The 96,949-nt window shown below is 73.4% G+C and carries 65 protein-coding genes and 2 pseudogenes (1 of these 67 only partly in view); 26 read left to right on the forward strand and 41 right to left on the reverse strand.

The genetic code is table 11. The features are described 5' to 3' along the window. From AB0R04_RS21880 to AB0R04_RS21895, 4 genes are all read right to left on the reverse strand, one after another. On the reverse strand, positions 1 to 209 hold the start of the coding sequence (locus AB0R04_RS21880) for a phospholipase (RefSeq protein WP_363373584.1). Its footprint begins 787 nt before the window's first position; the window shows 209 of its 996 coding nt (coding positions 1–209); its start codon is at positions 207 to 209; the stop codon falls past the left edge of the window. Positions 210 to 343: 134 nt separating this feature from the next. After that, a complete protein-coding gene (locus AB0R04_RS21885; RefSeq protein ID WP_363373586.1) occupies positions 344 to 934 on the reverse strand; it encodes a hypothetical protein in 591 nt (196 codons plus the stop codon). 288 nt (positions 935 to 1,222) lie between these two features. Beyond that, positions 1,223 to 2,107, reverse strand: coding sequence for an alkaline phosphatase family protein (locus tag AB0R04_RS21890; protein ID WP_363373588.1), 885 nt, complete (start codon positions 2,105 to 2,107; stop codon positions 1,223 to 1,225). A 78-nt stretch (positions 2,108 to 2,185) separates the two neighbouring features. Next, entirely contained in the window at positions 2,186 to 3,175 is a 990-nt protein-coding gene (locus tag AB0R04_RS21895) for a phospholipase D-like domain-containing protein (protein ID WP_063350561.1), read from the reverse strand. Between the two features lie 250 nt (positions 3,176 to 3,425). Here AB0R04_RS21895 and AB0R04_RS21900 point away from each other — a divergent pair, with 250 nt between their 5' ends. After that, positions 3,426 to 4,691, forward strand: coding sequence for a serine hydrolase domain-containing protein (locus tag AB0R04_RS21900; protein WP_363373590.1), 1,266 nt, complete (start codon positions 3,426 to 3,428; stop codon positions 4,689 to 4,691). A gap of 94 nt (positions 4,692 to 4,785) precedes the next feature. Here the strand turns inward: AB0R04_RS21900 and AB0R04_RS21905 are convergent, their stop codons facing one another. Continuing rightward, positions 4,786 to 7,176, reverse strand: coding sequence for a tetratricopeptide repeat protein (locus tag AB0R04_RS21905; RefSeq protein ID WP_363373592.1), 2,391 nt, complete (start codon positions 7,174 to 7,176; stop codon positions 4,786 to 4,788). A 304-nt stretch (positions 7,177 to 7,480) separates the two neighbouring features. Continuing rightward, positions 7,481 to 10,240: a BTAD domain-containing putative transcriptional regulator gene (locus tag AB0R04_RS21910; protein ID WP_363373595.1), complete on the reverse strand. Its 2,760-nt coding sequence runs from the start codon at positions 10,238 to 10,240 to the stop codon at positions 7,481 to 7,483. A 351-nt stretch (positions 10,241 to 10,591) separates the two neighbouring features. Between AB0R04_RS21910 and AB0R04_RS21915 the strand changes: the two genes are divergently transcribed. Then, the gene (locus tag AB0R04_RS21915) at positions 10,592 to 13,411 is read left to right on the forward strand and encodes an AfsR/SARP family transcriptional regulator (RefSeq protein ID WP_363373598.1); all 2,820 of its coding nucleotides are present in this window, start codon (positions 10,592 to 10,594) and stop codon (positions 13,409 to 13,411) included. Between the two features lie 70 nt (positions 13,412 to 13,481). Here the strand turns inward: AB0R04_RS21915 and AB0R04_RS21920 are convergent, their stop codons facing one another. Both AB0R04_RS21920 and AB0R04_RS21925 read right to left on the reverse strand, forming a co-directional pair. Then, complete coding sequence (locus AB0R04_RS21920) at positions 13,482 to 14,180, reverse strand: sigma-70 family RNA polymerase sigma factor (RefSeq protein WP_063350556.1); 699 nt, start codon at positions 14,178 to 14,180, stop codon at positions 13,482 to 13,484. Between the two features lie 217 nt (positions 14,181 to 14,397). After that, on the reverse strand, positions 14,398 to 14,748 hold the full coding sequence (locus AB0R04_RS21925; protein ID WP_363373600.1) for a hypothetical protein: 351 nt from the start codon (positions 14,746 to 14,748) through the stop codon (positions 14,398 to 14,400). Between the two features lie 625 nt (positions 14,749 to 15,373). On the opposite strand from AB0R04_RS21925, the gene AB0R04_RS21930 reads away from it, so the two are divergent. Then, positions 15,374 to 16,702: an AAA family ATPase gene (locus AB0R04_RS21930; RefSeq protein ID WP_363373603.1), complete on the forward strand. Its 1,329-nt coding sequence runs from the start codon at positions 15,374 to 15,376 to the stop codon at positions 16,700 to 16,702. An 88-nt stretch (positions 16,703 to 16,790) separates the two neighbouring features. Here AB0R04_RS21930 and AB0R04_RS21935 read toward each other — a convergent pair whose 3' ends face one another. From AB0R04_RS21935 to eccD, 12 genes are all read right to left on the reverse strand, one after another. Beyond that, on the reverse strand, positions 16,791 to 18,101 hold the full coding sequence (locus AB0R04_RS21935) for a S8 family serine peptidase (protein ID WP_363373605.1): 1,311 nt from the start codon (positions 18,099 to 18,101) through the stop codon (positions 16,791 to 16,793). After that, positions 18,098 to 21,532: a right-handed parallel beta-helix repeat-containing protein gene (locus tag AB0R04_RS21940; protein ID WP_363373608.1), complete on the reverse strand. Its 3,435-nt coding sequence runs from the start codon at positions 21,530 to 21,532 to the stop codon at positions 18,098 to 18,100. Before AB0R04_RS21940 ends, AB0R04_RS21935 begins: the two co-directional genes overlap by 4 nt. Positions 21,533 to 21,596: 64 nt before the next feature. Further along, positions 21,597 to 22,973: a hypothetical protein gene (locus AB0R04_RS21945; protein WP_363373611.1), complete on the reverse strand. Its 1,377-nt coding sequence runs from the start codon at positions 22,971 to 22,973 to the stop codon at positions 21,597 to 21,599. A gap of 207 nt (positions 22,974 to 23,180) precedes the next feature. Next, positions 23,181 to 41,495, reverse strand: coding sequence for a hypothetical protein (locus AB0R04_RS21950; protein ID WP_363373612.1), 18,315 nt, complete (start codon positions 41,493 to 41,495; stop codon positions 23,181 to 23,183). 86 nt (positions 41,496 to 41,581) lie between these two features. Beyond that, positions 41,582 to 41,884: a hypothetical protein gene (locus tag AB0R04_RS21955; protein ID WP_159398568.1), complete on the reverse strand. Its 303-nt coding sequence runs from the start codon at positions 41,882 to 41,884 to the stop codon at positions 41,582 to 41,584. Next, positions 41,877 to 42,341 (reverse strand): YbaB/EbfC family nucleoid-associated protein, encoded by a 465-nt coding sequence (locus AB0R04_RS21960; protein ID WP_363373615.1) that lies wholly within the window; start codon positions 42,339 to 42,341, stop codon positions 41,877 to 41,879. The genes AB0R04_RS21955 and AB0R04_RS21960 overlap by 8 nt, the downstream gene beginning before the upstream one ends. Before the next feature lie 38 nt (positions 42,342 to 42,379). Continuing rightward, complete coding sequence (locus AB0R04_RS21965; protein ID WP_363373618.1) at positions 42,380 to 44,704, reverse strand: hypothetical protein; 2,325 nt, start codon at positions 44,702 to 44,704, stop codon at positions 42,380 to 42,382. A 63-nt stretch (positions 44,705 to 44,767) separates the two neighbouring features. After that, positions 44,768 to 45,262 (reverse strand): hypothetical protein, encoded by a 495-nt coding sequence (locus AB0R04_RS21970; RefSeq protein ID WP_363373621.1) that lies wholly within the window; start codon positions 45,260 to 45,262, stop codon positions 44,768 to 44,770. A gap of 39 nt (positions 45,263 to 45,301) precedes the next feature. After that, complete coding sequence (locus AB0R04_RS21975; RefSeq protein ID WP_063350546.1) at positions 45,302 to 45,586, reverse strand: hypothetical protein; 285 nt, start codon at positions 45,584 to 45,586, stop codon at positions 45,302 to 45,304. A gap of 73 nt (positions 45,587 to 45,659) precedes the next feature. Then, complete coding sequence (locus AB0R04_RS21980; RefSeq protein ID WP_363373624.1) at positions 45,660 to 46,004, reverse strand: hypothetical protein; 345 nt, start codon at positions 46,002 to 46,004, stop codon at positions 45,660 to 45,662. A 105-nt stretch (positions 46,005 to 46,109) separates the two neighbouring features. Continuing rightward, on the reverse strand, positions 46,110 to 47,561 hold the full coding sequence (gene eccB / locus AB0R04_RS21985) for a type VII secretion protein EccB (RefSeq protein ID WP_363373625.1): 1,452 nt from the start codon (positions 47,559 to 47,561) through the stop codon (positions 46,110 to 46,112). A gap of 132 nt (positions 47,562 to 47,693) precedes the next feature. After that, positions 47,694 to 49,085: a type VII secretion integral membrane protein EccD gene (gene eccD, locus AB0R04_RS21990; RefSeq protein WP_363373628.1), complete on the reverse strand. Its 1,392-nt coding sequence runs from the start codon at positions 49,083 to 49,085 to the stop codon at positions 47,694 to 47,696. A gap of 326 nt (positions 49,086 to 49,411) precedes the next feature. Between eccD and eccCa the strand changes: the two genes are divergently transcribed. From eccCa to AB0R04_RS22010, 4 genes and pseudogenes are all read left to right on the forward strand, one after another. Next, positions 49,412 to 53,395, forward strand: coding sequence for a type VII secretion protein EccCa (gene eccCa, locus AB0R04_RS21995; protein WP_363373630.1), 3,984 nt, complete (start codon positions 49,412 to 49,414; stop codon positions 53,393 to 53,395). Between the two features lie 97 nt (positions 53,396 to 53,492). Continuing rightward, positions 53,493 to 56,273 carry a hypothetical protein gene (locus AB0R04_RS22000; protein WP_363373631.1) on the forward strand — a complete coding sequence of 927 codons (2,781 nt, stop codon included), beginning with the start codon at positions 53,493 to 53,495 and terminating at the stop codon, positions 56,271 to 56,273. A gap of 452 nt (positions 56,274 to 56,725) precedes the next feature. Further along, positions 56,726 to 57,601 (forward strand): annotated as a pseudogene (locus AB0R04_RS22005) (alkaline phosphatase family protein); the annotation flags it as partial. Between the two features lie 211 nt (positions 57,602 to 57,812). Further along, positions 57,813 to 59,690 (forward strand): phospholipase domain-containing protein, encoded by a 1,878-nt coding sequence (locus tag AB0R04_RS22010; protein ID WP_363373718.1) that lies wholly within the window; start codon positions 57,813 to 57,815, stop codon positions 59,688 to 59,690. Positions 59,691 to 59,763: 73 nt separating this feature from the next. Here the strand turns inward: AB0R04_RS22010 and AB0R04_RS22015 are convergent, their stop codons facing one another. Continuing rightward, a complete protein-coding gene (locus AB0R04_RS22015) occupies positions 59,764 to 60,966 on the reverse strand; it encodes an agmatine deiminase family protein (protein ID WP_363373633.1) in 1,203 nt (400 codons plus the stop codon). Positions 60,967 to 61,163: 197 nt separating this feature from the next. Between AB0R04_RS22015 and AB0R04_RS22020 the strand changes: the two genes are divergently transcribed. Beyond that, on the forward strand, positions 61,164 to 61,742 hold the full coding sequence (locus AB0R04_RS22020) for a TetR/AcrR family transcriptional regulator (protein ID WP_063350539.1): 579 nt from the start codon (positions 61,164 to 61,166) through the stop codon (positions 61,740 to 61,742). A gap of 44 nt (positions 61,743 to 61,786) precedes the next feature. Here the strand turns inward: AB0R04_RS22020 and AB0R04_RS22025 are convergent, their stop codons facing one another. Continuing rightward, entirely contained in the window at positions 61,787 to 62,905 is a 1,119-nt protein-coding gene (locus tag AB0R04_RS22025) for an agmatine deiminase family protein (protein WP_363373636.1), read from the reverse strand. Between the two features lie 171 nt (positions 62,906 to 63,076). Then, entirely contained in the window at positions 63,077 to 63,655 is a 579-nt protein-coding gene (locus tag AB0R04_RS22030) for a TetR/AcrR family transcriptional regulator (RefSeq protein ID WP_363373639.1), read from the reverse strand. A 233-nt stretch (positions 63,656 to 63,888) separates the two neighbouring features. On the opposite strand from AB0R04_RS22030, the gene AB0R04_RS22035 reads away from it, so the two are divergent. From AB0R04_RS22035 to AB0R04_RS22045, 3 genes are all read left to right on the forward strand, one after another. After that, positions 63,889 to 65,520, forward strand: coding sequence for a serine/threonine-protein kinase (locus AB0R04_RS22035; RefSeq protein ID WP_363373641.1), 1,632 nt, complete (start codon positions 63,889 to 63,891; stop codon positions 65,518 to 65,520). Between the two features lie 108 nt (positions 65,521 to 65,628). Beyond that, positions 65,629 to 66,132 carry a DinB family protein gene (locus AB0R04_RS22040; RefSeq protein ID WP_363373642.1) on the forward strand — a complete coding sequence of 168 codons (504 nt, stop codon included), beginning with the start codon at positions 65,629 to 65,631 and terminating at the stop codon, positions 66,130 to 66,132. A gap of 139 nt (positions 66,133 to 66,271) precedes the next feature. Further along, entirely contained in the window at positions 66,272 to 67,177 is a 906-nt protein-coding gene (locus AB0R04_RS22045) for a phosphotransferase (RefSeq protein ID WP_363373645.1), read from the forward strand. Positions 67,178 to 67,197: 20 nt separating this feature from the next. Here AB0R04_RS22045 and AB0R04_RS22050 read toward each other — a convergent pair whose 3' ends face one another. The 3 genes from AB0R04_RS22050 to AB0R04_RS22060 are packed head-to-tail and all read right to left on the reverse strand — an operon-like array spanning position 67,198 to position 69,366. After that, positions 67,198 to 67,599, reverse strand: coding sequence for a TIGR03618 family F420-dependent PPOX class oxidoreductase (locus AB0R04_RS22050; RefSeq protein WP_063350534.1), 402 nt, complete (start codon positions 67,597 to 67,599; stop codon positions 67,198 to 67,200). A 55-nt stretch (positions 67,600 to 67,654) separates the two neighbouring features. Continuing rightward, on the reverse strand, positions 67,655 to 68,284 hold the full coding sequence (locus AB0R04_RS22055; RefSeq protein WP_363373647.1) for an MBL fold metallo-hydrolase: 630 nt from the start codon (positions 68,282 to 68,284) through the stop codon (positions 67,655 to 67,657). Beyond that, positions 68,281 to 69,366 carry an S-(hydroxymethyl)mycothiol dehydrogenase gene (locus tag AB0R04_RS22060; protein ID WP_363373649.1) on the reverse strand — a complete coding sequence of 362 codons (1,086 nt, stop codon included), beginning with the start codon at positions 69,364 to 69,366 and terminating at the stop codon, positions 68,281 to 68,283. Before AB0R04_RS22060 ends, AB0R04_RS22055 begins: the two co-directional genes overlap by 4 nt. A gap of 623 nt (positions 69,367 to 69,989) precedes the next feature. On the opposite strand from AB0R04_RS22060, the gene AB0R04_RS22065 reads away from it, so the two are divergent. The 3 genes from AB0R04_RS22065 to AB0R04_RS22075 all read left to right on the forward strand — a co-directional run bounded on the left by AB0R04_RS22065 (position 69,990) and on the right by AB0R04_RS22075 (position 72,785). After that, positions 69,990 to 71,207 (forward strand): cytochrome P450, encoded by a 1,218-nt coding sequence (locus AB0R04_RS22065; protein ID WP_363373652.1) that lies wholly within the window; start codon positions 69,990 to 69,992, stop codon positions 71,205 to 71,207. Continuing rightward, positions 71,204 to 71,467, forward strand: a complete 264-nt coding sequence (locus AB0R04_RS22070) for a ferredoxin (RefSeq protein ID WP_079136117.1) — start codon at positions 71,204 to 71,206, stop codon at positions 71,465 to 71,467. The genes AB0R04_RS22065 and AB0R04_RS22070 overlap by 4 nt, the downstream gene beginning before the upstream one ends. Before the next feature lie 133 nt (positions 71,468 to 71,600). Then, positions 71,601 to 72,785 (forward strand): MFS transporter, encoded by a 1,185-nt coding sequence (locus tag AB0R04_RS22075; protein ID WP_363373654.1) that lies wholly within the window; start codon positions 71,601 to 71,603, stop codon positions 72,783 to 72,785. Here the strand turns inward: AB0R04_RS22075 and AB0R04_RS22080 are convergent. From AB0R04_RS22080 to AB0R04_RS22095, 4 genes are all read right to left on the reverse strand, one after another. Further along, on the reverse strand, positions 72,766 to 73,671 hold the full coding sequence (locus tag AB0R04_RS22080; protein WP_363373657.1) for a LysR family transcriptional regulator: 906 nt from the start codon (positions 73,669 to 73,671) through the stop codon (positions 72,766 to 72,768). The genes AB0R04_RS22075 and AB0R04_RS22080 overlap by 20 nt on opposite strands. Positions 73,672 to 73,680: 9 nt before the next feature. Next, on the reverse strand, positions 73,681 to 74,961 hold the full coding sequence (locus AB0R04_RS22085; RefSeq protein ID WP_363373659.1) for a phosphotransferase: 1,281 nt from the start codon (positions 74,959 to 74,961) through the stop codon (positions 73,681 to 73,683). 94 nt (positions 74,962 to 75,055) lie between these two features. After that, positions 75,056 to 75,913, reverse strand: a complete 858-nt coding sequence (locus AB0R04_RS22090) for a PhzF family phenazine biosynthesis isomerase (protein WP_363373661.1) — start codon at positions 75,911 to 75,913, stop codon at positions 75,056 to 75,058. A gap of 111 nt (positions 75,914 to 76,024) precedes the next feature. Beyond that, positions 76,025 to 77,122, reverse strand: a complete 1,098-nt coding sequence (locus tag AB0R04_RS22095; RefSeq protein WP_363373663.1) for a DUF5937 family protein — start codon at positions 77,120 to 77,122, stop codon at positions 76,025 to 76,027. A 169-nt stretch (positions 77,123 to 77,291) separates the two neighbouring features. Here AB0R04_RS22095 and AB0R04_RS22100 point away from each other — a divergent pair, with 169 nt between their 5' ends. The 4 genes from AB0R04_RS22100 to AB0R04_RS22115 all read left to right on the forward strand — a co-directional run bounded on the left by AB0R04_RS22100 (position 77,292) and on the right by AB0R04_RS22115 (position 81,392). Then, the gene (locus AB0R04_RS22100; protein WP_363373666.1) at positions 77,292 to 78,590 is read left to right on the forward strand and encodes an MFS transporter; all 1,299 of its coding nucleotides are present in this window, start codon (positions 77,292 to 77,294) and stop codon (positions 78,588 to 78,590) included. A gap of 123 nt (positions 78,591 to 78,713) precedes the next feature. Then, complete coding sequence (locus AB0R04_RS22105) at positions 78,714 to 79,517, forward strand: MBL fold metallo-hydrolase (RefSeq protein WP_363373669.1); 804 nt, start codon at positions 78,714 to 78,716, stop codon at positions 79,515 to 79,517. Between the two features lie 6 nt (positions 79,518 to 79,523). Further along, positions 79,524 to 79,955, forward strand: a complete 432-nt coding sequence (locus AB0R04_RS22110; RefSeq protein WP_063350525.1) for a nuclear transport factor 2 family protein — start codon at positions 79,524 to 79,526, stop codon at positions 79,953 to 79,955. A 165-nt stretch (positions 79,956 to 80,120) separates the two neighbouring features. Continuing rightward, complete coding sequence (locus AB0R04_RS22115; protein WP_363373671.1) at positions 80,121 to 81,392, forward strand: FAD-dependent oxidoreductase; 1,272 nt, start codon at positions 80,121 to 80,123, stop codon at positions 81,390 to 81,392. 110 nt (positions 81,393 to 81,502) lie between these two features. Here AB0R04_RS22115 and AB0R04_RS22120 read toward each other — a convergent pair whose 3' ends face one another. The 6 genes from AB0R04_RS22120 to AB0R04_RS22145 form a co-directional block, all read right to left on the reverse strand. After that, positions 81,503 to 81,907, reverse strand: coding sequence for a hypothetical protein (locus AB0R04_RS22120; protein ID WP_363373674.1), 405 nt, complete (start codon positions 81,905 to 81,907; stop codon positions 81,503 to 81,505). Positions 81,908 to 82,135: 228 nt separating this feature from the next. Continuing rightward, positions 82,136 to 82,540 (reverse strand): NUDIX domain-containing protein, encoded by a 405-nt coding sequence (locus tag AB0R04_RS22125; protein WP_363373676.1) that lies wholly within the window; start codon positions 82,538 to 82,540, stop codon positions 82,136 to 82,138. A gap of 72 nt (positions 82,541 to 82,612) precedes the next feature. After that, a complete protein-coding gene (locus AB0R04_RS22130) occupies positions 82,613 to 82,849 on the reverse strand; it encodes a hypothetical protein (RefSeq protein WP_363373679.1) in 237 nt (78 codons plus the stop codon). Positions 82,850 to 83,529: 680 nt separating this feature from the next. Then, entirely contained in the window at positions 83,530 to 86,511 is a 2,982-nt protein-coding gene (locus AB0R04_RS22135) for a hypothetical protein (protein ID WP_363373680.1), read from the reverse strand. A 606-nt stretch (positions 86,512 to 87,117) separates the two neighbouring features. Then, positions 87,118 to 87,926 (reverse strand): IS5 family transposase gene (locus AB0R04_RS22140; RefSeq protein WP_363373682.1). Its coding sequence is split into 2 segments (ribosomal slippage): positions 87,118 to 87,578 and positions 87,578 to 87,926, totalling 810 coding nucleotides; the frame shifts between segments, so codons are not numbered across the junction. 479 nt (positions 87,927 to 88,405) lie between these two features. Further along, a complete protein-coding gene (locus tag AB0R04_RS22145; protein WP_363373684.1) occupies positions 88,406 to 88,657 on the reverse strand; it encodes a hypothetical protein in 252 nt (83 codons plus the stop codon). A gap of 121 nt (positions 88,658 to 88,778) precedes the next feature. On the opposite strand from AB0R04_RS22145, the gene AB0R04_RS22150 reads away from it, so the two are divergent. Continuing rightward, positions 88,779 to 89,621: a helix-turn-helix transcriptional regulator gene (locus AB0R04_RS22150; RefSeq protein WP_363373686.1), complete on the forward strand. Its 843-nt coding sequence runs from the start codon at positions 88,779 to 88,781 to the stop codon at positions 89,619 to 89,621. Next, the gene (locus AB0R04_RS22155; RefSeq protein WP_363373688.1) at positions 89,614 to 89,823 is read left to right on the forward strand and encodes a DUF397 domain-containing protein; all 210 of its coding nucleotides are present in this window, start codon (positions 89,614 to 89,616) and stop codon (positions 89,821 to 89,823) included. Before AB0R04_RS22150 ends, AB0R04_RS22155 begins: the two co-directional genes overlap by 8 nt. Before the next feature lie 120 nt (positions 89,824 to 89,943). Here the strand turns inward: AB0R04_RS22155 and AB0R04_RS22160 are convergent, their stop codons facing one another. Together AB0R04_RS22160 and AB0R04_RS22165 are read right to left on the reverse strand one after the other, a co-directional pair. Further along, positions 89,944 to 90,156 (reverse strand): hypothetical protein, encoded by a 213-nt coding sequence (locus tag AB0R04_RS22160; RefSeq protein WP_363373691.1) that lies wholly within the window; start codon positions 90,154 to 90,156, stop codon positions 89,944 to 89,946. A gap of 188 nt (positions 90,157 to 90,344) precedes the next feature. After that, the gene (locus tag AB0R04_RS22165) at positions 90,345 to 90,980 is read right to left on the reverse strand and encodes a TetR/AcrR family transcriptional regulator (RefSeq protein ID WP_363373692.1); all 636 of its coding nucleotides are present in this window, start codon (positions 90,978 to 90,980) and stop codon (positions 90,345 to 90,347) included. A 147-nt stretch (positions 90,981 to 91,127) separates the two neighbouring features. On the opposite strand from AB0R04_RS22165, the gene AB0R04_RS22170 reads away from it, so the two are divergent. Next, complete coding sequence (locus AB0R04_RS22170) at positions 91,128 to 91,886, forward strand: SDR family oxidoreductase (protein WP_363373693.1); 759 nt, start codon at positions 91,128 to 91,130, stop codon at positions 91,884 to 91,886. A gap of 239 nt (positions 91,887 to 92,125) precedes the next feature. Here the strand turns inward: AB0R04_RS22170 and AB0R04_RS22175 are convergent, their stop codons facing one another. Continuing rightward, the gene (locus AB0R04_RS22175; RefSeq protein WP_363373694.1) at positions 92,126 to 92,563 is read right to left on the reverse strand and encodes a hypothetical protein; all 438 of its coding nucleotides are present in this window, start codon (positions 92,561 to 92,563) and stop codon (positions 92,126 to 92,128) included. Positions 92,564 to 92,667: 104 nt separating this feature from the next. On the opposite strand from AB0R04_RS22175, the pseudogene AB0R04_RS22180 reads away from it, so the two are divergent. Continuing rightward, positions 92,668 to 92,787: pseudogene (locus AB0R04_RS22180) on the forward strand (DUF397 domain-containing protein); the annotation flags it as partial. A gap of 144 nt (positions 92,788 to 92,931) precedes the next feature. Continuing rightward, positions 92,932 to 93,348 (forward strand): DUF3592 domain-containing protein, encoded by a 417-nt coding sequence (locus AB0R04_RS22185; RefSeq protein ID WP_363373697.1) that lies wholly within the window; start codon positions 92,932 to 92,934, stop codon positions 93,346 to 93,348. Positions 93,349 to 93,415: 67 nt separating this feature from the next. On the opposite strand, the gene AB0R04_RS22190 is transcribed toward AB0R04_RS22185, so the two are convergent. Both AB0R04_RS22190 and AB0R04_RS22195 read right to left on the reverse strand, forming a co-directional pair. Continuing rightward, positions 93,416 to 94,099, reverse strand: coding sequence for a GPP34 family phosphoprotein (locus AB0R04_RS22190; RefSeq protein WP_363373700.1), 684 nt, complete (start codon positions 94,097 to 94,099; stop codon positions 93,416 to 93,418). Positions 94,100 to 94,585: 486 nt separating this feature from the next. Beyond that, on the reverse strand, positions 94,586 to 94,951 hold the full coding sequence (locus tag AB0R04_RS22195; protein WP_363373703.1) for a hypothetical protein: 366 nt from the start codon (positions 94,949 to 94,951) through the stop codon (positions 94,586 to 94,588). 141 nt (positions 94,952 to 95,092) lie between these two features. Here AB0R04_RS22195 and AB0R04_RS22200 point away from each other — a divergent pair, with 141 nt between their 5' ends. Genes AB0R04_RS22200 through AB0R04_RS22210 form a run of 3 tightly spaced genes read left to right on the forward strand, consistent with a single transcriptional unit; the run spans position 95,093 to position 96,857 of the window. After that, complete coding sequence (locus tag AB0R04_RS22200; protein WP_063350518.1) at positions 95,093 to 95,452, forward strand: hypothetical protein; 360 nt, start codon at positions 95,093 to 95,095, stop codon at positions 95,450 to 95,452. Beyond that, the gene (locus tag AB0R04_RS22205) at positions 95,449 to 96,471 is read left to right on the forward strand and encodes a hypothetical protein (protein ID WP_363373706.1); all 1,023 of its coding nucleotides are present in this window, start codon (positions 95,449 to 95,451) and stop codon (positions 96,469 to 96,471) included. The genes AB0R04_RS22200 and AB0R04_RS22205 overlap by 4 nt, the downstream gene beginning before the upstream one ends. Then, positions 96,468 to 96,857 (forward strand): roadblock/LC7 domain-containing protein, encoded by a 390-nt coding sequence (locus AB0R04_RS22210; protein WP_363373707.1) that lies wholly within the window; start codon positions 96,468 to 96,470, stop codon positions 96,855 to 96,857. Before AB0R04_RS22205 ends, AB0R04_RS22210 begins: the two co-directional genes overlap by 4 nt. The last annotated feature ends 92 nt before the right edge of the window (positions 96,858 to 96,949 follow it).

Here is a 96,949-nt window from a genome sequence, read left to right on the forward strand (position 1 = left end):
ATCTCGATGGCGTTGGCGCCGTGGCCGAGCGCGGCGTCCACGCCGTCCAGGGTGTCGACCCGGTGCGCGATGGCGTAGATCGCGTGTCGCGAATCGGCCGCCGCCGCAGGGGTCGTACCGAGCGCGGTGAGGCCGACGATCCCGCACAGTGCCGCCAGCAGCGCCAGCACCTTCCGCGCGCCGGTGCCGTGCCTGAGGTGAGTGGTCAAGAAACGTGCTCCTCGATGTCGGTGCCCTGATGCCGTCGCTGATGGACGGCCGCCCCCGATCCAGGACTGGTCATGTCCGCCTCAGTCTGCCACTGGTTCGTGCCCGGTACGGGGGCAACAGTGCAAATCCTCCGCTAAAGTCCGCCGCGCGAGGCCAACTCGGCCCGGAGCGCGGGCAGCTGCTCGTCGGCGGACTCGTGCGGCAGGAACTCGACCGGGTCCAGGAAGCGGAACAGCACCCGGCTCCCGGTGACGGCGTACTCGTAGTCGCCGAACCCGACCACCGCCCCCGTGCCGCCCCGCACCGCCCCGCGCACGGCGGCCGCCGTCAGCTCGTCCGCGCCGCCGTGCGCCGCCGCCCGGCGCCGGGCGTTCGGCCGGGCCAGGTACGGGCACACCATCGCCGCGTAGAGCATGCAGGCCCGGTGGCCCGGCCCCTCCATGGTCGGCGCGAGGTTGCGGTACGGCCGCCCCTCCGCGAGCGCGGCGCCGATCGCCGCGCTCTCCGCCGCCCCGACCACGCGCCACACCGGGCCCCGGGCCATGAACCCCCCGCACACCGAACAGAGGCGCTCCAGCGCGCAGTTCGCGCTGCGCACGTGGTCGGTCAACGCGAACTGCGGCTCGCCGCCACGCCAGGGCGTGATCGCCGGCACCGGATAGCCCCGGTCGTCCCGGGGCCGCTCCCCCACCCGCTCCGGCATCGGCACGGCATCGAATCGCACGCCCCCATCCTTGCCGCCCCCCGCCCCGCTGTCGACCTCCGACGCGGCGGCCGCCCCGCGCGGCGGGCGCGGGGCGGCCGGTGGTCCGGGGGGCGGCTCCTGGTGGAGGGCCGGGCGGCGGGCCTCAGGTCCTGTCCGGTCGATCTTGGCGGATCAGCCCGCGGCGTTGGGCGCCCGGCTGGGCGTGCGCCCGGATCGTCCTCGTACTGGGCGTACTTGGGCGATTCGGGCGTGCGTCCAGGCGGGATGCCCGGCGTCGCGGGCCCGGCAAGATCGGCCGGACAGGACCTAGTTCCAGATGCCGGTGATGTCAGCGGCGTTGGCCGCGTTGCCCGCGTGGGTGGTGGCGCCGGCGAGGTCCTCCAGGGTGCGCAGCACGTTGTAGTGGTTGTAGGTGGCGGCGGAGGTGCTGCCGGGGGTGACGTGGGCGCCGTAGAAGACGGTCGGGATGCGGTTGCCCGCGAGCCGGTTGTCCTCGTCGAAGGTGACCACGAGCAGGCTGTTGTGGCTCTTGGCCCAGGTCGCGTAGGCGCCGAGGTTGTTCTTGATCCAGGTGTCGCCGGTGCCGACCGAGCAGTCGTGCATGTCGCTGCAGAGGTTCGGCACGACGAAGGAGACGTTCGGCAGGGTGGTGTAGTCGGTCGGGAACTGGGCGAAGGTCCTGGCCGAGTTCAGCGGGACGTTGCCGAAGCCGAACCAGGGGTTGTGCTTCTGCGCGTACTTGCCGCTGCTGCACGTGGTGCTGCCCTGGGCGGGCAGGGTCTCGTTGTAGCTGGCCCAGGTCTTGCCGGCGGCGGTGACCTCGGAGGCCAGGTTGGGGCCCTGGAGGGCGCCGACGGAGACGCAGCTGTCGTCGGTGACGCCCTGGGTGGAGCCGGAGAACAGGGCGTAGTAGTTCGGCTGGCTGGGGTGGGTGATGCCGAACGACTGGGTGAGGTTGGCGCCGCCGGTGGCCAGGGAGTTGAGGTAGGGGGCGCTGCTGCTGCCGACGACCTGGTTGTAGGCGTGGTTCTCCATCACCACGACGACGATGTGGTCGGGCGCGGGCAGGGCGGCGGCCTGCGCGGTGGCGGCGGTGGCGGCCCAGAGGCCGGCGGAGGCCGCGAGCAGGGCGGCCACCGAGCCGAGGGCGGTGGCGGTGCGGCGGGAGCCGTGCTTGGTGGACGAAGTCATGACAATTCCTCGGGTAGGGAGCGGCCCTGGCGCGGACGCTCGATCAGGGCTGCGCGACGAACCGGTCTGGTACGGCGTCTAGTACGGCGTGCCGTTGGCGAAGTCGCGGGCGGCGGTGGACTCGACGGTGGTCAGCACGCCGGAGTCGGTGGTGATCAGGCCCAGCTCGCGGTTGTTGTTCAGCGAGTTGTCGGAGAAGTTCTCCGAACCGGCGAACACCTTGGCCGAGGGCGTGCCGTAGTCGGCGACGATCGCCTTGGCGTGGATGTACAGGCCCGTGGTCGAGGAGTAGGTGACCACCTGGCCGCCGGCCGTGACCACCTGGTCGAAGTAGCTGCTGTAGGACGAGGGGTTCATGCCCACCACCCGCACGGTGACGCCCCGGCCGGCGGCCGCGGCGACCGCGTCCACCAGGGCCTGGTCGCCGAACTCCAGCTGCTCCAGGTCCAGCGTGTGCTGCGCGCCGTTGATCAGGTCCAGCAGGCGGGCCTGCGAGTCGGTGGGCGACCAGACCAGGTTGTCGCCGTCGGAGGGGGTGATCGAGGTCTGGGCGTAGTCGGCGGCGAAGACCTGCTCGATCGCGGCGACGTCGTTGGCGTCGGTGTCGACGACGCCGTAGTCGCGGCTGCTGGAGTAGTAGGTGGAGTCCAGGTTCCCGGTCAGGATCAGGGACTTGGCGCCGTCCACGGTGACGGTCTTCTGGTGGGTGTAGACGAACGCGGAGGAGGAGTACGTCACCCCGACGCCGGCGGCCCGCAGGGCCGAGTAGGCGGCGCCGTTGACCGAGGTGTGCCGGCCGTCGAGGATCACCCGGACGGTGAGGCCGGCCCGCCGGCGGCCGATCAGGGCGTTGACGGCGGTGGTGTCGCGCAGCTCGTACATGGTCACGTCGACGGAGCGGGTGGCCGAGTTGATGAGGTCGTAGACGACGCCGTGGTCCTGGTCCGGGAACACGATCGGCGTGTACGTGGCGGCGGTGGCGGCCTGGGCGGTGCCGGACAGCGGTATCAGGCCGGCGGCGGCGAGCAGCAGCGCGCCGGCCCGGCGCGCGGAGGTGGCCAGGGGCATGCGGAACTCCACGATCGATGAGGGGGAAGGCCTGGGCGAAGGTGCGGGAGCACGCGCGAGGCGCCCGAACAGCATCGGGTGGATCGGTCGACGCGGGTAGACGACAGCAGGTAAAACCTTGACCCCGGGTCGGGAAACGGATGGTGCGGCCGATCCGGTTCACTTTGCCAGCCACCGGCCCCGCCGGTGATAGTGGATCTTCGAGGACGTGGCCGGACGCCGCGTCAGCCGAGTGAGAGAACAGAGGATCATGGCGAAGATCAGCCTTCTGCGTCCGCTCGCGGTGGCGGCCGCGGGTGTCGTCCTGCTGGCGACCGGAGCCGCGCAGGCCGTGGCCGCCGACCAGGGCACCACCAGCGCGCCCACCCCGGACACGGCCGCGGTGCGCGCCGCCCTCCAGGCCACCACCGACGCGGGCGCCCCGGGCGCCTTCGCGGTGATCCGCGACCACGGCGACGCCGAGTCCACCCGGTCGCTGGCCGTCGGCAAGGCCGACCTGGACGGCACCCCGATGAACTCCTCGTGGAGGTTCCGGGTCGGCAGCAACAGCAAGATGTTCAACGCCGTTCTCGTGATGCAGCTGGCGGAGCAGGGCCTGATCGACCTCGATAAGCCGCTGCGCGACTACCTGCCGGCCGGCACCCTGCCGGACACCTGGACCATGACGGGCCGCCAGGTCATGGAGCACCGCGCCGGGATCTACGACCACACCAACGACCTGCTGGAGCAGGCCGGCGAGGAGACCACCAGCGCCTTCGAGGCGCGCATCCGCACCAACGTGTACGCGCCGCGCGACCTGGTGGCGATGTCCGTCAAGCACGGCCAGCAGTACACGCCCGGCAGCCGGTACTCCTACTCCAACACCGACTTCGTCCTGATGGGCCTCGCGGTCGAGCACCTCACCGGCCGCCCCTACGAGGACGTCCTGCGCGAGCGGATCATCGAGCCGCTGGGCCTGAGCAAGACCTCCTTCGTCGTGCCCGACCAGGAGATCCAGGGCGCCCACGTCACCGGCTACCTCACCAACGACAACCGCAGCAAGCCGCTGCTGGACTCCACCCAGCAGACCGGCTCTTGGGTGTGGACGGCCGGCGCGGTCATCTCCGACGCCGCCGACCTCGACCACTTCCTCACCGCGCTGATGGCGGGCAGCTCCGGCGGGCTGGTCTCGGACGACTCGCTGAAGCAGATGACGGCCGCCCTGGCCACCCCCACCGCCAAGATCAGCTACGGCCTCGGGCTGCGCCGCATCTCGCTGTCCTGCGGCGACGTGTACGGCCACGGCGGCATCGTCCAGGGCTTCCAGACCCAGTCGTTCGCCACCCCGGACGGCAAGCGCTCCGTCGTCGTGTTCGCCAACGCCTCCAACAACGGCTCCGTGACGCAGGGCCTGATGAACGCGCTGGAGCCGGCCTTCTGCGGCAAGAAGCCGGCCGTCGCGCCGCGGAACTCGTTCGCCCCGAGCGCCTTCGCCGAGAACCACTCGCTGCCGGTGGTCGAGGACACCCGGATCTGACCGACCCGCACAGTCCGCCGCTCACGCGCCCGCACGGCCCACCCGCCGTGCGGGCGTGCGCGTTTCGGGCCCCGGGTGTTCCCTAGTGCGGACCTCACCCCGTCCGGCGCCGCCCCTGCCGGGGGCCGTCCGCGCTGAGGTCGGTGAGCGCCTCGGTGAGGAGTTCGCGGGCCTCCTCGGCGCGGCCCTGCTCGATCAGGGCGGTGCCGAGCTCGGTGAGGGTCTTGGTCATGCTGTCCGGCCGGCCGATCTCCTCGTAGTGGGTCAGGGCCTGCCGGTAGGCCTTCTCGGCGGCCGGCCAGCGCCCCAACGCGGCGCGGTCCAGGCCGAGTTCGTGGGCCGTCATGGCCGCCGCCAGGTGCATCAGCGGCGAGGACCAGCGCTCCACCAGCTCCAGCGCGCCGGCCAGCGCGCGCCGGCGGGACTCCACCGCCTCCTCGGCCCGGCCCGAGTCGCGCAGGCAGTTGGCCGCGCCGCGCAGCGTGACCAGCCGGCCGATCCAGCCGGCGCGGCTGTTGACGGCGGCGAAGGCGTCCGCGGCCCGGTGGTAGGCGTCGATGGCCTCCCGGTGCCGGTGCAGGTGCCGAAGGCCCGCCGCGAGGTAGGTCAGCGCCCAGCCCTCCTGCTCCCGGGCGCCGATCCGGCGGGCCAGTTCCAGCCCCTCGTTGGCCAGGTCGATGCCGCGCTGGTAGCGGTGCAGGCAGGTGACGTACGTCCACGCCAGGTAGTTGACGTGGACGGCCTCGGCCAGTTGGTCGCCGCAGGCGCGGGCCGCGTCGACCGACAGCTGGAAGACCTCGGCCCAGATGTCCCAGCTCAGCAGCCGGTCGGAGAACCAGTGCATGGCTTCGGCGGTGTCGATCACCTCCCGGTGCCGGCCGGCGGCGAAGGCCTGGTGGAGGGCGGCCAGCCACTCCGGGTGCTCCTCCTCCAGCCAGCGTGCCGCCTCGGTGAGCGGCACCGGGGGGCCGGTCCGGTCCGCGTCGGCGTCGGGGTCGGCGTCGGGGTCCGCCGCCGCGTGGTCCGGGTCGAACCGCAGGCCGTACTCGGCGGCCCGGTTCAGCAGCCAGTCACCGGCCCGGGCCCGGGCCTGCGCCACCGCCTCGGGGCCCTCGTCGGCGTCGAGCCGCTCGCCCGCGTAGAGCCGGACCAGGTCGTGCAGCCGGTAGCGCTCCGGGGTGGCGAGTTGCACCAGCCCGGCGTCGATCAGCTGCTCCAGGACGAGTTCGGTCCGGCCGGGCGGCAGGCCCGCGTAGGCGGCGGCGACGGCGGCGGTGAAGTCGTGCCCGGCGGTCAGTGCGGAGCGGCGCAGCACCAGCTGGGATTCGGCCGGCAGCCGCCGGTAGGACAGCGCGAAGGCCGGGCGGACGGCCAGGTCCCCGGTCTCCAGCAGGTCCAACCGGTGTTCCTCGGCGGCCAGTTGGCGCACCAGATGGCTGACCGGCTGCTGCGGGCGGGCCACCAGCCGCTGCCCGGCGATGCGCAGCGCGAGCGGCAGGTAGCCGCAGAGCCGGGCCAGTTCGGCGGTGGCGTCGGGCGCCGCGTCGATCCGCTCGCGGCCCGCGATCCGGGCCAGCAGGTCGGCGGCCTCGCCCGGGGCCAGGGCGTCCAGCCGCAGGCGGAGCACCGACTCCAGTCCGGGCAGGGCGTTGCGGCTGGTCACCAGGGTCACGGCGGGCCCGGAGCCGGGCAGCAGCGGGCGCACCTGGCTCTCGTCGGCGACGTTGTCCAGGACCAGGACGAGCCGGCGCTCGCGCACCAGGGCCCGGTAGAGGCCGGCCCGCTCCTCCGTCCCGGCGGGCACGGCGTTGTCGGCGACGCCCAGGGCGCGCAGCACCTGGCCGAGCGCGTCGCGGGCGGAGAGCGGGGTGGCGGCCATGCCGCCGAGGTCGAGCGAGAGCTGCCCGTCGGGGAAGAAGGGGGCCAGGGTGTGGGCGGCGTGCAGGGCGAAGGCGGTCTTGCCCAGACCGGGCTGACCGCTGATCAGCACCACCCGGGGGTGGGCGGGCCGGTCGTCCTCGGCCAGCTCGGCCAGCAGGGCGAGGGCGTCCTCGCGGGCGGTGAAGTCGGCGATGTCCCGGGGCAGCGCGAGGGCGCCGGGCACGAGCGGGGCGGCGGGCGCGGCGTCCCCGGTCTCGGCCGGTCCGGCGGGGGCCGGGGCGGGGGCGGCCGGTCCACGGGTGGGGGCGGCGGCCGACACCGGCCTGGTCCCCCGGGGGCGGCCGCACTGGGCGGCCCGGTCCAGCGCGGCGGTTTGCCGGGCGTCCAGGCCCAGCGTCTCGGCCAGGGCCCGGACGGTACGCCGCTGCGGCCCCCGGGTACGGCCGCGCTCCATGTCCCCGACGGCGCGCAGGCTGACGCCGGCCACCGCGGCGAGCTCCTCCTGGGTCAGGCCCGCCGCCACCCGGTGCCCGGCCAGCAGGCGGCCGAAGTCGCCGGCCCCCTCGGAGTCCGTGCCCGTTCCCGTGCCGCTCACAGCCGTCATGTCCCGCCCCTGCTAGCGCCGTTACTTCTGCCAGGCGTTGTGCCTGATCGACCGTCCCAGGCAGAAGTATGCCCGGGCAGAAGTATGCCTCGTACCCAGCTCTTTCCCAGCATCGAGCGCCCAGCTCAGGCGCCGGGCACCCGGTGCGGGCCGCGGCGTCCCACGCACTGATGGGACGACCGCGCATGCTGGTTCTGCCCATAGTTCCGCCTGTGGTTATGCCGATCGGACGGGACGGGCAGGACGAGCGGGACGAGCGGAACGGGCAGGGCGGACGGGGCTGCGGCAGCGGGGCGGCGCACCGTCAGCGCTCCCCCGCCGCCAGGGCCCGGGCCTGCCGTCTGGCGACGGCGCCCTCGGTGGTACGGCCCAGTTCGCACAGCAGGTCCGCCAGCAGGCCGTGGGTGCGGGACTCCAGCCCGGTGTCGCCGACCGTGCGGCCCAGGGCGACGGCGAGTCGGGCCGTGGACAGGGCGGCGTCGCGGCGGCCGAGCGCCTGCAGGGCGCGGGCCCGGCTCTGGGTGGCGAGGACGGCCTCGGCGCCGGAACGGGTGGTGGCGACCCGGACGGCCTCGTCGGCGTGGACCAGGGCCGGGCCGGGGGCGCCGGCCAGGACCAGCGCGTCCGCGAGGTCGGTGAGCGCGCGGACGAGCAGGTCGCCGACGGCCGGGGTGCGGGCGGCGCTCACCAGGTCGGTCATCAGCGGCAGGGCCTGGTCGTAGCGGCCGGCCCGCAGCAGTGCACCGGCCACCCGGGCCCGGCAGTGGTGGCGCAGCAGTTGGTCGCCGGCCCGGTCGGCGGCGGCCACGGCCCGTTCCAGCTGCTGGACGGCGGTGCGGTGGGCGGCGCGGTCGACGTGCAGGACGGCGAGGTCGGTGGCCAGCCGGGCGACGGCCGCCTGGTCCGCGCAGCCGTGGGCGGCGCGCAGGCCGGCCTCGGTGACGGCGCGCCAGTGCGTCCGGTCGTGCCCGGTGGTCTCGTACAGCAGGCCTATCCGGTGGGCGAGCTGCCAGGATTCGGCGGTCCGGCCGAACTGCTCGGCGCAGACCACCACCGCGCGCAGGGCGCTCTCCTCGCGGCGGAACCAGGCGGCCGCGTCCGCCGGGGCCGCGCCGCCGCCCTCGGGCGTCCAGGCCGCGGTGGTCCAGCCTCCGGTGGTCCAGGCCGCGGTGACCGCGAGGTAGTGGGCGATCAGCCGGTCGAGGGCGACGAACCGGTCGTCGCAGGTGAGTTCGGCGGCCTGCCCGGCCGCGTAGCGCCGGACCAGCTCGCGCCGGGCGTAGCGGCCGGGCGTGGTCTCCTCCAGCAGGTGGACGGCGTCGAGGCGGGTCAGCAGGGTGCGGGTGGTGGCGGGCGGCAGGTCGGCGAGCGCGGCGGCGGTGGCGGTGTCGATCACCGCGCCGGGGTGCAGGCCGAGCAGGGTGAACAGCCGGGCGGGGGCGGGCGGCAGGGTGCGGTAGGTGTGGTCCAGGGCGGTGGTGACGCCGATCGGGCCGCGGTCGGTGCCGGCCAGGGTGGCGAGGCCGGTCTGCTCGTCGGCGAGTTCCGCGGCCAGGTCGCCCAGGGTCCAGCCGGGGCGGGCGGCCAACCGGGCGGCGGCCAGCCGCAGGGCGAGCGGCAGGTGGTCGCAGGCCGCGGCGAGGTCGGCGGCCGTCTGCGGTTCGGCGGCGACCCGGGCCGGGCCGAGGGTCCGGGCGAGCAGTTCGGCCGCGTCCTCGGCGCCGAGCACGCCCAGCGGGAGCGGGATGCCGCCGTCGCGGACCAGCAGGTCGCGCAGCCGGCTGCGGCTGGTGACGACGACGACGGGGGTGCCGGGGGTGCCGGTGTCCCCGTCCCCGTCCCAGGCCGGCCCGTCCCCCGGCGGGGGCGGGTCGGGCAGCAGCGGGGCGAGCTGCTCGTACGAGCGCGCGTCGTCCAGCACGATCAGCAGCCGGCGGCCGGCCAGCAGTTCCCGGTAGCGCTGCTCCCGCTCCTCGGGCGAGGCGGGCAGGGCTCCCGCCGGCTCGCCGAGGGCGAGCAGGAACCCGGCCAGCACGTCGGCGGGTTCGCGGGGCCCGGCCGGGTCGAAGCCGCCCAGCTCGGCGTGCAGGACTCCGTCGGGGAAGTGCTCGGCGGACCGCTGCAACCAGTGCTGGACCAGGCTGGTCTTGCCGACCCCGGCCGGCCCGGTGACCAGGATCGGGTGGCCGGACCGGACGGCGGCGGCCAGGGCCTCGTCGAGCCGGGCGAATTCGGCCGACCGGCCGGTGAACCTGCGGTCCGGCGCACCGCGCCTCGGAAGCCGGGCGGGTCTGGGCGGCCCGTCCCGCTCGGGGCCGTCCGCCGACCGCTCACCGGCGTGGCGCAGCTCCGGGCCGGGCGGGCCGGAGAGCCGGGCCACCGCCCGGTCGTACCAGGCCGCTGCCTCGTCCCGGCGGCCGGCCTGGTCGAGGCAGCGGACCAGCCGGGCGGCCAGCGTCTGCCGGGTCGGGTGGGCGGCCGCCGCCTCGGCCAGCTCGGCGGCCAGCTCGCCGCCGCGGCCGGCCTCGAGCAGGCCCTCGGCGAGCCGGTCCAGGGCGCGCAGCCGCAGGTCGGTGACGTGCGGCAGGGTGCGCTCGCGCAGCAGGACGGACCCGCAGTCGACGAGGGCCGGGCCGCGGAACAGGTCCAGGGCGGCCCGCAGCAGGGGCACGGCCGGATCGTGCGGCTCGGGCTCGGTGCTCGCGGCGGGCGCGGCCGGGGCGGGCCGCAGCACGCCCGCCCGGTCGCAGAGCCCGCGGAAGTGCAGCAGGTCCACCCGGTCGGGGTCGCCGGCCAGCAGGTAGCCGGCGCCGCGGGTGCCCAGGGTGAGCCCGGGGCAGTCGAGCAGTTGGCGCAGGGCCGCGACGTGCCCCTGGAGCGCGGCGCGGGCGGTGGGGGGCGCGTCGCCGTCCCAGACCAGCTCGATCAGCTCGTCGGTGCCGACGGTCTGGTTGAGCCGGATGGCGAGGGTGCTCAGCAGCGCGCGGCGTTTGGGGGCCGAGGGTGTGACCGTCGTCCCGTCGTCCCGTCGTACGGCGACCGGCCCGAGCAGGTCGATGTGCATGCAGCCCTCTCCTCCCCTGTCGCCGATCGGATCCGCCGCCGACGACAACCTCCGGCGTCTTCCCGGCGTCGTCAGAGGATAGGCCTGGTCCGGTCACGTGCACGCGGCCGGATGGGGTCTGCTCGGGATTTGTGGATCTTGTCGGGTCGAACGCGGGCCCCGCAGGTTCCGCAGGGCCCGGGCTCGACGTCCGTTGCGCCGGGCGCCGCCACCCGGTGGCGCCCGGGGAGCGGGCGATCTGGCGCGAACAGGACACTTCAGGGCACTACACTGCTCCACCCCGGGGCACGCCCGGGACATCAATGGGGCGGGGGGACGCCCTGCCCGTCGTGGGGTGAAGTGGGGGTACTGGTGCGGATTCGGCTCCTCGGCCCGGTGGAGCTGCGGGCCGGGGCGGACGGCTTCGCCTCGCTGCCGGGGGCGCAGCGCAGGGCGATCCTGGCGCTGCTCGCGTTGCGGCTGGGCCGGGTGGTCGGGGTGGACGGCTTCTGCGAGCTGCTGTGGGGCGAGCGGCCGCCGGCCAGCGCCCGGGCCGCCTTGCAGGGGCACGTGGCGGCGCTGCGCAAGGCGATCGCCGACACCCCGTTCGTGCTGCACACCCGCTCGTCCGGCTATCTGCTGGCCGGTCCGGCCGAGGAGGTGGACGCGCTGTGCTTCGAGGCGCTGACCGACCGGGCCGCCGAACAGGCCGGGCTCGGCTGCGCCACGGCGGACGCGCAGGCGATCGCGCTGCTGGAGCAGGCGTTGCGGCTGTGGCGCGGCGAGGCCCTGGCCGACCTGCCCGACACCGCCGTGCGCGCGGCCGTGGTCGACCAGCTGGAGCAGGCCCGCACCGCCGCCGTGCTCAGCTGGGCCGGGCTGCGGCTGCGCCAGGGCAGCGGGGTGGCGGCGGTGCCGGCCCTGGAGCAGCACGTGCGGACGGACGGGCTGCGCGAGGAGCTGGTGGCGCTGCTGATGCGCTGCCTGCACCAGGCCGGGCGGCCGGCGGACGCGCTGTCCGCCTACCACCAGGCCCGGGTGCGGCTGGACCGCGAGCTGGGGATCCGGCCCGGCCCGGCGCTCCAGGCGGCGCTCGCCGAGGTGCTGTCCGGGGACCGGGCCGAGCAGCCGGCCCCGGCCCGCTCGGCGACTCCTCCGGCCGCGCCCCGGGTGCCCCGTCAACTCCCGCGCCGCCCGGTCGACTTCGTCGGCCGGGACAGCGAGGGCCACTGGCTGGACGGCGAGTGCGGCCCGGAGCGCGCCGGTGACGGCCTGGCCCTGGTGGTCGGACCGGCCGGGGCCGGCAAGAGCGCGCTGGTCACCACCTGGGCGCACCGCCGGGCCCCGCACTTCCCGGACGGGCAGCTGTTCGCCGACCTGCGGGGCCTCGACCCGGCCGGCCCGGCCGACCCGGAGGCCGCCCTCGGCGGCTTCCTGCGGGCCCTCGGGGTCTCCGAGGGCGCCGTCCCCGAGGACCGGGACGGCCGGGCCGCGCTGTACCGCGACCGGACCAGGGGGCGGCGCCTGCTGGTGGTCCTGGACGACGCCGCCGATGCCGACCAGGTCGCCGACCTGCTGCCGCAGGGGCCCGGCTGCGCCGCCGTGGTGACCAGCCGCGGCTCGCTGGAGGGGCTGGTGGCCGCCGACGGTGCGGCCCTGCTGCGGCTGCCCCCGCTGCCCCAGGACGACTCCCTGCGATTGCTGGAGCGCGCGCTCAGCCCCGACCGGCTGCGGGCCGAACCGGCCGCCGCCGCCGAACTGGCCGGGCTCTGCGACCACCTGCCGCTGGCGCTGCGGATCGCCGCGGCCCGGCTGGCCACCCGCCCGGACTGGACGATCGCCGAACTGGTCGCCGAACTCGCCGACGAGCAGACCAGGCTGCCCGTCCTGGACGCCGACGGCGCGACCGGCGTCACCACCGAACTCCTCCTGACGTACCGCCGCCTCTCCCCCGGTGCCGCCGAGCTGCTCACCCTCCTGGCCGCCCACCCGGGCCGGGAGGTGGACACCCTGACCAGTGCCGCCGTGCTCGGCACCGACCCGGCCACCGCCCGCCGGTCGCTCGGCGAACTCGCCGCCCACCACCTGCTCACCGGTGCGGCGCCCGGGCGCTACGGCCGCGCCGAGCTGGTCCGGCTGTTCAGCGCCGGGCTGCTCGCCGAGCAGCCCGAGCCGCGCCGGCGCCTCGCCCGGGAGCGGCTGCTGGACTACTACCAGGCGGCGCTGCGGCAGGGCGGCGAGTTCATCGAGCCGGGCCAGGACGGTTTCGACACGCTCGTCCACCCGCCGCGGGCCCTGCCGCCGGCCGACGGCATCCGCGCCGCACTGGACTGGTTCCAGGCCGAGGAGCCCGCGATCCGCGCGCTGATCACCGGCACCGCCGACGACCCGGACCGGGTCTGGCGGCTGGCCCAGGCCGCCGGCCCGCTGTACTACGGCTCCAGCCGGTTCACCGACTGGCTGGGCTGTCTGCGCGCGGGCGTCCGGGCGGCCGAGCGGTGCGACGACGAGCTGGCCGCGGCCCAGTTGCACGGCTCCCGGGCGAACGCGCTGCTCGGACTGGAGCGCCGTCAGGAGGCGGCCGAGGCGGCGCGCCGGGCGGTGGCCGCCGGCGAGTCCGCGACCGGGCCCGCGGGCCGCGCCGCGTACGCCCGCGCGCTCGCCACCCAGTCGCTGATCACCGCGATCCTGGGCAGCGCGACCGAGGCCGCCCGGCTGGCGTCCGGCTCGGCCGCGCTGGCCGTGGAGTCCGGCGACCCCCGGCCGCTGGCCGTCGCCCTGGTCCACCACAGCTGGGTGAGCATGCTGGCCGGGGACCGGCAGGGCGCGCTGCGGCAGGCCCGGGAGGCCAGGGAGCTGCTGCCCGCCCGCCCGGTCACCTCGATCCATCTGTGGTCGATGCTGACCGAGGCGCACACCCTGCCCCCGCACGGGCGCAGCGAGACCGTCGACCTGGCCTGGCACCGGCTGCTGGCCGGCTGCGAGGAGGCGGGCCTGCTCTACCTCCAGGCCATCGCCGAACAGTCGCACGCCGCCTACCTGCTGAGCCGGGGCCGCGAACCGGAGGCCCTGGACCGGCTGCGCTCGGCGCTCGACCGCTTCCGCAGCCACGATCAACTGGCCGGAGTGCAGAGCGAGTTCACCACCAGCCTGGAGGAGTCGCTGAACTCGCGCGCGCCACGCCGGCACTGAGCCGGCCACCGGGCGGCCGCCCCCCGGTCACTGGGAGGCGGCTACCGGAAACCGGTCAGCGGGAAGCCGGTCAGCGCGAGACGGCGGCACCCGAGCGGTCGAGCGCGGCCGCCTGGCCGCGGCCGTCGGCCGGGCCGTAGCCGTGCTCCGCCGCGAGGACCGGGCGCAGCGCCCGGATCGCGTAGAAGTTGCGGGACTTGACCGTCCCCGGCGGCACCCCGAGCCGGGCCGCCGCCTCCACCACCGAGCGGTCCCGCAGGTGCAGTTCGACCAGCACCTCGCGGTGGTGCTTCTGCACCCGGCGCAGGGCCAGCGCGATGTCCCGGGCGACGACCACCTGCTCGTACGGGTCCTCGGCGAGCGGACGGTCCTCCAGCGGCTCGCCGATCACCTCCTTGGCGCGGGCGGCGGCCATCCGGTAGTGGTCGATCGCGATCCGCCGGGCCACCGTGAACAGCCAGGGGCGGCTCTGCTCGGCACCGGCCGCCAGCGCCTCGGGGTGCTGCCAGGCGCGCAGCAGGGTCTCCTGGAGGATGTCCTCGGCCTTGCCCCGGTCGCCGCCGGTGGCACGCAGCAGCGCGCGCAGCAGGTAACCGCCGTGCAGCCGGTGGATCTCGGCGAGCGTGTCCGGGTCGAGGGTCGGGCGGGCCGCCTTCGGCGTGCCGGGCGCGGGGGCGGATCCCGTGGTGGCCGACGGGTCCGTGCCGGCCGGCGGGCCGACGGGCGGCTGGGCGACGGACGTGGGCTGGGCGACGGGCTGCTTCGACACGCGCGGCCTCTCAGATCGGGCAAGGGCAGGGCGACACACCGACCGGACTTCCCCGGCGGCTACAAGCAGCAGACTGCCCGCAGCCGCCAAGGCCGCACCAACGATCCGCCAACGCCCGGGCCCCGCACGGCCCGGCCGCAGACCAGGACTCCGCACGGCCACCTCCCGGACATCTCGCGGCCATCCAGCGCCCACCCCGTGGCCACCAGGCCGCCCCTCAGGCCTCGTTGAGCACGCGCACCAGCTCCTGGACCCCGTCCTCCCCCCGGTGCTCGATCAGCACCGCGACCCAGGTCGCCAGCTGCTCCCGCTCCACCGCCGACCAGCCCGGCGCCGAGGGGTGCTCGTCGACCACCAGCGCCGCCGCCAGCTCCCGCAGCCCCGGTGCGGGCTCCGGCCTCCACCGCTCGGTCGGCAGCGCCCGCAGGGCGAGCCGCCGGGCGGCGGCGGTCACCTCCTCCGCCGTGCCCTCGGGCACCACCAGCGCGGGCGGCCCGGGCCTGCTCGGCTCCTCCTGCCGTACCAGCGCCGCGACGACCTCGCGCACGTCCGGCCCGTCCGGATCCATCGTTGTCCCTCCCCCATCCCGTCCCACGGGAGTCACGCCGGCTGCTCCTGCATGGCACTCGTTCCGCATCGAGTGCCATCCGAAGACGGTATCTACTGACAGCCGGTCCAGCAGAGGGTTTTCCGGTACGGCCGGGCAGCTGCCGCTCAGCTGCCGCCCGCACACCGGTTCGGCCGGCGACGAGGCCCGAACGAGAGGACCTGGACGGACGGGCCTAGGCCGCCCGGTGGTCGGGGGTGCAGGCCGGGCGGCCGATGCGGTGGGGGGTGGTGCCCATCAGGTCCTCCAAGCGCGGGGGAGGCACAGTGCGCGCCCCGACCCGCTCAACGGGCCGTCCGCCGGGGGCGGTTCACCCTGCCCCGGCGACGGCGCCGGGTGAACCGGAACCGGCCCGCCGTCCGTAGAAGTCGCCCGGCTCCACGGGGCCGTGCTGGGCCGCGCACGGCCGGGAGCCCCTTCCCGAGGGGGGTGGGACGCGAGCGGGCCGCAGCGTCCCGCGCTCCCGTTGAACGGTGCTCCCGGCCCGGGCCGTTGAACCGATCGGACGGCCCGTACCCTTCCGGCGCGAGGGCGCCGGAATCCGGTGCACCAGACAGGGCCGACACGGCGAGCAGGAGGCGAACACATGGCGGCCGACCACACGCACACCGGGCGGGTGCACCGTCTGACGCAGGGCCCGGACTGGGACCTCGCCCCCGACTACGGCCCCGTCCTCCCGGCGGCCGCCGCCCTGGCCGTCGCAACGGCGACCATCCCGAGCGCCGGGCCGAGCGCCGGGCCGAGCGCCGCGCCGCCCACCATCCCCAGTGCCGGGCCAAGTGCCGCGCCGCCCACCGGACACCTCGCCGGGCCGGACTGGCAGCAGCCACTGGATGTGCTCGGGACGGTCCTGGTGCCCCCGCAGGCGCGGCCGGCCCCGGCCGCGCTGCCCCCGGAGCCGTTCACCCTGCTGCCACAGCTCCCCCAGGTCGCACTTCCGGCCCTACCAGCCCTACCGGCCATGCCTGCCCCACTGGCCCCACAAGCCCCGCACTCCGCCCCGCCGCAGGCCCCCGCCGCACGGCGGGGCCGCCGCACCCTGGGCCTGCCCGCCGGCCTGGGCCTCGGCCGGGGAGAGCGGGAACGGGAACGGGAACGGCTGACGGCGGCCATCCGCACCCCGCTGCACCGCTCCTTCCGGATCGCGGTGATCGGCCTCAAGGGCGGTGTCGGCAAGACCTCGACGACCCTGGCGCTCGGCTCCGTCCTCGCCGAGATCCGCGCCGACAAGGTGGTCGCCGTCGACGCCAACCCGGACACCGGCACCCTCAGCAAGCGGGTCCACCGGGAGACCGGGGCCACCGTCCACGACATGCTCGCCGCCGAGGCCACCATCACCGGCTACATGGACGTCCGCCGCTTCACCTCGCTCACCCCCAGCGGGCTGGAGGTCCTGGCCAACGACTCGGACCCGGCAATCGCCAACAGCTTCAGCGGCGAGCACTACCGGCGGCTCGTCGACCTGCTCGCCCGGCAGTACCCGATCATCCTCGCCGACTGCGGCACCGGCCTGCTGCACAGCTCCATGCGCGCCGTCCTCGACCTCGCCGACCAGCTGGTCATCACCGCCACCACCAGCATCGACGGCGCGAGCAGCGCCGACGCCACCCTGGAGTGGCTGTACACCAACGGCTACGGCTCGCTGGCGCAGCGCAGCGTGACCCTGATCTCCAGCGTCCGCAGCAGCGGCCGGACGATCCGGGTGGAGGAACTCGTCGCCCACTTCGAGAACCGCTGCCGCGGCGTCGTGGTCCTCCCCTTCGACGAACACCTGGCTCTGGGTGGAGAGTTCGACCCGGCCAAGCTGCGTCCCAAGACCCGCCGCGCCTACCTCGACCTCACCGCCCTGGTCGCCGAGGGCATGCACTTCGCCCCGCCCGCCGCCGGCCCCCACGCCGCCGCCGCCCTCCAGTAGGCCGGATCGAGCAGCCCGGCGGCTCCACCGCACGGGCGGCACCGCACCGCACCGCCGGCCCAGGGCCCGGAGGGCTCCCGGCGGCCCGTCAGACCGACCAGCGGCCAGGGCGCCAGGACCGGCGGCGGCCCGTCGCGCAGACCACGGCGGTGCCGACGACCAGGGTGACGCCGGCGATGATCCCGCCGGCGATCAGGGTGGCCTGCCGGGCGGCGGGGTCGGGGGGCGGGGACTGGACCAGGGACACCGCCAGGGCGGGCCCGGGGGTGGACGGGGGCCCGTCCTGGAGGGGGGCGCTGAGGGCGGCCAGGGGGTCGACGGTCCCGTACCCGAGGTGCGGGTCGGGCAGGGCGGTGCCGGGGTGGTAGGCGGTGGCCCGGAGCCGCTCGGCGAGCCGGGCCGGGGTGAGGTCGGGCCGGTAGCCGAGGGCGAGTGCGGCGGTGCCGGCCGCCAGGGCGGTGGCGAAGCTGGGCCCGGCGGCGGTGAAGTAGCCCTTGCCGCCGGGCCCGACGCTCAGCACGGCGTCACCCGGGGCGACCAGGTCGACCCGGACCGCGTCCGCCGCACCGCTGGGCGGGGCGCCGTTGGGCGCCAGGTCGGAGACCGCCAGGACGCCCGGGAGGGCGGCCGGGAAGGCCGCGATGGGGGGCGAGTTCGGCGAGGACTGGGAACCGCCGCCGCCGTCGGGGGCGGCCGGAGCGATCACCAGGGCGCCCTTGCCGCCGGCGTAGCGGACGGCGTCGCCGAGTTCGGCCTCGCCCGTCGACAGCGCCAGACCGACGGCGATGATCCGGGCGCCGCCGTCGGCCGCGTCCCGGATGCCCTTGGCCAGCAGGGCCGGGGTGGTGTTGCCCACGTCGTCGGTGACGGCCACGCCGAGGATCCGCGCCTCGGGGGCGAGACCGGCGAAGCCGATCCCGTCCTGGCGCCGGGCGGCGATCAGCCCGGCGAGGAAGGTGCCGTGGCCGACGCAGTCGCGGGTGGAGTCGCCGGTGCCGTACTCACGCGGCCCCGGCGTGAGGCGGCCCTCCAGGACCCCGGACGCCGGGTCGACCCCGGAGCCGACCACGGCGACGGTCACGCCGGCGCCGCGGCTGAGCTGCCAGGCGGCCTCGGGCCGCAGGTAGGTCTGCGCCCACGGGGTCCGGTCGGTGCCCTTGTCGGAGGGTTTGACGCAGCCGTCCGGCCGTCCGGCACCCCGGTTCTGGCCGATGACGGGCAGCGCGGCCGGATCGGCCGCGCCTGAGGTGGCGGCCGCGCCCGAGGTGGCGGCCGGCGTCGGGGCGGAGGTCGCGGCGGGCCTCGGGGCGGCCCAGGCGGGGGCGGCCGGGACCAGCAGGGCGCCGCAGCAGAGCGCGGCCGCGGCGGCCCGGGCCGGGCGGCCCGGTGCGCCGGTCACACCGCGCTCCCCTGCGGCAGCCCGGGGATGTCCTGGGGCAGCAGCAGGCTGAGTTCGGACAGGTCGCCGACGTCGAGCCGGGCGAGCCGCCCCGCCTGGCGGGTGACCATCGCCTCCAGGGTCTGCCGGGCGAAGCGGCCGTTGCCGAAGTTGCGGTCCCGGGGGACGGCCTCGCACAGCTCTCCGAGGAGGGCCAGGGTCTCCGGTGCGCAGACGTAGCCGGCCTCCTCCGCCTGGCGGCGCACGATGGTGACGAGTTCGTCCGCGCTGTAGTGGTCGAAGGCGATCTGCTGGGGGAACCGGGAGGCCAGACCGGGGTTGGAGCTCAGGAAGCCCTGCATCTCCTCCTGGTAGCCGGCCACGATCACCACGACCTCGTCGCGGTGGTCCTCCATCAGTTTCATCAGGGTGTCCACCGCCTCCTGGCCGAAGTCGCCGCTCGCGGCGCCGCCGCGCGGGGTGAGGGTGTAGGCCTCGTCGATGAACAGCACGCCGCCCCGGGCGCGTTCGAAGGCGTCCCGGGTGAGCTGGGCGGTGTGCCCGATGTAGCGGCCGACCAGGTCGGCCCGGGCGGTCTCGACCAGCTGGCCGCGCGGCAGCACGCCGAGTTCGGCGAGCAGCGCCCCGTAGAGCCGGGCGATGGTGGTCTTGCCGGTGCCGGGCGGGCCGGCGAAGACCAGGTGGTGGCTGATCCGGGCGGTGGGCAGGCCGGCCTCCTCCCGGCGGCGGGCCTGGGTGATCAGGTTGACCAGGTTCTCGACCTGCTCCTTGGCGGCGGTGAGGCCGACCATGGCGCGCAGCTGGTCGAGCAGGTCGCTGCCGCCTTCGGCGCCCGGTCCGCCGGCCGCGGCCGCGCGGGCCGCGTCGGAGTGCTCCTCGCCGAGGTCCTCGGGCAGCAGTCGGGCGAGGTCCGCGTCGGTGATGTCGGCCAGCTCGGCCAGTCGGGAGGCCTGACGGTCCACCATCTCCTCGAACACCTTGCGGGCGGCGCGGCCGTTGCCGAAGTCGGCGCCCTTGGGCATCCGCGTGAAGTGCGTGCCGAGCACCTCCCGGGTGGCGTCGGCGAGTTCGTAGCCGTGCCCGACCGCGGCCCGCTCGACGATGGTGACCAGTTCCTCCGCCGAGTAGTTGCGGAAGTCCACGGTGCGGCTGAACCGGGAGGCGAGGCCGGGGTTGGAGCCGAGGAAGGAGCGCATCTCGTCCGAGTACCCGGCGACGATCACCACCACGTCGTCGCGGTGGTCCTCCATCAGCTTGACCAGGGTGTCGATGGCCTCGCGGCCGAAGTCCGGCCCGGTGCCGCCGCCGGATCCGGCGGACAGCGTGTACGCCTCGTCGATGAACAGCACGCCGCCGAGCGCCGACTGGAACACCTCGGTGGTCTTGATCGCCGTGCCGCCGACGATGGACGCCACCAGGTCGGCCCGGGCGACCTCGGTGAGGTGGCCGCTGCGCAGCACGCCGAGTTCGGCGAGGATCGCCCCGTAGAGGCGGGCGACGGTGGTCTTGCCGGTGCCGGGCGGGCCCGCGAAGATCAGGTGCCGGCCCATCGGCAGGGCCGGCATCCCGGCCCGTTCGCGGCGCCGGGCCAGCTTGTTGAGGTTGACCAGGGTGGCGACCTGCTCCTTGACCCCCTCCAGGCCGACCAGCGCCTGGAGGGCCGCCTGCGGACCCTCGGGCTCGGGCGGCGGCAGGTCGTCGGCCGGGCGCTCGGCCTCGGCCTCGGCGCCGTCGGCCTCGGGCGCTCCGGCCGGGCGGGCGGCGGGAAGGTCGTCGGCGCCGGCGGTCGCGGTGCCGTGGCTGTCGGCCCGCCCGTTGTCCCGGCTGGTCAGGTTCTCCACCGAGAGCCGCTCGCTGGGCCTGGTCTGGCACAGGCCCGAGCCGCGGTTGCCGGTGACGGTGCAGCCGGTGATCCGGATCGGTTCCTCGGACTCGGCGCGCAGCCCGTCCCGGGTGTTGCCCACCAGCTCGCAGCCGGTCAGGGCGGCCCGGCTGCCGGCGGCCAGCAGCACGCCGTGCCGGCGGTTGCCGTGCACCCGGGAACGGGCCATGGTCAGCTCGCCGCCGTCCTCGACCACGATCCCGTCGCCGGTGCACTCGGCCACGTCGCAGTCGCGGAGCGAGGCGACGCCGCCCGGACCGACCTCGATCCCCGGGGTCCCTGCCGTCTTGGCCGTCCCCGGCGCGCCGGTCGCGGCGGCACCGCGGACCGTGGTGCCACCGACCTGGGTGTTACCGCCGTCGGCCACCAGCAGCGCGGCCCGGCCGGTCGCACCCAGCACGCAGGACTCCAGCCGCCCGCGGCCCTCCCGCAGCACCTCGACGCCGTGGCCGCGCACGTCGGCGATGTCCAGTCGGCGCAGCAGCGGGTTGGCACCGTCCCGCACGCTCACCCCGGCGCCTCCCGCGCCGCGCACCTCCAGCCGGTCGAACTCGGCGGCGCTCTCGCCGACCAGTTCCACCGCCGCCTCGCCGCTGTCGCCGACCGCCGTCCGGGTCAGCGACGGGCTGGAGGACTCGTCCACCACGATCCCGGCCGCCTCCGCGCCGGCCACCTCGCACTCCTCGAAGGTGCCCCGGGAGCGGCCGGTGACGTGGATGCCGTGGCCCTTGGTGCGCATCGTGCGGCAGCGCCGCACCACCGGGTCGGTGCCGCCGGTGAGGACCAGGCCGTGGCCCCGGGTGGCGCTGACCGTGCAGTCCTCCAGCAGGACCTGGGCGGTCGAACTCAGGTAGATGCCGATCGAGGCGTCCCGGACGGTGGTGCGCAGCACCCTGGTCGTGCTGTTCTCCTCCAGCGCGATGCCGGGCTTGTCGGTGGCGGAGATCTCGCAGTCCTCGATCGAGCCGCGGCCCTCGCCGTTGGCGCACACCCCGTTGCCCCGGGCGTCGCGCAGCACGCAGCCCCGGATCACGGGGTTGGCCCGCTCGCCGATCACCACGGCGGAGCTGCCGAGGTGCTCGACCACGCAGTCCTCGATCACGCTGGAGCCGGTGGAGGTCTCCACGATGCCGGCCCCGGCCGGGTTGACGACCCGGCAGCCGCGCATCGCCAGGGCGCCCTGCTGACGGGTGAGCACGGCCGTCCAGGAGTTGCCCGCCACCTCGCAGTCCTCCAGGGCGGCCTGGCCGCGCGGGACGTCGACGGTGGGCAGTTCCTCGTCCTGGCCCTGGAGCACCAGCCCGGTCAGCTGGACGGCCTCGGCCACCACCTGCACCACCGCGCCCCGCCGCGGCGAGATCCGGACGCTGCCCCGGGCCTCCTCGGCGGTGATGGTCACCATCTTGGTGATCACCAGGTTCTCCTCGTAGCGGCCCGGGCGGACGCTGATCACCGTGCCGCTGCGGGCCGCCTCCAGCGCGGCGCCGATCGTGCGGTAGCCACCGCCGTCGCGCTGCTCCGCACTGACCGTCAGCACATGGCGGGTCATGGTGCGTTCTCCTCCGTCGTTCTTGGCTGTCGTGCCGGTGCTGCCGTACGTCGGTGCAGCGGGGTCACCCGGTGCAGTTGGCCCGGATCGCGGACGCGGCGTGGTGGGCGTAGGTCTGCTTGTCGCTGCCCTGCCAGTCCTGGCCGCGGTCGTGCAGCGTCACGGCGAGCTTGCCGCCGTTGAGCTGGAAGGGGCCGACCGTGACCCACTGGCCCCGGTTGCCGACCTGGTTGACGTTGAACGAGCCCGACCCCGAACCGCTCTGCACCGTGTAGAGGGACGACGTTCCGCCGACCGCCTTGACGTCCCCGCTGTTCGGCACGTACACCGCCAGCTTGCAGGTGCCGGTGGTGACCGACCCCGTGGAGAACGTCCAGACCACCGAGTTGTCGTGGTCCTTGTTGGCGTCACCCGACATCGGCATCGAGTAGTAGCCGCCGTTGCAGCCGTCCCCCGAGTAGCCGCCGGAGTTGTTCCGCCAGCCCTCCTGGCCCTTGTCGAACCAGCCGCGCGCCTGGGCGCCCCCACCGCTGCACCCCGGGCCCGCCACCGCGGCGAAGCTCGGCGCCGGCGGCGGGGCCGGCTGCGCGGGCTTGGCCGGGGGCTGGGCGGGCGCGGGCGGCGCCGGCTGCTGGGCGGCGGCGGGCGGCGGCGGGGGCTGATTCTGCGTCTGGGGCTGGGTCTGCGGGGCTCCGCCTCCGCCTCCCGCCGCGGTGCCACCGCCACCGCCACCGCCACCACCGCCCTGGTTGGCCGGCGCACCACCGCCCGTGTTCTTGCCCGCGTCCGGCTTCCCGCTGGTCGACGGCGCACCGCCGCCCGCCGGGACCCGACCCGCGAACGGTACGGCCTGGCCGCCGCCCTGGTCCGGCACGGCACCGCCGGCCGCGGCGGCCGCCCCACCGGCCGCCGCCGCGCCGGCGTCACCGGGCGGCGGGCCCTCGACCGGCTGAGCGACCTGCACGGGCTGCTCGCCCACCGGGTTCCCCGGCGCGTCGGCACCCGGGACGAACCCGTTGCCGCCGTCCTGCTGCGTGTACCCGGCCGGCGGCGGACCGTCCGCACCGGACGGACCGGGGTCGTCCCCGCCGAACTTCGCGATACCCAGCGGCACCCCGACCAGTACCAGGCCCGCGATCACGGCCGCGGCCACCATCGGCCGCGAGATCCGGCGCGGCCCGACGCCCTCCTCCTCGGCCGGGGACGGGCCCGGGACGGCGGTCACACCGGCGGGCGCCTCGGCGGCCGCGGCAGCGGCGCCCGCGGCAGGCTTCGCGGCCTCGACGGCGGGCACGGCGCCGGCGGCAGCCACCGCCGCGGGCTCGGCCTCGGCGGGCTCCACCTTCGCGGACGCAGCGCTCGCGGACGCGGCGCTCGCGGACGCGGCGCTCGCGGACGATGCCGGGCGGGCCTCCAACTCCTCGGGCACGACCCATGCCACGGCGGGTAGCTGGATCCCGCCGCCCTCCGTCCCTTCCGTCCGACTCCCCCGGCCGCTCCGGTCCTTGCCCACCCTGGCCCCCTGGCCCTCGATGACGATGCTCGGCAGGGACGGCCGCCGGTCGGCCCCGGTCGAGGCGGCCGAACGGCACGTCCACCCGTCTTGACGGACGCGAGGTGCCCGGAGGTTCAGCTGCGGACGAACTCGTCAGCCGTTCGGCTTCCGGTCCTTGCTCTGGCCACGGCCTTTTCGGGGGCCTCCCCGGCCCCGGCCGTGCCCGGACCCCTGGTTGCTCCCGCCGGCCGGGGTCGACCCGGATCCGCCGGTGGGCTGCGGGGGCGTGGTCGTTTGCGGGGCAGTGCTCGACTGCGGGGCGGCGGAGGTTTGCGGAGTGGTGATGGTCTGCGGAGTGGTGGTGGACTGCCCGGAGGCCGTCCCCTTGGTGTCCTTCGGGGCCGAGCTCGACGACTCGTCGGCGTCCTCGAATTCGGAACCCGTATCGGTGTCGGCGGCGGGGTCTGAGTCGGAGATGTACGGCTCGTCATGACTGCCCATTCCGGGCGAGAAGCCCTGGGGGGCGACGATCACACCGTCGACGAAGTCGAGCTTCGCCGTGCCGCCCTTGATGGGCACGTCGGTCCCGGTGATCTTCGCCGTCAGGTCGGCCATCGCCTCCTTGTGCTGCGTGATGCAGTCCGGTGCCGCCCAGCCGCCGAAGATCTTTCCGTGGGTACCACCCGTCACCACGACGAAGCCGAGGTCCTTCGCGATGTGCTTGTTGAAGATGGCATGGCCCCAGTGGCACGCCATGCAGTCGCGCTTCCTGCCACCGATCGGCCACGGCGTGAGCCCCAGCTGGTCGGCCCTTCCCTTGCCCTTCTCCTCGGCCGTCGGCCCACTCCCGCGGCTGGGCGCGTCGCCGTCCGAGTCCTCGCTGTCAGAGTCCTCGCCGTCCGTCTTCTCGTCGTCCGTCTTCTCGGCGTCCTTCGCCTCGCCGTCCTTCGCCTCGCCGTCCTTCTTCTGCCCCTCCTCCGTCGCGTCGTCCTTCGCCTCGGCTTCCGGCGTCCCCTCGCTCGCCGCCTTCGCCTTCTCGGCCTCCTCCGTCTCCTTCTTCTTGGCCTCTTCCGCCGCCTTCGCCTCTTCCGCCGCCTTCGCCGCCTTCGCGGCCTCGAACTTCGCCCGCATCCGCGTCTCGACCTCGTTCAGGAGGTCCATCTCACCGTGGAGGCATCCCGTGCCCTTGTCCCTCTCGTTGGGGTGCCACACGATCTTGTTCGGGTCCTTCAGCGCCTCGCGGACCGCATCGAATCCTCCGCCGTGGTCGTCGAAGCCCAGGAAGTCCTTGTCCCGGTACTTCCCGTCCCGAATCTCGCGGAGCTTCCCCAGGTCGTGGTTCCTGCCGTCCTGGCCCTCCGGCGTGTCGAGGCTCCTCAGACGGTTGGTCGCATCCGTCCTCTTGTGCTCGTTCATTCCGGAGTTACCCGCGACATGGACCGCGCCGTCAATGACGGTCAGGGCGAGGTGCGGCGTGCCGATGACCTTGAAATTCTCGCCACTGCCGTACCGGTCGACGTCCATCATGACTCGCGCCATCCGGTCCAGGGAGCGGCCGAAGGCTCCGCGCAGCGAGTCGGTCTCCTGTCCCAGGGGTGCGTCAAGGCTGGGCGCGCGCAGGTCGAGAGGCTGCTCGGAGCCGGCTTCGCCGGGCGTTCCCTTGACGATGTAGAGCTGCCCGTCCCTTTCGACCACGCGCGCGATCTGGCTGCCCGGCTGCGAGGTCGAGCGGGGCCCCCTGTTCCCTCCCGTCGCCACGGTTCCACGCCCACGACCAGCCCCGGGCACCGCAGCAGCATCAGTGTTGGCCCCACGACCACGCCCACGACCGGCCCCGGGCACCGCAGCAGCATCGGCGCTAGCCGCACGAGCACGCCCACGACCAGCCCCGGGCGGCACCACAGCAGCATCAGTGTTGGCCCCACGACCACGCCCACGACCAGCCCCGGGCGGCACCGCAGCAGCATCAGTGTTGGCCCCACGACCACGCCCAGCCTGGGTTCCGCCGCCGGAGCCGTTCCCGCCCCCCGCTCCGTTGTTCGGCCCCCGCGACTTCGGCGGGGCCGCAGCAGCCGAACTGCTGCCGGCTCCGGCGGGGTTGAGGATCTGCTGGATCAGGTCGGCCGCGGACGGCGGCTGCGGCGGTGCGGGCGGCTCAAGGTCCTCGACGTCCCCCTCGCCGTCGACGGCGTGCAGGAACTCGCGGAAACCCTCCAGCATCCCGTTGTCCGCGCGGGTCGCGTGGACCGGGTTGACCGGGCCGGCCTGGGCGGTGTCCGGCTCCTCTCCGAAGAGCCGCTCCAGGATCGGCAGCAGTTCGGGCTGGTGCTCGCGCACCCACCCGGCACCGTTGTTGCGGGGCAGACGGGTGTCCGGGTCGTTGCCGCGGTTGGTCCCGAGGTACACGTTGGCCAGCTGGGCGAAGAACTCCCGCTCGTCCGAGGACGAGTAGTTGCCGACCAGGTTGCCCTTCTCGTCGTACACCGATCCGTCGGGCCAGGCCGCGGTCGACCTGGTGTCGAACAGTTGGCTCAGGGTGTCGGCCATGTGGCTGCCCAGGAACACGTCCCGTACGAGTTCGCGCTCCTCGTCGGTCAGACTGAACTCGTGCAGGGCGTGGGCGAGTTCGTGGGTGGTGGAGGAGTAGCCGTCCGCGAAGCCCGACACCTCGCCGGTGTCGGTGTCGGTGTCGGTGTCCTCACCGATGCTGGTCTCCTCGCCGAGCAGGTTCTCCTCGGTCACCGCGATGCGCTCGCGCTCGGCCGCGCCACGGACGGTCTCCCAACGGCGGCCGCCCTCGCCGACGGTGGTGCCGGCCAGGTGGTGGAAGCCCTCGACCTCGGTCATCGCGACGTCGCGCGGCACGACCACCACGCGTACCTCCCGCAGCAGCAGGCCGGCGGCGACCTCCGGGTTCTGGAGGACCAGCTCCAGCTCGGCGTGCGCCTTCTGCCGCGCCGATACCGGCCGGTGAACCCGGTGGTCGACATCCACCAGCAAGCGGGCGGCCACCGTCGCGAACTCCGCCGAGGACAGCCCGTCCCGCAGAGGCCCGACGAAGTCGGTGTCCGCCGCGAGGGAGCGACGGGTCTCGGGCGAGAGGGAGTCCAGGGTCAGGAGGCGGTCGTGCGGACTCAGCTCCAGGATGTCGGACGCCCTCGGCGGCCCGGCGGGCGGAGGCGGCGGAGGCGGCGTGGGCAGCGTGGGCGCAACCGGCTCCACGTGCTCAGGCGCAGGCACCGGCACCGGCACCGGAGCAGGCTCCTGCTCCTGCTCCACGTGCGGCAGAAGCGGCGGCACTACCGGCTCCACATGCTCAGGCGCAGGCACCGGCAGGGGCACCGGTGCAGGCACCTGCTCCTGCTCGTGCTCCACACGCGGCGGAAGCGGCGGAGGCGGCGGAGGCAACGTGGGCACAACCGGCTCCACGTGCTCAGCCGCAGGCACCTGCTCCACGCGCGGCGGAGCGGTATCGGGTAGTGGTACGGGTTGCACGCTCCAAGGGCCGGGGCCGAAATCGGCGCCGCCGGTGTAGAGGTCCGTCGCGCCGATCTCGATGACCCGGTTGACCTCGGCCTCGTCGTCCGTGGGGCTGACGCCGAAGCTCAGCAGCACCGGTACGCCGTTCTCGTCCGTCCGGCCGGTGGCGACGGCCACGTGGTTGCCCTGGCCGTAGACCACGATGTCGCCCTCGCGGGGCAGCGGGGTGTCGTGGGCGGTCGAGTCGTAGCTGGTCCTGGTGTGCGGGAGCAGGCGGGAGATCAGGTTCTTCGTCCACTGCGGTCCGTCCAGACCGCTCGCGTACGTGTCGTGGATCCACTCCCAGGAGACCAGTCCCTGGGAGTGCGCGGTGAGCAGGACGGACTCCCAGCAGTTGAGCGTGCTGCCGGCCGCGAGCGGCGGCGGCTGGTCCGCCGGGCCGTCCAGTGCCCAGGTGGCGAAGTCCGTCTTCTCCAGGTCGAGCGCACCCGAGGCGCGCCATTCCAGGACGACCCCACGCCGGGCCAGGTCGCGCATGGCGTCCGCGACTTGGCGGCCGCCGTCCGGAACGGGCAGGTCGAACCGGCCGCCGAGGTGGTCGGCGCGCAGCGCGAGCAGGCCGTCGAGGAAGGCCTGCGGCGGCGGGCCCACGGCGGCTCCGGAGGCGTGGGCTCCGGCGAGGGCGGCGAGCGCGGCGTCGTCGAGCAGCCCGAGCTCGTGCAGTCGGCGACCCGCCGCCAGCACGTCGTCCGGACGGTTCACCGCGCCGGGGCCGATGCTGTCGGTGAGTTCCAGCCCGAGCGTGCGGGCCTGCTCGGGCGACAGCACCGAGCCCAGGTGCCCGGTCACCGCCCGTACCAGCGGCTCGACGGCCGCCTCGGGTACCGGGCTCTTCAGCGGCGGCGCGTTGCGCAGCCTGACCCGGCGCTCCTCGATCTTTCGGAGCAGCGGCTCGGCCTGCTGCCGTACGGCCTCGGCGTCCACCGGCTCCAGGGCGCCCAGTTCCTCCAGCCGGCGGGTCAACTGCAGGACGTCCGACGGGGCGTTGTTGTGCCGGCCCTCGGCGCCGACGAAGGCTCCCGAAGCCATCCGCAAGCCCGTCCGGTTTCCGGGCACACCCCGATTGGCCTGCGCCAGCAGGAACTGGGGCGGCTGCGGGGCGAGTTGTTCCTGCTCGTGCTGCGGCTCGGTGTCGGTGTCCTTCGGCGGTTCCGGGGCCTCGTGCTGCTTGGGCTGCTCCTGTTCCCGGTTCTCCTGCTCGGGCTGCTCCTCGGCCTTGTCGTTCTGCTCGTGTTGCTCCTCGGCCTTGTCGTTCTGCTCGGGCTGCTCCTCGGCCTTGTCGTTCTGCTCGGGCTGCTCCTCGGACTGCTCCTCGGCCCGGTTCTCCTGGTGGATCTCCGGCTCGGACTCCTTGGGCTGTTCCTTGGGCTCTTCCGCGTCCTGTTCCCTGGGCTCTTCCTTGTCCTGCCCGGTGGGCTTCGGGGCAGGCGGCTTCAGCTGTCCGGAGGCGCCACCGAGCAGTTCGGCGACCTGCCCCGCGATGTCGTTCGACGCCGGGGCGGCAGGCTTCGGCTCCTCGGGCTTCGGCTCCGCAGGCTTGGGCTCCGCAGGCTTGGGCTCCGCAGGCTTCGGTACCTCCTCCGTGTCCGGCGGAAGGTCGTACGGGTCGGACGGCCGTCGGCCCGTGCGCCAGTTCTCCTTGGTGAAGTAGGTGTCGTCCGGCCCGGTGTACTCCCGCGTGATCGACTTCTTCGGGATGCCCACCACGACCGGGACGTCACCGGTCACCGTCCGCGGCCGCCACGACCAGGGGCCGGAGCGGTGCCCGAAGGAGATCGTGAACTTCACGTGTCCCTGGAAGCGCACCAGCGGCTCGGGGAACTTGGAGTTGGCCACGGCCCGTTCGGCGAGGGTGCGTTCACCGCCGGTGCGGCGGCCCGCACCGCCGCCGAAGGTGATCCCGGCCATGATCTTGCCCTTGACCTTGGAGAACTCCACGCCGAGCTGGCCCATCAGCTGGGTCATCCGGGAGGACAGCGCCCGCTCGGTGAAGCGGGTCGCCAGTTCGGCGGACTGGGCGATCTCCGACTTCTTCTCCTCACGCCCCTGGCCGAGGCCGACCAGTTCGGCCTTGACCGTGACGCTGACCGTGTCGAGGACGCCCAGCCGGAGGGTCTTGACCCGCTCCCCTCCCGCCGTCAGGTCCGGGAGGGCGTCGATCAGGGGGCCCCGGTCGAACATCCGCCTGAGCTTGCGCATGGCGGCCGAGTTCTCGTTCAGCCGGAACTCGTTCCGGCCCAGGGTGGTGAGCAGGTTGCGCAGCGAGCCGACGTCGGGCAGGTCGACGACCAGGTCCTCGGAGCGGAGGCCCTCCCAGACCTCCCTGGGCGGCACGGGGTGGGTGATCTCGTTGGTTCCACGCTTCGGCTTGACCGTCTCCCGACCGGGGCGCGGGGCCTGGTAGGAGGCCTGCTCCCGGGTGGTGACCGGCTGCGTGTCGGAGGTCTCCAGCAGGACCTCGAAACCCACCTCGACGGCGACGGTGGCCTGCCGGCGACCCCGCCTCCGCGTCGTCGGCGCGGCGGGCGTGCTCGGGCCGCCGGCGCCGTGCGGGGTGGCCGGGGCGGCGTTCTCCGCGTTGCCGTCCTTGGGAGCCTCCTCCTTCAGGGGCTCCTTTCCAGCCTCCTTCGCGGCCTCCTTCGCGGCCTCCTGGTCCCGCCAGGAGCGGGCCGACTCCTGGATCCGCCGGCCCTGCCGATCGAGTTCGTCTCCGAACGGCTTGGGCAGGGGCGCACCTTGAGGCAGCTTCTCGGTCTCGCGACGGAGCGCCTCCTGGCGAAGGCGCTCGGTCCGTGCCTCCTCGGGGAGCGTGCCGCGGACGGGCCGCGCCGACCCCTTGCGGCGCATCTCGACCTGGATCATCGCGGCGCCCTCGAAGACGCTGCCGGCGACCTTGGTCTTGGTCGCCACGCCGGTCCGGCCGACGCCGTCGTGCTCCGCGGTCCGCTCCTGGCCCCGGACGTGGCTCAGAGTGCCGCCGGCCACGACGGCGACGGGCACCGCCCCGAGCGGGTCGGTGGTGCCCACCACCCGCGCGGTGAAGGTCTCGTCGGTGCCCCGGTTCTGGCCGGCCGTCCCGTCGGGGCCGCCGTGGGCGACGCCGCTGCTGCCGCCGGTCGCGAACTCGGTCTCGACCGTGTCGGCGGTGTGCCGCATCTCCCGGACCCCGGCCCAGCGGAGCACGACGGTGCCACCGGGCACCTTCACGAGGAGCTCCTGGCCGGCCATCAGCGCCCGCAGCCGGGACTGCAGCGCTCCCGGCAGCAGGGCAGGCGCCAACCTCCGCCGGACCCGCCCCCAGCTCGCGCCGTACACCTCCCGTCCGCGGCCGTCGAGCTGGTCCAGCAACGAGGTGCGGGCGACCTGGCCGGCGCCCGTCGGCTGGGCGCCGACGGGGGGCTTCGGCGTCCCGTCCTCCTGGCCGGCCGCGCCGCCCTTGGGTTCCGGGGCCCAGACCCGCAGCACCACGTCGGAGCCGCTCAGCACGCCGGAGGAGACGATCCGTTCCGGCACCGAACGGAAGGTGTCGGGGGCCGGGGCGACGCCGGTCTTCGGGTCGATGGGCAGTTCACGGACCGGGAACACGAAGTCCGCCGCGGTGACGGCGGTCGTCCCGCCCGAGGCGTGGGCGAGATTCCGCCGGTCCGACCGGTCGAGCAGCGCCTTCGGCAGCGTCGACTTCGCCACGATCTCGATGTCGAAGGCCACGTCACCGGTGAACCGGGCCGCGCGCTCGACCGTCTTCTCCTTCTCGGACCGGCCGGTCACGGCGTCCCGCGTCGCGCCCACCGTCTCCTGCACGGCGGACGACTGGCCGAGCGTCACCGCGACGTACGGGAACTTCCCCTCGATCGCCGCCGCCACGCTGACTCCGCTGCGCACGTCGCGAAGCGCCCCGATGGACGACACCGTCTCACCGCCGCGCTCGAACTCGCACTTCTCGATCAGCTCCTGGTAATCCCGCATGGTCACCTTGGCCCGGGCGACCCGGACCTCGACGGTGAACCCTTGATGCGACACCGAGACGCTCAGGCTGCCTCCGGTGGTGAGGGCCGACAGCCGGGGGCGCAGCGCCGTCTCGTCGAGGCGGGGGGCGAGGGCGGCCTCGACCCAGGCCCAGTGACGGCCGAACAGCGGCTTCAGCTTGGCGCCCACGGCGTCGAGGACGGCCCGCGCGTCCTGCAGTCCGAGCACGGGGTCGGACGGTCCGAGTTCGCCGGTCCGGGACACCCGGGACGGCGGCTGCACGCTGGGCGTCCGGTCCGGCGCGAGGATCGGCTTGGGCGCCTTCGGGAGGAGCGGGATGTTCTCGACGCCCGGCGTCCCCTCGACGACCGGGGCCTCCTCCACCTGCGGGGTCTCGTCGACGGGCTGGACCTTCGGGCGGTCGAACACCAGGCGGGCCGGGGCAAGACCCTCGCCCTCCGGCGTGCGGTGCGATGCCGTCAGGGACTGCGGGACGGCCAACAGCGTCCGGACCAGGGCCCGTTGGGGCGCGGTCGAGCCGTCCCCGCCGTTCTCGACGACCTTGAGGTCGAGCTCGACGGTGGCCAGGTAGACGACCATCTTCTCGGCGAACTTCGCGTTGGCGGTACCGCTGACGGAGTCCGCCGCCCGGTCGCCGCTGCGCCACCGGGTGGTACGGCCGGCTCCGCCGGAGGCCGCCATGACGGTGTTGGGGGCCCTGAACTCGGGCCCGCCCTGGAACTGGCCGCCCGCCGCGTGGAAGGAGTTCTCCCGGACGCCGTCGGCCTCCGCCCACTCGTTCACGACGTTCAGCTCGGCGTCCTTCTCGAACTCCCGGACGTACTCCAGCTTCTGGACCTTGGCTCCGGCCAGCACCAGGGCGTCCCGCTCGCCGGTCCTGACCAGCAGCGGCGACTGGAGGTCGATGCCGTGGGTCATCCCGGTCAGCAGGGCCCCGAGCCGCTCGCTGCGGAAGGCCCCGCGCACCAACGGGCCGAGCTCGTTCCAGCCCTGAGCACCGAAGGTGCGGCGCCCCAGCGTCTCCAGGACCTCCCTGAGCGGCCCGACGGGCTCGGTGGTGCTCCCGGGAACGTGCGGGACGACATCGAGCACGACCGTGCCCGGCGGCAGTCCGGTCTTGCCCTTCGCCGGGTCGGAACCCCACAGCTCGGGCTTGGGCTCCCGCGCGGGGGAGCCGGGTTCCAGCTCCGGCCCCTGGAGCGGTCCGGGTTCGGCGTCGGGACGGAACGTGCTTTCCGTGCCGCCGGCTTGGCATTCCGCGGTGTCGAAGAGCACCCGGAAGGCCAGCCGTGTCGTCGCCCGCTCCGGGGAGACGACTCCCTCCGGATCCCAGTGCGTCAGGGCGAGTTCGGCGGTGCCGTCGAAGAGCGTGCCCTTGATCTTGGCCTTGAGGGCGGTTCCGGTCCGCTGGGAGCTCTGACCGATCATGTTCCGGTCGCTGCCGCGCTGCCCGTTCACGCCCCCCGTACCGGCGCCCCCGAGGAAGTCCTTTCCGCCGCTCGACTGCTTGGCCGAGATGGCCAGTGCCAACGCCCGGGCCCTGGCGTCGGACTCGGTGACGGCGCTGGTGACGTCGGTGCCGGTGTTGAACTCGCCCGCGTCGGTGTTGCGCAGGTACGTCAGGTCCAGCACCTTCGCCGACACCAGGATGCTGCCCCGGCCGTCGGACAGCGGGATCTCCAGCGGCTCACCGGCCGTCATCGACCTCAGCTGGGTCTGCAGGCTGGGCAGGTCCAGCTGGGCGAGGATCTCGGCCCGCACCGAACTCCAGGCGTCGCCGAACTTCTGCCGCCCGAAGGCCTCCAGCCCGGAGGGCTCGCCGGCCGCTCCGAACAGCGCCGTGTCACCCGCGGCGGCGTTCCCGCGCCCGTGCAGCGTGTCGACGTTCTTGACCACGTCCATCCCGCCCAGCGCCGCCGTCCGCAGCACCCGGGGCGGCGGGGCGTGGCGGATCTCGTCGGGCGCAGACCCGACGGAAGCAGCCTCGGCGGCCGGCGTGACGATCCGCACCGGCAACGGGACCCGCACCGACTCCGGACGCTGCTCCGCGCCGGTCCGCCCGGTGTTCACCACCGGGGTCCGGGAGAACGGCGGCAGGAGCGTCCGCACGCCCGGGACCCCGGAGAAGTCGAGGTCCAGCCGGACCGTCGCGTCCACCCACAGCACCGGCTCGACGGTCTTCCTGCGGTGGGTCATCCGGCCGGTCGCGGTGACCGTCACCGCCTTGCTCCGGTCCATCATCGCGCTCACCGGCCCGGACAACCCGGTGTTCGACGCCGGCTTGCCGCTCACCACCAGACCCCCGCCCCACCGGGACCGGCTCTCACGCAGGGTGCCCGCTCCGGCGGACGAGTCTCCGCCGTCCTCGAACTCGAACTTCTCCGTCCGATGCTTCGTGACGGGCGTCTCCAGCGTGGCGCTGATCCGCAGCGTCCCGGAGCCGCCACCGAGGTCCAGGGGCACCAGCAGATCGTCGCCCCGGGTCATCCGCGACAGGTTGGGCTCCAGCATCCCGACGTCGAGCTGCTCGGCGAGCCGCTGCCGGATCTCCTCCCGCCGGCTCGCCGAGACACCTGCGGGCAGCTGTCCGAGTACGGCCGCCACGACCTGGTCGTCCTCCCCGTCGACCAGCACCACCCGGTCGCCCGCGCTGATCCGGCCCTGCTCCGTCATCCGGCCCGGCGGGGCGGGCAGGGGCGACGCCTTGGGCGGCTCCGATGCCTTGGGCAGGTCCTCCTGCTTGGGTGGCTCCTGCTGCTGCGGCAGCTGCTGTTCCTTGGGCTGCTCCTGCTCCTTGGGCTGCTCCTGCTCCTTGGGCTGCTCCTGCTCCTTGGGAGGCTCCTGCTGCTGCGGCAGTTCCTCCTGCTGCGGCTCCTTCTGCCCCTCGTGATCCTGCTTCGGCGTAGGTGCAGGCGTAGGCGTAGGCGTCCGCTCAGGCTCCTTCAGCGGCGGCGGAGTCGGCTTGGTCTGCGACTCGGTGACCACAGGCACGTCGGCCGGACGCGGCGTGGCGGGCCGAGGGGTCGTCGGCTGCATCGCGCTGTAGTGGGTGACGCGAATGTCCTCCTCATTCGAGCGGAGGATGTGGACGATCCGCTCCGACCCCTCGTTCAACAGACGGGGCACGGAGGCCTGGTCGTACACCCTCAGCTGGATGCCGAAGGCGTGGGCGGCCACCACCGCGATCTCGTCGTAGAACGGGGTGGTCCACAGCACCCGGTTGCGCACCGCCATGTCCACGAATCGGCTGAGCGGCAGATCGGTCAGGTCGGACAGCGTCAGGTGCCGGGGGTCCCTGTCCCCCGCCTGCACCCACACCAGCTCCCTGAGTGCCGGCATCCGGTCGAGCACGCGGTCCCAGGTCGCCGTCCGCTGCGGCCCGTCCGTGCCCAACACCACGAGGAGGTGCTCCAGCACGTCTCCTCTGCTCAGTCCCAGGTTCTCCGCGCCGGCGATCGCCGCCAACTGCTCACGGTTGAAACCGTCATCGGAGAGCAGGAACCGAAGGGGACTCATCTCCAGGGCGTCGAGGTCCGTCCGCTGCCTGGTGCCTTCCTGCCCCCGGAACCACTGCGAGACGGCCGCGCGTGCGCCCCTGACGTCCAGGTGCCCGTGGCCCCAGGAGTCCAGTTGCCGGGGCGCGCTGGCCAGGATCGACGTGAACAGGCAGTTGCCGTCGCCCGGGACCCGCAGGACGTCGAAGTGCGACCCGTCGCCCACCGACCTCTGCCCCGTCACCGGCCACTCCCGCGTGGCGGGCGTCGGCGGGGCCGCCGGCGGGACGCCGCCCTGCCCGGTCTCGCCGAGTGCCCCGAGGCGCCTGTCCTTCGACTTCGCCGTGTCGTCCTTCTTCTTCTTTTTCGGGTCCACCGGCTTCGCCGGCGGGTGCGAACCCTGCTCGGTGTCCGGTTCCGTACCCGGCACGAACTTGACCCAACGGCCTCGGGTGCCGTGCTCGTCACTGAGGAGGCCGAGCGGGGCGTAGCGCTGACCGGCGGCCACGTTGACCGAGGTCGTGGCCGCCCAGACGACCCTGCCGGTGGCGTTGGCGAACTGCTGCGCCACCACCTGGCCGTTGTCCCCGCGGGCGCCCGCCTGGCAGGCGAACAGCACGATCTGGGCGTCGGGGGGCATGCGCCGGAAACTGGGCCGCCTGCGGATGACCTGGCCCAACGCGTCGCCCGAGAGGTGGACCTTCCTGGTCCCGTCCGTCTGCTTCGACAGCGTGGGCAGGAACGTCGCGAGGTGCGTGGCGTGCGTCATGACCGCGTAGATCGGGGCCGCGACGTTCCAGGGGACGAGCCCGATCGTGCTGAGGTCGGGGTTGTCCGAGGCCCCGGCGGCCGCGATGTCCTCCTGGTCGTAGAAGTCGGACGGCAGGTACTCGAAGTGCGGGCTGGTCGGGTCGAACCCGTCCCGCACCTTCTCCCAGTTCCGGGTGAGCGAGTCGTCCCGGAAGAGCCGGCCTCCCGACTGCCCGCCGAGCGGGAACAGGATGGGCTGGCTGTCGAGGTCCGTCGCGTCGATCGGGTAGGTCGAGTTCGAGTCGACCAAGCGGCCGTTGTCCTTGTGGACCTTCCTGACCTGGACGGTGTGGGAACCCTGCTCCTCCACGAGGGCCGGGTCCGGCGGAACCTCCTTGATCCAGAACCCCCGCTCCACCTTCGCGCCCGGCTTGTCCGCCAGTGCGGAGCGCAGTCTGCCCTTCACCCTGATGACACCGCCGGACATCGAGGTCGCCACGGAGTTGGTCCACACGGTCCGCCCCGTCGCCTTGGCCACCGCACGGGGGAACACCAGGTCCGCCCCCAGGCTCGCAGGGCCGACGAGCACCAGCGGGGTTTCCGGGGTGATGCGGTCGAGCGGCAGGTCGGACGCCACGCCCTCGGCGAGCTTCTCGGGGTCGAGGTCGTCGAGCTTCTTGGGCATCAGCACCAGGAGCGGTTCGGGCCCGGTGACGTCGGTCAGGCTGTAGTGCTTGCTCGTCTCCGGCGCATCGGCGCCGGGCTCGGTCCCGGGCTGCGGGACGGGTTCGGGGCCGCCGTCGGACGCCTTCTTGGGATCGTTCCAGTAGTAGACGTTGCGCGCGGTCTCCAGCAGCTCCGGCGGCGGCTCCGACCAGCTTTCTCCCCGCACCTCCAGCGCGACCACGGCTCCACCGGGCGTGGTCACCAGGCGGGTCCGGTACTCCTCTTCGCGCGGCTCCTGCCCCTGCGGCACGGGTTCGACCTGGTCGGGGGCCGCGACGGGCTCCTCGTGCGGTGCGTCCACCGGCGGCGTGTCCGCCGCCAGCCTCTCCCGCAGGGCGGCCCGGAGGGCGGCCCCGGTCAGCGCCGGGTCGACCAGCACGGCCGTGTCCACCAGCCTCCGCAGGTGCTCCGGCACCGGGCGCTGCCGGTCGGGCAGCGCGTGCAGTTCGTGGGCCATGCCGCCCAGCCAGCCGCCGGTCAGGAAGGGCACCCGCATCCGGTACTCGTCACGGGCGAGACGCTCCAGGCGCCGCAACGCCCGGACCCTTTCGAACTCGCGGGTGACCCCACCGGGGGGCGCGTCCGGGTGGAAGAGGTCGTCGTGCAGCTTGAGCAACGCCCCCGCGGCCAGCTTCTCCCGCGAGGACGGCGCGGACGCCGAGGACACCTCGCCGGGCGGTACGGTCGTCGACTCGCCCGGTTCGTCGGCGAGTTCCCTGGCGGCGTGGTCCAGCGCCTCCCGGTCGACGGTGCCACCGGCGCCGTCGATACCTCGGGTCACGACGGACGCCGGCTGAGCGGCCTTCTTCGCGGACTTGGCGGTCTTGGGGGCGAGAGCGGTGTCGTCGCCGCCGAGTCGGTTCCGGTCGGACGTCGGCTCGATGTGCTCCGCCTTGGCGCCGGGTCCGCGCTCCCCCGGTCCTCCCGCGAACCCGGGCATCAGGCCATGACGCCGCAACGACTCGACGTTGACGCCCAGTTCGGACGCCAGCCGGTGAATGGGGTCGGCGACCCCGTTGGAGCGGTGTTCGGCGAGCAGCCTCCGCGCCTCGGCCAGGGAGACATCGCCGTGCACACCGCCGCCGCCACCCGACTTGTCCCGCAGGTCGGCCAACTGCTGCTGCCACTCGGCCTCCTCTGCGGCATCCTCGGCGGCCTCCCGGCGTACCTGCCGCTCGGTCTCCCGCTGATCCTCCTCGGCCCGCAGACGCTGCCGCTCGGTCTCCCGCTGCTGCTCGCGGACCTCCTCCTCGGCGCGCAGCCGCTCCCGCTCCTTGAGGGCCTGCCGGTCGGCCTCGGCGCGGACGGCCGCGTCGGCCGCCCGCTGCTTCCGGCGCTCGGCCAGCTTCGTCTCCGCCTCCGCGGCCTCCTGTGCGCGCCGCGCGGCCTCCTGCTGGAAGGCCGGATCGTTCTTCTGCTCCTCCCGGCGCTGCTCGGCGGCGTCGCGGCGCTGGTCCCGCTGGCCGGACTCGGTGACCCGCCCGTCCCGGGTGGCGTCCTCGCCACCCAGCTTCTCCCCCTCGCCGGGGAACTTCTCCGCCGGAGCCTTCTCCTTGCCCGGATCCTTCAGGTCGCCGAGCCCGTGAATCCCGGACTTCGGAGCCGGCTGCTGCTGCTCTCCACCGTCCGATCCCTGCTTCCCCTCCTCCTTCGGCGGCACCGCCGGCGGGGGCTCCTCCTGCGGGCCCGCCCCGGTCTCGTCCGTCAGCAGGTGCCCCTCGCCGGGGAACTTCTCCGCCGGAGCCTTCTCCTTGCCCGGATCCTTCACATCACCAAGCCCGTGAACACCCGTCTTCCGGACCGGAGGCACCGTCCCAGCACCACCGCCCGAACCCTCAACCACCCCATCCTTCGGCGGCACCACCGGCGGACCATCAGCCGTCCGCCCCTGACCGGGGAACTTCTCCACCGGAGCCTTGACCTCGGGAGCCTTAACCTCCGGACCCTTCACATCACCAAGCCCGTGAACACCCGTCTTCCGGACCGGAGGCACCGTCCCAGCACCACCACCCGAACCCTCAACCACCCCATCCTTCGGCGGCACCGGCGGCGGACCATCAGCCGTCCGCCCCTGACCGGGGAACTTCTCCACCGGAGCCTTGACCTCGGGAGCCTTAACCTCCGGACCCTTCACATCACCAAGCCCGTGAACACCCGTCTTCCGGACCGGAGGCACCGTCCCAGCACCACCACCCGAACCCTCAACCACCCCATCCTTCGGCGGCACCACCGGCGGACCATCAGCCGTCCGCCCCTGACCGGGGAACTTCTCCACCGGAGCCTTGACCTCGGGAGCCTTGACCTCCGGACCCTTCACATCACCAAGCCCGTGAACACCCGTCTTCCGAGCCGGAGGCACCGTCCCAGCACCACCACCCGAACCCTCAACCACCCCATCCTTCGGCGGCACCGACGGCGGACCATCCGTCAGCAAGTGCCCCTGACCGGGGAACTTCTCCACCGGAGCCTTGACCTCGGGAGCCTTGACCTCCGGAGCCTTGCTCTCGGGCCCCGACCCGCCCGCATGGTCGGAGTCGGCGGGGGCCGGCTCCACCTGGGTCTGGCTGCCCTCGGACCGTCCTCGGTCCTGCACTCCGCTGCCGGCGGGGCCGGGCCCGCCCTCGGGCCGCCCGTCCGAGCCGGAGTCCGGCGCGGCGGCACCGGAGCCGTCGTTCTCCTTCTTGGCGTTCAGGTCGTCGATCGTGCGGAATTTGAGCTCCCGTGTCGAACGCGGCCTCTTGGCGTCGGCCAGAGCCTTGGCCTCCTCACGCTCCACGAAGGACGGATCCGCCAGCGCCTTCGCCTTGCGATCCGCCTCGCCCTGCTCACGGAGCTGCCGGAACATCTCGGCCCGCGACGCGTACGCGGGGTCGGGCAGCGGCTCCTTCTCGCCATCACCCGGCTTCTTGACCCCGTCACCGTCCACGAGGGACGGATCCGACGCCTCCCTCGCCTTACGAGCAGCCTCAGCCTGCGCACGCAGATCCCGCTGCAACTCACCCTGCGCACGCAGATCCCGGTGAATCTCACCCTGCGCCGTGTACATCGGGTCAGGCCGCGGCTCCTCCTCACCGTCACCCGACTTCTTGACCCCGTCACCGTCCACCAGGGACGGATCCGACGCCTCCCTCGCCTTACGAGCAGCCTCAGCCTGCGCACGCAGATCCCGCTGCAACTCACCCTGCGCACGCAGATCCCGGTGAATCTCACCCTGCGCCGTGTACATCGGGTCAGGCCGCGGCTCCTCCTCGCCATCACCCGACTTCTTGACCCCGTCACCGTCCACGAGGGACGGATCCGACGCCTCCCTCGCCTTACGAGCAGCCTCAGCCTGCGCACGCAGATCCCGCTGCAACTCACCCTGCGCACGCAGATCCCGGTGAATCTCACCCTGCGCCGTGTACATCGGGTCAGGCCGCGGCTCCTCCTCACCGTCACCCGACTTCTTGGGCGCCTCCTCATCCACCTTCGGCGGACCAGACGCCTCCTTCGCCTTACGCGCAGCCTCAGCAGCCGCCGCACGGTCCTTCTCGCCCTGAAGGCGTTGTTCCCGGAGGTGTTCGCGCTGGAGCTCGTACTCGGACTTGGGGGTGTCCTTGCGAGGGCCGTTCGGGTCGGGGTCCTTGCTGCCGTCCGGACCGCCCTCGGTCTTGGGAGGCCGTCCGTCGCCCTCCTTGGACGGCTTCGGGTCGGGCTTGTGGTCGGGCTTCGGATCGGGGTTCGGGTCCCGCTTGGGGTCCGTCGTGCGGTCGGGGTTGTGGTCGGGCTTGTGGTCGGGGTTCGGAGGGTCGGGCGTGTGGTCGGGCTTGGGCTCCAGCTTGGGATCGGGCTTGGGGTCCAGCTTGGGGTCCGGCTTGGGGTCCGGCTTGGGGTCCGGCTTGGGGTCCGGCTTGGGGTCCGGCTTCGGGTCCGGCTTCGGGTCCGGCTTGGGGTCCGGCTTCGGGTCCGGCTTGGGTGCAGGCCGCGGATCCGGCTTCGGGTCGCCGCCGCCCGCCGTCGCCGTGTTGCCACCCGTCTGCTTGCCCTGGTCACCCCCGGACTCGGTGGGGCGGCGGGTGGCGGGGTCCGGGGTGGTCCGGCCACCGGCGCCGGTCTGCGAGCCGGGCTTGGGGGTCTTGTCCCCGCCCGGCGTCTCCGTGCCGACCGACGGCTTCGGGCCCGTCGACTTGCCGCTCTCGGTGCCGGCCGCGTTCGACCCGCCGTCCGTCTTGGACCCGCCCTCGGTGCTGGGCCCGCCGTCGGTGCGGTGCGAACCGGACGGCGGGGTGAGCGAGGTGGTGCGGCCGCCGCCCTCGGTGCTGGTCAGGTGCGGGCCGCCCTCGGTCGGGGCGGGGAGGCGATCGCCGAGCCTGGGCACCGGGAACGGCGCGGCGTGGCCGGACAGGTTGGTGGCCACGGACAGCAGGGTGAGGGGGTGGAGCGGGTGGAAGTACTTGCTGCCGTCGTGCGGGATGTCGGCGTGCTGGAGGTCCCGGACGAAGTTGACGTACTTGGTCATCAGGGGCGAGGTGAGGCCGTGCATCAGGTGGCGCGCGCCGCCCATGAGGAAGCCGCTGAGGAAGCTCGCACCGCTGGCCGAGAACTCGTGGTTCGGTTCGAAGATCAGGTTGTAGAAGCCCTCGGTCAGGTACTGGTTGAGACCGTTCTTGACCTGTTCGCCGAGTACGTGGCCGAGCACGAACATCGTGTTCATCTTGCCGACGCGGCCGGCGAGTTCGGGAAGCTTCTCGGCCAGGAGCTTGAGTTCTCCGGTGGCGACCTTGGAGTTGCTCGCGATCTCGCGCAGGGCGGCGGCGAGGCCCGCGCGGGCTTCCCCCGACTTGGCCCACTTCTGGGCGAACTCCTTGCCGAACGCCGTTCCCAGCTCGCGGGCGAGGTCCTTGCCGAGGGCGGGGCCGAGGTGCTTCTCGAAGGACTTCGCCATGTTCTCCGCGAACTGGGCCCCGGCCTTGGCGCCGGTCTTGCCGCCGGCCGCGAAGCCCTTGGAGAGGAAGGCGGAGTTCTCCCGCAGGAGCTTTTCGAGGCTGTTGGCGAACTTGTTCGCCGCCTCGTCCCCGATCGCCCGGCCGGCGCCGGCCCCGGCCTCCTTCGCCCCGGCCTTCCCGAGCCCCTTGGCCCCGGCGTTGCCGAGTTCCTTGGCCCCGACATTGCCGAGTTCCTTGGCGCCGAGGTTCGCGAACTCCTTGGTCCCGCCCTTGGCGATCCCGGCGGCCAGGTTCTTCAGCGAGGCGCTCAGTTCCTTCGAGACGAAGAGCTTCCCGAACATCTTGCCGAAGAGCTTGCCCAGGCCCATGCCCAGCAGGTGCAGCGGGCCGGCGATGATGCCGCTGATCGCGCCGAAGATCGCGGCCTGCTTGGTCAGGTCCTTGTCCCACTCGTGCCGGTTGCCCTGCCCGAACTGGATGCCCTGGATGATCCCGTCCATCACCAGGCCGCCCACCACACCGAAGAAGGTGTGCATCAGGATCACCTGGAGGAGCTTCTTCAGCAGGTTGATGATGATCGTCTTGACGACCTGCTTGACGGGCTCGACTGCGAGGAGCGAGGTGCCGGCGGTGAACGGGGACCAGAAGATGGCCAGCGCGATCTCGATCAGCAGCTGGACGATCTGGCCGATGATCATCCACTTCGTGTACTCCACGGTGTTCGCGACCTTGCCCGCGAACTCGCTGAGCTGCTTGCAGAGTTCGGTCGCCGTGGCGATGTAGTTGGTGCCCTCCTTCCCCTGGCCGACGAACCGCCCCATGTCCTGCTCGAAGGCCTCGGCGGTCTGCCCCTCGAACTGCTGCCGGCACTTGGCCACCAGGTCCACGATGTAGGCCTCGAGCTGCGGCAGTTCCTCGGAGAGCGTCTTGTACTCGTCCCGGACGTCGCGCAGCAAACCCTCGTTGGACTCCGGCCACGGCATCCCGGTGAGGATGTGGAAGAAGGTCGCCACGCCGGGCGAGACCTGGATCGAGGAGTGGGCCATGGCGGGGAGCCTCCGGCTGCGAAGCCTGCTGGTGCTGTGCGTGCGGTGCGGGTGGGGAACGGGCGCCGTCCGGCGCTATCGGCGGGTCACTTCACCAACCCGGCATTGTGCTCGTCGGTCGAGTCGAACAGGTCGGCCACGTTCATGCCGTTCTTCGCGACGCGCGCCAGCTTGTCCCTGATGCCGCCGACCAGTTCGAGCAGATTGGTGGTCGGCTCGTCCACCTTCTCGTGGTACTGCTGGCCGATCTCGTCGGATCCGGCCGCCGTGCGGTTCACCTTGTTGACGTGGTCGATCTGGCCGTAGACCTTGTCGACCAGCTCGGACATCTTGTCGAAGTCGCCGAACGCCGCCTTCAGGTCCTCAAGTTTCACCAACTGCTTAGCCATTGAACTCCTCCTGCTTGTGGGTCTTGGTCTGGTCGGATCCCGGCCGCATCGCGGTGAGCGGCTCCAGCAGCGCGTCCAGGTCCAGTCCTCCCAGCATCGACAGCAGGGGGTCCTCCTCCTGGTCGCCGGTGACCGCCAGGCGCAGCGACTCGCCGACCCCGTCGAAGGCGCGCATCGACCGGGTGATCTGCTCGCCCATCCGGGCCTTGGCCTCGTTCAACACGTCCTTGAGGACGGCGGCCAGGTGCGCGGGGGCCATCTCCTGGTAGGCGGTGGTGTGGAAGGTCAGCGCGAGCACCTCGCCCTGCGCGCCCACCTTCACGGTGAGCATCCGGTCCTTGGTCGTCACCGAGGCCGTCGCCGCCTGCAGTTGCCGGGTCATCTCGGCCATCTTGACCTGCTGCTCCTCCAGGGCGGCCATCGCCTGGGCGAGCTGCTCCTCGAACGAGAACGTCATCTCCGTGTTCCTTTCCACTCCCGTGACGCGGCGCCGACTCAGCGGCCGATCACTCCGCTGACCGCACCGGTGTCGGTGCCCCAGACCTCTTCGTCCTCGGCCAGCCAGGTGGTCCGCTGCCGGCCCTTCTCGCCCTGGCCGCCGCCCATTCCGCCGCCCATCGGCGGGACCATGGGCATCCCGCCGCCGCTGGTGTTCACCGAGCGGCCCCGCATCGCGGCGGCCTCCTCGGCGGCGAGTGCGGAGGCCTTCTGGCTCATCGTGGCCTTCTCGGCGGCGGCTGCTCCGGCGCCGGCGACCTTGGCCGCGGGCGGCGGTCCGCCGTTCTCCGCCACCCGGGGGCCGACTCCGCTGCTGGTGTTGAGGATCCGGGGGGCCTGGCCGCCGCCGGAGGTGCCGAGGCCCTCGTACGCTCCCCCGCCGACGCCGCTGAACATCCCCGGGTAGGTGCCGACCGCGCCGAAGCCGTCGTTCTGGTCGAGGCTGCTGCCCCCCGACCCCAGGTTCAGGGTCCAGGGCGTGCCCCCACCGGTGGACGGCGGGCGCGCACCGCTGATGTCGCCCCAGGTGATGGTTCCGCCACCACCACTGCCGCTGCCGCTGCCACTGCCGCCCACCGAGGCCCAGACGTGCTGGAGGTCGCGCGAGCGCTGGATGTAGTCGGAGATCGGCTTCTTCTGGGGGTCCAGCAGGGTGCCGTCGTCGGCGATCGAGGAGCCCTTCTCGACCACGATCGGGTTGCCGTTGGCGTCCAGGATCTCCTTGCCGTTGGGGTCGACCACCGTGCCGTCCTCGCGGATGGTCGATCCCTTCGGCACCTTGGCGTTGGGGCCGTACACGCCTCCGCCGGTGCCGGCCGGCACGTTGGCGCCGGGGGGCACCACGATCGGCTTGCCGTCCTTGCCCAGCACCTCCTTGCCGGAGGAGTCGTAGACCTTGCCGCCCGAGATGTAGCCGCCGGGCGGGAGGAGGATCGGCTTCTTGTCCTTGTCCAGGAGCACGTTGCCGTCCTTGTCGCGGATCGGCGTCCCGGCGCCGAGGCCGCCACCGTTCCCGCCGGCGCCGTCGCCGCCGATGATCGGCGGCGGGGGGATGTGGGTGTTCTTGTTCCCCTTGCCGCCGCCCCCGCCACCGCCGCTGCCACCGGCGCCGTCGCCGCCGATGATCGGCGGCGGGGGGAGGTGGTTGTTCTTGTCCCCGCCGGCCCCGCCGTCTCCCCCGCCGGCTCCCCCGCTGCCGTCGCCGAGACCGGGCGGTGGAGGTGCGTCGGGGTTCTTGGGGTTGTTGGGGTTGTTGGGGTCGTTGGGGTCCGGCATCTCCTTCGGCGGAAGCGTGATGCCGACCGGCATGAGGTCGAACCCGAGCTTGGTGATCAGCGGGTCGTACGCGCTCCCCAGTGCCGCCATCGCGTCGTCACCGGGCTTGTCCAGGTAGTCGGCGACCTTCTTCAGCCACCTCTCCTTGGCCTTCTGGTCGAGAGCGGCGTAGAAGGCGTCGTTGCGGGGGTCGCCCAGCGAGGAGGTGTCGTACTTCCAGGTGCTCTCCGCGGTCCAGGACATGGGGGCCTTGTGCATCTCCTCCCACAGGACCTCCTGGATGCACTGGTACGGGAACCCGGTGCTGTACCAGACCGTCTGCGCCGTCCTGACCGCCTTGATGACGACGCCGATTCCGTACGCCGCGTACTCCAGCGAGGGCCCGTAGTTGGCCCCGATCAACTGGTTGCGCAGGTCGTCGAGTTCGACGGCGAACCGTTCGAGGAGCTTCTTGAACTCGCCCGCCGCATCGCCCTCCCAGCTGTCGCCCGGGCCGTCGATCTGCTCCGCCCACTTGCGGAACGCCTCGGCCTGGGTCGACAACCACTTCGTGGTGTCCTCGATCGCCTTGGCCCCGGCCAGCAGGCTCTGCGGGTCGATGGTGTCGTTCCCGCGGGTACTGATCGGGAGCTTCGCCTTGGAGTCCGGAGCCACGTCGGTCGAGACGTCCGGCATGATCGGGTCGAGGATCAACTCGGCCTGGTGGTTGAACTTGGAGAGCACGCCGTTGGGGTCGTTCCCCCACTTGTCGTAGTCGATGTGGACGTTGATCTTGAAGTGGCGCGGGCCGCCATCGCCGTTGTTGGCGGTGCCGTCGTAGAAGTTCATCGCCCACCAGACGTCCGGGTTTCCCAGCCCCGTGCCGTCCGTCAAGTACGTCTGGGTGGACGCGTCCTTGGGGTCGAAGTACCCCTCCTCGACGGACATGTTCCCGGACTTGATCCATCTCTCGGCCTTCGCTCCCGCGATCTTGTCCCGCGTGGTGATCTCCACCGGAGCCTGCTTGGAGTTGAAGGCGGCGAGCGTCGTCTCCCAGAGCATGGGCACGGAGGTCTCCAGGTGAGTCGAGGGGTTCAGGGGTACAGGGAGCCGACCGGAAGGGGAAGAGCGCTACTTCCCGCCGCCGCCACCACCGCCGCCACCGCCACCGACGGCGATGACGTCTTGCAGGATCTGCATCACTTGCGCGGCCGTCAGAGCCTCGTCGTGAGCGGTGTCCATCAGGTTCAGGAAGCTCAGGACGTCGAGCCGGCCCTTCTCCATCTGGTTGTGGAAGGTCTTGAAATCACCCACCACGGTGCTGGCGAGGTGCGTGAACCCCTTCGCCAGGTTGGTGCCGCTCTCGAAGTTCCCGGCCAGCAGCGAGACGTAGTGGTGTTTCGTGGTCACCGTGCCCTGGCCGCTGAAGCCCAGCATGGCCGAGTAGCCCGGGTCGGTCTCCAGCTGGCTCAGGTACGACGGCAGGATCGAGTTCGCGAAGTACTCGAGGTCGTCGTGGTTGACGCTGAGCGTGTGGCTCATGTCCGGTGCCGGGGGCCCGGGCGCCGGCGGGGTCAGGGTCGGTGCGTCGGGCACCTTCGGCGGCTCCGGCGGACTAGTGGGCATCGCGCCCGCCCCTCCGGTCGAGCCGCTCCGCGGCCGTCATCAGATGCCCGCCGCGCCGCGCCGGTCCGCGTCGCGGAGCAGGCCGTGCATGGTGCGCAGGGTGTCGGCGCCCTGCTGGATGTCGGTGGTCATGGTGGCGTCCTGGCCGGCCAGCACCAGGTAGAAGGAGTGGGCCGCGGCGGCCAGGTCGCCCTTGAGCTGGTGCTCGGCGGTCTGGATGGCCTGGAGGCAGTCCTCCATCGCGGAGTGCATGCCGTTGCCGGCCTGGGTCAGGGCGTCCGCCGCCTCGTCGATGTTCGCGTGGTGGAGCTCGATGCTTGCCATGGCTGGTCCTTTCGGTCGGCTGGGGTCCGGCCCGGGCTGCCCGGGTCCGGCAGGTCTGTCGGCGCGGGCTGGATCAGAGGTTGAGGCCCTTGTAGACCTCGTCGCCCGCGCCGCCGCCCCAGCTGTTGGTGACGCCGTAGGCCTCGTCGTGGGCGGAGTTGATCTGGGTGTGCCCGGTGGAGAACCGGTCCTGGAAGGTGGCGTAGGCGCTCTTGAGCCGCTGGTACCGGGCCTGCCAGTCGTCGATCTTCCCCTGGTAGGCGGTGCTGCACGCGGCCTTGAAGTGGTTCTGGACTTCGAGGTTGACGTCCTCGACCTGCTGGCCGGCCCGCATCATGGCCTGGATGTGGGTGTCCAGGGTCGCCAGGACGGTCTTGACGGCCGCGTCGTCGGTCTGCAAGCCCGGAGGAGTGGTCATTGCGCTGCCTTTCGTCGGTACGGGTTCTCGGCTGCGGCGGATGCCGCCCGAGCGGGTCGGCCGACCCGGTCCATCTGCTTCAACGGACGCGTGCCGGGGGGTGGTTCACCTCGCGCAGGCCGGTCCTGAGGGCCGCGGCGCGGGGCTCGCGGCGCCGGTCAGCGCGGCCGGGTCGAGGCTGGGGCCGGTCGGCAGCAGGGACAGCAGGGCCTCCGGGACGGCCGAGGGGACGACCTCGCCGTAGCCGAGCTGTTTGACCGCCGCGGCGGAGGCCAGCGGGTACTTCACCCCGGCGTCGGTGACCAGGTACAGGGTCGCGCCGACGCCCGCGCTGGACAGCGCCCGCACCAGGGCGCCGCCACCGGGCTTGACGGCGATGCTGTCGGCGCCGGCGCAGGCCGGGTCCACGCCCGGCTGGGCGGCCGGCGGCGGGCCCTCGACGGCGGCGGCGTCGACCAGGGTGACGGAGGTGGTCGGTGCCTGGTCGGTGAGCCGCAGGTCGGCGCAGACGCCCCGGTTCTGGGGGATCGTCACCAGCTCCGGCGGCGCGGCCGGCAGCCCGCCGGCGGCGGCGGACGGCTGGGCGGCCGGGGCGGTGTGCCCGGTGAGGTCGGCCGGGCCGAGCTGGACGGGGGCGACGACATCGCCCCCGTAGGCGGCGCTCTGCGTGCGGGGGTCGTTGCGCAGCAGCTCGAAGGCCATCCGGCTGAGCGGGGTGAACCCCGCCGTGGTCAGCAGGTAGGGGTCGCCGCCGGGGCCGGTGAACAGCTGGCCGACCCGGGTGGGGTGGGCGCCGAGCTGCGGGCCGGCCTTGCCGCGCTCCCCCGGGTCGGGAGCGGCCAGGTCGGGGCCGGCGGCCAGCGCGTTGAGGAAGGCGGCCGTCACCGGGTAGGGGGCGACGGCGCTCTGGCCGAGGGCCTGGCGGGCGCCGTTGACGGTGTCCAGGCGCAGCCGGCGGCCGTGCCAGAGCAGGTACTCGGCGCCGTCCGGGGCGGCGACCAGCGCGCCCTGGCCGTCCGTCAGCCCGGTGCCGCGGCGGCCCGGGCCGACCGTCAGGGCCAGCTCCGCCAGGCGGCCGCCGGACGGGCCGGGCCGGCTGACGGCGCAGGCGAGCCAGGGCGCGTCGGCGAGCTGCTCGGCCCCGGGCAGGCCGTCGGGGGCGCCGAGGATGCCGATCGGGACGCCGCGCGGGGTGTCGGCCAGCGAGCGCACGCTGACCTGGTCGACCACCAGCTGGTCGCCGGCCAGCAGCCGGGCGCTGGCCTCGTTCAGCACGGGGTGCAGGCTGCCGTCCAGGAAGAGGTAGCGGGCGCCGCTCTCCTTCACCACCACCAGGGTGCCGGGCTTCTGCCAGCCGGTGGCGCCGCCGGGGACGATCACCCCGTACACGGCCGCCACCAGGCACACCAGCACGGCGATGACCAGCCCGATGACGGTGCCCCGCGAGGTGCGCCCGGCCGGGGTGTCGGCCGCGTCGGGCTCGCCGCGCAGCATGCCGGTGGCGAGCCTGCCCATCACGAACAGGTGGGCCTGCACCTGGTCGCGCTTCGACTGCATCTCGTGGTTCTCCTCGGGGCGGCGGAAGGTGCGGGGCCGGGCGGCGCACGGCGGAAGGTGCGGGCCGGGCGGCGGGAGGTGCGGGGCCGTCAGGGTCCGGCGGCGGAAGGTGCGGGGCCGTCAGGGTCCGGCTCAGCCGGCCAGGGCCCGCAGCTCGTGGTAGACCCCGGCCACGGCCAGCGCCAGCGGGATCACGGCCATCCCCGCGGTGGTGTGCAGCAGGTCCGCGGCCCGGCCCCAGTAGGGCAGCAGCCGGCGCCCGGGGATCGTCCAGGAGACCACCGCGAGGGCGGCCGCCAGGGCGAGCAGGCCGACCAGCACCAGCAGGCGCCCGCCGCTCCGCTCCCCGACGGCCAGGTGGCCGAGCAGCAGCGCCAGGCCGTAGGCGCCGGGCAGGAGGACGGACAGCCGCTGCGGGATGCTGCCGATCGCCCGGGAGTGCAGCAGCAGCAGGACGCACAGGGTCACCGTCAGGGCCGTGGCCGCCCAGCCGGATTCGCCGGCCACCAGGGTCAGGCATCCCGTGAGGACCGTGCCGAGCGCCAGGTGGAAGGCCGTCAGGAAGCCGTCGGCGACATCGCTGCGGCTGCGGACGGTGGCGCTCGGGACGGGCGCGATGCCCTCCTGGAGCTCCTCGGCGTTGCGCGGCAGCGCGGGCAGCCGCAGCCCGGACAGACGGAAGCAGATCCCGGGGACGAACGCCCCGAGGATCACCGCGAGCACCGCCAGCACGGCCGCCACCTGCGGGCCGTCCTCCCCGCCCAGCGTCAGCCCGCCCGCCACCATGACGTACAGGGCGAACAGCACCGCGCCGAGGAACAGCGGCGCCGAGCAGCCGACGGCGGCCAGCGCCAGCACCGCCGCGCCGGCGGCCGCGCAGCCGCCCGCCAGCATCCGGGCGCCGACCGCGCCGGCCCCGCCGCCGGCCGGCAGCAGGGCCCCGGCCATCGCGAGGTAGGGCACCGCCATGGCACCGAGCGCGGTGCCCGCGCCGGCGTCGCCGACCGCCCGGGAGGCGCTCAGCGCACCCAGCAGCAGGAGCAGGCCGGTGACGGCGGCAGCAAGGGCACGGGTCTGCTCCGGTCCGGGGAGCAGCAGCACGGCGAGCCCGCCGGCCAGGACGGCCACGGCCAGTCCGAGCGCCACGTGGTGGGTGAGCGCCGGACGCCAGGTGTCGGAGCGGGCCCGCATGCCGGTGGCGACGCCGTCGGCCAGGTCGTCGTAGTGCACCTCGGGCAGGGCGTCGCGGCGCGGGCGCAGGTACAGCTCGTCGCCGTCGTGCAGGTCGAGCGCGTCGGCGCCGAGCTCCTCGTCCAGCGGCGGGCCGCCGAGGCGCTGCAGGACCCAGCCGTCGTGCTCGACGCCCTGTTCCTCCAGCTCGGGGCCGGCGTGCGCGAGGACGGCCGGCAGCAGGTCGGCCAGCGGTACGTCGGCGGGGACGGCGAGTTCCAGGACCGCCTCGGGCGTTCGAAACCTCAGTCGGCACAGTCCGGCGACGGCGGTCCCGTTCGCGCTCCCGTTCACACTTCTCCCTTTTGCCCTGGCCTCCGAACGGCATGGCGAGGTGACGGCCCGGGGGCGCCTGGGGGATGGACGAGCCCGGGCGTCACCTCACCAGGAGGCACGGACGGCGGGGCCCGCAGGGTTCACCGCCTGCCGGAATCCGTTTCGCGGCGGCCGTTCGCGGGCGTTCACAGCCGTTCACGGCCGTCCTCGGCGTCGGCGCCGCGCCCGCCCCGCCGAACCGGGTGAACCCGGCCGGGCCCGCCGTCCGTCGTCCCGGGTGGACGGTGCGCGTCCCGGGCCGCCGACGCAGCGAGCGGCCGTTCCCCTGCGCGAGGAGCCCTTCGTTGAGTGTGGTGCTGGTCAACCGTCCGCCGCGGCGCCCTGGCCCGGCGATGCCCGACGGCGAGATCCAGTTGCAGGAGCCGCCCGTCCTCCCCGAGGCACAGAGCGGCATGTCGAACATGATCGCCATGGCGCCGATGGCGCTCAGCTCGCTCTCGATGGTGTTCATCTTCCTGCGTCCCGGCGACAGCGGCGGCATCCTGACCTACGTCGCGATCGGCATGATGGCGCTGTCCGCCGTCGGCATGCTGGTCACCCAGCTGATCCGCGGCGCCAGCGACCGCAAGCGGGAACTGCGCGCCGAACGCCGGGACTACCTGCGCTACCTCTCCCAGGTCCGCCGCCAGGTGCGCGGCCACATCGCCCGCCAGCAGGAGGCACTGGCCTGGCGCCACCCCGCCCCCGACGCGCTCGGCTCGCTCGCCCGCACCTCCCGGCTGTGGGAGCGGCGCAGCACCCACCCCGACTTCGGCGACGTCCGGATCGGCCTCGGCCACCAGCGGCTCGCGGTGCGGCTGGCGCCGCTGTCCACCAAGCCGGTGGAGGACCTGGAGCCGCTGTGCGCGCACGCGCTGCGCCGCTTCATCAACGCCTACGGCACCGTCGCCGACCAGCCCATCGCCGTCTACCTGCGCGGGTACGCGCAGGTCCTGCTGCGCGGCGACGACCGGGCCGCGACCCGCGCCCTGGCCCGCGCCATGCTGGCGCAGCTGGCGCTCTTCCACGCCCCCGACGAACTGCGGATCGCCGTCGTCACCGACGCCGAGCACCAGGCCGAGTGGGAGTGGACCAAGTGGCTGCCGCACGCCCTGCACCCGGAGGACACCGACGGCGTCGGTCCGGTGCGGCTGGTGGCCGGATCCGTGGTGGAGGTCGAGCAGCTGCTCGGCGACGAGTTCGCCGGCCGGCCCCCGTTCGAGCCGGAGAGCCAGCCCGGCCGGGACGAGCCGTTCACCGTGATCGTGCTGGACGGCCCGCAGGCCGGGGCCACCAGCCGGGCCGCGCTGGCCGGCTGGCGCAACGCCGTCCTGCTCGACCTCGGCGACACCCTCGACTGGAAGCCGCTGCGCTTCCGGCTGCGGCTGCGGATCGAGGACGGCCGGCTCGCCATGATCGGCGCCGACCGCAACCACCGGGACGACGTCACCGACCTCGGCCGGCCCGACGCCCTGTCCGCGACGGTCGCCCGCCGGCTGGCCGCCCAGCTCGCCCCGTACCGGATCGGCGACTCGACGGAGGCCGGGGAGCCGCTGGCCACCGACTACGACCTCGCCTCCCTGCTCGGCATCCGCGACCTGCACCGGCACGAGATCGCCCAGGGCTGGGCCGGGCGGGGCGTCCGCGACCGACTGCGGGTGCCGCTCGGGGTCTCCGGCGACGGCACGCCGGTCGAACTGGACATCAAGGAGTCCGCCCAGGGCGGCATGGGCCCGCACGGCATGCTGATCGGCGCGACCGGCTCCGGCAAGTCCGAGCTGCTGCGCACCCTGGTGCTGTCGCTGGCCCTCACCCACTCCTCCGAAGTGCTCAACTTCGTCCTGGTCGACTTCAAGGGCGGCGCGACCTTCCTCGGCCTCGACCGGCTGCCGCACACCTCGGCGGTGATCACCAACCTCGCCGACGAAGCCGCCCTGGTCGACCGGATGCGCGACGCCCTGCACGGCGAACTCGTCCGCCGCCAGGAGCTGCTGCGCTCCGCCGGCAACTACAGCTCGCTGCTCGACTACGAGACCGCCCGCGCCGCCGGCACCCCGCTGGACCCGCTGCCCACCCTGTTCGTCGTGGTCGACGAGTTCAGCGAACTGCTCGCCGCGCACCGCGACTTCATGGAGCTCTTCATCATGATCGGCCGCCTCGGCCGCTCCCTCGGCGTGCACCTGCTACTGGCCTCCCAGCGCCTGGACGAAGGCCGGATGCACGCCCTGGAGTCGCACCTGTCCTACCGGATCGGCCTGCGGACCTTCTCCGCGATGGAGAGCCGGGGCGTCCTCGGCGTCCCCGACGCCTACCAGCTGCCCTCCCAGCCCGGCAACGGCTTCCTCCGCAGCGACATCGCCACCCTGACCCGCTTCAAGGCCGCGTACGTCTCCGGCCCCTACCGGGCCCGGCGCCCCGCCACCGCCCGCCAGGAGGCCGCGGCCGGCCAGGTCGCCCGGTACGGCACCACCTACGTGGCGCCGCGTCAGCCCGTCGCCCTGCCGGCCGCCGAGGAGCCCGAGGAGACGCCGGAGCAGACGCACACCCTGCTCGACCTCGCCGCCGAGAAGCTCACCGACGCCGGCCCGCCCGCCTACCAGGTGTGGCTGCCGCCGCTGGGCGTCCCGCCCACCCTCGACCAGCTGCTGCCGCCCCTCGCCCCGCACCCCGAGCACGGCCTCACCACCGAGAGCGACGCCGACCGCGGCACCCTGACCGTCCCCATCGGCGTCATCGACCGCCCCTTCCAGCAGATCCGCGACCTGCTCACCGCCGACCTCTCCGGCGCCGGCGGCCACGTCGGCATCGCCGGCGGCCCGCAGAGCGGCAAGAGCACGCTGCTGCGCACCCTGATCACCGCCCTCGCCCTCACCCACACCCCGGGCGAAGTGCAGTTCTACTGCCTGGACTTCGGCGGCGGCACGCTGTCCTCGCTGCGCGGTCTGCCGCACGTCGGCGGCATCACCGGGCGGCACGACCCCGAGCGGGTGCTGCGCACCATCGCCGAGGTCAACAGCATCCTGAACCAACGCGAGCAGCGCTTCGCCGAACACGGCATCGACTCCGTCTCCGCCTTCCGCCGGCGCCGCGCGGCCGGCGAACTGCCCGACGAGCCGTACGGCGACGTCTTCCTGGTCATCGACGGCTGGAACACGATCCGCCAGGAGTTCCCCGACCTCGCCCCCGCCCTCACCCTGATCGCCCAGCGCGGCCTCAACTACGGCATCCACCTGATCGTCGGCACCACCCGCTGGGGCGAGGTCACCAGCGCCCTGCGCGACCTCTTCGGCACCCGCTTCGAACTGCGCCTCGGCGACGCCGTCGACTCCGCCGTCAACATGCGGGCCGCCGCCACCGTCCCGAACATCCCCGGCCGGGGCCTCACCTCCGACCAGATGCACTTCCTCACCGCCCTGCCCCGGCTGGACGGCAGCGGCACCTCCACCGACCTCGGCGAAGGCGTCGCCGACCTGGTCGACGCCGTCGCCGACCACTGGACCGGCCCGCGCGCACCCGAGATCCGGATGCTGCCGCTGCAACTGCCCGCCGCCGCCCTGCCCGCCCCCGAAGGCCGGCTGCGCATCCCGCTCGGTCTCCAGGACGTCTCGCTCACCCCGCTGTGGCACGACTTCGAGGAGACCCCGCACCTGCTGGTCGTCGGCGACAGCGAGGCCGGCAAGACCAACCTGCTGAAGCTCGTCGCCGCCGGCATCACCAGCGCGTACCGGCCCGACGAGGCCCGGATCATGCTCATCGACTACCGCCGGGTCCTCCAGGACGCGGTGCCCGAGGAGTACCGGCTCGGCCACGCCGTCAGCGTCGACGTGCTGCGCCAGATCGTCGACGGCGCCGCCCGCGCCATGGCCAACCGGTTGCCCGGCGCCGACATCGCCCCGGCCCGGCTGCGGCTGCGCGACTGGTGGCAGGGGCCCGAACTCTTCATCGTGGTCGACGACTACGAACTGGTCTCCGGCTCCCCCGGCGGCCTCAACGCCCACCCCTTCGCGCCGCTGCTCGACTACCTGGCGCAGGGAGCCGAGCTCGGCCTGCACCTGATCGTCGCCCGCAGCGCCAACGGCATCGGGCGGGCCTCCTCCGACCAGCTGCTGCGCAAGCTGGAGGAGGTCAACACCCCGGTGGTGCTGCTGTCCTGCCCGCCCAGCGAGGGCTTCCTGTTCGGCTCCACCAAGCCCCGCGCCTTCCCGGCCGGGCGCGGCCTGCACATCACCCGCCGGCGCACGGTCCAGGTGCAGACCGCCGTCATGGCGGAGGACGGGGACGAGGGGTGAGTCGGGCGAGCCGGTGAACCCGGCGAGGCGAGGCGGCCGTAGAGCCTGGTGACACGTGCGGCAGACGCGGCCGCGCGGACGGAGGGCGGGCGGGACGATGAGCACATCAGCGCAGGCGGCAGGGGACGCGCCGGGCGCCGCCCCGGCGAAACGCCGACTGGCCTTCCGTCGAAACACCCCCGCCGCCGGGCCCGCCGCCCTGCACCAGGTGGGCCCGCACTTCGTCATCGCCCCCGGCGGCGCGGACGGCACCGGCCCGGCGGCCCTGCCCGCCGCGATGACCGCCGCACTGGGCCGGCTCACCGCCGTCACCCGGACCGTCACCGTCCTCGCCGCCGCCCCCGACGCGCCGGCCGTCCTGTTCGGCCGACTCGACGAGCTGACCCGCACCGCAACCGCCCGGGACGCCACCGCGCTCGTCCTCGCCGCCTCCGGCCTGGCCACCGCCCCGGACACCGGGCCCCGCCCCGCCGAACGGATCGCCGAACTGACCGGCATCGGCGTCGTCGCCCCGGACGGACTGGTCACCCTCCGCCCCGACGGCACCCTGCTGACCAGCGGGCCGACGGACGACGCGCCGTCCTCCTGGTGGCTCTGCACCCCGGCCGGGCAGGTGCGCCGGCTCGGGCCGGTCTGGCCGCTGCCGACGGAGCCGGCCGCCGCACCGGCCGGCTCGACCGACTCGGCTGGCTCGGCTGGCTCGGCTGGCTCGGCTGGCTCGGCTAGCTCGGCCGCGGAGACCGTGGTGATGGAGCGTCCGACGGCGGAGACCGCCGTGCTGGAGCTTCCGGTGGCCGCGCCCGTCCTGGCCTCGCCCGCACGGGGCGTTCCGTTGGGCGCCGTGTCCGCACCCGGCCCCGCCGCAGCGGCCCCGGAGCCCGTCGCGCCCACACCGCCCGCCGCGCCCGCCGACCCGCTGGTCACCGCGCTGCCGCACGGCTACTGGTTCCGCAGCGAGCCCGACCCCGACGGCCCGTCCGGCCCGCTCACCAGGGCCACCGCCGGCGAGGGCACCGTCATCCTCGTCGTCGGCCACCCGGGCGCACCCCTCCCCCCGGCCGCCGAGCTCGCCGCCCGGCTCCGCCGCCTGCTCCCCGGCCCCGAGGCCGACCTGCTGCTCAGCGCCCCCTGGGCCGCCACCGGCGCGCTCACCGCCCTCGCCACCGGGCTCGCCACCGAACTCGGCCACGACCTCCGGGCCGCCGTCGGCCTGCCCATGCGCACCACCAGCGGCTTCTCCTCCCGCGTGCTGGCCGCCGACGGCACCCCCACCTGGGAACCGTGGCTGACCGAACTGACCGCCTCCCCCGCACGGCGCCGCGTGGTCGCCTCCGCCTGGCGCACCACCCCCGGCGGCCCGGCCGCCTGCGGACCGGCCCTCTACGAATCCCCGGTCACCGGCTGGCGGTTGGAGGCCGTGCCGGCCGGCCTGTGGCTGCGCCCCGAGGAGCCGCCGCAGGACCGAGGCCCCCGCCTGCGCGACCCCGACCCGGCCCACCCGCTGCTGATCGCGGGCGCGGACGGGCGAACGGTGCCGCCGGAGGTGCTCGCCGTCCTGGACGAGCTGCGCGCCGCGCTCACCACCCCCGGCGCGGCCGCACCCGAGCTGCTGATCGACGGCGCACGCCGCGGAAGCTTCCTCCCCGCGGCGCAGCCCACCCAGCCCGCCGTGCCGGCCACCGTGCAGGCCGCCGCGGTCGACCCGCAACGACCGGCCCCCGAAGGCGAGTTCGCCAGCGTCGCCGCCATCACCGCCGCCATCCCGCCGGCCGCCGCGGTCCGGACCCAGACCGCCGCCACGGCCGACCCCGACGCCCAAGTACCCGCCCCAGACGAAGAGTTCACCACCGCTACCGCCACCCTCCCGGAGCCCCCGGCCCCGGTCCCGGTCCAGGCCCAGGCGCAGATCCCCGAACCGGCCACACCGCCCGCCGCCGAAGCACCCACGCCCGAACCGGCCCCGGTCCCCGAGCCCGCCCTCGACCCCGAGCCCGAGCCCGAACCAGCCCCGGTCCCCGAACCCGAACCGGTCCCCGACCCCGAGCCCACCCCCGAACCCGAACCGGTCCCCGCCCCGGAGCCCGAAGCCCCCACCCGCGCCCGCCTCCTCGCCCCCGACGGCACCGCCGTCTCCGGCCGCCCGAGCACGGCCGCCGAGCGGACCGCCTTCCGGGCGCTGCTGGGAGAGCACTTCCAGCGCTGCGCCAGCCGCGCCGAGCAGGTCGCCATGCGGCTGCCGGCGCTGCGCTCGCACTCCCGGGACGACCTCAAGAGCGACCTCGCGGCGGTCTACCTGCACCACGTCGACACGGGCGTCCCGGTCCTGCACACCGAGCTGGTCGTGGCGGCCCGCCGACCGGGCTCCGGGCCGCTGGACCCGTACCTGGCGTGCCTGGGATCCGGCCTGCGGCGGCTGCCGAACCACCGGGGCGCCGTGCTGCTGGGCGCCGACGCGGGCGAGGAGGAGCTGCGTCACTACGTGCCGGGGACGCTGCTGGTGGAGCCCGCGCCGGTGGTCGGGACGCCGGCGTTGGAGGTCGTACCGGGGACTCCGGTCGAGTTCCTGGTGTGGTCCGCGACCGGCCGCCGCACCTCGGTGATCGCCGAGGACGGCGAGCCCGAGGTGGTGTTCCCGCCCGGTTCGTGGTTCTCCGTCCTGGAGGTCATGCCGGGCGAGGACGGCGAGCCGACCCGCGTCCTGCTGCGCGAGGTCGGCCCGGGCGCCACGGCCGGGACGGCGGACGAGCGCGACCAGCAGGCCCTGGAGCGGCTGCTCGCCTGGCAGGCCCGCCGCGACCTGCTCGCCCCGGAGGACCTCCGCTCCCCGTCCCGCCCCGAGCGACTCCGCCTCACCCCGGGCGTCACCGCCGCCCGGTGACCGGTGTCGGTCGGAAGGGCTGCGCCGCTGACCCCGGGCCAGATCGGGCCGGCCCTCGGACCTGACGGATCCGCCGCCACGTCCCGCGCCCGATGCCGACACGGCTTCCCCGGCGCGGACTTGACGGTGGCTCCCGCACCGCCCGACAGGCCGACAAGTTGTCTGTACAGCTCCGGGCCCCTTGGCGGCCATCGGATCGTCATCGAACTCCCCGGCCCCGGTCACCTCGGTCGCTTAGAAACGTGACTGGTCCGGGTCGAACCGATGGTCCGGCGCCCGTCAGCAAGGAGCCCCACCCGATGAGTCCGATGCCCGAACTGTCGCGCCGCAGCCTGCTCGGCGGCGCGGCGGCGGCCGCCGTGCTGTCCGCCCTCCCGATCAGCGTCCAGCAGGCGCTCGCCGCGCCGGCCAAGCCCGGGCGGCTCTCGGACATCCAGCACGTCGTGGTGCTGATGCAGGAGAACCGCGCGTTCGACCACTACTTCGGCACCCTGGCGGGCGTCCGCGGCTTCGGCGACCGGACGGCGGTGCGCGGGATCAACGGGCGCTCGGTGTTCCACCAGCCCGACCCGGGCCGCAAGGAGGGCCACCTGCTGCCCTTCCCGATGAACGCCGCGCACACCAGCGCCTACCAGCAGGGCGCGCCCGCCTTCGGCTTCGTGGACTCGATGAAGGCCTGGAACGACGGCCTCGCCGACGGCTCGGTCACCCGCCGCTCCGGCGGCTGGCTCGGCCAGGGCTACTACGAGAGCGCCGACATGCCCTTCTACCACGCGCTCGCCTCGGTGTTCACCACCTGTGACGCCTACTACGCGTCCGTCCAGTGCAACACCAACACCAACCGCGACCACCTGATGACCGGGACCAGCGGCGGCACCGTACGGGACACCCCGGTGACCGACAACACCGAGATCCCCGGCGGCTACGAGTGGACCACCTACGCCGAGCGCCTGGAGCGGGCCGGCGTCAGCTGGAAGACCTACCAGGCGCTGGACAACTTCGACGACAACGCGCTCGCCTGGTTCGCCCCCTTCGTCAAGGCCAAGCCCGGCGAGCCGCTGTACGAGCGCGGGATGCGGGCCGTCGGCGACCCGGCGAAGAAGAACGACCCGTTCGCGATGGGCGACGCCCTGGTCGACGCCTTCGCCGCCGACGTCCAGGCCGACCAGCTGCCGCAGGTGTCCTGGATCGTCGCCCCGGCCGCGCTCTCCGAGCACGCCAACTACGCGCCGCCGAACGGCGAGCACCTCACCGCCCGGCTGCTCGCCGCCCTGGCGGCGAAGCCCGAGGTGTGGCAGAAGACCGTCTTCATCCTCAACTACGACGAGCACGGCGGCTTCTTCGACCACCAGCTGCCGCCCGTCCCGCCGCTGGCCACCGGGCGCGGCAAGTCGACCGTGCCGGTGGACGGCGAGGTCGTCGTCCGCGTCAGCAAGGGCTCCGCCACCTACCACCGGGTCGTCGGTCAGGACGGCAGGTACCGGGTCAAGGCCGCGGACGGCGCTCACCTGGTCCGACACCCTGCCCGCCGGCGAGACCCTGGTCTCCGGCCCGTACCCGATGGGTCTGGGCGTGCGGGTGCCGATGGTCGTGGTCTCGCCGTGGACCCGCGGCGGGGTCGTCGACTCCACCGTCTACGACCACACCTCGGTGCTGCGCTTCCTGGAGCAGCGCTTCGGCGTCCAGGAGCCCAACATCAGCCCGTGGCGGCGCACCGTCTGCGGCGACCTCACCAACGTCTTCGACTTCTCCGGCCGCAACCCGGCCTGGCCGCAGCTGCCCGACACCAGCGGCAACCGGCAGAAGGTGGTCGACACCGGCAAGCTCCCCGCCCCCACCGTGCCCAGCCCGCAGGCCTTCCCGCAGCAGCAGCGCGGCACCCGCTCGGCCCGCCCGGCGCCCTACGACCTGCTGGTCAAGCCCCGGCTGAAGGGCGGCGAGCTCACCCTCGACCTGGTCAACCAGGGCCGCCAGGGCGCGGTGTTCGCCGTCTACCCGGCACCTGGCGGCGCGCCCCGGCACTACACCGTCGGCGCGAAGAGCCGGCTCTCCGACGTCTGGACGGTCGGCCCGGAGGGCTACGACCTGCGCGTCCACGGCCCCAACGGCGCGCTGTGGCACCTGCGCGGCGACGCCGCCGGCACGTACGAGGTGTCGCTGTCGGAGGAGCGCAACGGCAAGGTCCTCGAAGTCGACGTGATCAACCGCTCGCGCACCGCCCAGACCTTCCTGGTCGGCGACCTCGCCTACGGCGACGGGTTGCGTGAGGTGCGGGTCGCGGCCGGCGACGACCGGACCGTCAACCTCGCGGTCCGGCCCGAGGGCTGGTACGACGTCGCGGTGGCCGTCCGCGGGGACCTCACCTTCCGCCGCCGCATCGCCGGCCGCTTCCCCTGGGACGACCGGACGGTCACCGACCCGGCCCTGGGCCTGGCCGACCCGCTCGCCGTGGACGTCGCCCTCGGGGCCGCCTCCAGCACCATCGACGAACCCGTCCTGCTGCCCGGCCGCCCGGCCCGGGTCTCGGCCGTGCTCACCGCCACCGCCGCGCTCACCGCCGTCGAGGCGCAGCCCGTCGTCCCGCCGGGCTGGACGGTCACCGCCGTCACCGCGCCGCCCGCCGCACTCGCCGCCGGCGCCACCGCCACCGCCGTCTGGGAGGTCACCCCGCCCGCCCAGCTGCCGGACGGCGCCACCCACCGGATCCTGGTCACCGCCCGGGCGCTGGCCGGCGACCGCTTCGCGATCGCCGACGGCGAACTCGCCGCCCGCCCCGCCCCCGTGATGGCCGGCCACCTGCTGGGCGAGGACTTCGAGTCGCTGGCCGGCGCGCTCCAGCCGCAGGACGGCGTGCTCGGCTGGACGGCCCGGGCGCCGCAGGGCTGGTCGGTGGTCAACGCCCCCGGCATGCCGCAGGGCACCGTCCGTCTCCAGGGCTGGACCTTCCACACCAAGCGGGAGTGGTCCACCCCGGCCGGGCAGGACCGCGGCAACTTCACCCGCGGCCTGGGCGTCCTCGCCGTCGCCGACCCGGACGACTGGGACGACACCGGCTCCCCCTCCCGCAAGGGCGTCTTCGACTCCACGCTCGTCTCCCCCGCCGTCCGCCTCCCGGCCGGCGCCGACACGCTGTACCTGGCCTTCGACTCCCACTACCGGCAGGAGGCCCCGCAGAAGGCGTCCGTCACGGCCGTGTTCGACAACGGCACGGAGACCCGCCTGGTGTTCTACAGCGCCGACGCCACCGGCAACGACAATGCCGGCAAGGACGTCCAGAACACCCTCGTCACCCGCCGCCTCGCCGTCCCGGCGGGGGCGCAGGCGGTGACGCTGAAGTTCCGGATGTACGACGCGGGCAACAACTGGTACTGGGCGGTCGACCACATCCGCCTGGACAGCCGGCCGATCACGGGCTGACCGGCTGGGAACGGCCCGATCGGCCGTGCCGCGCCGAGCCCGGAAGCCGGGGCGGCGCGGCCCAGCCGGTCGGTCAGGCCGGGCCCGAGGAGCCGCCGGAGGCCCCGGCGGCGGCCTCGGGCTGCTGTTGGGTCGAGCAGTGGATGCCGCCACCACCGGCCGCGATGGCGTTGATGCTCACCGGGACGATCTCGCGGCCGGGGTGGAGGTCGGCCAGCACGCCCGCCGCCCGGTCGTCGGAGGCCTTGTCCCCGAACTGGGGCATGATCACGGCCCCGTTGACGACGTAGTAGTTGAGGTAGGTGGCCAGGAAGTCCTTGCCCCGGTCCGGCTGCCCGGTGAGGTCGGGTTCGGCGAGTTCCACGATCCGCGGCTTGCGGCCCTTGGCGTCGGTGGTGGAGCCGAGCACCTGCAAGGCCTGGTCGGAGGCGCGGGACCAGATGTCCGGCGGGGTGTCCGGGCCGGGGCGGTGGATGACGACCACGCCCGGCTCCGCGAACCGGGCCAGGGCGTCGATGTGGCAGTCGGTGATGTCCTGCCCGGCCACGCCGGCGAACCAGATGACCTTCTGGACGCCGAACAGCTCCTTCAGGGCCCCCTCGATCTGGTCGCGGCTCGTGCCCGGGTTGCGGTTCGCGTTGACCCACGAGCTCTCGGTGGCCATCAGGGTGCCCTCGCCGTCGACCTCGATCGCGCCGCCCTCGCCGGTGATCGGCGCCTGGATGCGCCGGATCCTGTAGTGGTCGAGGAGGTACCGGGCGACCTTGGCGTCGTTGTCGTGGGTCTGTTTGCCGCCCCAGCCGTTGAAGTTGAGGTCGACGCCGGCCAGTCCTGCCGGGCCGGTGACGAAGGTCGGGCCGGTGTCGCGGGCCCACAGGTCGTCCACCGCCAGGTCGAGGACCTCGACGCTGGAGCCGCACAGCTGCCGGGCCGTGGCGCTCTGGTCCGGGCGGGCCATCAGCACCACGGGTTCGAATCGGGCGACGGCCTGCGCGACGTGCGCGATGTCCTGGCGGACGGCGGGCAGTTGGTCGCCCCACACCGATTCGAGGGCCGGCCAGGCCATGAACGTCCTGGTGTGGGGGCGCCACTCGGCCGGCATGGCGTACGACGCGGCGGCGCTCGCGGCTCCGCCCGTGCCCGTGCCGGCGGCCGTGGTCGGCTCGTCCTTCGGGGACGAGGCCCCCGACGAACCGCAGCCTTCCACCATCGCGACCACGGCCGCGGCCGCCCCGGAGCGCAGCACGGCCCGGCGGGACAGGGCGGGTTCTCTCATGGCAGGTCCCCTCGTCGACACGGATTCCACCCCGAAGCGGGCGATATCCGACAGTAGGGGTGGCCGGCGGGTCCGTCGGCGAGCCCGCGCGGCGCCGATCGGGCGAATCGGGCGATCCGCCGGGCCGGGAGGCCAGGGTGGGCGCCTCTCAAGCCAGACTAAAAGTTCAGTCAATATTTCGAGTACAGTGGACCACCATGCCAGACCGTCGAACAGAGATACTGAGAGCGGCCACACGACTCATCGCGCGACGCGGCGTACGCGGACTGCGGGTGGGGGAACTGGCGGCCGAGGCCGGGGTGTCGACCTCGCTGATCTACTACCACTTCACCGACCGCGCCGGGATCCTCCGCGAGACCCTGGAGTTCATCGGCGAACGGGCCGACCGCTACACCGCCGAACCGGAGCCCGGGGCGCCCGCGGACGACCCCTGGAGCGAACTGGCCCAGGCCCTGCTGCTGGAACTCCAGGACTCCACCGAGGTCCGCGAGAACAGCACCGCCTGGGGCGAGTTGCGGGCGAGCGCGGTCTTCGAGTCCCGCCTCCGCGAGGACCTGGCCAGGGCCACCCACACCTGGGTGCACGAGATCGCCGGCCTGCTCGGCCGCGCCCACCCGTTCGGCACCGCGCCCGCGCACGCCGCCTCCGCCGAACGCCTCACCGCGCTCCTGGAGGGCCTCAGCATCCGGTGGCTGAGCGGCTCACTGCCGCTCGACCGCGCGCGCAGCCTGCTCGGCGAGGCGATCGGCACGGAGATCGCAGGCTGGCGCGCCTAGCGAGCGTCTTCAAAATCTGCTGGGCCCGGTCGACCGGACAGGCCCTAAGGCAGCGGTTCCTGCATCGTCGAGCAGTGGATGCCGCCGCCCCCGGCCATCAGGCGGTCGACGTCGAGCTGGACGACCTCGCGCCCGGGGAAGGCCTCGGCGAGGGTGCGCCGGGCGGCCTCGTCCTTGTACACGTCGCCGAACTGGGCGGCGATCACGCCCCCGTTGACGACATGGAAGTTCAGGTACGAGTCGACGAACTTCGAGTCGCGCGAGCGGACGGTGTCGGGGCCGTCCACCCGGATCACCTGGAGCCGGCGGCCCCTGGCGTCGGTGGCCCGGGAGAGGATGTCGAACTGCTCCCGGGCGTCCCGGGCCCAGACGTCGTGGCGGTCCGCCGGGGGCAGTTGCACCAGGACGACGCCCGGCCGGACGAACCGGGAGGTGACGTCGATGTGGTCGTCGGTGATGTCCTGGCCCTTGATCCCGGGGACCCAGATCATCTTGTCCGCGCCGTACACCTCCAGGACGGCCTCCTCGATCTCGTCCCGGCTCATGCCCCGGTTGCGGTTCTTGTTGACCAGGCTGCTCTCGGTGGCCATCAGGGTGCCGTCGCCGTCGGTCTCGACCGAGCCGCCCTCGCCGACGAACTCCGCGTAGGAGAAGGGGAGTCGGAGCATCTCGGCGATGCCGCGCGCGACCTCGGCGTCGTCCCGGTGGGTCTGCTTGCCGCCCCAGCCGTTGAAGTTGAGGCCGACGGCGTCGAGCCGGCCGTAGCCGTCGCGCCGGAACACCGGGGCGGTGTCCCGCATCCAGAGGTCGTCGGTGGGGACGGCGTCCGTCACGGTGACGGCGGGTCCGCACAGGGACTGGGCCTCCCGGACGCTGTAGTCGTCCGGGGCGCACATGACCACCGGCTCGAAGCGGGCGATGGTCCGGGCGATGAGCGCGATGTCCTGCTGGACACCCGCCAGCTGCCGGCCCCAGACGGACTTGCGGGACGGCCAGGACATCCAGGTGCGGGCGTGCGGAACGTCGTCGCGGTCCACCCACCACTGCGGGAGCCCGGCCTCGCCGGCGTACGGCAGGCCGTGCTCCGCCTGGTGCGGGGGCGGCGGCGGGGCCCCGAAGAGGCGGTCGAACAGGGAACGATTGTCACCGTGGGTGTTGCTCATGACGGATCTCCAAATCAAGTATTGCCCACCGAGTGACCGGTGGCCCCGCAGTCGCAACTCTGACATTGACTGAATTTTCAGTCAAGCTCCAGATCATGGAACTGCCCGGCCGACCCCGACACGGCAAAAGGGCCCCGGGCCGCCTCGCCCGGGGCCGGAACGCGACGCGCGCTACCCGCGCAGTCGCTCCACTTCGGCCTCGATCGCGTCGGCCATCAGCTCGCGCGCGTGCGCCACCGGCAGGCTGCCGCTGAGCCAACGGACGCTCAGCCCCTCCAGCAGCGCGGTCAGCCGCTCGGCCGAGGCCGCCAGGGCGGCGGCCCCGTTCATCGGCCGCACCTGCCCGAGCAGCTCCGCGACCTCCTGGACCCAGACGAGGGTGGCCCGGGCCAGGTCCTCCCGCAGCTCGGGGTCGAACACCGCACTCGCCCGCAGCTCGCCCCAGGCCGTGCTGTTCTCCCGCACCTCGGGGGTGTCCTGGAGCTCCAGCAGCAGCGTCTGCTCCAGCTCGCCCCGGGCGTCCAGCGGCGGCGCGTCCGCCGCGCGCTCCGTCGTGTAGCGCTCGGCCCGGTCGTTGATGAACTCCAGCGTCGCGCGGAGGATCCCCGCGCGATCCTTGAAGTGGTAATAGATCAGCGCGGTCGAAACACCCGCCTCCGCCGCCAGTTCCTCCACGCGCAGCCCGCGGACGCCGCGCCGGGCGATGACCCGCGCAGCCGCTTCCATGATCAAGGTTCGACGGTCAGCCACAAGGAATCACCTTACCCGGAGGGGGCACCGACCGATCGGAGGACCCTGTTCCTGACTGAAATCCCAGTCGGGGTATGATCCGGTGCGCTTCACGACGCCGACGTCCGCCCGGGCCCCGGCCCGACCGGCCACCGCGCCCTCGCCTTGCCCCGTCCTGCCTTGCCCCGTCCTGCCTTGCCTTGCCCCGCTCCGCCACTCCCCCGTCCCACCCGCACGACCCGCTGGGAGCCAGCATGACCGCAGAGCCCTTCGGCGCCCCGTCGCCCACGGCGTTCCAGGCGCTGACCCCGGACGACCCCCGCGAGGTCGGCGGCTACCGCCTCTGCGCGCGGCTCGGCGCGGGCGGCATGGGCCTCGTCTACCTGGCCTACACCCCCGGCGGGCGGCCGGTCGCGCTCAAGGTCGTCCGCCCCGAACTCGCCGAGGACCCCGAGTTCCGGCACCGCTTCGCCCAGGAGGTCGCCAGCGCCCGGCGCATCCACGGCCTCTACACCGCCCAGGTGGTCGACGCCGGCACCGACGCCGCCACTCCCTGGCTGGCCACCACCTTCGTGCCCGGCCCCTCCCTCCAGCAGGTCGTCCACCACTACGGACCGCTGCCCGAACGGACCGTCCTGCTGCTCCTCGCCGGCATCGCCGAGGCCCTCCAGGCGATCCACGCGGCGGGCGTCGTCCACCGCGACCTCAAGCCCGGCAACGTCCTCGTCGCCGCCGACGGCCCCCGCGTCATCGACTTCGGCATCGCCCGGGCCGCCGACGCCAGCCCGCTCACCGGCATCGGCCTGCGGATCGGCTCGCCCGGCTTCATGGCCCCCGAACAGGCCCTCGGCCTGTGCGCCGCCCCGGCCACCGACGTCTTCGCGCTGGGCGCCCTGATCGCCTACGTCGGCTCCGGCACTCCCCCCTTCGGCGACGGGCCCGAGCCCGCCTCGCTGTACCGGGCGGTGCACGAGGAGCCCGACCTCTCCCACCTGCCGCCCGGACTGCACGAACTGGTCCGGCTCTGCCTGGCCAAGCGCCCCGAGGACCGGCCGGGCACCGCCCAGCTGATCGAGGCCGCCCGCCGGCACCCCGCCACCGGCGGCGAACTCCGCTTCTCCGACGACTGGCTGCCCCAGCAGGTCAGCAGCGCGATCCGCCGCCACAGCGACCTGCCGACCACGCCCGCCACACCCGCCACCGCCCTCTCCCCGGCCCGGGCCGCGGCCGACGCCCCGACCAGGCTCGGCCTCCCCGCCCCGTCGCCCACCCGGCTGCAACCGGCCCCCGACAGACCCGAGCCCGCCGCCCCCGCCCGCCGGCACACCGGTACCCGCACCCGCACCGTGCTCCTGACCACCGCCGCCCTCCTCGTCGGCGCCGCGGCCGCGTTCGTCCTGCTCGATCCCGAGTACCTCGACGACCTCGACGACCAGAACGTCGCCGCCGGCCTCGCCCCGTCCGCCGCTGCCAGCAGTGCCCCGGCCACCACCGCCGCCACGACGGCCCCCGGGTACACCGCCGTCCACACCAACCTCGAACTCACCTCCCCCGACCCCAGCTACGAGTTCGACCTCAAGGCCGGGAAGGTCACCGCCCAGGACGCCTCCACCTGGTACCTGGGCCGCCACGCCGGCGAGTTCTACATCCCCGAGGACAGCGACGCCTACGTCGCGCCGACCGGCCGGCTCACCCTCCCCGACTGCGTCAAGGGCGTCGAGACCCAGCCGGTCTCCACCCTGCCCTTCAACGCCCTGCGCACCGACCGCAGCTTCTGCGTCCGCGCCCAGGGCGGCCAGGACATCGCCATCGTCCGCATCCTCGCCACGGCCGCCGACGACGGCCCGGTCCGGATCTCGCTCACCTCCTACCACCGCTCCGCCTGACGCGGCGCCACCCCGGCCGGACGGCCCCGTTCCGCGCGCGGGCGTGACCGGACGGGGCCCGGCCACCGGCCCGGCGGCACTGTCGGTGACGGCTGGTACGGTCCGCCCATGATGAAGCGCGTACCGTTCACCGGTGCTGAGAAGGAGAGTCTGCACGTCGCCCTCGACCGGCACCGCGACGCGGTGCTGTGGAAGCTCGACGGCCTGGACGACGAGCAGCTGCGGCGGCCGATGACCCCGTCGGGGACGAACCTGCTGGGCCTGGTCAAGCACCTGGGGGGTGCCGAGCTGGGCTGGTTCTGCGAGGCGTTCGGCCGCGGGACGGGGCCCCTGCCCTTCGACCTGGAGGCCGACGAGACCTCCGACATGAGGGTGGAGCCGCACGAGTCCACCGAGGACGTCCTGGCGTTCTACGCCCGCGCCCGCGCCGCCGCCGACCAGGTGATCGGCGAACTCGACCTCGACGACCTGGGCAAGGCCTGGTTCGGCGACGCCGTGTCGCTGCGCTGGGTGCTCATCCACATGGTGACGGAGACCACGCGGCACGCGGGCCACATGGACATCCTGCGCGAACTCCTCGACGGCGCGGCCGGCGACCACAACCGGGGCTGAGCCGGCAGGGGCCGCACCTGCGCCATCCCGCGTCATCCCGCGCCATCTCCGGTGAACGCCTGACGTGCCCGCCCGGCGCCTTCACACTGGTGGCGAAAGACGCAGGCCGACCTGCGACCGCGAAACCCCGAAGGTGCACATGAGTGAGCGATTCGCCGCATTGGACGACCTGGCCGAGCGGTGGGGCCTGAGCGGCCTGGAACTCGTCGGCAAGGGCCTGGAGTTCTCCGTGTTCCGGGCGCAGGCGCGGGACGGCCGGCCCGTCGCGGTGCGGCTCGCACGCCAGCGGTTCGAGTCGAACGCCAACGACCCCCACGTGGACACCCGGACCCTGCTCCGGCAGGAGTACGTCATCGCGAAGCACCTGGCCGCCCACAGCCTGCCGGTCGCGCAGCCGAGGGAGCTCGTCCTGGCGGACGACCCGGCCGCCCCCGATGTGCTGCTGTCCGCCTACGTCCCCGACGACGGCTCGGACCTCGACTCCTTCGAGCTGGGTCACCTCCTCGCGCGGCTCCACCGGGTGCCGCCGCCGCAGCTGCGGCCCGTCGCGGCAGAGGGAACCAGCACGGCGGCGGCGATCGCCGCACGCATCGGGCGCCGCTGGGCCGAGATCGGCCGCCGCGTCGACGACTGGCCCGAGCCGCCGGCCGCTTCCCTGGTCGCCGGCCACCTCATCGGCTGCACCGAGGACAGCCTGCTGCACCTCGACGTGCGCAGCGACAACATCCGCCGCCACCAGGGGCGGGCGGTCGCCCTGCTGGACTGGTCGAACGCCCTGCTCGGGCCCCCGGCCCTGGAGTTCGGCCGACTCGTCGAGTACGCCCGGTACCCGGAGAACGGCCTCGACCCGGCGGCGGTCCGCAGCGGGTACGCGAGGACGGCGACCGCCCCGGCCGACGACGATCCGTGCCTGGTCGTGGGCCGGCTGGACGCCGCGCTGATGCTGGCGCTCGTCTTCCTCTCCGAGGCGCCCGACTCCGGCCGCGGCCCCGCGGCGGCCGACCACGCCCGCGAACTCGCGCTCAGGATGGGCGCCGGCCGCTAGGGCGCCCGGGAGCAGGGCTCTCAGGGCCGGCCGAGGACGCGGTCGACGGCGATCTCGATGACCACCCGGTCCGGGTTCGCCCGGGGTTCGCGGTAGCGCTCGGTGTAGCGCCGCTCGGCGTCGGCGACCTGCTCCGGCTCGTCCCGGACGACGGCCACGCCCTCCAGGGTCGACCAGCGTGCCCGGTCCACCTGGCAGACCGCGACCCGCAGGCCCTGCGGGCCGGCCGCCGCCACGTTGCGCGCCTTGCGGCTGGTGCGGCTGGTGATCACCCGGGCCGTCCCGGTCTCCGGCTGGTACGTCACGCCGACCGGCACCACGTGCGGCGAGCCGTCCGGGCGAGCGGTGGTCAGGGTGGCGATGTGACGCTCGCGCCAGAAGGCGAGGAAGGCGTCGTCGAGGTCGCGGGGATCATGGGCCATGATCGCGATGCTACGGCCCCCGGAGCACGCGGCGTGCTCCGGGGGCTGTTCGCGGTCAGTGCCCGCGGGCGATCCAGTCCGGCAGGGCCGGGGCCTCGGCGCCGATGGTGGTCGGGTCGCCGTGGCCGGTGCGGACCACCGTCTCGGCCGGGAGCGACAGCAGCCGCTCGCGGATCGAGTCGATGATCGTCGGGAAGTGCGAGAACGACCGGCCGGTCGCGCCCGGGCCCCCGTGGAACAGGGTGTCGCCGGTGAAGACGGTGCCGAGCTCCGGCGCGTACAGGCAGACCGCGCCCGGGGCGTGGCCCGGGGTGTGCAGGACGGTCAGCTCGGTGCCGGCCACCTCGATCCGCTGCCCGTCGGCGAGTTCGCCGTCCGGCAGGCGCTCGGGGTGGGTGAGCTTCCACAGCGGCAGGTCGTCCGGGTGCAGCAGGATCGGCGCGCCGGTGCGGGCCGCGAGGGCCGGGGCGGCGTCGATGTGGTCGTTGTGCGCGTGGGTGGAGACGATCGCCAGCAGTCGGCGCCCGCCGAGCGCGGCCTCGATCGCGTCGGCGTCGTGCGCGGCGTCGATCACCACCGCCTGCTCGTCGTCGCCGACGATCCAGACGTTGTTCTCGACCTCCCAGCTGCCGCCGTCGAGTTCGAAGGTCCCGGCGGTGACCAGCCGGTCGACGCGGGGGGTCACAGGACCACGACCGAACGGAGCACGTCGCCCTGGTGCATGCGCTCGAACGCCTGCTCCACCGCGTCGAGTTCGATGGTCTCGGTGACGAACGCGCCGAGGTCCAGGCGGCCCTGGAGGTGGAGGTCGATCAGCATCGGGAAGTCCCGCGAGGGCAGGCAGTCGCCGTACCAGGAGGACTTCAGCGCGCCGCCGCGGCCGAACACGTCGAGCAGCGGCAGCTCCAGCGTCATCTCCGGCGTGGGCACGCCGACCAGGACGACGGTGCCGGCCAGGTCGCGGGCGTAGAAGGCCTGCTTGTACGTCTCCGGGCGGCCGACCGCCTCGACCACCACGTCCGCGCCGTTGCCGCCGGTCAGCTCCCGGATCGCCTCGACCGGGTCGGTGCTGCGGGAGTTGACGGTGTGGGTGGCGCCGAGCTTGCGGGCCGTCTCCAGCTTGCGGTCGTCGATGTCGACGGCGATGATCTTCGACGCGCCCGCCAGCCGCGAGCCCATCACGGCCGCGCCGCCGACGCCGCCGCAGCCGATCACCGCGACCGAGTCGCCGCGGCCGACGCCCCCGGTGTTGATGGCGGCGCCGATGCCCGCCATCACACCGCAGCCCAGCAGGCCGGCGACGGCCGGCGAGACCGCCGGGTCGACCTTGGTGCACTGGCCGGCCGCGACCAGGGTCTTCTCGGCGAACGCGCCGATCCCCAGCGCCGGGGACAGCTCGGTGCCGTCCAGCAGCGTCATCTTCTGCTTGGCGTTGTGGGTGTTGAAGCAGTACTGCGCGCGGCCGCGCCGGCAGGCGCGACACTGGCCGCACACCGCACGCCAGTTGAGGACGACGAAGTCGCCCGGCTCGACCTCGGTGACGCCCTCGCCGACCGACTCGACGACGCCCGCCGCCTCGTGCCCGAGCAGGAACGGGAACTCGTCGTTGATACCACCCTCGCGGTAGTGGAGGTCGGTGTGGCAGACCCCGCAGGCCTGGATTTTGACCACCGCCTCGCCCGGCCCCGGGTCCGGCACCACGATCGTGGTCACCTCCACGGGCGCGCCCTTGGCGCGCGCGATGACTGCCTTGACCTGCTGGGCCATCCGATTCCACCTCCGTCGGCCGATGCGGCTCTGCACCGGCGTGACCTGCGACAAACGACTGCCCACGAAGCGTAGCGCCCGTAGCGACGGGCGCCGACGGGGCGGGCCCGGTGATCCGGCTCACCGCACCGGCCGCAAAGGCGTCATATGCCGTCGAGATATCCGCCGGACCCCCCGGCGTGGCCCGCAGGGCAGGGCGCGCGGGCGCCGCCGAGCGCCCGTCAGCATGCCTCGAAGTGCCCGGAAAGGAGCGCCGTTGGCTGGAAGTGCCGCTGACGCGCGCACCGCCGCCCACGTACGGTCGTAGCAGAAGCGGTCCACGCGACCACGCTCAGCACATCCGCCCCACCCGACGGTGCGCCACCGCGCGCCGTCCGCGCCGAGGCGTACCGACCGTACGCCGTCGCACGATTCGCGCCATCCCCCGTTCCGGTCCGCGTTCGCCTTCGCTTCCGCCTTCGATCCGCCGTTCGTCCCACCTGATCCGCCGTTCGTCCCGGTCCGCCGAACCCGGCCCGGGCCGAGCCGCCCGCCGGCCCGCCCCACCCGTCCCCGCACCATCCCGGTTCCACCCCCCGTCGGGCCGTCACGTACGGCCCCCCGCCCTGGAGTCTGGAGTACGGATGTCCGCCGAGAACAGTGCGACCGGTGCCGGAACCGGCACCGTCCCGCTCATCCCGATGCACTGCCTGCGCCGCCTGGAGCCCGGCCCGCCCCGGCTCGCCGCGCTGCCGACCGGCACGCCCGTCTGGCTGGTCAGCCGCCACGCGGACGTGCGGCAGGTGCTGACCGACCCGCGCCTGGGCCGCGCCCCGCTGTACGCGCCGGACGCGCCGCCGATCACCCTCGTCCCGAACATCCTCGACAGCCCGCAGGGCCTGCTGAACATCGACGGCACCGAGCACCAGCGGCTGCGCCGCACCGTGCAGCGGGCCTTCACGCCGCGCGCCATCGCCCGCTGGCGGCCCTGGGTCGCCTCGGTGGTCGAGGCCCTGATCGACGAGATGATCGACCACGGCTCCCCCGCCGACATCGTGGCCGGCTACAGCCGCAAGCTGCCGGTCCAGGTGATCACCCGGTTGATGGGGCTCGACAACCTGGACGGCAAGAAGCTCTCGCACTGGAGCGACCACGCGCTCTCGGCCACCGCCTACACGGCCGAGGAGATCGCCACCGCCATGGCCGAGTTCGCCGGCTTCGGCGCCGCGGTGATCGCCGAACGCCGCGCCGACCCCGGCGAGGACCTGGTCAGCAGCCTGCTGGCGGCCGCGGCCGAGGACGGCTCGATCACCGAGGAGCAGTTGGTCACGCTGGTCATCGGCCTCGTCGTGGCCGGCCACGAGACCACCATGACCAGCCTCGGCAACGCGCTGGTCTACCTGCTCACCGAGGACCGCGCGGCCTGGCAGCGGCTCGCCTCCGACGAGGCCAGCGCGACCGCCGCGACCGAGCAGATCCTGCGCGCCGTCCCGCTCGGCGACTCCCAGCACCTGCCCGGCCTGCTGCGTCGCACCATCGAGGACGTCGAGATCGGCGGGGTGGTCATCCCGGCGGGCAGCGTCGTCGCCGCCGACACCGTCGCCGCCAACCAGGACCCGACGGTCTTCACCGGGGACCTGCTCACCGAGCTGTTCTCCCCGCTGGCCGCGCCGATGCTGACCTTCGGCGCCGGGCCGCACCACTGCCTGGGCGCCTGGCTGGCCCGGATGGAGCTCGAACTCGCCCTGCACCGCCTGGCCCGCCGGCTGCCCTCGCTGCGCCTGACCGGGCCGGTCGAGGAGATCGACTGGCGGCGGGGCCTGCTCACCCGTAGCCCCGAGACCCTCCAGGTCGCCTGGTGACGGCCACGCCGGGGACGGGCGCCGACGCGGTGGTGGTCCGGGTCGACCGGGACCGCTGCATCGGCTCCGGGATGTGCGCCCTGAGCGCCCCCGGCTCGCTGGCGCTCGGCGCCGACGGGCTGGCCGAGCCGGTGGCCGACTACGCGGCCGACGGCGCCGAGCTGACGGAGGCGCTGGCCGACGCGGTCGACTTCTGCCCGGTCGAGGCGCTGACCCTCTACTCGGCCGCGGGCGGCTACCGGATCGCCCCGGCGGAGTGACCACGCCCCCGGCGCCGCCTGCCGCACCACGGCGGGCGGCGCCGGGGGCGTTCCCGGATCTATGAGCCTGGCTAATCGACGGATGAGCTCATCGATCTTGTTCCGCCCTCGGCGCGGCTGATGGGCTGGCCCCATGACCGACGCCGACACCCTCGCGCCCCCGGCCGCCCCCGGCAGCCCGCCCCGCTGGGCACCGATCACCGCCGTGGCCCTCGCCACCTTCACCGTGGTCTCCGCCGAGATGATGCCCGTGGGGCTGCTGACCCCCGTCTCGAAGACCCTCGGCGTCTCCGACGGCGTCACCGGGCTCTCCCTGACCATCACCGGGCTCCTCGCCGCCGTCCTGTCCCCGTTCGTTCCCACGCTCATCGGGTTCCGGGACCGCAAGCACGTGCTGGTCGCCTTCATGCTGCTGCTGTCGCTGGCCAACGCGCTCACCGCACTGGCCCCCAGCTACCCCGTCCTGGCCGCCGCCCGCGTCCTGCTCGGCCTCGCGATGGGCATCGTGTGGGGCATCACCGCGGGGCTGGGCCCGCGCCTCGCCGACGGGCCGCGGATCGCCCTCGCCACCACGCTGATCTTCTCCGGCGTCTCCATCGCCTCGGTGCTCGGCGTCCCCCTCGGCACCTACCTCGCGGCGCTGCTCGGCTGGCGCTCCGCGTTCTGGGCCCTCGCCCTGCTCGGCGCGGTGTCCGCCGCCGTCCTCGCCCGCACGCTCCCCGCCCTCCCCGTCCACGAGCGCGGCCGGCTCGACCGGATCGCGGACGCGCTGCGCAGCCGGGGCGTCGCCGCCGGACTCGCCGTCACGGCGCTGGTCGTGCTCGGCCACTTCACCGGCTACACGTACGTACGGCCGGTGCTCGAACTCGACGCGGGCCTGAGCAGCGGCGTCATCGCCGCCTGCCTGCTGGTCTACGGACTGGCCGGCGTCGCCGGGAACTTCACCCTCGGCCCGGCGGCCGGCCGGCGCCCCAAGGCGACCGTGGCCACCGCCCTCGCGGGCGTCGCGCTCGCCACCGCCCTGCTGCCGCTGCTCACCGGGAGCGTGGTGGCGGTGCTGCTCGCGCTCGTCGTCTGGGGCGCCTCGTACGGCGGGGTCTCGATCTCCACACAGACCTGGGTCCGGATCGCCGACCCCGCCCGGATCGAGGCCTCGGCGGCGCTGTGGGCGGGCGTGTTCAACGCGAGCATCGCGCTGGGCTCGCTCGCCGGCGGGCTGGTCATCGACCGGGCCGGGACCCACGCCGTGCTCCTCACGGCGGCGCTGATCACGGCGGCCGGACTGCTGCTCGCCGCCGTCACGCGCCCACGGCGGTGAGCGCCCGTACGAAGGCCCCGGCCAGCGGGTGCGGCCGCCGCTCGCCCTGCACCACCAGCAGCGTGGACGGTTCCAGGCCCGGCACCGGCAGATAGCGGATGTCCGGCCGCTGGACGTACGCCGTGCTCGCCTCGCACAGCAGCAGCCCCCGGCGGGTGCTGGCCACCGTCGACAGCCCCTCCTGGAGGGTGGCCGCGCCCGCCGGGTAGGCCAGTTCCCGCCCGTCCGGCGCCTGCCGCGGGGCGTTCGCCCGGCGCCAGTAGTCCGGGGCGGGCCCCCGCGGTTCGATCAGCGCCAGCCCGGCCAGTTCGTCCGTGGAGACGCTCGCCGCCCCGGCCAGGCGGTGCCCGGCGGAGAGGGCGACGTACATCGGCTGCCGCGAGAACTCCAGCAGCACCCGCAGGCCGTCCTCCCGGCACGGGGACAGCACGATGGCCAGGTCGATCTCGCCCCGGCCCAGGTGGGAGAACGGATCACCCCAGGACAGTTCGACGAGCTGGGCCGCGCCCTCCGGAAGGCCCGCGATCGCCCTGGCCACCGGCTCGTACACGGCGCACTGGAACCCCAGGCGCAGCGGCCGGTCCGTCGAGGCGGCCCGGGCGCGGGCCGCCTCGAAGCCCTCCCGGAGCCGGTCGACGGCGGGCACCACCTGCTCGGCCAGCTCGCGCCCCAGCTCGGTCAACTCGACCCGTCGGCTGGTCCGTTCGAACACCGGGGCGCCGACCCGGCCCTCCAGCCGCTTGATCAGCTGGGAGACCCGGCCCTGCGAGACGCCCAGGAGCTGCGCCGTCCGCCCGAAGTGCAACTGGCGCACCAGGGCGGAGAAGCATTCCAGCTCCTGGAGCGGCAGCTCCGGGAGCACGGGGCCTGGCGTCGTCCGATCCACCCCGGCAGTCTAGGGCGCGTCCTCGGTGTTCTGACCCGTGAGGTCGGGAACGCCGCAGGCCAGCGCCGCGCGCAGCTCGGCGGCCGGGTCGCCCGCGTGGTACGGGCGTTCGCTCTCCTCGATGTGGTCCAGGAACTCCTGGTAGCGCAGCGCGTAGGACAAGTGGTAGAGCGGTTCGACCAGCTCCAGCGCGCGCCACGGCCGGGATCCGGGCGCGTGCTCGCTCCAGGCCTTCAGCCAGACCTCGACGAGGTGCTGCCAGCGCTCCGGCGCGAGGTAGGCGCGCGGGCGCAGCCCGTCCAGGGCGGGGTGGCCGAGGTAGGAGTCGGCGTAGTCGACGACCACCGGACGCTCGCCGTCGGAGCGCCAGTTGCCGGGGTGGAAGTCGCCGTGCACCAGGGTCTCCGGGAGGCCACAGTCCGCTAACTCCTCCAGCAGTACGGGCAGTTCGGCGACCAGTCGGCGGACGCCGGCCAGCTCCCCGGGCGTCAGGTCGGTCTCGCCGGGGAGCCGGTCGAGCAGCGCCTGCGCCTGGGCCAGCAGAGTGCGGGGCGTCCGGTCGCGCAGCCCGGCCGTCGCCGCGCGCCCGTCGGCGGCCAGCGCCGCCTGGGCGGCGACCAGCCGGGGCACCACCTCCTCGACGGTGTCGAGGGACGGCACCCAGCAGTCCTCGCCGGGCACGTGGTCCAGCAGCAGCCGCCCGCCCGCCGGGTCGGCGGCCAGCACCGGCGGCACGAGCCCCGGGTCGACGCTGCCGAGCAGCGCGATCACCTCGCCCTCCCGGGCGTTGAAGGCGGGCGTCGTGGTCTTCAGCCAGGCGTCGCGGCCGGTGGCCGTCGGGAGGCGGACGAGGCCCGACAGGTTCCAGGTCCGGATCTGCCGCGCCGGGCCGGCGACCGGCCGGCCGGCCCCGGCCAGCTCCGCCTCCGCCCAGGCCAGCGCCTCCCCCAGCCCGGCCGGCGTGGCCCAGGCCGCGCGGCGCTCGGCGGGGCCGAGCAGCGCGGCCGTCCCGGCGTCCAGCGGCCGGGCCTCGACGGCCGTCGGCCGCTCCAGCGCCTCGGCGTGGTACCACACCTGCCCGCCGTGGCCGCCGCGCCCGCCCTGCTCGCTCCGCCCCTCCACCAGCCGCAGCACCAACACCGGCACCCCGGCGAGTTCGGCCGCCCGCGCTCCCACCCCGTCCACCGACGACCACCACCCGCCCGCCGCCTCGAACGGGCCCACCGGGCCGAAGTACTCGCCCCCGTGGGTGAGATGGACCGTGACGGTGCGTTCGTTCGCTCGCTGCATCCGGGCAGCTTCGCCCACCCGGGCCCCGTATGCGAGCGAATTTCCGGACGCCCACGGCCGGGACCGGGCCGGGACCGGGCCGATCGCGTTCGCGCTACGGGATCGCCACCGCCGCGCCGGACACCCGGATCCGGCTGTCCGCCGTCCGCAGTTCGACGTGGAGCACGCCCGGGCGGCCCAGGTCCTCGCCCTGGTGGAGGGTCAGCACCGTCGGGGCCGCCGCCGCGCCCTGCTCCCGCAGGTAGGCGCCGAAGGCGGCCGCGGCTGCGCCGGTGGCCGGGTCCTCGACGACGCCGCCGACCGGGAAGGGGTTGCGGACGTGGAAGACGTCCCGGGCCTCGCGCCAGACGAGTTGGAGGGTCACCAGGTCGCGGGCCCGGGTGTAGGCGGCGAGGCCGTCGAAGTCGTAGTCGAGGCGGGCCAGGCGGTCGCGGGTGGCGGCGGCGAGGACGAGGTGGCGGGCGCCGGCGTAGGCGATCCGGGGCGGCAGGGCCGGGTCGAGGTCGGTGCGGGCCCAGCCGAGCAGGGCGAGGACCTCGTCGACGTCGGCGCCGGTCACGTCCTCCACCTGCGGCTCGACACTGGTCAGGGTGGCGCGCAGGACGCCCTCCGCGTCCTGGTCGACCTGGACGGGGACTTCGCCCGCGGCCGTCGTGAAGACATACTGCCCGGGGCCGGTGCGGGCGGCGAGCGCGACGGCGGAGGCGACCGTGGCATGGCCGCAGAACGGCACCTCGGTGAGCGGGCTGAAGTACCGGACTCCGTAGGCGCCTTCGGTCGCTCCCGCGGTCAGGAAGGCCGTCTCGGAGTAGCCGAGCTCGGCGGCGATGGCGAGCATCCGCTCGTCGGTCAGGCCTGCGGCGTCGAGTACGACGCCCGCCGGGTTGCCGCCCTCGGGGCGGGTGGTGAAGGCGGCGTAGCGCAGGATGCGGGGTGAGGCGTCGTCGGTCATGCCCGGACGAACGCGTTCCGCTCCCCTGCTGTTCCCGCTCACCTGTTCCCGGTCACCTGTTGCCGGTCACCTGTTGCCGGTCCGCCGGTCCGCCGGTCACCACGACACCGGTCACCGCAGCAACGCCTCCAGGAAGTCCGAACCGAGCCGGGCGCTGCCCGGCAGGTCGAGCTGGTAGAGCATGTACCGCCCGCGCCGCTGGGTGATGAGCAGCCCCGCCTTGCGCAGGACGGCCAGGTGCCGGGACACCTCAGGCGCGCTGAGCTGCCAGGTGGTGGCGAGTTCGCCGGTGGTGTGCGCGCCGCGGGCCATGGTGCGGGCCAGGCGCAGCCGGACGGGGTGGGCGAGGGCTTCCAGCCGCTGCTGGACGAGGGCCAGCGAGACGGGTTCGGGGATGCCCGCCTCGGCGACGGGGTACTGGAGGACGGGACGCCAGCCGGGGGTGTACACCACCACGAGGTGGGGCCGGCCGAAGGCGGTGGGGATGAGGGTGACGCCGCCGCCGTCGGTGCCGCTGGTGGCGTTGTCCTGGAGCTTGTCGACGACGATCCGCCGCCGCCCGTCGGCGCTCTGGTCGAGGGTGACGGAGGGTGAGACCGCGGCCAGCGCCTCGGCGGGGCCGCGCCGGGCCAGCAGGTCGGCCTTGCGCCGGGCGTCGGCGGCCAGGGCGGGCAGGACGCGCTGCCAGGCGTCGGCGAAGAACGCCGACTCGCAGTCCTCCAGCATCCGCCGGACGAGGGCCCGGACGGCGGGCGGGTCGGCGAGCAGCCGGTCCGCGAAGGCGGCCTGCCGGGGGCCCCGGGCGAGCGCGAGTTCGCGGGCCCGCTCGTTGGCCACCGGGTCGGTGAGCGGGGAGGGCGCTCGGCGGGCCGACCGGGAGGAGCCGCAGGTGGTGACGAGGGCGGCGGCGACGTACAGCTCGTCGTCCATCCGGTCGACGGCGTCGAGCTCGGCGGCCAGGGTGGCGCCGGGCAGGCCGGGGACGAGGAAGTCGGCGCGGGAGGAGCGCCAGAGGAAGTCGGCCTCCAGCAGCCGCTCGGACAGCACCGGCGGGATCGTCGCGGCGGTGCTGGACGCCCAGCCGTGCAGCGCGGGGTGGTGCGCGGGCTCGGCAAGGACGTCCAGCATCGCGGTCAACTCGCCCAGCGGGGACGGCGTGAAGAGCAGGCGCTCGTCGGGCAGGCCGGTGATGTCGATGGTCACGCTCATGCGCCCGCCGTGCTCCTCCCGGCAGGGGCGTCCGCCCACCCGCGCCTCTTGATGATCGGTTCACTCACGACGGCGATCCTGCCACCCGCCCGGATCCGCTCCCACGTCGATTGACGGTTAGCGTCAATCGACGTGCCCGGCGGACCGGACAGGGCGGACGGTACCGGCCATGAGCCTGATCCAGGAGAAGTCCGTCCATGACCACGCCGCCGCCCGTGACCACGCCGCCGTCCGCGACGGCCGGCCGCCGGCCCCGCCGATCGGTGCGAGCCGCCGGGGCCCGTTCACGCTGCTGCGGCTGCTGACCGCCGCGGGCGGGCCCCGGTACGCGGCCGCGCTGGTGGTGGACGCGGTGGGCTCCGGCCTGCTGCGGCCGTTCCTGCTGCTGTACGGGATCGGGGTGCTGCACCTGGGCGCGGCGGCGGCGGGGCTCACGATGTCGGCGGGGATGGTGGCGGGCCTGCTGGTGGTGCCGCTGACCGGCCGGTGGATCGACCGCGGCGCCCGGACCCTGCCGGCGGCGGCCACCATGGCGGTGCGGGCGGCGGGCGCGCTGGCGCTGCTGGTCGCGGACGGCCTGCCGGGGTTCGTGGCGGCGTCGGTGCTGATCGGGGTGGGCAGCCAGTCCTGGCCGACCACGCACACGGCGGTGGTCAGCACGCTGACCGAGGGCCGGCTGCGGGACGCCGCGCTGGCGGCCGGGCGGTCGCTGCGCAACGCGGGGCTGGGCGCGGGGGCGCTGCTGGCCACGCTGGTGGTGACCGGCGGGGCGGGCGCGATCCGGGTGCTGGCCGGGGCGACGGGCGCGGCCTGCCTGGCCGCCGCCGCGCTGGTGCTGTCGCTGCGGGTGCGCGCGCCGCACCGGGCCGCCGACCGGGCGGTGGACGTGCGGGAGCAGGGCGAGTCGCTGCGGCGGATCAGCCTGCTGAGCCTCGCCAACCTGCCGTACGCGTTCTGCTTCGACGTACTGGAGGTGGCGCTGCCGGCACTGCTGGTGCTGCACCTGCACGCCTCCCCGGCGTGGTCGTCGGGGGTGTTCGTGGGCAACACGGTGCTGGTGGTCGCGCTGCAGCTGGTGCTGGTGCTGCGGCTCGCGGACCGTTCGCGGCGGGCCGTGCTGGCCGCCTCGGGGGTGACGCTGGCGCTGGCCTACCTGGGGTACTGGGCGGTCGGGTCGCTGGGCGGCACGGCGGGCGCGGCGGGCGTCGCGGCGGTCTCGGTGGTGTTCACGCTGGGCGAGATCCTCTACACCGGTGCGGGGACGGCCCTGGTGACGGCCGCCGCCCCGCCGCACCTGCTGGGGCGAGCGCTGGCGCGCTGGGAGCTGTCGTCGGGCGTGGGCCAGGCGGCGGCGCCGGCGGCGCTGATGGCGCTGCTGGCGGCCGGTCCGGGGGTGCTGTGGCCGGTGCTGGCCGGGGCGACGCTGCTGGGGGCGCTGGCGGTGCTGCGACTGGCCCCGAGGACGTGAGATCCCCGGCGCGGGTCGGATCGGGCCCGCTCCCGCCCCCGCAGCTCCTCCGGATGCGGAGCGCACCCGCAAGGCCGATGCTGGCGGCGAGGCGTGCCCGGCAGGAGGAAGGACAACAGACCCATGAGTGCTCTCGACTTCGAAATCATCGACAGCCCCGACAGCTCGCTCAACAAGACCTCCGTCCTGGTCACCGGCCCGCAGGACGCCCTGCTGGTGGACGCCGGGTTCACCCGCTCCGACGGCCGCCGGCTGGTGGAGCGGATCCGCGCCGCCGGCAAGCGGCTGGCCGCGGTCTTCGTCAGCCACGGGGACCCGGACTTCTACTTCGGCGCCCAGGAGGTCCAGGACGCCTTCCCGGAGGCACGGTTCCTGGCCACCGCCTCCACCGTCGAGCACATCCAGGAGACGTTCGAGGGCAAGCTCAAGGCCTGGGCCCACCTCGGCCCCGAGCTGCCCACCCGGCTGGTCCGCCCCGAGGTGCTGCACGGGGACGAACTCGTCTTCGAGGGGCACCGGTTCGAGCTGCGCGGCGCCGACTTCCACCTGCCCGACCGGCACTACCTCTGGCAGCACCACCACCACGCCGTGCTCGGCGGCGTGCTGCTCTTCGAGGGACTGCACGTATGGACGGCCGACACCCCCGATCCGGCCCAACGCGCCGCCTGGATCGACCTGTTGGACGGGATCGAGGCGCTCGAACCACAGTTCGTCGCGGCCGGCCACCGCACCGCCGGCGCGGCCACCGACCTCACCTCCGTCCGCCACACCCGGGACTACCTGCGCGCCTTCGAGACCGAGATCGGCCGGGCCCCGGACGCGACCGCCGCGAAGGAGGCGCTGGAACGGCGCTTCCCCGACCTGGGGCTGAAGATCGCCGTCGACCTCGGCACCAAGGTCGCCATGGGCGAGATGGCCTGGGGCTGAGCGACGATGATCGAGATCCCGAGGGACACCGCCTCGTTCGCCGAGTCCTCCGCCCCGGCCGACGTGGTCCGCCGCCAGTACCTGGCCTCCGCCCACGGCGACCTGGCCGCGCTGCGCGCCACGCTCGCCGACGACGTGGAGTGGACCGAGATGGCCGGCTTCCCGCTGGCCGGCACCTACCGCACCCCGAAGGGCGTCACCGCCAACGTGATGGAGCGCCTGGCCGCCGCCTGGGAGAACTGGACGGCGCACGACGACACCTACGTGGTCGACGGCGAGAACGTGGTGGTGCTGGCCCGCTACACGGCCGTGCACAAGGCCACCGGAAAGCCGCTCGCGGTGCGGGTCGCCCACCACTTCACGGTGCGCGGCGGCCGGATCGTCCGCTTCGAGCAGTTCGCCGACACCGCGCTGGTCCGGGAGGCGATGACCCCGTAGCGGGCCCGTAGCGGGTTCCTTGACCGCGCCCGCAGCGGTTCGCGCACCGGTTCGCGCTCACCCGTACGGGGGAGCGCGGCGCGGCGCGCCCGGCACGGCCTCGACACGCCACCCGGACGGCGGCAGGCTGGCCCCTGATTCCGGCCGGAGAGCGAGGAGTTCAGCATGGGCACGGGCACGGCGGGAACAGCGGGAACGGCGGAGGACGGCGGGCGCGAGCGGCCGATCGTGATCGTCGGGGCGTCCCTGGGCGGCGCGAAGGCCGCCCAGGCGCTGCGCGAGGCCGGGTACCGGGGCGGCATCGTCCTGATCGGCGACGAACACGAGCGCCCGTACGAGCGGCCGCCGCTGTCGAAGGGGTACCTGCTCGGCAAGACGCCCCGGGAGAAGATCTACGTCCACCCGCCGCAGTGGTACGGGGAGCAGAACGTCACGCTGCGACTGGGCACGGCGGTGGCCGCGATCGACCCGGCCGGACACACCGTGACGCTCACCGACGACGGCCAGGTCGAGTACGCCAAACTGCTGCTCACCACCGGCTCGACCCCACGCCGGCTGCCGGTGCCGGGCGCCGACCAGGACGGCGTGCTCTACCTGCGCCGGGTCGAGGACAGCGACCGGATCAAGGCCGTGCTGCGCCCAGGCGCCCGGATCGCGGTGATCGGCGCGGGCTGGATCGGCCTGGAGGTGGCGGCCGCGGCCCGGGAGGCCGGCACCGAGGTGACGGTACTGGAGGCCGCCGAACTGCCGCTGCTGCGGGTGCTGGGCCGGGAGGTGGCGCAGGTCTTCGCCGATCTGCACCGCGACCACGGCGTCCAGCTGCGGTTCGGCGTCGAGGTCACCGAACTGACCGGCTCCGGCGGCACGGTGAGCGGCGTGCGGCTGGGCGACGGCACCACGGTGCCGGCCGACGCGGTGGTCGTCGGCATCGGCATCACCCCGGCGACCGGCCTGGCCGAGGCCGCCGGGCTGGAGGTCGACAACGGCGTCAAGACCGACCAGCAGCTGCGCACTTCGGACCCGGACGTCTACGCGGCCGGCGACGTCGCCAACGCCTACCACCCGCTGTTCGACACGCACCTGCGGGTCGAACACTGGGCCAACGCCGTCAACCAGCCGCAGACCGCCGCCCGCGCGATGCTCGGGCACCCGGACGCGGTCTACGACCGGATCCCGTACTTCTTCAGCGACCAGTACGACGTCGGTCTGGAGTACGTCGGCTACGTCGAACCGGACGGCTACGACCAGGTGGTGTTCCGCGGCGACCCGGCCACCCGCGAGTTCATCGCCTTCTGGCTGGCCGCCGGCCGGGTCCTGGCAGGCATGAACGTCAACGTCTGGGACGTCACCGACCCGATCCGCGAACTCGTGCGCTCCGGCCGGACGGTGGACCCGAAGGCCCTGGCCGACCCGGACACCCCGCTCGGCAAGATCTGACACAGGGACGAACACCCGTCGTCCGCACCACCACGCGGATCGTCCGCCTCTGACCCCCAACGCAACGATGCCCCTCCCCGTTTCGGGGAGGGGCATCTGAAGTCAGTCCCTCAGCACTGGGGGAGGCCGTTGCTGCCTCGCGCGTGCCACAGGTCATAGTTGTCGACATATGCGCCATACACATAGTCGTGGAAATCCTGCCCGCCAACGGAGGAACCGGAGTGGTAGTACTCGCTGGTGATGTAGTACCACACGTTGCCCTGGTGGGCGATGTCCTCGCCAGTCGTCCAGCAGTAGACGTTTACCTGATCCCCGGGGGCAAGGTCCTGCTTGACGTCGTCCTTGTTGTTCGTCCAGGGCGTCCAGTACAGGCCAGCGTGGTGGCTGGTGTTCAGGGTGACCCAGCGGTCCCCGGGAGCCGCATGGGCGGGTCCGGTCGTCAGCGCGAGCCCGCCGACGGCCAGGGCGCCGGCCACGGCAGTCCGCACCAGACGCTGCCTCAGGTTCCGTTTCATTCTGGTCCCCCCGTGAAGATCGGTGCCGACGCCGCTGATGCCACCAGCCTCGACACTGAGCTTGGCAGCTTGCCCGCCATCCGACAACGGCCAGTTCGCGCCAGCCCCAGACCCGTTACGGCAAACGCACCTTGCTCATGTCACTCCAGGCCAGGTAGACCACCTGACCCTGAAACACGAAGAAGCCCCTCCCCGCGAGGGGAGGGGCTTCTTCGTGTTTCAGGCCGGCTACCAGCCCACCACCGAGAATGGTTCGCCTTTCAGATACCGGCTGATCCCGGCCTCGTTGTAGGGCTGGGTGTTCTCCGGAAGATCGTTGAGTGGGTACCACCCGACACCGGCACACTTGTGGGGTTCGGCGTTGTACGGTTCGCCGTTCCACTCGGAGGCGGCGAGGAACCAGCCGACGCGCGCCTCTCCCTCTGGGTTGCGGTAGTGCATGACATGGACAACCCGAACGGCCTCTCGGTGAACTTCCACGCCCACCTCCTCGCGGGCTTCGCGGATCGCTGCCGAGATCACGTCCTCGTCCACGTCGACCTTCCCACTGGGGAGATTGAGCAGGCCGTCGCTGTAGCCGGTGTTGGCTCGTTCGGCCAGCAGGACGAGGCCGTTCCGTTCGAGGATGATCATGGCGTCGTTGATCGGGCGTTGGGGCTGCAGCAGGTCCTCCGGAGGTATGTCGTAGGAGGACGATAGGCCACCTCAGTGGGCGTTGATGCCCAGGAGGTGGAGGTGCTTGGCGATCCACTCGACGCGGGCCTGGGTGGTGAGGCCCTGCGGGAGGTCGAAGATCGGCACGTTGGTGGCCCGGATCGCCTCGTAGACGGCCGCCTCGGTGGCACTCTGGAGATCAAGCACCTTGCCGCGGAACTGGTCGCCACCGGCCTCCTGGTCGTAGTGGTCGCGGCAATGGACCACGGCGGAGTACGTGATGGGCATCCAGGCCTTACAGAGGGACTCCATCGAGCGAAGGACTGCGCGCACCTGCGGGTCGAGAACCGGTTCAGCGTTGTCTCGGTTGGCAACCAACACGGCCAGGTCGGAACACAGTTGGCGCCCAGTGACGAGGTCGGCGTCCGCGGATGTTCGGGCGATGGTGTCGGCCGCGGAGGCTACGAGTTCCCCAGTCTCGCCAGCGCCCTCGACGTACATGCCGACGCACCCAAAGGGGAGTTGAGCAGCGGATCCACATCGCCGACCGGCTGATGCACGTGGCCCACGAGACCGTCCACCAGGTCCTCTACGTCCAAGGACGGGGCGAACTGCGCCGCGAGCCGTCCGGTGAAGGGAGCGTTTTGGGGCGCGCGCCAGTGTGAACACCGGCTCCCGCCCCCGGGGTCGCCGGGGGCGGGAGTTTCAGGCCCGTCCCAGTTGTCCGCGTGACCATCTAGCGCGGGCCAGAACGGGGGTTCCGGTCAGAGGAGGTCAGGACTCCACCGGCCGGTGATTAACTGCTCGTTTCAGAATGCCGCTGGAACTGAAGGAAGCGTTGACGCTATGGCAAGTTCGACCAGGACTTGGCAGAGGCTGGCACGTCGTTCGTAGCGGGCGCGGAGTCGCCGCTGGTGATTGTGCGGGGGCGGGCCCGGGTTGTGGTCCGGGCCCGCGTGGTGTGGTGGTCAGGCTTTTGTTGCGGCCTTGACGGCTTGGTTGATCTCGCCTCCGGTGACGGTCGGGTTGGTGGCGGCCCCGGCCGGTGTGGCCTTCTTGGTGGCCTGGATGGCGAGTTCGGCCATCTTCTCCAGGTGCTGGGTGGCGGTCTTCATGGCGTCCTGGGCGCGTTCGCCGGCGGCCTTGTCGCCGGCGGCGGCAGCTTCGATGCCCTTGGTGAGGACCTGGCCCATGGTGTTGAGGCCGCTCATGTCGCGGAACAGGTTCGCGGTGGTGATGGCCTGCGCGGCCTGGAGACCGGTTGGGTCGGGCATGGCCACCAGCGGTGTGAAGGACGCCGCGGTGGTGCCCAGGCCGGCCACCGAGAGGTCGAGGTTCTGCGCGCGGGTGCCGGTGGCGACCGGTGCGATGTCGGGGGCGGTGATCTGGATGGGCGAGTCCTTCCAGTTCCAGAACCGTGTGAGGTCGATCTTCTCGGCCGAGTTGGCCCGGCCGAGGACGGCCTCGGCGAACACGCCGTCGGTGGCGATGGCGATGGTGTTGGTCACCGACGCGCCGAGCGAGGTGTCGCTCTGGTGGCGGGCCTTGGCCCACGCCTCGCGTTCCTGTTCGGCGGGGAAGTTCCACCGGAAGCCGAGGTAGTTGCCGGTGGCGGCGACGGGCTTGGGGTCCAGCAGCATGCCGAGCGGGACCGCGGCGGCGGTCGAGCCGGCCGGGGTGTAGGAGTAGTTGGCGAGGATGCGGCTGAGGGTCAGCTCGTCGGCGTTGGCCCACACGGCCTGGCTGTAGTGGCGGCGGTTGTCGTTGAGGTGGTCCAGCACCGCTTGCGGCACGCTCCCGCCGCGCACGTGGAAGCCGAGCGAGGAGAGGTAGGTGCGGGTGCCGGACTTCACCGTCGCACCGAACAGCCCGCACAGGGCCGCTCCGCCAGCGTCCTCGCTCAGGTCGGGTGCCGCGGTGGTGGTCTCGGCGACGCCGAAGTTGGCCACGCCCGAGGTCATCGTCAGACGCAGTCCGGCGAGGCTGCCGCGGGCGCCGGTGCCGGCCCAGGCGTCGTAGGAGAGCAGTTTGTCGGTGGGGCCGAAGGTGTAGGAGGCGCGCTGGAGGACGCCGGAGCTGCCACTGTCGCCGAAGCGGACGGTCTGGCCGGGGAAGACCACCTGAATGCTGCGGATTCCGGCCTCGTCGTACCAGACGTCGATCTTGGAGGCGTAGGAGGAGTCGGCCTTCGGCGGGGCGTCGAAGGCCAGCGGCGCTTCCCGTTGCGCCATCAGGATCCGCAGGAGGGAGCCGTCGGTCTTGAGTACCCAGTGGTCCCCGTTGGTGGACGAGACGATCTCGGCTATGCCGGTGATCGTCGCGAAGGGGGGCTTGGGGGTGGTCCAGGCGATCGCGCCCGGTTCCACCACGAGGGCCTTGCCCTCGGCAGTGATGCCCCACAGCGTGCCGTCCGGACCTGCGGACAGGCGCCGCACGTTCGGCACCGGGGTCCGCTCCAGCCATCCGCCGCCGCTGCGCTCGTAGGTCCGCCCCTGCCGGCAGTACCAGACCTTGTCCCGGCCGACGACGGCGACGTCCTCAGCAGGGGCGTTCAGGTCCTGCCACGCGCCGTTCGGGGTGAGCTGCCAAAGCGTGTTCCCCGTGCCGAGGCCGACGAGGTAGAGCGAGCCGTCCGGACCACCTGCCAGGGACACCCCGCGCCAGCCCTGCGAGTCAGGAGTCCAGGCTGTCCCGTTGAAGTGCATCAGCAGGTTGTCGGTCCGGAGCGCGTAGACCGTGTTCTTGCCGGGTGCGATACGGATCAGGCCGCTGTCCAGGCCGGTGGTGGGCAGCGGATTCCACTGCCGGGCCACCGGGTCGAAGCGGACCGGGCTGCCGTCGGACTTGCGCACCCCGTACACGCCCATGGGAGAGGCGGCGATGTCCGCGAGGTCCACTCCGTCGAAGTGCGCCACCTGGGGTGCCTCCGGCGCCGTGCACGCGTCCAGCTTGCGCTCGGCGGTGTTGAAGGGGTTGGCCTCCCGGATCTTCTTCGCCCACTCGGCGGGCGCCACCGACGCCAGGACCTCCTTGTACCGCTGCAGGGTGGTGTTGGTGAAGGTGAGTTCCTGCAGCGGGATGAACAGGCAGCGTTCGAGCTTGGTCGGCCTGGTCGTCACGCTGTAGACCTGTACGACCTCGTAGTACTGCACCGACATCGCGTGCATGTGGTTGTAGTTGGTGACGACGCGGGTGAGGACCTTCTCCTTCTCCGACTGCGTCGTCTCCCGTACCACGGTCATGTTCCGGCTGCGGGCGGCGGTGGCCAGTTGCTGGGTGCGCGCGCTGATGCGCTGCGCGGCCTCGGCGGCGACCGACTTCACGCCGGTGGAGCGCGAGACCGCGGTCGTGAATCCCGAGTTGGACGAGTTGCTCCAGGACGCGCCGCCGCTGATGATGCCGAGCGAGGTGCCGAAGGTGCCGCCCGAGCTGGCCGACTTGCTTGCCTGGGAGGCCTGGGAGGTGCCGTACTGCTCTTCGCGGGCGATCGCGTTGGCGACCTCGCTGATCGAGCGGTTCTGGTCGGTGATGCTGGAGAGCGAGTCGTTCTCGGCAGTGCTCTCGGTGCCGGTGGCCTTGGTGCCGCGCTGCCAGTCGACGACCGCGACCTTGGTGCTCTCTCCGGGCGCGAGCGCCAGGCTGTGCAGCAGTCGGCCGAGTGTGACGCCCTCGGCTTTCCAGCTCTGCTCCGTGGTGACGATCATGCCCTCGGCCGGGCGGTCGTAGAACGGCAGGTTCTCCTCGCCGAGGTCGATGGCGCCGGTGAGCTTGCGCGCCGGCTTGGCACCGGGTATGTCGGTGAGCACCACCGACCGGTAGCGGACGATCTCCGTGGGGTAGTTGCCGGTCGTCGGGAGCAGGTCCTTGGGTGTCTCGCCGTCCAACCCGGCAGGGGCCGCCGGGGGTGTCGCCGGGGTGGTGGCAGGTGTTCCGGTGCTCGGGGTGGTCATCACGGTTCCCGTCTGCGAAGGAGGTCAGGGAGAGGCAGCCGGGCGTCGGAACGCCCAGCCCATGGGCGAACGACGCCTTCCGGTTCGCTCGAAAGCTATCCAGGACGATCACAACTTCGTTGCATTTCAAAGAACTTGGCCAGATCCGGTGCGTGCCGAAACGACCCTCTTGCAACGTCCGCCCTGGCGAGCCGGCCAGTCGGACCGGCGGCCACGGTGACGCCCCCGCGAACCGATTCGATTCGATCGCGACAGGTCAAGTCCGTGCTTTATCGATCAAGGCTGGACATGCGATGAGCCGTCAAGTGAGCTGTGAATAGCATCGATTGAACTGGAGTGGTGGATTCCGGTCAGTTTCTTCCGAAAGGCGGAACCCATGTCCTCGACCACCGACAGGCACCCCGCGCACGGCGGGCGGCCTCGCCGTCTGCGGCGCGGCACGGGCGTCGATGCTGGCCGCCGCGACGGGATCATCCGCATCGGCTGATCCCGTACCAGGACGCCGCCGGGGGAGAACAGCCGTCCGAGGCCGCACAGCGGCCACTTCCCGCAGCCGACCCGGTGGGGCTGCCGCAGGTGACACCCTGCGGCGGCCCCACCGTCCGTTCAGAGCGAGGGCCGCAGCCGGCGAAGGCATATGAGCCCGCAGGCCAGTTCGAGCAGGCCCTGATGGAGGTCGGCGCGCCGCTCGTAGCGGATGCGGAGCCGCTTGAACTGGTGCAGCCAGGCGAAGGCGCGCTCGACCACCCAGCGCACCTTGCCCAAGCCGGAGCCGTGGGCGACACCGCGCCGGGCGATCAACGGCTTGATACCGCGCTGCCGCAGCAGACGGCGGTACTTGTCGAAGTCGTAGCCCCGGTCGGCGTACAAGTGCCGCGGTCTGCGGCGGGGGCGCCCCCGAAGTCCCCGGATCGGCGGGACCGCATCCAGCAACGGCAACAACTGGGTGACGTCGTGTCGATTCCCGCCGGTGAGCGTGATGGCGAGCGGGGTGCCGTGCCGGTCGACGATCAGATGGTGCTTCGAGCCGGGCCGGGCGCGATCGACGGGCGAAGGGCCGACGTGGCCCCCCCTTTCAGGGCCCGGACATGCGAGCCGTCCACGGCGCAGTCGTCGAGATCCAAGAGGTTGGCCCGGCGCAGCTCGGTCAGCAGAGCGGCGTGCAGACGTGACCAGACTCCGGCCTCAGTCCAGTCCCGCAGTCGGCGCCAGGCCGTCACTCCGGAGCAACCGACTATCTCGGCGGGGACGTCGCGCCAGGCGACGCCAGTCCGCAGCACGTACATCACACCGGCGAGGGCCGCCCGGTCGGGAGCACGCAGCCGACCCGGAAAGCGGTGGCGCCGCTCGGGCACAGGCGGAAGCAGCGGAGCCACCCGCTCCCACAGGTCATCCGGAACAAGATCAGTACGCACCCCGGACACCTTGTCGACCTAGATCGCCCAGCGCAAGACCCACGGCTCGATCATTCTGAAACGAGCAGTAAGGGGACGGCCGCTCCCCGCCAGAAGGGGGTGACTGGCGGGGAGCGGCGTGGCTCGACGAGGGCCCGGCACCAACCCACCCTCGGAGCCGACCGGCAGGGAAGTAGGCCCGCCGGTACTCACCCGTCCGCGGCCGTCTTTCGCGGACGGGCGTTGAACCCCGTCGCCACAGAGGATGAGCACTCACGCTGCGACGACGGGAGCCTGTCAGTCCGGCGGGTCCGGTTCCCACCCGCACCACACGCCGGCCGGAGGGATACACCGAAGGCCGCACTGAGCGGCGGTCATGGCATCAACTCGACGTTCATTCAAGGGGATTCACCTCTTCGCCGAAGAGGTCGAGGGCGCATCGCGGGTCGGAGCGGCGGCGATGCCCGCCAAGGCAGCCGTTGCGGCGGCCAGTTCGACGGTCACGAGAGCGGCCGGCGGCGCGGGTTGCACCCGGCACCGGGCGCGATCTCCCGGGGGTCGCACTGTCGCAACTGGTCCGGCCTGGTCGTCCACTCCTGACCCCCGCCGATCGGCCTCAGGAAGGCCGCCCCGCAGAGGATCTCCATGAAGACCCCCTCCTTCGGCTTGCCGTCGGCGTCACGGTGCTTCAGGTCCCGCACCACCTCGTTGCGAACGAAGTCGGGCAGCGTGGATTTCGGGTCTTCGGACATGGGGATCTCCGTAACGCTTCGCTCTTGGCGGGTCACTTGGTGTAGCCATAGTGGCGCGCCTGCCCCTACGATCGGAAGCGGATCTGAAACTTGAAGCGACTACTCGGCAAGTTGGTGAATCATGGTGAATCGCAAGGAGCTTGATCCAACGTCAGGCCCGTGGGCACCTTTCGGAGTACAACTCCGCAGGTCACGCGAGGCAGCTGGGATCACCCAGGCCAAACTGGCAAAGCTTGTTGGGGTTGATCCCTCTTACGTCTCCTACGCTGAACTTGCCCCGCTGGACCGGACGCCGCCAAGTGAAGCGTTCGCCCGAGACGTCGACCGGGTGCTTGAGACGGGCGGAACCCTGCACCTCATGTGGCTTCAGGCCAAGCATTCAGCCTTGCTGGAAGGCTTCCCCGAGTACGCTGGCCATGAGGCACGCGCAAGCGAGATTCGGATCTTCGAACTTGGCGTAGTCCCTGGGCTGCTTCAGACCGAGGCTTACGCGGGAGCTCTTGCTCTGGCAGATGTTCGCCGGAGAGACATCACCCCCGGCCAGGCCGACGAGCGTGTCTCCTTTCTGCTCGCGCGACAGAAGCTCCTGCTGAGAAAGACTTCTCCGCTCATCCATGCCGTGATGGACGAGGGCTGTCTCCGAAGGGTGATCGGGGGCCCAAAGGTCATGCGGGAGCAGTTCGAGAAGCTTGAGCAGCAGTACGAGCGGGGGAACGTTGTCCTTCAGGTGGCGCCGTTCAGCATGGGCGAGCATCGCCCATTCGTCTCACCTGTGCGGCTGCTCACGCTCCCCGACGGCTCCCTCTTTGGCTACTCCGAGTCGGAGGGTCGAGGGCACGTGGAGCGAGACGACGTCAGGCTACTTGACTGGCGCAGACGATACGATCGCCTACAGGTTGGAGCGCTGGCGGAGTTGGCGACTCTCGAATTGATACGTGCTGCTTGGAAGGACTCTCATGGCTGACACCGATTTGACGACGGCGTCGTGGGTGAAGTCGAGCTACAGCCAACAAGGTGGGGACTGCCTTGAGGTTGCGCCAGGCTTTCTTGACTCCCTGCCCGTCCGTGACTCCAAGGACCCCGAGGGCCCTGCCCTGATCTTCCCGGCCGACGCCTGGCGGTCCTTCGTCTCCGCCGTCCGTACCGGCGAGTTCGGCGACGTCTGACGTACGCACGCTGCCCTGAGACCCCGCCACCCCTTTCCGGAGTGGCGGGGTCTCTTGGCTGACCGTTCCTTCGGCCTCGGGGAACATCGGTACAGCGGTTATCGGTGAGAACGATCTCGGTCAGGGCGTGAGTGCGTTGACGCGGTTCTCGTACTCGCGGCGGGCCTTGCGCTGGGTCGGGACCGCGGGGAGGCCCTGGCCGCCGTCGAGCGGCTGGCAGCGGGCGAGGAGCTGGCGGTGCACGGCGGGGACGGCGCTGACGCGCAGGACGTCGAGCACGTCGAGGATGTGCTGGTTGCCGCGCACGAGGCGGAACATCTCGGAGATGTGCACGGTGTCGCCCGGCCGCGCGTAGGTGAGCAGTTCGCCGAACTTCGGCCGCTGGAGCGGCTGGGGGTGCCCGGGTCCTCCTCGAAGACGACCGGGTCTTCGATCCCGGCCTCGTGAAGGACGAGTTCCTGCCGGGCGGTCGCGAACCCCCTGCAGCGCTGGGCGGCGGCGTACGAATTCCAGCCCTTGGATCAGGCTGGTCGATCGGAGGCGTACCGGGCGAGCGTGGTCTCCACCGCCTGCTCGACGGCGTAGCGGATGTCAGAGGCTGCGGGGTTCCAGTCGGTCAGCAGCATGCGGGGCCACAGGACGTAGTTGGCGATCATCCCGAGGAACTGGTTGGCGGCGCTCTCGGCGTCCGGGACGTCGGCGTTGCCGGCCTCGTGCTCCGACTCCAGGTAGTGCTGGACCGAGGTGAAGTAGGGCAGCTTGCCGAGTTGGAACTGCATCCGTCCCAGTTCGGGGAAGCGGGGCAGCTCGGCGATGACGATGCGGAACAGGGCTGTCATGCCGGGCCGGCCGATCAGGTCGGCGTAGCGGTGGCCGATGGAGGTCAGGCCGGAACGCAGGTCTCCGGCCTGAGGTCGCGCGACGGCGCCTGCGGCGTCACGCTGCCAGGACTCGGTGACGATGGCCTCGAAGAGGGCTGCCTTGGTGGGGAACTGCTTGAACAGGGTGGACTTCGAGACGGCCGCCCCTTCGGCAATGCGGGCGAGGGAAGTGCCGTCGTAACCGCGGTTCAGGAAGAGGTCCGTGGCTGCGGAGATGATCGCCTCACGCTTCTGCTGGGCGAGACGGCGGTGGTGTGCGGAGAGCTCTGCTGCCATGCGTGCAGTATGCCCCAGATCCGAGGCGAGTCACTTGACTCGCCTCTTTTGCTGCGCCTACGCTGCAATGGAAAGGCGAGTCAACCGACTCGCATCTGATGGCGGTGCCCGATGTCTCTCTGGTGCCGTGCGATGAGGGAGCAGCTGATGACAGCCGACAGGATCGCTTTGGTGACCGGTGCGAACCGTGGCCTGGGCCGGAGTACGGCTCTCGCGCTGGCGGCGCGCGGGGTGCGGGTCGTGGTCACTCATCGCGGTGATGCAGCCGGGGCCGAGGAAGCGGCGCGGCAAGTGCACGCCGCGGGTGGGACTGCCGCTGTCATGCGTCTCGATATCAGCGACATCTCCTCTTTCGGAGCCTTCACTTCCGAGCTGAGCGCACTGCTTGAGCGCTGGGGGGCCTCGCGGCTCGACATCGTGGTCAACAACGCAGGGGTTGGCGTTTTCGGTCCGCTGGAAGCTGTCACGGCCGACGACTTCGACACGGTGTTCGGCACGAACGTGCGGGGCACGTTCTTCCTCATCCAGTCGCTTGTGCCGCTGCTGGCGCAGGGCGCCCGGGTCATCAACGTCTCGTCGTCGTTGACTCGCCACACCAGTCCCGCGACGTCGGTCTACTCCGCTTCGAAGGCCGCCGTCGAGGCTCTGAGCCGTACTCTGGCCGCAGAGCTCGGCCCCCGAGGTATCCGGGTCAACTCCATTGCCCCGGGGCCGACCGCCACCGACTTCAACGGCGGTGCCATGCGGGATGACGTCGGTATGCGCCAGGGTCTGGCCGGGCAGACCGCGCTCGGCCGTGTCGGGGAACCCGAGGAGATCGGCGACGCCATCGCCACGTTGGCGTCGGAGGGCCTGCGCTGGATGACGGCCCAGCGCATCGAGGTCTCCGGCGGCGTCCTCCTCTGAGCGACCGGGCGAGCCTGTCCCGGGCCGCGCCGGATTCATTCCGCGCCGGTCTCGTCCTCGTCCAGCTCTGGGGCGTCCGGGTCGCGCAGCGGGCGCAGGGCGCCGGCGGTCGGGGTCGAGGCGGTGAAGCTCTATCGGCCGAGCAGGTCCAGGTTGCGGTGCTTGAGCGGGGTGGGGCGAGTCGGGCAGCCAGAGCAAGACTTCAAGGGGCTTCCAGGGATCCGGCCAATGGCTTCGGGTCAGGTCCGCTTGCGGCTCGCGATCTCGTCAGCGAGCTGCTGCACGTGGGCGGGGTCCGCGTCCCGGGCAAGGGCGACATAGTGGTCCATGACGGCCGGCCGGTAGCGCACGGGGAACGTCTGTCCCGGGGCGAGTCGGGTGAGCTCGGTGATCGTGAGGTTCTCGTCCGCGATACCGCGGAACGAGATGCCGCTGGCGGTCTCCACGTCGAGCATCAGGACCACGCGTGGATTGCTGTTGACCTCCCGCCAGTCGACGAGAACGCCGAGCGCAAGCGCCCCCGTACGCAGTTCCGCATTGCGCTTGCGTGCATCACTGCTCAGGAACGGGTTCGGGGCGACGCCCGGGAAGTCGGGCCCGACACCGAGCGATTCCCGACTCAGGTCGGGCCTGAGCTGCGCCATCATGTCGTTGAGCTTCTTCCGCGAACCGAACATCCTGGCCCCTCCCTCACACCGGTGCCGGAATCTCGGCCTGGCGCTTCGTAATTCACTGCGATTGTACGTCGCGGCCATTCCCGGCCTCCGGCGCATCGCCCCGTCCCGGTGTTGTCCCCGTCCGCGATTCCAAGGACCCCGAGGGCCCGGCCCTCGCCTTCTCCCCCGATGGCTTCGCGGCCTTCGTTGTCGCCGTCCGCACCGGCGAGTTCGGCGACGTCTGACGTACGCGCGCTGCCCTGAGGGCCCCGTCACCCCTTTTCCGGAGTGGCGGGGCTCCGCCGTGAACTGGGCGGGTTCCGGGCGTCAGGAGTGCCTGCGGTCGGCAATACTGGGGTGTCCGGGGGCGATTCGGACAGGGAGGCGCGGTGGGCGGGACGGCCGGATTCGCCGTGGTGGTGTTCGGCGGCCTGGGCGGCGTGGTCGCCTACCTCGCCGGGGTCGTCGGCCTGCGTGACCTCCGGCGGCTGCGCCGGGTCGGCGTCCCGGCCCAGGCCCTGGTGCGCGCCCGCGTCCCCGCCCCGGAGGACCGCGCGCTGCCACCGCGCCCGCTGCTGCAGTTCGAGACCGAGGACGGCCGGGTGGTGGAGGTCTTCTCGCCCGTCCCGTCCACCCCGCGTCACCCGCTGCCGGACGGCGGCCACGTACAGGTCCGCTACGACCCGGCCGACCCCCGGCAGGTCCTGGTGGAAGGCCGCGAACGCAGGCCCCTGGAGTACGGCTTCGTGGCGCTCGGGCTGCTGATGGTGCTGGCCGCGATCACGCTGGCGGTCGCCGTCCTGTGAGGCTGCACGACGGTTGCGACGTTCATCAGAACCCGAGTCGTGGGGCGGGCCCGGCGCCGGTGCCGGCTCAGGTGATGACGGTGGTGGCGGCCGTGGTGGCGATGGTGACGGCCGCGATGGCGGCCACGGCGGCCTGCATGTTCCGGATCGCCTGGCCGACGGACTCGCCCGCCCAGTCGCCCTCGGCGATCTCCGCGAAGCGCGGCTCGACCTGCTTGCGGGGCTGTTCCGGGAAGGCCACCTTGTACAGGCGGGCGGTATGCAGGAGGGCAATCAACGTGGCGGTGCGGACGTCCGGTTCGGCGCCGTCCAGGACCACGGCGGCCAGGCGTGCGCGCAGGGCGCGCTCGACGGAGCCGTCCGCCTCCGGGTAGCGGCGGACCGGGAAGAGGCCGAGGGCGCGGTGGCGCTCCTCGACGACCAAACCGCGCTCGCACAGCCGCTGGACGGTGTCCCGGATCGCCGTCGGCTGGTCCTTGGCCAGCCAGTCGGCCGGCTTGGCCTTTCCGGCGCCCTTGCGCCCCACCCACTCGGCGAGCCGGTCGAGACGCCCGTCGAGCAGGGGCTCGCCGGTCGGCGTGCGGTCGGTGACGGTCAGCTGGCCGTCGTCCACCACGACCCTCCCGGCCAGCGCGAGGTCCGCGAGGAACCCGCCCGCCACCGCCCAGCCGGCGGTCGTACCCGCCTTCGCAGCACCGGACTTGTCGTCCAGCGACAACAGCATCAGCTCCTCGGCGAGGGTGACGTGCATGCTCCATTCCTTTCGCGGATCAGAGGCGATCACCGGCAACCGGCAACTACCAGCGGTACCCATCGGGCTCCCCCGCTTCCCCTGCCGTCCGGCGCGGCGGCTCGGCGGCGCGCCTTCGTGCCGCGCGCGGCGTGGTCGAGCCGATTCCGCGGCACCGCCGAAACACCGGCGCTCCGGCGGTTCGACCACGGTATTCCGGCGCTCCGTCGCCGGCCGGAACAGCCGGGGCGAATATGACGCCCAGTCATCGGAAAGTCACGCATTTCCATGGTCGGCGTACACCCGCGATATTCGCGGCCCGATTCCCACGGACGGATCCCCGTAGTCGGTTCGTCACGCCCCGCATTCGCTCCGCCCGGAATTCCACGCGCGAAACGCGGCCCGCGCGGGCCTTCCGGGCGGGCCTTCGGGCGGACCTTCGGGCAGGGCTTCCGGGCGGGCCTTCCGGACGGGACGCGGACACCCGGGCCGCCGGCCCGGCCTCGGCTAGACGTCGAGAGCGGCCTCGATGCGCTTGAGACCGTGCCGGGCGAGCGCAAGGTTGCCGCGCGAGCGGTCCAGCGCCAGGTAGAGGAAGAGAGAGCCGTGACTGCGGGTCAGCGGGCGGATCAGGTGGTACTGGGTGCCGAGGGTGATCAGGATGTCCTCGATGACATCGTCGATCGACAGCGCGGCCAAGGCGCGTATCTTCGCACGAACGACCTCGGTGTTGGCGGCGGCCGCAATCTCCAGGTCGAGCTGCTGCCCCCCGCCGAGGAACCCGAGTGACATACCGCTCTCGTAGTCGGCCACGGCCACTCCGATGGCCCCCTCGATGGCCATCGCGTCCTTGAGTGCGTCGTCAATGTTCATGCGCTGTTCGTCCTTTGCGTGACTTCCGGGCAGAACTCCCGTGTGCAGGAACAAAATAGCAAGAAGTCGCCGGTTGTGGTCGCCTCGTGAAAATGATGGAATAAAGTACGCTACCGGGGTTCAGAACGTGAAGGGGTACTGGTGCGCGCACTCGAAGCTTCTCTCTCCGATGTGCTCGGCTCCCCCGGAGTGGTCGGTGCCGCGCTCGTCGACGCCGTCACAGGTCTCAGCTACCAGTCCGCCGGGGACCACCGGCTGCTCGGGACCGGGGCCGAACTCGCCGAGCTGACCAACCTGATCGGCGAGCGGCTGTACGAGGCAGGGGCGGAGAGCGAGTTGGAGAGCCTGGTGGTCACCAGCACCCGCCATCACCAGGTCGTCCAGGTGGTGTCCCGGATGGGCGATCCCCTGCTGCTGGCCACCGTGCTGGACCGGGAACGGACCAACCTGGCGCTGGCCGTCCGCCAGACCGCCGACCGCGCGCAGGACTTGCTGGCATGACCGACCCGTCCCACGACACGGCGCCGCCCGCCATGCCCGCAGCTCCCACGACGCCGGCTCCGCCCACCGCGCGCAACGTGCCCGCGCTGCTGCTCGCGCTGCGCCGGACGGAGTTCACCGGCTCGGTCACCGTCTCCAGCGCACCGGGCGGCACGATCCACCTGGAGCAGGGTCTGGTCGCCGCGATCGAGACCCCCGGGGCCCCGACCGCCGCGACCCTGCTGCTGAAGTCCCGGCGCGTCGGCGAGGAGGAGTGGGCGTCCGCCGAGACGGCCGCGTCCGTCGGCCGGCCGGCCGACGCTCCCCCGACCTGGGGCGGCGACCTCGGCGCGGCCCTGGTGGCTCAGGGGTCGATCGGCGCCGCCGAGCTCGAAGCCGTCTGCACCGCCGCCGCCTTCGACGGGGCCTTCGCCCTGGTGCTGAGCCCGCCCGGCAGTTGGGAGACGGCCGAGGCGGCGCCGCCTGCCAGGATCGCGCTGCGCCCGGGCATCGAGCCGGAGCAGCTCTTCGAGGAGACCGCCCGGCGGACGGCCCTGCTGACCCGCCTCTGGGGACCGCCCGGCGAACTGGCCCGCATCCGGATCCGTCCTGCCGCCCGGGCCGAATCCGGCGCGCTGCGGATCCCGGTCCGCTACCGGGAGATCCTGGCCGCCGCCACCGGCCGCCGCACCGCGCGCGACCTCGGCTTCGCCCTGGGACGCGGTGTGTTCGCGGTGCTCGTCGACGTCGTACGGATGGACGCCCGGCACCTGCTCCACCGGGAACCGGCGCACCCGGCTCCCCTGGCACCGAGCGTGGCCCCGCGCATGCCGACGAGCGAACCGCCGCCGGCCGACACCAGGCCGCTGCCGCGCCGCGTCCGCAGCGGACGCGGCGCGGGTGGTCCGGGCGGCCCCGGCGGCCTGCCCGCCCGATCCGAGGGAGCGGCGGCCGCTTCCGACGGTCCACCGAACGCACACCGCGCCGAGCACACCGCGCGTACCAAGACGACCGAGCAGAGTGAGAAGAGCGCACCATGAGCAGCCAGACACCGACCGCCGTGCTGGTCGACGAGTTGAAGTCCCTCCGCGACCGGGTCATGGGCATCTCGGAGAGTGTCATCTCCACCACCGACGGCCTGTTGGTGGCCGCCGACACGGCCGCCGTCCACCCCGAGTCGGCCGCCGCCCTGTCGGCCGCCATGCTCGGCCTCGGCCGGCGCACCGCGGCCGAGGTCGGCGTGGGCAGCCTGCGCGACGTGGTCACCCGCTGCAACAGCGGCTACGTCGTGGTGCTGGCGATCGGGGAGCAGGCGCTGCTGATGATCCTGGGAGACGAGGGCCTCGACGTCGCCGGCCTGCACCGCGAGTCACCCGCCACGGTCCGCCGCCTGAGCGAGTTGCTCGGGATGGTCCCCGCGGTCTAGGGGCTCTCTTTCGGATCACGCCGGGCGCGCGACGCCGGAGCACGCACCTCGCCGCGTTGTCGTCGGTCGCCGATACTCCGCATGGACTCCCT

The sequence above is a fragment of the Kitasatospora sp. NPDC056731 genome (genome assembly GCF_040687675.1).
Classification (GTDB): Bacteria; Actinomycetota; Actinomycetes; order Streptomycetales; family Streptomycetaceae; genus Kitasatospora.

Bases quoted from the DNA above. Each gene is read 5' to 3' on its own strand.
- AB0R04_RS21890 (WP_363373588.1), bottom strand. From the start codon at position 2,107: ATGACTTCGTCCACCAAGCACGGCTCCCGCCGCACCGCCACCGCCCTC.
- AB0R04_RS21895 (WP_063350561.1), bottom strand. From the start codon at position 3,175: ATGCCCCTGGCCACCTCCGCGCGCCGGGCCGGCGCGCTGCTGCTCGCC.
- AB0R04_RS21900 (WP_363373590.1), top strand. From the start codon at position 3,426: ATGGCGAAGATCAGCCTTCTGCGTCCGCTCGCGGTGGCGGCCGCGGGT.
- AB0R04_RS21905 (WP_363373592.1), bottom strand. From the start codon at position 7,176: ATGACGGCTGTGAGCGGCACGGGAACGGGCACGGACTCCGAGGGGGCC.
- AB0R04_RS21910 (WP_363373595.1), bottom strand. From the start codon at position 10,240: ATGCACATCGACCTGCTCGGGCCGGTCGCCGTACGACGGGACGACGGG.
- AB0R04_RS21925 (WP_363373600.1), bottom strand. From the start codon at position 14,748: ATGGATCCGGACGGGCCGGACGTGCGCGAGGTCGTCGCGGCGCTGGTA.
- AB0R04_RS21930 (WP_363373603.1), top strand. From the start codon at position 15,374: ATGGCGGCCGACCACACGCACACCGGGCGGGTGCACCGTCTGACGCAG.
- AB0R04_RS21940 (WP_363373608.1), bottom strand. From the start codon at position 21,532: ATGACCCGCCATGTGCTGACGGTCAGTGCGGAGCAGCGCGACGGCGGT.
- AB0R04_RS21950 (WP_363373612.1), bottom strand. From the start codon at position 41,495: ATGGCCCACTCCTCGATCCAGGTCTCGCCCGGCGTGGCGACCTTCTTC.
- AB0R04_RS21955 (WP_159398568.1), bottom strand. From the start codon at position 41,884: ATGGCTAAGCAGTTGGTGAAACTTGAGGACCTGAAGGCGGCGTTCGGC.
- AB0R04_RS21960 (WP_363373615.1), bottom strand. From the start codon at position 42,341: ATGACGTTCTCGTTCGAGGAGCAGCTCGCCCAGGCGATGGCCGCCCTG.
- AB0R04_RS21970 (WP_363373621.1), bottom strand. From the start codon at position 45,262: ATGCCCACTAGTCCGCCGGAGCCGCCGAAGGTGCCCGACGCACCGACC.
- AB0R04_RS21975 (WP_063350546.1), bottom strand. From the start codon at position 45,586: ATGGCAAGCATCGAGCTCCACCACGCGAACATCGACGAGGCGGCGGAC.
- AB0R04_RS21980 (WP_363373624.1), bottom strand. From the start codon at position 46,004: ATGACCACTCCTCCGGGCTTGCAGACCGACGACGCGGCCGTCAAGACC.
- eccB (WP_363373625.1), bottom strand. From the start codon at position 47,561: ATGCAGTCGAAGCGCGACCAGGTGCAGGCCCACCTGTTCGTGATGGGC.
- AB0R04_RS22000 (WP_363373631.1), top strand. From the start codon at position 53,493: ATGAGCACATCAGCGCAGGCGGCAGGGGACGCGCCGGGCGCCGCCCCG.
- AB0R04_RS22015 (WP_363373633.1), bottom strand. From the start codon at position 60,966: ATGAGAGAACCCGCCCTGTCCCGCCGGGCCGTGCTGCGCTCCGGGGCG.
- AB0R04_RS22020 (WP_063350539.1), top strand. From the start codon at position 61,164: ATGCCAGACCGTCGAACAGAGATACTGAGAGCGGCCACACGACTCATC.
- AB0R04_RS22025 (WP_363373636.1), bottom strand. From the start codon at position 62,905: ATGAGCAACACCCACGGTGACAATCGTTCCCTGTTCGACCGCCTCTTC.
- AB0R04_RS22035 (WP_363373641.1), top strand. From the start codon at position 63,889: ATGACCGCAGAGCCCTTCGGCGCCCCGTCGCCCACGGCGTTCCAGGCG.
- AB0R04_RS22040 (WP_363373642.1), top strand. From the start codon at position 65,629: ATGATGAAGCGCGTACCGTTCACCGGTGCTGAGAAGGAGAGTCTGCAC.
- AB0R04_RS22045 (WP_363373645.1), top strand. From the start codon at position 66,272: ATGAGTGAGCGATTCGCCGCATTGGACGACCTGGCCGAGCGGTGGGGC.
- AB0R04_RS22050 (WP_063350534.1), bottom strand. From the start codon at position 67,599: ATGGCCCATGATCCCCGCGACCTCGACGACGCCTTCCTCGCCTTCTGG.
- AB0R04_RS22060 (WP_363373649.1), bottom strand. From the start codon at position 69,366: ATGGCCCAGCAGGTCAAGGCAGTCATCGCGCGCGCCAAGGGCGCGCCC.
- AB0R04_RS22065 (WP_363373652.1), top strand. From the start codon at position 69,990: ATGTCCGCCGAGAACAGTGCGACCGGTGCCGGAACCGGCACCGTCCCG.
- AB0R04_RS22075 (WP_363373654.1), top strand. From the start codon at position 71,601: ATGACCGACGCCGACACCCTCGCGCCCCCGGCCGCCCCCGGCAGCCCG.
- AB0R04_RS22085 (WP_363373659.1), bottom strand. From the start codon at position 74,961: ATGCAGCGAGCGAACGAACGCACCGTCACGGTCCATCTCACCCACGGG.
- AB0R04_RS22090 (WP_363373661.1), bottom strand. From the start codon at position 75,913: ATGACCGACGACGCCTCACCCCGCATCCTGCGCTACGCCGCCTTCACC.
- AB0R04_RS22095 (WP_363373663.1), bottom strand. From the start codon at position 77,122: ATGAGCGTGACCATCGACATCACCGGCCTGCCCGACGAGCGCCTGCTC.
- AB0R04_RS22100 (WP_363373666.1), top strand. From the start codon at position 77,292: ATGAGCCTGATCCAGGAGAAGTCCGTCCATGACCACGCCGCCGCCCGT.
- AB0R04_RS22105 (WP_363373669.1), top strand. From the start codon at position 78,714: ATGAGTGCTCTCGACTTCGAAATCATCGACAGCCCCGACAGCTCGCTC.
- AB0R04_RS22110 (WP_063350525.1), top strand. From the start codon at position 79,524: ATGATCGAGATCCCGAGGGACACCGCCTCGTTCGCCGAGTCCTCCGCC.
- AB0R04_RS22115 (WP_363373671.1), top strand. From the start codon at position 80,121: ATGGGCACGGGCACGGCGGGAACAGCGGGAACGGCGGAGGACGGCGGG.
- AB0R04_RS22120 (WP_363373674.1), bottom strand. From the start codon at position 81,907: ATGAAACGGAACCTGAGGCAGCGTCTGGTGCGGACTGCCGTGGCCGGC.
- AB0R04_RS22125 (WP_363373676.1), bottom strand. From the start codon at position 82,540: ATGATCATCCTCGAACGGAACGGCCTCGTCCTGCTGGCCGAACGAGCC.
- AB0R04_RS22130 (WP_363373679.1), bottom strand. From the start codon at position 82,849: ATGCCCATCACGTACTCCGCCGTGGTCCATTGCCGCGACCACTACGAC.
- AB0R04_RS22135 (WP_363373680.1), bottom strand. From the start codon at position 86,511: ATGACCACCCCGAGCACCGGAACACCTGCCACCACCCCGGCGACACCC.
- AB0R04_RS22145 (WP_363373684.1), bottom strand. From the start codon at position 88,657: ATGTCCGAAGACCCGAAATCCACGCTGCCCGACTTCGTTCGCAACGAG.
- AB0R04_RS22150 (WP_363373686.1), top strand. From the start codon at position 88,779: ATGGTGAATCGCAAGGAGCTTGATCCAACGTCAGGCCCGTGGGCACCT.
- AB0R04_RS22155 (WP_363373688.1), top strand. From the start codon at position 89,614: ATGGCTGACACCGATTTGACGACGGCGTCGTGGGTGAAGTCGAGCTAC.
- AB0R04_RS22165 (WP_363373692.1), bottom strand. From the start codon at position 90,980: ATGGCAGCAGAGCTCTCCGCACACCACCGCCGTCTCGCCCAGCAGAAG.
- AB0R04_RS22170 (WP_363373693.1), top strand. From the start codon at position 91,128: ATGACAGCCGACAGGATCGCTTTGGTGACCGGTGCGAACCGTGGCCTG.
- AB0R04_RS22175 (WP_363373694.1), bottom strand. From the start codon at position 92,563: ATGTTCGGTTCGCGGAAGAAGCTCAACGACATGATGGCGCAGCTCAGG.
- AB0R04_RS22190 (WP_363373700.1), bottom strand. From the start codon at position 94,099: ATGCACGTCACCCTCGCCGAGGAGCTGATGCTGTTGTCGCTGGACGAC.
- AB0R04_RS22195 (WP_363373703.1), bottom strand. From the start codon at position 94,951: ATGAACATTGACGACGCACTCAAGGACGCGATGGCCATCGAGGGGGCC.
- AB0R04_RS22205 (WP_363373706.1), top strand. From the start codon at position 95,449: ATGACCGACCCGTCCCACGACACGGCGCCGCCCGCCATGCCCGCAGCT.
- AB0R04_RS22210 (WP_363373707.1), top strand. From the start codon at position 96,468: ATGAGCAGCCAGACACCGACCGCCGTGCTGGTCGACGAGTTGAAGTCC.